Annotated in this window: 104 protein-coding genes and 1 riboswitch (1 of these 105 cut by a window edge); of the genes, 62 read left to right on the top strand and 42 right to left on the bottom strand. The window is 36.5% G+C overall.

The annotated features are described in order from the left end of the window. The 4 genes from AC07UM_RS03840 to AC07UM_RS03825 all read right to left on the bottom strand — a co-directional run. On the bottom strand, positions 1 to 261 hold the start of the coding sequence (locus tag AC07UM_RS03840) for an anthranilate synthase component II (RefSeq protein ID WP_494682405.1). 342 nt of this gene lie to the left of the window's left edge; 261 of the gene's 603 nt are visible here — the first part of the coding sequence; the start codon lies at positions 259 to 261; the stop codon falls past the left edge of the window. Positions 262 to 309: 48 nt separating this feature from the next. Further along, positions 310 to 1,734 (bottom strand): anthranilate synthase component I family protein, encoded by a 1,425-nt coding sequence (locus tag AC07UM_RS03835; protein WP_494682406.1) that lies wholly within the window; start codon positions 1,732 to 1,734, stop codon positions 310 to 312. A gap of 250 nt (positions 1,735 to 1,984) precedes the next feature. After that, complete coding sequence (locus tag AC07UM_RS03830; protein WP_494682407.1) at positions 1,985 to 2,626, bottom strand: hypothetical protein; 642 nt, start codon at positions 2,624 to 2,626, stop codon at positions 1,985 to 1,987. A 186-nt stretch (positions 2,627 to 2,812) separates the two neighbouring features. Beyond that, entirely contained in the window at positions 2,813 to 3,265 is a 453-nt protein-coding gene (locus AC07UM_RS03825; protein ID WP_494682408.1) for a cupin domain-containing protein, read from the bottom strand. 192 nt (positions 3,266 to 3,457) lie between these two features. Here AC07UM_RS03825 and AC07UM_RS03820 point away from each other — a divergent pair, with 192 nt between their 5' ends. From AC07UM_RS03820 to lysS, 4 genes are all read left to right on the top strand, one after another. After that, positions 3,458 to 3,676, top strand: coding sequence for a hypothetical protein (locus tag AC07UM_RS03820; RefSeq protein WP_494682409.1), 219 nt, complete (start codon positions 3,458 to 3,460; stop codon positions 3,674 to 3,676). Beyond that, complete coding sequence (locus AC07UM_RS03815; RefSeq protein WP_124536324.1) at positions 3,676 to 4,050, top strand: c-type cytochrome; 375 nt, start codon at positions 3,676 to 3,678, stop codon at positions 4,048 to 4,050. Before AC07UM_RS03820 ends, AC07UM_RS03815 begins: the two co-directional genes overlap by 1 nt. Before the next feature lie 3 nt (positions 4,051 to 4,053). Beyond that, positions 4,054 to 4,986, top strand: coding sequence for a 23S rRNA (adenine(1618)-N(6))-methyltransferase RlmF (rlmF, locus tag AC07UM_RS03810; RefSeq protein WP_494682410.1), 933 nt, complete (start codon positions 4,054 to 4,056; stop codon positions 4,984 to 4,986). A gap of 392 nt (positions 4,987 to 5,378) precedes the next feature. Then, entirely contained in the window at positions 5,379 to 7,073 is a 1,695-nt protein-coding gene (gene lysS, locus AC07UM_RS03805; protein WP_494682411.1) for a lysine--tRNA ligase, read from the top strand. A 36-nt stretch (positions 7,074 to 7,109) separates the two neighbouring features. On the opposite strand, the gene AC07UM_RS03800 is transcribed toward lysS, so the two are convergent. The 3 genes from AC07UM_RS03800 to AC07UM_RS03790 are packed head-to-tail and all read right to left on the bottom strand — an operon-like array spanning position 7,110 to position 9,977. Next, on the bottom strand, positions 7,110 to 7,625 hold the full coding sequence (locus AC07UM_RS03800) for a ClbS/DfsB family four-helix bundle protein (protein WP_494682412.1): 516 nt from the start codon (positions 7,623 to 7,625) through the stop codon (positions 7,110 to 7,112). A 7-nt stretch (positions 7,626 to 7,632) separates the two neighbouring features. Next, a complete protein-coding gene (locus AC07UM_RS03795; protein WP_494682413.1) occupies positions 7,633 to 8,637 on the bottom strand; it encodes a cytochrome d ubiquinol oxidase subunit II in 1,005 nt (334 codons plus the stop codon). Then, positions 8,634 to 9,977 (bottom strand): cytochrome ubiquinol oxidase subunit I, encoded by a 1,344-nt coding sequence (locus AC07UM_RS03790; RefSeq protein WP_494682414.1) that lies wholly within the window; start codon positions 9,975 to 9,977, stop codon positions 8,634 to 8,636. The genes AC07UM_RS03795 and AC07UM_RS03790 overlap by 4 nt, the downstream gene beginning before the upstream one ends. 212 nt (positions 9,978 to 10,189) lie before the next feature. Between AC07UM_RS03790 and AC07UM_RS03785 the strand changes: the two genes are divergently transcribed. The 7 genes from AC07UM_RS03785 (at position 10,190) to AC07UM_RS03755 (ending at position 20,021) form a co-directional block, all read left to right on the top strand. Then, positions 10,190 to 11,377 (top strand): hypothetical protein, encoded by a 1,188-nt coding sequence (locus AC07UM_RS03785; RefSeq protein WP_494682415.1) that lies wholly within the window; start codon positions 10,190 to 10,192, stop codon positions 11,375 to 11,377. Between the two features lie 155 nt (positions 11,378 to 11,532). After that, positions 11,533 to 13,467, top strand: a complete 1,935-nt coding sequence (gene gyrB, locus AC07UM_RS03780) for a DNA topoisomerase (ATP-hydrolyzing) subunit B (RefSeq protein WP_494682416.1) — start codon at positions 11,533 to 11,535, stop codon at positions 13,465 to 13,467. An 81-nt stretch (positions 13,468 to 13,548) separates the two neighbouring features. Further along, positions 13,549 to 13,971 carry a DUF5684 domain-containing protein gene (locus AC07UM_RS03775; RefSeq protein WP_152289622.1) on the top strand — a complete coding sequence of 141 codons (423 nt, stop codon included), beginning with the start codon at positions 13,549 to 13,551 and terminating at the stop codon, positions 13,969 to 13,971. A gap of 395 nt (positions 13,972 to 14,366) precedes the next feature. Further along, on the top strand, positions 14,367 to 16,259 hold the full coding sequence (locus AC07UM_RS03770) for a DUF3858 domain-containing protein (RefSeq protein ID WP_494682417.1): 1,893 nt from the start codon (positions 14,367 to 14,369) through the stop codon (positions 16,257 to 16,259). A 2-nt stretch (positions 16,260 to 16,261) separates the two neighbouring features. Beyond that, positions 16,262 to 18,196: a transglutaminase family protein gene (locus AC07UM_RS03765; RefSeq protein ID WP_494682418.1), complete on the top strand. Its 1,935-nt coding sequence runs from the start codon at positions 16,262 to 16,264 to the stop codon at positions 18,194 to 18,196. 105 nt (positions 18,197 to 18,301) lie between these two features. Beyond that, entirely contained in the window at positions 18,302 to 19,126 is an 825-nt protein-coding gene (locus AC07UM_RS03760; RefSeq protein WP_494682419.1) for an RsiV family protein, read from the top strand. Between the two features lie 4 nt (positions 19,127 to 19,130). Then, positions 19,131 to 20,021 carry a diacylglycerol/lipid kinase family protein gene (locus AC07UM_RS03755; protein ID WP_410494270.1) on the top strand — a complete coding sequence of 297 codons (891 nt, stop codon included), beginning with the start codon at positions 19,131 to 19,133 and terminating at the stop codon, positions 20,019 to 20,021. Positions 20,022 to 20,129: 108 nt separating this feature from the next. Here AC07UM_RS03755 and AC07UM_RS03750 read toward each other — a convergent pair whose 3' ends face one another. Together AC07UM_RS03750 and ggt are read right to left on the bottom strand one after the other, a co-directional pair. Beyond that, positions 20,130 to 21,410, bottom strand: a complete 1,281-nt coding sequence (locus AC07UM_RS03750; RefSeq protein ID WP_494682420.1) for a dicarboxylate/amino acid:cation symporter — start codon at positions 21,408 to 21,410, stop codon at positions 20,130 to 20,132. A 189-nt stretch (positions 21,411 to 21,599) separates the two neighbouring features. Further along, the gene (gene ggt / locus AC07UM_RS03745) at positions 21,600 to 23,288 is read right to left on the bottom strand and encodes a gamma-glutamyltransferase (RefSeq protein WP_494682421.1); all 1,689 of its coding nucleotides are present in this window, start codon (positions 23,286 to 23,288) and stop codon (positions 21,600 to 21,602) included. A 212-nt stretch (positions 23,289 to 23,500) separates the two neighbouring features. On the opposite strand from ggt, the gene AC07UM_RS03740 reads away from it, so the two are divergent. Beyond that, positions 23,501 to 24,466, top strand: coding sequence for an NAD-dependent epimerase/dehydratase family protein (locus AC07UM_RS03740; protein WP_494682422.1), 966 nt, complete (start codon positions 23,501 to 23,503; stop codon positions 24,464 to 24,466). An 84-nt stretch (positions 24,467 to 24,550) separates the two neighbouring features. Next, complete coding sequence (locus tag AC07UM_RS03735; protein WP_494682423.1) at positions 24,551 to 25,303, top strand: polysaccharide deacetylase family protein; 753 nt, start codon at positions 24,551 to 24,553, stop codon at positions 25,301 to 25,303. A gap of 208 nt (positions 25,304 to 25,511) precedes the next feature. Here the strand turns inward: AC07UM_RS03735 and AC07UM_RS03730 are convergent, their stop codons facing one another. After that, on the bottom strand, positions 25,512 to 26,717 hold the full coding sequence (locus AC07UM_RS03730; RefSeq protein ID WP_124536292.1) for a metallophosphoesterase: 1,206 nt from the start codon (positions 26,715 to 26,717) through the stop codon (positions 25,512 to 25,514). Between the two features lie 70 nt (positions 26,718 to 26,787). Then, positions 26,788 to 27,855, bottom strand: a complete 1,068-nt coding sequence (locus AC07UM_RS03725; protein ID WP_494682424.1) for a 3-oxoacyl-ACP synthase III family protein — start codon at positions 27,853 to 27,855, stop codon at positions 26,788 to 26,790. Between the two features lie 101 nt (positions 27,856 to 27,956). Here AC07UM_RS03725 and AC07UM_RS03720 point away from each other — a divergent pair, with 101 nt between their 5' ends. The 8 genes from AC07UM_RS03720 to AC07UM_RS03685 all read left to right on the top strand — a co-directional run bounded on the left by AC07UM_RS03720 (position 27,957) and on the right by AC07UM_RS03685 (position 34,244). Beyond that, a complete protein-coding gene (locus AC07UM_RS03720; protein WP_103233996.1) occupies positions 27,957 to 28,526 on the top strand; it encodes a hypothetical protein in 570 nt (189 codons plus the stop codon). A gap of 3 nt (positions 28,527 to 28,529) precedes the next feature. Next, positions 28,530 to 29,261, top strand: coding sequence for a bifunctional demethylmenaquinone methyltransferase/2-methoxy-6-polyprenyl-1,4-benzoquinol methylase UbiE (gene ubiE, locus AC07UM_RS03715; RefSeq protein ID WP_103233997.1), 732 nt, complete (start codon positions 28,530 to 28,532; stop codon positions 29,259 to 29,261). Between the two features lie 3 nt (positions 29,262 to 29,264). Next, the gene (porT, locus tag AC07UM_RS03710; RefSeq protein WP_103233998.1) at positions 29,265 to 30,047 is read left to right on the top strand and encodes a type IX secretion/gliding motility protein PorT/SprT; all 783 of its coding nucleotides are present in this window, start codon (positions 29,265 to 29,267) and stop codon (positions 30,045 to 30,047) included. A gap of 138 nt (positions 30,048 to 30,185) precedes the next feature. Beyond that, positions 30,186 to 30,488, top strand: a complete 303-nt coding sequence (locus AC07UM_RS03705) for a hypothetical protein (protein WP_494683057.1) — start codon at positions 30,186 to 30,188, stop codon at positions 30,486 to 30,488. Continuing rightward, positions 30,488 to 30,775 (top strand): cell division protein ZapA, encoded by a 288-nt coding sequence (locus AC07UM_RS03700; protein ID WP_103233999.1) that lies wholly within the window; start codon positions 30,488 to 30,490, stop codon positions 30,773 to 30,775. Before AC07UM_RS03705 ends, AC07UM_RS03700 begins: the two co-directional genes overlap by 1 nt. A 227-nt stretch (positions 30,776 to 31,002) precedes the next feature. Then, complete coding sequence (rny, locus tag AC07UM_RS03695; protein WP_494682425.1) at positions 31,003 to 32,571, top strand: ribonuclease Y; 1,569 nt, start codon at positions 31,003 to 31,005, stop codon at positions 32,569 to 32,571. Positions 32,572 to 32,644: 73 nt separating this feature from the next. Next, entirely contained in the window at positions 32,645 to 33,886 is a 1,242-nt protein-coding gene (locus AC07UM_RS03690) for an MFS transporter (protein ID WP_494682426.1), read from the top strand. Between the two features lie 169 nt (positions 33,887 to 34,055). Continuing rightward, positions 34,056 to 34,244 (top strand): hypothetical protein, encoded by a 189-nt coding sequence (locus AC07UM_RS03685; protein ID WP_124536284.1) that lies wholly within the window; start codon positions 34,056 to 34,058, stop codon positions 34,242 to 34,244. An 81-nt stretch (positions 34,245 to 34,325) separates the two neighbouring features. On the opposite strand, the gene AC07UM_RS03680 is transcribed toward AC07UM_RS03685, so the two are convergent. The 5 genes from AC07UM_RS03680 to AC07UM_RS03660 all read right to left on the bottom strand — a co-directional run bounded on the left by AC07UM_RS03680 (position 34,326) and on the right by AC07UM_RS03660 (position 39,638). Next, a complete protein-coding gene (locus tag AC07UM_RS03680) occupies positions 34,326 to 35,261 on the bottom strand; it encodes a YeiH family protein (RefSeq protein ID WP_494682427.1) in 936 nt (311 codons plus the stop codon). Between the two features lie 342 nt (positions 35,262 to 35,603). Beyond that, on the bottom strand, positions 35,604 to 36,479 hold the full coding sequence (locus AC07UM_RS03675) for a LysR family transcriptional regulator (RefSeq protein ID WP_494682428.1): 876 nt from the start codon (positions 36,477 to 36,479) through the stop codon (positions 35,604 to 35,606). Positions 36,480 to 36,634: 155 nt separating this feature from the next. Next, positions 36,635 to 37,942: a voltage-gated chloride channel family protein gene (locus AC07UM_RS03670; RefSeq protein ID WP_494682429.1), complete on the bottom strand. Its 1,308-nt coding sequence runs from the start codon at positions 37,940 to 37,942 to the stop codon at positions 36,635 to 36,637. Positions 37,943 to 37,973: 31 nt separating this feature from the next. After that, positions 37,974 to 38,041, bottom strand: a riboswitch (Fluoride riboswitch). A 196-nt stretch (positions 38,042 to 38,237) separates the two neighbouring features. Then, positions 38,238 to 39,077, bottom strand: a complete 840-nt coding sequence (locus AC07UM_RS03665; protein ID WP_494682430.1) for a GLPGLI family protein — start codon at positions 39,075 to 39,077, stop codon at positions 38,238 to 38,240. A 93-nt stretch (positions 39,078 to 39,170) separates the two neighbouring features. Beyond that, entirely contained in the window at positions 39,171 to 39,638 is a 468-nt protein-coding gene (locus AC07UM_RS03660) for an acyl-CoA thioesterase (RefSeq protein WP_124536278.1), read from the bottom strand. A gap of 121 nt (positions 39,639 to 39,759) precedes the next feature. On the opposite strand from AC07UM_RS03660, the gene AC07UM_RS03655 reads away from it, so the two are divergent. Next, entirely contained in the window at positions 39,760 to 40,116 is a 357-nt protein-coding gene (locus AC07UM_RS03655; protein WP_494682431.1) for an arsenate reductase family protein, read from the top strand. A gap of 160 nt (positions 40,117 to 40,276) precedes the next feature. After that, positions 40,277 to 40,465 carry a hypothetical protein gene (locus AC07UM_RS03650; protein WP_494682432.1) on the top strand — a complete coding sequence of 63 codons (189 nt, stop codon included), beginning with the start codon at positions 40,277 to 40,279 and terminating at the stop codon, positions 40,463 to 40,465. A gap of 57 nt (positions 40,466 to 40,522) precedes the next feature. On the opposite strand, the gene gcvT is transcribed toward AC07UM_RS03650, so the two are convergent. Genes gcvT through idi form a run of 3 tightly spaced genes read right to left on the bottom strand, consistent with a single transcriptional unit; the run spans position 40,523 to position 42,591 of the window. After that, positions 40,523 to 41,599, bottom strand: a complete 1,077-nt coding sequence (gene gcvT, locus AC07UM_RS03645) for a glycine cleavage system aminomethyltransferase GcvT (protein WP_494682433.1) — start codon at positions 41,597 to 41,599, stop codon at positions 40,523 to 40,525. Between the two features lie 9 nt (positions 41,600 to 41,608). Further along, positions 41,609 to 42,082 (bottom strand): hypothetical protein, encoded by a 474-nt coding sequence (locus tag AC07UM_RS03640; protein WP_494682434.1) that lies wholly within the window; start codon positions 42,080 to 42,082, stop codon positions 41,609 to 41,611. After that, complete coding sequence (idi, locus tag AC07UM_RS03635; protein WP_494682435.1) at positions 42,082 to 42,591, bottom strand: isopentenyl-diphosphate Delta-isomerase; 510 nt, start codon at positions 42,589 to 42,591, stop codon at positions 42,082 to 42,084. Before idi ends, AC07UM_RS03640 begins: the two co-directional genes overlap by 1 nt. A gap of 291 nt (positions 42,592 to 42,882) precedes the next feature. Here idi and AC07UM_RS03630 point away from each other — a divergent pair, with 291 nt between their 5' ends. Beyond that, positions 42,883 to 43,293, top strand: a complete 411-nt coding sequence (locus AC07UM_RS03630; RefSeq protein ID WP_103235036.1) for an LNS2 domain-containing protein — start codon at positions 42,883 to 42,885, stop codon at positions 43,291 to 43,293. A gap of 86 nt (positions 43,294 to 43,379) precedes the next feature. Beyond that, positions 43,380 to 44,339 carry a D-2-hydroxyacid dehydrogenase gene (locus AC07UM_RS03625; protein WP_494682436.1) on the top strand — a complete coding sequence of 320 codons (960 nt, stop codon included), beginning with the start codon at positions 43,380 to 43,382 and terminating at the stop codon, positions 44,337 to 44,339. Positions 44,340 to 44,405: 66 nt separating this feature from the next. Here AC07UM_RS03625 and mscL read toward each other — a convergent pair whose 3' ends face one another. Beyond that, positions 44,406 to 44,783, bottom strand: a complete 378-nt coding sequence (gene mscL / locus AC07UM_RS03620; protein ID WP_494682437.1) for a large conductance mechanosensitive channel protein MscL — start codon at positions 44,781 to 44,783, stop codon at positions 44,406 to 44,408. A 257-nt stretch (positions 44,784 to 45,040) separates the two neighbouring features. Here mscL and AC07UM_RS03615 point away from each other — a divergent pair, with 257 nt between their 5' ends. Then, positions 45,041 to 46,558 (top strand): NAD(P)H-hydrate dehydratase, encoded by a 1,518-nt coding sequence (locus AC07UM_RS03615; RefSeq protein ID WP_494682438.1) that lies wholly within the window; start codon positions 45,041 to 45,043, stop codon positions 46,556 to 46,558. 118 nt (positions 46,559 to 46,676) lie between these two features. Here AC07UM_RS03615 and lgt read toward each other — a convergent pair whose 3' ends face one another. After that, a complete protein-coding gene (lgt, locus tag AC07UM_RS03610) occupies positions 46,677 to 47,525 on the bottom strand; it encodes a prolipoprotein diacylglyceryl transferase (RefSeq protein WP_494683058.1) in 849 nt (282 codons plus the stop codon). A 444-nt stretch (positions 47,526 to 47,969) separates the two neighbouring features. Then, positions 47,970 to 48,221, bottom strand: a complete 252-nt coding sequence (gene yidD, locus AC07UM_RS03605; RefSeq protein WP_047423501.1) for a membrane protein insertion efficiency factor YidD — start codon at positions 48,219 to 48,221, stop codon at positions 47,970 to 47,972. A gap of 101 nt (positions 48,222 to 48,322) precedes the next feature. On the opposite strand from yidD, the gene AC07UM_RS03600 reads away from it, so the two are divergent. Next, positions 48,323 to 49,600, top strand: coding sequence for a replication-associated recombination protein A (locus tag AC07UM_RS03600; RefSeq protein WP_494682439.1), 1,278 nt, complete (start codon positions 48,323 to 48,325; stop codon positions 49,598 to 49,600). 49 nt (positions 49,601 to 49,649) lie between these two features. Here the strand turns inward: AC07UM_RS03600 and AC07UM_RS03595 are convergent, their stop codons facing one another. The 5 genes from AC07UM_RS03595 to AC07UM_RS03575 all read right to left on the bottom strand — a co-directional run bounded on the left by AC07UM_RS03595 (position 49,650) and on the right by AC07UM_RS03575 (position 55,162). Beyond that, positions 49,650 to 50,087: a hypothetical protein gene (locus tag AC07UM_RS03595; protein ID WP_494682440.1), complete on the bottom strand. Its 438-nt coding sequence runs from the start codon at positions 50,085 to 50,087 to the stop codon at positions 49,650 to 49,652. Positions 50,088 to 50,200: 113 nt separating this feature from the next. Further along, positions 50,201 to 52,435: a DUF2339 domain-containing protein gene (locus AC07UM_RS03590; RefSeq protein ID WP_494682441.1), complete on the bottom strand. Its 2,235-nt coding sequence runs from the start codon at positions 52,433 to 52,435 to the stop codon at positions 50,201 to 50,203. 109 nt (positions 52,436 to 52,544) lie between these two features. Beyond that, a complete protein-coding gene (locus tag AC07UM_RS03585) occupies positions 52,545 to 53,255 on the bottom strand; it encodes a hypothetical protein (RefSeq protein WP_494682442.1) in 711 nt (236 codons plus the stop codon). A gap of 362 nt (positions 53,256 to 53,617) precedes the next feature. Further along, positions 53,618 to 54,466 (bottom strand): prephenate dehydratase, encoded by an 849-nt coding sequence (gene pheA, locus AC07UM_RS03580; RefSeq protein WP_494682443.1) that lies wholly within the window; start codon positions 54,464 to 54,466, stop codon positions 53,618 to 53,620. 285 nt (positions 54,467 to 54,751) lie between these two features. Then, positions 54,752 to 55,162, bottom strand: coding sequence for an acyl-CoA thioesterase (locus AC07UM_RS03575; protein ID WP_494683059.1), 411 nt, complete (start codon positions 55,160 to 55,162; stop codon positions 54,752 to 54,754). Positions 55,163 to 55,297: 135 nt separating this feature from the next. Between AC07UM_RS03575 and dnaA the strand changes: the two genes are divergently transcribed. The 5 genes from dnaA to AC07UM_RS03550 all read left to right on the top strand — a co-directional run bounded on the left by dnaA (position 55,298) and on the right by AC07UM_RS03550 (position 60,796). Continuing rightward, positions 55,298 to 56,752 carry a chromosomal replication initiator protein DnaA gene (dnaA, locus tag AC07UM_RS03570; RefSeq protein ID WP_109738306.1) on the top strand — a complete coding sequence of 485 codons (1,455 nt, stop codon included), beginning with the start codon at positions 55,298 to 55,300 and terminating at the stop codon, positions 56,750 to 56,752. Between the two features lie 101 nt (positions 56,753 to 56,853). Next, a complete protein-coding gene (locus tag AC07UM_RS03565) occupies positions 56,854 to 57,303 on the top strand; it encodes a low molecular weight protein-tyrosine-phosphatase (protein WP_494682444.1) in 450 nt (149 codons plus the stop codon). 5 nt (positions 57,304 to 57,308) lie between these two features. Beyond that, complete coding sequence (locus tag AC07UM_RS03560; protein WP_494682445.1) at positions 57,309 to 57,809, top strand: Cif family virulence factor; 501 nt, start codon at positions 57,309 to 57,311, stop codon at positions 57,807 to 57,809. A 4-nt stretch (positions 57,810 to 57,813) separates the two neighbouring features. Then, entirely contained in the window at positions 57,814 to 58,512 is a 699-nt protein-coding gene (locus AC07UM_RS03555; RefSeq protein WP_494682446.1) for an SAM-dependent methyltransferase, read from the top strand. A gap of 484 nt (positions 58,513 to 58,996) precedes the next feature. Continuing rightward, positions 58,997 to 60,796 (top strand): lytic polysaccharide monooxygenase, encoded by a 1,800-nt coding sequence (locus AC07UM_RS03550; protein WP_494682447.1) that lies wholly within the window; start codon positions 58,997 to 58,999, stop codon positions 60,794 to 60,796. Positions 60,797 to 61,018: 222 nt separating this feature from the next. Here the strand turns inward: AC07UM_RS03550 and AC07UM_RS03545 are convergent, their stop codons facing one another. Continuing rightward, a complete protein-coding gene (locus tag AC07UM_RS03545) occupies positions 61,019 to 61,912 on the bottom strand; it encodes a DUF4349 domain-containing protein (RefSeq protein ID WP_494682448.1) in 894 nt (297 codons plus the stop codon). A 168-nt stretch (positions 61,913 to 62,080) separates the two neighbouring features. Here AC07UM_RS03545 and AC07UM_RS03540 point away from each other — a divergent pair, with 168 nt between their 5' ends. Further along, positions 62,081 to 63,148, top strand: coding sequence for a DUF2891 domain-containing protein (locus tag AC07UM_RS03540; protein WP_494682449.1), 1,068 nt, complete (start codon positions 62,081 to 62,083; stop codon positions 63,146 to 63,148). Here AC07UM_RS03540 and AC07UM_RS03535 read toward each other — a convergent pair. Beyond that, a complete protein-coding gene (locus AC07UM_RS03535) occupies positions 63,145 to 63,618 on the bottom strand; it encodes an Mpo1 family 2-hydroxy fatty acid dioxygenase (protein WP_494682450.1) in 474 nt (157 codons plus the stop codon). The two genes, AC07UM_RS03540 and AC07UM_RS03535, sit on opposite strands and share 4 nt — an antisense overlap. A 74-nt stretch (positions 63,619 to 63,692) precedes the next feature. On the opposite strand from AC07UM_RS03535, the gene AC07UM_RS03530 reads away from it, so the two are divergent. The 7 genes from AC07UM_RS03530 (at position 63,693) to AC07UM_RS03500 (ending at position 73,231) form a co-directional block, all read left to right on the top strand. After that, positions 63,693 to 64,538 (top strand): helix-turn-helix domain-containing protein, encoded by an 846-nt coding sequence (locus tag AC07UM_RS03530; protein WP_494682451.1) that lies wholly within the window; start codon positions 63,693 to 63,695, stop codon positions 64,536 to 64,538. A gap of 89 nt (positions 64,539 to 64,627) precedes the next feature. Further along, positions 64,628 to 65,938, top strand: a complete 1,311-nt coding sequence (locus AC07UM_RS03525; RefSeq protein WP_124536236.1) for a TolC family protein — start codon at positions 64,628 to 64,630, stop codon at positions 65,936 to 65,938. Between the two features lie 24 nt (positions 65,939 to 65,962). Continuing rightward, the gene (locus tag AC07UM_RS03520) at positions 65,963 to 67,081 is read left to right on the top strand and encodes an HlyD family secretion protein (RefSeq protein ID WP_494682452.1); all 1,119 of its coding nucleotides are present in this window, start codon (positions 65,963 to 65,965) and stop codon (positions 67,079 to 67,081) included. Positions 67,082 to 67,183: 102 nt separating this feature from the next. Continuing rightward, a complete protein-coding gene (locus tag AC07UM_RS03515) occupies positions 67,184 to 68,776 on the top strand; it encodes an MFS transporter (protein WP_494682453.1) in 1,593 nt (530 codons plus the stop codon). A gap of 360 nt (positions 68,777 to 69,136) precedes the next feature. Then, entirely contained in the window at positions 69,137 to 71,347 is a 2,211-nt protein-coding gene (locus AC07UM_RS03510; protein ID WP_494682454.1) for a TonB-dependent receptor, read from the top strand. Between the two features lie 104 nt (positions 71,348 to 71,451). Then, complete coding sequence (locus AC07UM_RS03505; RefSeq protein WP_494682455.1) at positions 71,452 to 72,264, top strand: siderophore-interacting protein; 813 nt, start codon at positions 71,452 to 71,454, stop codon at positions 72,262 to 72,264. Positions 72,265 to 72,526: 262 nt separating this feature from the next. Beyond that, positions 72,527 to 73,231, top strand: coding sequence for a class I SAM-dependent methyltransferase (locus tag AC07UM_RS03500; protein ID WP_494682456.1), 705 nt, complete (start codon positions 72,527 to 72,529; stop codon positions 73,229 to 73,231). A 209-nt stretch (positions 73,232 to 73,440) separates the two neighbouring features. On the opposite strand, the gene AC07UM_RS03495 is transcribed toward AC07UM_RS03500, so the two are convergent. The 3 genes from AC07UM_RS03495 to metG all read right to left on the bottom strand — a co-directional run bounded on the left by AC07UM_RS03495 (position 73,441) and on the right by metG (position 76,605). Then, positions 73,441 to 74,109, bottom strand: coding sequence for a hypothetical protein (locus tag AC07UM_RS03495; protein ID WP_494682457.1), 669 nt, complete (start codon positions 74,107 to 74,109; stop codon positions 73,441 to 73,443). Positions 74,110 to 74,187: 78 nt separating this feature from the next. Continuing rightward, positions 74,188 to 74,550 (bottom strand): hypothetical protein, encoded by a 363-nt coding sequence (locus AC07UM_RS03490; RefSeq protein ID WP_494682458.1) that lies wholly within the window; start codon positions 74,548 to 74,550, stop codon positions 74,188 to 74,190. Between the two features lie 15 nt (positions 74,551 to 74,565). Beyond that, positions 74,566 to 76,605 (bottom strand): methionine--tRNA ligase, encoded by a 2,040-nt coding sequence (metG, locus tag AC07UM_RS03485; RefSeq protein WP_494682459.1) that lies wholly within the window; start codon positions 76,603 to 76,605, stop codon positions 74,566 to 74,568. 336 nt (positions 76,606 to 76,941) lie between these two features. On the opposite strand from metG, the gene AC07UM_RS03480 reads away from it, so the two are divergent. The 4 genes from AC07UM_RS03480 to AC07UM_RS03465 all read left to right on the top strand — a co-directional run bounded on the left by AC07UM_RS03480 (position 76,942) and on the right by AC07UM_RS03465 (position 84,680). After that, positions 76,942 to 79,701: a SusC/RagA family TonB-linked outer membrane protein gene (locus AC07UM_RS03480; RefSeq protein WP_494685217.1), complete on the top strand. Its 2,760-nt coding sequence runs from the start codon at positions 76,942 to 76,944 to the stop codon at positions 79,699 to 79,701. 11 nt (positions 79,702 to 79,712) lie between these two features. Beyond that, a complete protein-coding gene (locus AC07UM_RS03475) occupies positions 79,713 to 81,314 on the top strand; it encodes a RagB/SusD family nutrient uptake outer membrane protein (protein ID WP_494682461.1) in 1,602 nt (533 codons plus the stop codon). Positions 81,315 to 81,332: 18 nt separating this feature from the next. Beyond that, positions 81,333 to 82,448 (top strand): SusE domain-containing protein, encoded by a 1,116-nt coding sequence (locus AC07UM_RS03470; RefSeq protein WP_494682462.1) that lies wholly within the window; start codon positions 81,333 to 81,335, stop codon positions 82,446 to 82,448. 75 nt (positions 82,449 to 82,523) lie between these two features. Beyond that, entirely contained in the window at positions 82,524 to 84,680 is a 2,157-nt protein-coding gene (locus AC07UM_RS03465) for a glycoside hydrolase family 97 protein (RefSeq protein WP_494682463.1), read from the top strand. Between the two features lie 70 nt (positions 84,681 to 84,750). Here the strand turns inward: AC07UM_RS03465 and AC07UM_RS03460 are convergent, their stop codons facing one another. Continuing rightward, positions 84,751 to 85,743 (bottom strand): sterol desaturase family protein, encoded by a 993-nt coding sequence (locus AC07UM_RS03460; protein ID WP_494682464.1) that lies wholly within the window; start codon positions 85,741 to 85,743, stop codon positions 84,751 to 84,753. Between the two features lie 206 nt (positions 85,744 to 85,949). On the opposite strand from AC07UM_RS03460, the gene AC07UM_RS03455 reads away from it, so the two are divergent. From AC07UM_RS03455 to AC07UM_RS03395, 13 genes are all read left to right on the top strand, one after another. Next, positions 85,950 to 87,809: a glycoside hydrolase family 13 protein gene (locus AC07UM_RS03455; protein ID WP_494682465.1), complete on the top strand. Its 1,860-nt coding sequence runs from the start codon at positions 85,950 to 85,952 to the stop codon at positions 87,807 to 87,809. 9 nt (positions 87,810 to 87,818) lie between these two features. Next, positions 87,819 to 88,337, top strand: coding sequence for a nuclear transport factor 2 family protein (locus tag AC07UM_RS03450; protein WP_494682466.1), 519 nt, complete (start codon positions 87,819 to 87,821; stop codon positions 88,335 to 88,337). Further along, positions 88,337 to 89,755: an MFS transporter gene (locus AC07UM_RS03445; protein WP_494682467.1), complete on the top strand. Its 1,419-nt coding sequence runs from the start codon at positions 88,337 to 88,339 to the stop codon at positions 89,753 to 89,755. The genes AC07UM_RS03450 and AC07UM_RS03445 overlap by 1 nt, the downstream gene beginning before the upstream one ends. A 293-nt stretch (positions 89,756 to 90,048) precedes the next feature. After that, positions 90,049 to 91,578, top strand: coding sequence for a GMC oxidoreductase (locus AC07UM_RS03440; protein WP_494682468.1), 1,530 nt, complete (start codon positions 90,049 to 90,051; stop codon positions 91,576 to 91,578). 4 nt (positions 91,579 to 91,582) lie between these two features. Then, entirely contained in the window at positions 91,583 to 92,749 is a 1,167-nt protein-coding gene (locus AC07UM_RS03435; protein WP_494682469.1) for an MFS transporter, read from the top strand. A 201-nt stretch (positions 92,750 to 92,950) separates the two neighbouring features. Next, a complete protein-coding gene (locus tag AC07UM_RS03430; protein WP_494682470.1) occupies positions 92,951 to 93,679 on the top strand; it encodes a pirin family protein in 729 nt (242 codons plus the stop codon). A 37-nt stretch (positions 93,680 to 93,716) separates the two neighbouring features. Continuing rightward, positions 93,717 to 94,268 carry an NADPH-dependent FMN reductase gene (locus AC07UM_RS03425; protein WP_124536204.1) on the top strand — a complete coding sequence of 184 codons (552 nt, stop codon included), beginning with the start codon at positions 93,717 to 93,719 and terminating at the stop codon, positions 94,266 to 94,268. Positions 94,269 to 94,551: 283 nt separating this feature from the next. Further along, a complete protein-coding gene (gene purM / locus AC07UM_RS03420; protein WP_494682471.1) occupies positions 94,552 to 95,544 on the top strand; it encodes a phosphoribosylformylglycinamidine cyclo-ligase in 993 nt (330 codons plus the stop codon). Between the two features lie 75 nt (positions 95,545 to 95,619). Then, positions 95,620 to 96,183, top strand: coding sequence for a phosphoribosylglycinamide formyltransferase (gene purN, locus AC07UM_RS03415; RefSeq protein WP_494682472.1), 564 nt, complete (start codon positions 95,620 to 95,622; stop codon positions 96,181 to 96,183). 139 nt (positions 96,184 to 96,322) lie between these two features. Next, positions 96,323 to 97,840, top strand: coding sequence for a bifunctional phosphoribosylaminoimidazolecarboxamide formyltransferase/IMP cyclohydrolase (gene purH / locus AC07UM_RS03410; RefSeq protein ID WP_494682473.1), 1,518 nt, complete (start codon positions 96,323 to 96,325; stop codon positions 97,838 to 97,840). A gap of 90 nt (positions 97,841 to 97,930) precedes the next feature. After that, positions 97,931 to 99,169 (top strand): phosphoribosylamine--glycine ligase, encoded by a 1,239-nt coding sequence (gene purD, locus AC07UM_RS03405; protein WP_494682474.1) that lies wholly within the window; start codon positions 97,931 to 97,933, stop codon positions 99,167 to 99,169. A gap of 160 nt (positions 99,170 to 99,329) precedes the next feature. After that, positions 99,330 to 100,859, top strand: coding sequence for a glutamine-hydrolyzing GMP synthase (gene guaA, locus AC07UM_RS03400; RefSeq protein WP_494682475.1), 1,530 nt, complete (start codon positions 99,330 to 99,332; stop codon positions 100,857 to 100,859). Between the two features lie 200 nt (positions 100,860 to 101,059). After that, complete coding sequence (locus AC07UM_RS03395; protein ID WP_494682476.1) at positions 101,060 to 102,025, top strand: hypothetical protein; 966 nt, start codon at positions 101,060 to 101,062, stop codon at positions 102,023 to 102,025. Between the two features lie 107 nt (positions 102,026 to 102,132). Here AC07UM_RS03395 and AC07UM_RS03390 read toward each other — a convergent pair whose 3' ends face one another. Further along, entirely contained in the window at positions 102,133 to 102,786 is a 654-nt protein-coding gene (locus AC07UM_RS03390; RefSeq protein ID WP_494682477.1) for a hypothetical protein, read from the bottom strand. A 54-nt stretch (positions 102,787 to 102,840) separates the two neighbouring features. On the opposite strand from AC07UM_RS03390, the gene AC07UM_RS03385 reads away from it, so the two are divergent. Then, on the top strand, positions 102,841 to 104,349 hold the full coding sequence (locus AC07UM_RS03385) for a carbon-nitrogen hydrolase family protein (RefSeq protein ID WP_494682478.1): 1,509 nt from the start codon (positions 102,841 to 102,843) through the stop codon (positions 104,347 to 104,349). 61 nt (positions 104,350 to 104,410) lie between these two features. Here AC07UM_RS03385 and AC07UM_RS03380 read toward each other — a convergent pair whose 3' ends face one another. The 3 genes from AC07UM_RS03380 to AC07UM_RS03370 form a co-directional block, all read right to left on the bottom strand. Then, on the bottom strand, positions 104,411 to 104,590 hold the full coding sequence (locus AC07UM_RS03380) for a hypothetical protein (protein ID WP_494682479.1): 180 nt from the start codon (positions 104,588 to 104,590) through the stop codon (positions 104,411 to 104,413). Positions 104,591 to 104,672: 82 nt separating this feature from the next. After that, positions 104,673 to 104,837 (bottom strand): hypothetical protein, encoded by a 165-nt coding sequence (locus tag AC07UM_RS03375; RefSeq protein ID WP_165835285.1) that lies wholly within the window; start codon positions 104,835 to 104,837, stop codon positions 104,673 to 104,675. Positions 104,838 to 104,959: 122 nt separating this feature from the next. Then, complete coding sequence (locus AC07UM_RS03370; RefSeq protein ID WP_494682480.1) at positions 104,960 to 105,754, bottom strand: tetratricopeptide repeat protein; 795 nt, start codon at positions 105,752 to 105,754, stop codon at positions 104,960 to 104,962. 104 nt (positions 105,755 to 105,858) lie between these two features. Here AC07UM_RS03370 and AC07UM_RS03365 point away from each other — a divergent pair, with 104 nt between their 5' ends. The 3 genes from AC07UM_RS03365 to AC07UM_RS03355 all read left to right on the top strand — a co-directional run bounded on the left by AC07UM_RS03365 (position 105,859) and on the right by AC07UM_RS03355 (position 109,598). Beyond that, entirely contained in the window at positions 105,859 to 107,508 is a 1,650-nt protein-coding gene (locus AC07UM_RS03365) for an ABC1 kinase family protein (protein WP_494682481.1), read from the top strand. Positions 107,509 to 107,571: 63 nt separating this feature from the next. Next, positions 107,572 to 108,081, top strand: a complete 510-nt coding sequence (locus AC07UM_RS03360) for a hypothetical protein (RefSeq protein WP_494682482.1) — start codon at positions 107,572 to 107,574, stop codon at positions 108,079 to 108,081. A gap of 164 nt (positions 108,082 to 108,245) precedes the next feature. After that, on the top strand, positions 108,246 to 109,598 hold the full coding sequence (locus AC07UM_RS03355) for a DEAD/DEAH box helicase (protein WP_494682483.1): 1,353 nt from the start codon (positions 108,246 to 108,248) through the stop codon (positions 109,596 to 109,598). 38 nt (positions 109,599 to 109,636) lie between these two features. Here the strand turns inward: AC07UM_RS03355 and AC07UM_RS03350 are convergent, their stop codons facing one another. The 5 genes from AC07UM_RS03350 to AC07UM_RS03330 all read right to left on the bottom strand — a co-directional run bounded on the left by AC07UM_RS03350 (position 109,637) and on the right by AC07UM_RS03330 (position 113,821). Next, on the bottom strand, positions 109,637 to 110,602 hold the full coding sequence (locus AC07UM_RS03350) for a tetratricopeptide repeat protein (RefSeq protein ID WP_494682484.1): 966 nt from the start codon (positions 110,600 to 110,602) through the stop codon (positions 109,637 to 109,639). A 10-nt stretch (positions 110,603 to 110,612) separates the two neighbouring features. Then, the gene (locus AC07UM_RS03345) at positions 110,613 to 111,269 is read right to left on the bottom strand and encodes a GDSL-type esterase/lipase family protein (protein ID WP_494682485.1); all 657 of its coding nucleotides are present in this window, start codon (positions 111,267 to 111,269) and stop codon (positions 110,613 to 110,615) included. A gap of 65 nt (positions 111,270 to 111,334) precedes the next feature. Continuing rightward, on the bottom strand, positions 111,335 to 111,796 hold the full coding sequence (locus AC07UM_RS03340) for a lipocalin-like domain-containing protein (protein WP_494682486.1): 462 nt from the start codon (positions 111,794 to 111,796) through the stop codon (positions 111,335 to 111,337). 298 nt (positions 111,797 to 112,094) lie between these two features. Beyond that, entirely contained in the window at positions 112,095 to 113,258 is a 1,164-nt protein-coding gene (locus AC07UM_RS03335; RefSeq protein ID WP_494682487.1) for an iron-containing alcohol dehydrogenase, read from the bottom strand. A 155-nt stretch (positions 113,259 to 113,413) separates the two neighbouring features. After that, on the bottom strand, positions 113,414 to 113,821 hold the full coding sequence (locus AC07UM_RS03330) for a winged helix-turn-helix transcriptional regulator (protein ID WP_494682488.1): 408 nt from the start codon (positions 113,819 to 113,821) through the stop codon (positions 113,414 to 113,416). Between the two features lie 99 nt (positions 113,822 to 113,920). On the opposite strand from AC07UM_RS03330, the gene lpdA reads away from it, so the two are divergent. Further along, positions 113,921 to 115,321: a dihydrolipoyl dehydrogenase gene (gene lpdA / locus AC07UM_RS03325; RefSeq protein WP_494682489.1), complete on the top strand. Its 1,401-nt coding sequence runs from the start codon at positions 113,921 to 113,923 to the stop codon at positions 115,319 to 115,321. Positions 115,322 to 115,343: the final 22 nt, after the last annotated feature.

The raw sequence follows: 115,343 nt of genomic DNA, 5'->3' as shown, positions 1-115,343 counted from the left end.
AAGGATGCTTTTCGTAGGAGCATATTCTTTAATCAGTTCCAATAAAATGCCTGCTTCTTCAGGAATTCCAGGTCCGGGAGAGAGGATTATTTTATCATACTTTTTAATCTCTTCCAGAGTAATTTTATCATTTCTTACCACATCCACTCTTTGATTCAGAATTCTTTCAATAATCTGGACAAGGTTATACGTGAAGCTGTCATAGTTATCAAAAACGAGAACTTTAAGCTTTGGCTGCTGGGTGTTTATATTGTTGTTCATTTCTTTTTTGTTAGGGTGTTGCCAGTTGCTAATTGGTTGGAATACTATTTATTTTTCAACTATTTTTTCTGCCTTTTCAACTGCTTTTTTTAGAGCGTTCAGCTTGTTATTGACTTCCTGCAGTTCACTTTCCGGAACCGATTTTGCTACAAGACCGGCACCAGCCTGATAAAAGAGTGTATTATTTTTGCTTAAAAATGTTCTGATCATAATAGCCTGGTTGCAGGTTCCATTCAATCCGATCATTCCTATACATCCACCGTAATATCCACGGGAATCCTTTTCATATTGATTGATCAGTTGCAGTGCTTTATGTTTTGGGGCTCCGCTGAGCGTTCCCTGTGGAAAAGTGGCAGAAACCATTTCAAGAGGATTGAGGTCTCCGGAAATATCTGCTGTCACTTCACTTACCATATGAATAACGTGAGAGAACAATTGGATTTCTTTAAGTTTAGTGACCGTTACATTTTTTCCAAGCTTCCCAAGGTCATTTCTTGCAAGGTCTACCAGCATGGTATGTTCTGCATTTTCTTTAGGATCAGCTTTTAAAACTTCAATAGCTTCAAGGTCAGCTTCAAAATTCCCTGTTCTTTTTGAAGTTCCGGCAATGGGATGAATGACTGCCTTGTTGTCTTTAATAATCAGCTGGCTTTCAGGGCTTGATCCGAATAATTTGTAGTTTCCGTAATCAAAATAGAAGAGGTAAGGGGAAGGATTGATATTTCTTAAAGCACGATATACATTAAATTCATCCCCCTTGAATTTCTGTTCAAATCTTCTGCTCAGAACCAATTGGAAGACATCTCCGCGCATACAATGCTTTTGGGCTGTTTTTACCAGTTCAAGATACTCTTCATCAGTAATATTAGAAGTTTCCTCATCTGTTTTTTCAAAAGGATACACCGGAGTATTCTGGTTTTTAATAAGATTTTCCAACAGATGAAGCTCAGATTTTACACCCTCAATAGAGTTTTCAATAATATACATTTCATCATTGAAATGATTGATAGCGATCACATATTGGTATAATCTGTATCTCAGAACAGGAATTTCAACTTCCTTACTTTGTGCTTTAAGATTGATGTTTTCGAAAAACTGTACTGCTTCAAAGCTTGTATATCCGAAAAGGCTTTGTGCTGTTTGTTCAATAGGATCATTAGTTTCTTCACATTTGAAAATCTTTCGGAATTCTTCAAATATATCTGTGATATTTCGCTCCATAATAAATTGCTTTACAGGAGGAGAAGCAGGAAGCTTGATTTCGTATTCGCTGAGGTTTTTCACTTCAATTCCTGCAATGGCATTCACAGCGATGAAGGAAAAGTTGTTATCAATACTTTTTGAATCTGAGCTTTCCAGAAGAATAGTATCCCGGAATTTGTCTCGGATCTTAAGGTAAATATTCATGGGAGTATGAAGGTCTCCCAGTGTTTTTTTCGAAACAGTTTTTATTGTAATGGTTTTCGTATACATCGTGTTGTTTTTTGTAAGGTTTAAGAATAAAAAAAGGCTTTAACGGTATCCGTCAAAGCCTATATATTGTTTATTTTATTATTTCTGCTGTGTGATTAGCAACATGACAATACCTCCAGACCCGACGAAGAGTTTGAAAGCCACCACCAAATATTGTTGCTCATTTTAAACATGGGACAAATGTAGAAATTTTTTTAATATAAAGAATAAAAAAAATCAGAAAATAAAAAAAACTTAATATAAGAGCTTGTTATTTAAGCTGTTTGAGCTCATGTTTCAATTCTTTGATTTTTTCTTTATAAGTTTCATTATCATATTCTTTTACATACTCTTCCAATGCAGCTATATATTCTTCAATGAATTCCTTATTCGTTTTGTCTGCCTCATACTTGGTTTTTGCAGAATTGACAGGAGCCAGCTTTTCATATTCTAATAAAATTTTCCCTTCTCTGGACTGATCATAAAGGATGACTATGTTCTTTTCATATCCGGGAATGTATTTTACAGGAATATCTTTATCACCAGGTATTCTGATTGAATTACTGATGGGATAGATCGTTGCAGAAGTCGTGGAGAAAAAAGTAGTGGTGTATTTTCCATCCTGTTTCTTCACAATAGCTTCATAATCGTGAATATACATCTCATTGAGAGTAGAATTGGTTTCCACATCAGAGGTGATAATAGCGGTGCTTTCAACACCATATTTATTCAGGAACCAGGCATTTAAGAACTGTCCTCCGAACCCGTTTAGTATCGCAAGAGGAATGATTGGAATCAAAAACCATGCTTTTTTTGTCAGATAGGAGAGAAGCCCAAAGAATACAAACAGCAGAATCACAGTATAAAAACCATGATGGCTGGTGAAAAACAGAATTTTTGAAATTAAAACCATACCCTAAAATTTTTAATTATCTTTTAGTATAAAATCTGATTAAACTTATCAAAAAAATATAAGAGTGGCAACGTTTATCTATTTATTACGGATCAACAGATATAAAGTAGATTTTCCGGAAAAGCGAATGCCGGGTTTCAAAACTTTTAATTCAAAAAAAAATGTAACCCGAACATTCTAAATTATTTACTGTACAGGCTCAGAAAGAGGAGTATCAGGGGTTCCGCTGTAGAATACAATAAGGGTTGCTCCTTTATCTCCGGTTTTTCCTCTGTGGGCTACATTGACCATTTCCGGAAGAACCTGACCCTTTCTTACCCATTGCGTTTTACCATCTTCTTTTCTTTCTATCTGAATTTCTCCTTTCTCTACATAAGCTGCATTGATTACAGAATGTTTATGCCAGTCCAATGCTTTGTTAGGCGGTACGGCAATTTTAAGAACAGAAATTTCAGGTTGTTTGCTTGGATAGGCAGGATAAGTCGTTCCGTCCCATGACTTTGTGGTTTTTAGCAAAGTGACTGATTCAATTGTATCAGAATACTCTGATTGTGGTTCGTTTGATGAGTTATCACACGAAAAAAGGAGGGAAGTGAGCACAACAAGAAAAGCTGTACTGAATACATTTTCTTTAGTCATAAATTTTTTATTAATAGATTGATTTTGGTTCGGATAATCCGTTTTACAAAAATAGCAACCCTATTTAAATATCCCTATAGTTTGAAATATTTTTTATTGAAATTCAGATCTTAAAAAATATTTATCAAAGAAAACATTTGTCATAAGTTTAAAGGTTTATTTTTTATATTTTTGCTTCCAAATTAGAAAAAAATGAAAAAAGTATTAGCAATCGCATTTATCGGAGGTTTATTATTAGCAAGCTGCTCAAAAAAAGCAGATCACTCTTTACAGGATAGCAACACAATGCTTGAAGAGCCAGAAACAACTACTGTTGTAGATTCTACTGCTAAGCCTGCTGCTCCAGCTGCTGCAACTCCGGCTGCCCCTGCTCCTGAAGCTGCTAAAACAGATTCTACAGCGAAGAAATAATGAAAAAAATACTTTTGGCAGGAACTCTGGGTCTTCTGATCCTTTCCTGTTCTAAAAAAGAAAATACAGCAGAAGTGGCAGCTTCTTCTGAAACGGCTGCTGTTTCAGAACCGGCAAAATCTAATCTTTCGGGTGATCAGATCATGGAAACATTAGACTGCTCAGGATGCCACTCTGTGAATGAGAGAATGATAGGACCTTCTTATAAGGAAATTGCAGGGAAGTACTCTGAAAAGGATACAGAACTGCTGGCTTCCAAAATTATAGAAGGCGGAAGTGGAGTATGGGGAAGCGTGCCTATGGCTGCCCATCCACAGGTATCTAAAGAAGATGCCAAAAAAATGGTGGAATATATTTTAAGTCAGAAGAAATAAAATATGTCCACTGAAAAATCCAGTCTGCACACAAGAAATCTGCATCGTAATCCCTATGATTTTGATCAGCTCATTTCTTGTGTGCCGGAACTGAAACACTATGTCTTTGTTAATGCTTATCAAACGGTAACCATTAATTTCAGTATTCCAAAAGCAGTTAAACTGCTCAATAAAGCGCTACTCTTACATTTTTATGATATTAAAGGCTGGGATATTCCGGACACCAATCTTTGTCCTCCCATTCCTGGACGCGCAGATTATGTGCACTATATTGCCGATCTTTTAGCTGAAAATTTTAATGGAGTACCAACAGGAAACGCTGTAAAAGGGCTGGATATAGGAACAGGAGCCAATCTTGTGTATCCTTTAATCAGTCACAGGTCGTTTGGCTGGACGATGCTGGGAACAGATATCAACCAGGATTCTTTGAACAATGCTCAACATATTCTGGACCAAAATGAAGATCTTTCCTCTGTCATTCAGTTGAAAAGTCAGCCTGATGCTGATCATATTTTTAAAAATATCATTAATCCTGAAGACCGGTTTACTTTTACCATGTGCAATCCTCCTTTTCATGATTCTGAAGAGTCTGCCATAAAAGGGAATATCAGAAAAACAAAAAATCTCAAGAAATCAAAACCCAGGCAGCCTTTGCTTAATTTTGGCGGTCAGCAGTCGGAATTATGGTGTGAAGGAGGCGAGCTGGCTTTCATTACCAAAATGATTAATGAAAGTGCAGTGTTTTCATCACAAGTTCTTTGGTTCACATGTCTGGTTTCCAAAAAGGAAAATCTCAATAAGCTGACTCAGCTTTTAAAAAAGGTAAAAGCTATAGAAATCAAAACTATTGATATGGCTCAGGGGCAAAAAATCAGCAGAATGCTGGCCTGGACATTTATTCCCCAACAGAACCGAAAGGGTTGGAAAACCAAATAATAAATTCTTTTATTTTGGAGCTTCATCCCGCTATTCACTCATACTCCTCACGCCTACACTCAATGCCAGTGCATGTTGCGGGGTAAACGTTCCTATCGGGGCTAGATTATGTTGCCATTAAGTTTCCAAATTTGTTTTATCTATCAATAGGAATAGGCTTCAGGCAAAGCTTAATGCAAGCATGATAGAGTATCGTCCTATATTTTCAAAAACATCCGCGCAAATCTGTGGTTAGATAAATGAACAATGCTTATTTCAAAATGATATCCATTTCCAACTTATAAAACCATCCACTGAACTCTATTTTTCGGAAATAATTTAGATTTATGAAAAAATCAATTGATGGTCACCTCAAAAATGCCTAAATTTGTACGCTTTTAGAAAAATAAGAAATGCAATTATCAGAACAAGAAATCATTAGAAGAGAAAAGCTGAATAAGCTTACTGAAATGGGGATTAATGCGTTCCCTGCGGATGAGTATACAATCACAGACACTACAGAATCTATAAAACAAGACTTTTCTGAAAGTAAACAGGTGAAGATCGCCGGTAGATTGATGTCCCGCAGAATTCAGGGAAAGGCTTCTTTTGCAGAATTGCAGGATTCTAAAGGAAAAATTCAGGTTTATTTCAACAGAGACGAGATCTGTCCGGGTGAAGATAAAGAATTATACAATGAAGTATACAAGCACCTTTTGGATATCGGTGATATTATCGGTATCGAAGGAGAGCTATTTACGACTCAGGTAGGAGAGAAGACTGTTTTAGTGAAAAACTTTATCCTTCTTACCAAGGCTTTACGCCCTCTTCCTCAGGCTAAAACGGATGATAATGGTGTTGTACATGATGGATTTACAGATCCTGAACTAAGATACAGACAGCGTTATGTAGATTTAACAGTAAATCCACAGGTGAAAGAAATTTTCGTGAAGAGAACAAAATTGTTCAATGCCATGAGAACGTTCTTCAACGATGCGGGGTACTTTGAAGTGGAAACACCTATTCTGCAGTCAATCCCTGGTGGAGCTGCTGCAAAACCGTTTATCACGCACCACAATGCGTTGGATATTCCATTATATTTAAGAATTGCTAACGAATTATATCTGAAAAGATTGATCGTAGGTGGTTTTGACGGAGTGTATGAGTTCTCTAAAAACTTCAGAAATGAAGGGATGGACAGAACGCACAACCCTGAGTTTACCGCTATGGAAATCTATGTAGCTTACAAAGATTACAACTGGATGATGGATTTCACTGAGAAATTATTGGAATTCTGCGCCACTCAGGTTAATGGAAATTCAGAATCTACTTTTGGTGAGCATACAATCAATTGGAAAGCTCCTTATCCAAGAGTTTCCATGACAGAAGCGATCCTGAAATTTACAGGATTCGATATCACAGGAAAAACGGAGAAGGAATTATACGATTTTGCCAAGTCTATCGGTATTGAAGTGAATGAGACGATGGGGAAAGGAAAACTGATTGATGAGATTTTTGGTGAGAAATGTGAAGGAAACTTCATTCAGCCGACGTTCATTACAGACTATCCGATCGAAATGTCTCCATTGACAAAGAAACACAGAAGCAAAGAAGGTTTAACAGAGCGTTTTGAATTAATGGTATGCGGTAAAGAAATTGCCAATGCGTATTCAGAGCTTAATGATCCTATTGATCAGAGAGAGCGTTTTGAAGCACAGATGGCTTTATCTGAAAGAGGAGACGATGAAGCAATGTTCATCGATCAGGACTTCTTAAGAGCTCTTGAATATGGTATGCCGCCAACTTCAGGGTTAGGAATCGGTATGGACAGATTAATTATGTTCTTAACGAACAATGCATCAATCCAGGAAGTATTATTCTTCCCTCAGATGAGACCTGAAAAAGCGGTTCCTCAAATTGAATTGGGAGAAGATGAACATGCTATTCTTGATATTTTGAAATCAGGTGAGCAGTTTCCTCTAAGTGAGGTGAAAGAAAAATCTAAACTTTCGGGAAAAAAATGGGATAAAGCTTCTAAGACTTTGACAAAAAATAATATTGTGAAAGTAGAGAAGATTGACGAAAATCTTTTGATAAAATTAGCTTAATATTTCTCAGAAAATATAAATATAAAAGGTACAGAGTTATTCTGTACCTTTTTCTTTTTTCCATTTCCGAAGCTGTGCCCTAAAATTTTTAAACGGTGCTGCGGTATTGATATGTACCCATTTCCAGACCGGCCATTGAGCGGGAGTCGTTGCCCATTTTCTTTGTCCGGGAGTGAATAATGTGTCATTATCAAGGCTTTCTATCCATATAATAATTTCATTAACCTTATTTTTCAGCAGTTCTCTTTGCTGCTGTAAACTATAAGAACCGTATTGGTCATAAAAAAACTGATATAATCCTCCCAAATTATTCCATTTATATTCCGGAGTAGGAGTTTTAACTTCAATTCCTTTTCTTTCATTGGCTTCCCATTGCAAAAGCAGATGGGTCCATCCCAATTGATAGGAAATATTTTGTGATGGAGTTTTGTCAACTCCAGTCCGCAGAAGATCTTTTTCATCTTCTTTTATATCATTAAATTCCTGATCGTAGAGATGATATCTTTTCTTCAGCTCTTCAATAAGCTCTGTTTTGTCTTTATAATTCTGCATATTTTACCTATTTTCTCAGCTTACTGAAAGAAGCCATCAGATAAAATAAAAACGGAAGGATAAATAATGAACCGAGCATTAGCGCCCATCCCAATGCAGCAATGGTTTTCGGAGGTGCCATATGCTCCAACAGTGAAAGATGCTGTCCATTTCCTAATAAAATAATATCAGGATTATGCTGATAGGTTGCCGCAACTAAAATCATGACCATCTGAAATCCAGCTAATGCACGTACCGGAAGTAATTTCTGACGGTTCATTGCTCTTAAAATAAGCAATAACGCAATGGTAGCAAAGGCAATAGACATAATTCCCAGAGGCTTGGAAAATATCCACATCAAAAGAGGAATATCTGAAATATAAGCGGTCACAAATACTAAAATTCCTGTAATCACAACAAAGATCATGGTCTGCTTGGATTTTTTGATCATTAATAAAAGATCAGCTTTATCACGGGTTTCTCTTAATGAAAAGATAGAAGCAAGGTAAGCACAAAGCGCTACCGTAAATAATCCTACGGAAACCCCAAACCAGTTCAGCCAGCTGAAAATATACAAATCCAGAAAACCAACAGCATCAGGGTTGATAGAATGTGAAACCGTTGCCGCAGCAATTAACCCTAAAAAGAAAGGGGTTAAAAGACTCGCATAGTAGAAAATCTGGGTATATAAAACCTGCCAGTTATCCTTTACAGCATCATAATGTCTGAAGGTAAACGCTGTTCCTCTTGCAATAATCCCTAAAAGCATCAGGACTAAAGGGATATGAAGATAGGTAGACATCGTAGTATAGATTTCGGGAAATCCTACGAAGAGAATTACAATCGCAATGATCAGCCACATATGATTGGCTTCCCACACAGGAGCTATGGATTCATACATGATTTCCTGGGTTTTATTTCTGGCTTTTTTATGGGTAAAAAGCTCTACAATTCCGGCTCCGAAATCAGCGCCTCCCAGAATAATATAAAGACAGATGGATAGCCAGAGAAAACCTATTACAACGTAGATCATGATAGTTTGTTTTTATCGTTAAACTGAGAGTCGGTAGGGTCGTAAAGTTTCGGTACCATTTGGATCTGTCTTTTTAAAAGAAAAACAAGAATCAATGATAATGATACGAAAATAGCGGTGAAGAAGTAGAATGAATACTGTATTCCCGGCATGGGAGTAACAGCATCTACTGTTCTCATGATCCCATAAATGATCCAGGGCTGTCTTCCCACTTCGGTAACTGTCCATCCGGCTTCCAGAGCGATATATCCGAAAGGAGTTGCTATTAAAAAGGTTTTTAGAAGCCAGTTTTTACTCAGCCATTCCTTTTTGAAAAAGAAAGCATATAAATAAATAACTCCGATACCGATCATCACCACTCCGAAGAAGATCATGATCTGAAAAGCATAATGAACAACTGCAATCGGAGGCCATTCGTCTCTCGGGAAATCTTTAAGACCCTTTACTTCAGCATTGAAATCATTACTCACCAGGAAGCTTAATACTTTAGGTATCTTAATAGCATATTTTATTTCTTCCTTTTCTTCATCAGGAATTCCACCAATGACAAAGGATGCACCTTTTTCCGTTTCAAAGTGAGCTTCCATGGCTGCTAACTTAATAGGTTGTCTTTCCGCTACCGATTTTGCTGCAATATCACCGCTTAAAGGTGCTCCAAATGCTCCGATCAAGGCAAAACCTACAGCAATTCTAAAAGCTTTGGTGTGAAATTCAATATTCCTTTTTCGCATGATCATAAAGGCATGTACACCGGCTACCGCAAATCCTGTTGCACAAAAAGCAGCAACAGTCATATGAAGAGCCTGCGGAAACCATGCATCATTGAGCATTGCTTTAATAGGATCTATATTAAGATACTGTCCATTGATATAGTCAAAACCAGTCGGAGAGTTCATCCATGAATTGGCGGCTACTACCAGAATTCCGGAAGCCAGTCCGCTCAGTCCTACAAGAAATCCACAGAACCAGTGAAACCACTTATTGAATTTATCCCATCCATATAAAAAGAAGCCAATAGCAATCGCTTCAATGAAAAAAGCAGTACCTTCAAGAGAAAACGGCATTCCGAAAATAGGACCGGCATGTTTCATAAAACCAGGCCATAAAAGCCCCAGCTCAAAAGAAAGCATTGTTCCTGAAACAGCTCCGGTAGCAAAAAGGATAGCCACCCCTTTGCTCCATGCTTTTGTCAATCCTTTATATACTTCATTATTGGTTTTTAGGTATTTCCAATGGGCAAAAGCCATCAGAAAAGGCATCACCATACCCACACAAGAGAATATGATATGAAAGCCCAGAGAAAGTGCCATCTGAGCGCGTGCTGCTATAAAATCATCCATAATATCAACTTTTCAGTAAATAAATTTACGCATAAATTATTGATGTTGAATATGATTTACAACAGTTGATATTTCAGCAATACATTTTAATTTTGAATCTTTTATTGGTTAGCTATTCCTTATTTTTTTCTAAGGAAAACTCTACATTTTTTTACTTTTATACCCCGAAAAAAAATATCATATTTGCAGGAATTTTGATTAAATTATTAACCATGAAATTTTTAAATAAGGGAATTTTTATTGTTTTTTCTCTATTTTACTGCTATTCTTTTGCTCAGTACAGGAACGGATTGAAGGGGATTTATATGCCCCAGGGAGAACAAGTCAATCTTCCGGCAGAATATAACTTTTTTATCGACGAGGGACGAAGAATTGCGGGAGAGGTATTTTACCAGAATCTTCAACGTTCCAGCGGTAGAGACAGTAGTTTTAATTCTTTGGAACTGATTTTTTTTGAAAACAGAAAATATGATTTCCTGAATACTGGATTTGTGCTGGTACCCCAGATGAACAGCAAGCTGATGGGAAAGAATATTTCTACAGTTGCAGTCCGAAATAATAATACCTGGAAAATGGCTTTTGGAACAGTAGACTTTGCCACCTACAATCCCCGAAATAATGTTACCAATTTCCTGTACATGGTTATTTGTCGGAACATGACGAATGAACAGGTTCTTGCTCATTTTTTAAATATGATGGATATTCCGGCAAACAGTAAGATTTCAAAATATGTTCAGTTGATCAGGGATATTAACAAGGCAAACAAAATTAATGTTGAAGAAAAGGTTGATGAATTTGCACCAGGACTGTTAACAAAATTATGTAAAGATATTAATGCCCAGACTTCTGGTGACGAATGTACACTGGCTCTTTATAAAGCTTATATTGAAGATAAGGATGAGAATGTAACAAGACAAAATATTGACCGTTTTTTCAGATCATTGGGTAATATGTCTCTGCAGAATATGACCAATGATTATGTTCTTCCAAGAGGAGACCTGAATATGATGGAAAAAGATATAAAACTGGTACTGCCTAATGAATTTTTTTATGTGAAAAAGAAGAATGATCAATCTGATGTTTCTTTTTTTATCGAAAAAATTGAACAGAACTTAACGTATGATTTTGATAAGAAAACCTATGTTCTCCTATTTAAAGTAACGCCCCATTTTGAAAGTATGTCTTCAGACTTTAAATTTTTAGGAGAATACGATGATATGCTTAAAGGAAAAAAACAGATAGCAGATATCGAGGTCAAAAAAAATGAAATAAATTATTTTGAATTTTTTCTTTATCCAGATAAGATGGAAGTACAGGTAAATATGACCAAGAAAGAAAACAGATTTAGCTATGGCTATAAATTGAAAAATATATTTAAAATTAAAAAGAATACCCCATAGAGCTATAGATATAAGTTAAAAACAAAAAAAAGCAGACAAAGTCTGCTTTTTTTTGTTTTTAACTCTACATTTTTTTGACACTTTTTAACTTTCATACGTCGAAAAAAATCACGATATTTGTAAGTCTTTGCATTAGGCAAATTTATTAATTTTATATGAGTCAAAAACAATATACAGCTAGCAGTATCCAAGCCTTAGAAGGAATGGAACACGTTCGACTAAGACCCTCAATGTACATTGGAGATGTAGGAGTAAGAGGTCTTCATCATTTGGTTTATGAAGTAGTAGATAACTCTATTGATGAGGCTTTAGCAGGATATTGCGATACCATTTTGGTAACGATCCACAAAGGAGAAAGTATTTCTGTAAAAGATAACGGTAGAGGAATTCCTGTAGATTTTCACGAAAAAGAGCAGAAATCGGCTCTTGAGGTTGTAATGACTAAAATTGGAGCAGGAGGAAAATTTGATAAAGATTCTTACAAGGTATCTGGAGGTCTTCATGGAGTGGGTGTTTCTTGTGTGAACGCACTTTCAACTTTATTAGTGGCTACAGTAAGCCGTGAAGGGAAATTATACCAACAAAGATATTCAGAAGGAAAAGCACTTACAGAGGTTGCCGAAATTGGAACGACCGAGGAAAGAGGAACGGAAGTTTTCTTTCAACCTGATGCAACCATTTTCCAGGAACTTGTTTATAATTATGATACGCTTGCAACAAGATTAAGAGAACTTGCTTTTCTTAATAAAGGAATTACAATAACTCTTGTTGATGAGAGAACACCTAACGAAGATGGATCATTCCCTGGAGAAGTTTTTCATTCTGAAGGGGGATTAAAAGAATTCGTAGAGTATATCGATGGAAACCGTGAGTCTATTATGGAGCATGTTATTTTCATGGAAGCAGAAAGAGATGATATTCCTGTAGAAGTGGCCATGCGTTACAATACATCATTTAACGAAAATCTTCACTCTTATGTAAATAATATCAATACCCATGAGGGAGGAACTCACCTTGCTGGTTTCAGACGTGCTTTAACAAGAACACTGAAGAAATATGCTGATGATTTAGGTATTCCTCAAAAAGAGAAAGTAGAAATTACCGGTGATGATTTCCGTGAAGGATTGACAGCTGTAATTTCTGTAAAAGTAATGGAACCTCAGTTTGAAGGACAGACCAAAACAAAATTAGGAAACTCTGAAGTTTCTGGTGCTGTAGATAAAATCGTAGGGGAAATGCTAACTAATTTCCTTGAAGAAAACCCTAATGAAGCGAAAATTATTGTTCAGAAAGTAGTTTTAGCTGCAAAAGCAAGACAGGCCGCTAAGAAAGCCCGTGAAATGGTTCAGAGAAAATCCCCTATGGGAGGTTCAGGACTTCCCGGGAAACTATCTGACTGTTCATCCAAAGACCCAGCTGAATCTGAACTTTTCCTTGTAGAGGGAGATTCCGCAGGTGGAACAGCTAAACAAGGAAGAGACAGACACTTCCAGGCTATTCTTCCTTTAAGAGGTAAAATTTTGAACGTAGAGAAATCTATGCTTCATAAAGTATATGATAACGAAGAAATCAGAAATATCTATACTGCTCTTGGAGTTTCTGTAGGTACTGAAGAGGATAGCAAAGCCCTGAATATGGCTAAGCTGAGATATCATAAAGTGGTGATCATGACCGATGCTGATATCGACGGATCTCACATTTCTACGCTTATTCTTACCTTCTTCTTCAGATTTATGAAGGAACTTATTGAGAACGGATATGTTTATATTGCTCAACCCCCTTTATATCTATTAAAGAAAGGAAACAGAAAGGTTTATGCTTATAATGAGAAAGAACGTGAGGAATTTACTTTAGAAATGTCTCCGGACGGAAAAGGGGTAGAAGTACAACGTTATAAAGGTCTTGGAGAAATGAACCCTGAGCAGCTTTGGGAAACAACTCTTAATCCTGAACACAGAATTCTTAAGCAGGTAACGATTGATAATGCAGTGGAAGCAGACAGTGTTTTCTCAATGTTAATGGGAGATGAAGTTCCACCAAGAAGAGAATTTATCGAGAAAAATGCAAAATATGCAAAAATTGATGCATAAACGTTTTTAAAAATATAATCAAAAAGCTTCTAATTATTTAGAAGCTTTTTTTATATTTGGGCAAACCAAAAAAACAATAATATGTTAACTCTTTTACAAACAGACCCTTACAATGGGGCAGATGCAGTGTCTGGCGCAGCCGCTGCAGGATTAGGACTCGGAACAATGTTCTTTGGCCTATTATGCTATATATTCTATGGATATTGCATGTACAAAATTTTTCAGAAAGCCGGAAGACAGGATGCCTGGGCCGCCTTTATTCCAATTTATAATACAATAGTATTGCTGGAAATTGTGAAAAAACCAATATGGTGGATCATTCTTTTCTTTATTCCACTAGTGAATATTTATGCATGCTGGGTAGTATATGACAGACTTGCCAAAGGTTTTGCCAAAGAAACTCCTCTGTACACTATTTTGATACTCTTGTTCGGATTTATTTTTATTCCTGTATTAGGGCTTGGAAGTGATCCTTATGATAGTAAATTGGTTCCAAATGATTAAAAAGAAAAAACTTAAAGACTCCAGAAATGGAGTCTTTTTTTATTAATAACCCCTTTAGGCTGTAGAATTAATTGTACTCGTCTTTATTATTAATTCTACAGGTTTTGAATTATAGGAATTGTATTTTATTCTAAATTTGAGACGCAGACAATATGAAACGTATTACTTCAAGATACAGAATAGACATCCTTCTCCAATATAGAATGAGTTTAAATATTCTGTTTTTAACTTTTCAGAATTTGATGATGAAAAGTTGATAATGTGTTCATATCCTTATAAGTACATTTAAGACAGTACTTTTTAAGTATTAGGTTAAGGGCTTCACCTGTTGAAGCCTTTTATATTTTTTTTAACAGTTATTAAGATTTTCTTATTTTTGCATAATTTTAATAACTATGATGAAAATACTAGTTCTTGGGGCTCTTTCTGCTGCCTCATTCTACTTTGCACAAAGCTATCCTGCTTCTGCAATTCCTGAGAATTTAAAGAAAAATGCTAATGTTGTTATACGAAAGGATTTTACGACGGTTCAGGTCAATAAACGGGATGAAATAAAATATCAGTTTAACACAGTCACTACAGTTTTAAATAAAGATGGTAATGACCAGGCGGTTGCTTATATTCCTTATGATAAATCAAAAAGCATTTCGAATATAAAAGTTACTATTTACGATGAAGCCGGAAAAAAAATTAAAAGCGTTTCAAAGTCTGATTTTAAAGATATTGCCAACAATTCCCAAGGGGTGTTTTATTCTGATAACAGAATACTGCTTTATTCCTATACACCGGCTCAATACCCTTATACTGTTGAATTTTCTTACGAAGCAGAAGATGAAGATACTGTTTTTATCCCACGCTTTGTACCTTTTACTTCCACTAAAACATCTTTGGAAGAAGCACAGTTTAAAATCATTAACACTTCAGGAATTGAACTTAGATCTAAGATTTATCCTTCAAAATACAATTATACCTCAGTTATAGAAAGTGGGAGTGGAAACGATAAAACATATTCATACAAAAACGTACCCGCAATTGATGATGCTTTTATGATCCCGCAGCCAGTTAAAATTCTGCCTTCAGTCAACTTTGCACTGGCAAAATTCAATCTGGCAGGAAAAGAGGGTACTTTAAATAACTGGACAGATTTCGGAACCTGGATTTATAATGATCTTCTGATCCCTGTTTCAGCATCTACTCCAGCCATCAAAGCGGAGGTTGCCTCTTTACAGCTGCAGGGATCTGTGGAAGATAAAGTAAAGAAGATTTATCAGTATATGCAGAATAAAACCCGATATATAGCGGTGTCATTAGGGATAGGAGGCTGGCAGCCTATGATGCCGGATGAGGTTCAGAAAAAGGGATATGGAGACTGCAAAGGACTTACGAATTATATGAAAATTCTTTTGAACGAAGCAGGAATTCCTTCTACTTATTGTATTATCAATTCCGGACGTTCACAGGTTTCTTTTGATCCGGAATTTCCTTCTATGAGCGGAAATCACATCATCCTGATGGTTCCGACTGAAAAAGGGAATATCTGGCTTGAAAATACCTCTCAACAAATAGCTTTTAACCATTTAAGTTACAGTACAACGGATAGAAATGTACTTGCTGTAACCGCAAAGGGAATTGAACTTATCAATACGCCGGTTTATAAAGCTGAGCAGAATAAAGAGAAACAGGTATTGAGAGTAAACCTTAATGAGGATAATAGTATTACAGGGGCAGGCAATTTTTCTTACACAGGAAACCAGTATGATCATAACCTGAGGTTTGTCAATCTTAATCCCAAAGAAAAAAATGACGCAGTGAAATTGAATTTTGACATTTTAAACTTTGAGAAAGTGGAAATGAAAAACTTCAACAATGATAAAGATAATGCGGTCATTACCTATGATTTAGACTTTAAAACCAATAACTTTTCTAAAAAAGCAGGAAACAGTCTTTTATTCAGATCTGTTCCTATTTTTTCGGATGTTATTTATAAAGCAGACGAAAATCGTGAACTGCCTTTTGAGGTCAATATGTCTTACGAAGATGAATATGAAATTGCTTTTGTCCTTCCTTTAGGCTATAAAGTTGATGAAACTCCTGATAATTCCAGTATTACTTCTGAATTTGGATCATATAAGCTAAGTTTCGTTAAAAGTGAAGAAGGAGTAAAAGTGATCAGAAAAATGCAGATTAACAAAGGATTGTATCCAAAAGAAAAATATAACGAGTACATAAGTTTCAGAAAGAAAATTCTGAACATGGATAATTCAAAAATTTTAATAACAAAAATATAACCATGAAAAAAATAATAGTATTACTTCTTTGCTCTGCCAATACAATATTGATCAATGCACAGAAGAAATATGAATTTCTGAATCCACCTAAATTTAATGATGCAGATCTGTCTAAAGCAAAATCTTTATTAGATGAAAATGCTCCTGCCGAGATTTTGTATAAATCGGCTTATTTTATGGTAGATGCAAACACCGGGAATCTGCACAAAAAATACTTTTACAGAGTTAAGATTTATGATAAAGATAAAGCAGAAGATTGGTTGAATCTTGAAATTCCTATTTACAATGTAGGAAGCAATAGAGAATCACTAGGTAAATTCAAGGCTTTTACTTACAATCTTGAAAATGGAACTGCAGTTCCTGTAAAAGTGGAAAAGAGTTCTCAGTATAAAAGTAAAGAGAATAAATATGTTACCCTGACGAAATTTGCTTTTCCCAATGTGAAGAATGGATCTGTCTTGGAATATCAGTACGAAATCGTATCGCCATTTCGTTTCATTATTCCGGAAGTATTAATAGAATCTGATACCCCTTCACTGAATACTGAATACGTTTTGGATGCTCCGATCAACATGTCTTATAATATAAATTATACCGGAGAAATGTTGCCTAAACACAAAGAGGTTGAAGAGAGAAACCTGTATGGCGCTCAGTATAAAACATTCCGATTTGCCTATGAAAATGTAAAAGGCTTTAAAACTGAAAAATTTGTACGGAATGATAGAAATTTTAGAACAAAAATAGGCGCAGAGCTTAATTCTACCAATTTTGGAGAACTGAAACTCTATTCATCATCATGGGATCAAATTGGGAAAAGACTTTATGAGAATGAAGACTTTGGAGAACAATTGAAGAAAACAAAATTAGCTAAAGAAAATATGCCGGCAGGAGTTTCAGAAATGAAAACCGATCTTGAAAAGGCAAATGCAATTTTTTCATACGTTCAGAAGACATTTACCTGGAATAAAGACAGAGGAGTTTATACAGAAGATGGTATCAAAAAACTTTTAGAAACGAAGGTCGGAAATGCGGCAGAAATTAACCTTTTCCTGGTAATGATGCTTCGTGAGGCAGGTCTTAAAGCAGATCCGCTGATTATTTCTACAGTAGAAAACGGCGTAATCAATCTGGTGTCACCCAATATTTCCAACATGAATTTTGTATTGGCAGCGATCAGTCTTAATGATCAGTTCCATATTTATGATGCAACCTCCAAACAATCCTCACTGGATGAAATCGCTCTTAAGAACTGGAACCAATTTGGTATTCTTGTGACAAAGGGTAAATCATTACAGATTCAGATGACCAATACAAAATCAAGCAACACTTTTCTTACAGCCAATGCTAAAATAAATGATGATGGAAGCATTTCCGGAACCTATTCTGATAAAGATACCGGTGCTTATGCAATGTATGCCAAAGATAACTATGATGATAATGCTGAGAAATATAAAAAACAGTATAAGGAAAATTTCTCAATGGATTTCACGGATATCAATTCCAAAGTATTGGAAAATGGTGAATTTGAAAGCAGCATGAAATTCTCTTCATCGAATCTAATTGATAGAGTAGGAAAGAAAATGATCATCAATCCAATGTTGTTCTTAAACAAGAGTTCCAATGAATTTGATCAGGTTGACGCCAGAAAATATCCTATTGATTTCGGATCGCCTATTACCAAAGTGAAAAAGGTTATTCTTGAAATTCCTGAAGGATATACGATCGAAGAGATGCCTAAATCTAAAAAAATTGTCACAGAGGATAAAGAAATAGAGTATACGTATTCTGTGGAACAAAAAGGAAATAAACTGGAAGTTACTACCACGACAAAAATTAGCAGTTCAGATTATCCTAAAGAATATTATCCTGCATTTAAACAAATCTGGGGAGTTGCTTCAAAATTTGAAAATCAGGTAATCAGCCTTGTTAAGAAGTAGTTTTTAAAGTAATTTAAACAAAACTTAATATAAAAAAATAAAGTTTTTCAAAAACCATTCATCTTTTGAATGGTTTTTGTATTTGTTACCCTAAAAATTACAATTATGAAAAACACGATTGCTGTTATAGCATTATCTTCTTTCTTAGCGCTAACTGCCTGCAAAAAAAATGAAACGGCAGGACCAGCAGAAAAAACAGAAAATAAAACATCCGAAGAATTGGTGGTAGACTCTGTGAAAGTAAATGATTCTACAATGATTACAGACTCTTTAAAAGTTTCTTTCACCTCGAAACTGTTGGTTTTCCCTGCTTTAAAAGATAAGAAACTACTAGACAGTATCTATTTTCAGAATGATAAAATCAAAGACTTTTCCAAAACCGGACTTCAGACCTACCTTGATAAGGCAAAGAATGATTATTTCAGTTCTATGAAAAACGATAATAAAGAATGGGTTTCAGACGTTACTTATGCGCAGGATTGGTACTCAAGTTCACACATGAATTTGATTTCCAATACAAACGGCTATATGCATATTCAGTATGTAGGTAGTGGATATGAAGGAGGAGCTCATGATAATTACGGTTTTTCAGAAAGAGTTTTTGATCTTAAAAACAGCAAAAAACTAGAATTAAAAGATATTACTTCAATGCCTAAAAATAAGATTGAAGCCATTCTGATGAAAAATATCGACAAAATTAACAGCGGAACAATGGACGGTGACGGAGGCGTGAAAAACTCAGAAATGCTTCTTGTTGAGAAAATTCCGGCTTCTGATAATTTTTATTTTGATAACAAGAATCTGTATTTTCATTACAGTCCTTACGAAATTGCCGCTTTTGCAGCAGGTGATATCACGATTCCTGTCTCTTGGGAAGACCTTAAAGGCACAATAAATGCAGAATTTAAAGAAAGAATGAAAATTAAGTAAATTAATGCTTCCAGTTCAGGAAGCATTTTTTAATTTTGCGGTAATGGAAAAAGTAGCTTTTATTATCAACCCTTTTTCGGCCAAAAAGAACTATCAGCCGTTTTTGAACGAACTCAAAACAAAGGTTAACAATCCCTTGTATTATGTATCAGAATCTATTCTGGGAACAGATGAGTTTATTCAGGCCCATTTCGAAGAGGTGGATATTTTTGTAGCAATCGGAGGGGATGGAACAATCTCTACCATAGCTAGAAACCTTATTAATACAGAAAAAATTCTGGCTATTTTTCCGGCAGGTTCAGGAAACGGATTTTCCAATGAAACCCGTTTCAGCAAAAATCTTGATGAACTTTTAGAAAAAATAAAAACAAAAAATTCCAGAAAGATTGATACGTTTACTGTAAATGACAAGCTTTCTATCAATGTTTCAGGGACAGGTTTCGATGGTAAAGTAGTCAAGGAATTTGAAAAAACGAGTCGTGGATTCAAAAACTATATCAAAGTTTCCCTGAAAACCTTCTTCAATTATAAGCCGATCAAGGTGAAGTTTTCTGATGAAGAATATCAGCAGTATAATGGCCGTTACCTGATGCTGAACATTGCCAATACCCGCCAGTTTGGTAATAACGCTTACATTGCCCCGAAAGCAAGTAAAAGTGATGGACTGGTTGATATGGTGTTGGTGAAAAAATTTCCGCTGACCTATTCTGCACTGTTTGCTTTCAGAATGTTTACTAAAAGACTGAAGGACGATGAATACGTTACTTATCTTCCGGTTTCTGAAATCTCATTTAAAGTCAATACCAAAAACTGGCATCTTGACGGTGAGTTCAATAAGATCAAATCACCCATCCATGTTAAAGTACAACCCGCCAGTTTGAATATTCTGGTTTAGAGCTTTTTGTTAGTTAGGAGCCAGACATTTGTATCGTGACTCTTATTGGTTCTTGTATCGAGAAATAGTTTTCTCTAACCCCTACAACCTAACATCTGCTACCTACACCTACATCTCCAGCTTTTTCTCAATTTCCTGCGGATGATCCAGGCAGTATTGAAGCTGCCCTTTATCAAGCTGTTTCTCCCAGTTGGCAACGACCACTGTAGCAACGGAGTTACCGATTACATTGGTCAGGGCTCTGCACTCACTCATGAACTTATCTATCCCAAGGATCAAGGTCATCCCTGCAATTGGAATTTCAGGAACTACTGCCAGTGTTGCTGCTAACGTAACAAATCCTGCACCTGTAACACCTGCGGCACCTTTTGAACTTAACATGGCTACCAAAAGTAACATCAGCTGTTTTTCAATAGGAAGATGAATGTTTAACGCTTGTGCAATGAAGAGAGAGGCCAGGGTCATATAAATATTTGTTCCGTCAAGATTGAAAGAATAGCCTGTAGGAACTACAAGACCTACGATTGCCCGCGAACAGCCTGCTTTTTCAAGTTTTTCCATGATTCCCGGTAAAGCAGACTCTGAAGAACTGGTACCCAGAACGAGAAGAAGTTCTTCTTTAAGGTAAAAAATAAGCTTGAAAATATTAAAACCGTTATACCATGCTACAGCTCCCAATACCAGGACTACAAAAAGAATAGACGTAATATAGAATGTAGCGACCAGAAATATAAGGTTCAGTACAGAATGAAGTCCATATTTTCCAATCGTAAATGCCATCGCTCCAAAAGCACCGATGGGTGCAAGTTTCATGAGCATATGAACAATTTTAAACACCGGAGTTGAAAGATCCTGTAAGAAATCGGTTACTTTTTGACTTTTTTCTTTGGTTAAAACTAATGCAACACCCATTAAAATTGCAACCAAAAGAACCTGAAGAATATTATCACCCACCAAAGGACTGAATAAAGTCTCCGGAATAATATTCATAATAAACCCTGTAAGCGTTGACTCATGGGCTTTTACCTGATATTGTGAAACATCACCTGAAAGGGTAGCAGGATCAATATTCAAACCATGGCCAGGCTGTAAGATATTCCCTACCAATAAACCAATGATAAGAGCAAGAGTGGAAAATGTGAAAAAATAGATCATTGCTTTTATGGCAATTCTTCCTACTTTTTTCAGATCGGTCATATGGGCGATTCCCAGCGTGAGGGTGATAAAGATCACCGGAGCGATAATCATTTTTACCAATTTGATGAATCCGTCCCCCAGAGGTTTCATCTTTTCTCCTAATTCAGGATAGAAATTTCCAAGAAGGATACCGGCAATTATCGCTATAATAACCTGGAAATAAAGCTGATTGTATATTTTTTTTGCTTTCAAAGAACAGTCGTTTTGTTTTTTTAAAGGCGAAAATTAAGAAAATTTATCTGAAAACATGACAAATGTCATTGGAAAGAATCTCTTGCAATGGCTTTATATGCAAAAAAACTCCGGCTTCATTCTATAAGGTTTTTACCCTTTGAATGAAGCCGGAGCTGTATTTAATTTTGAATGATCGTAAAATAATGATTATTCCACGGCTACAGAATCGTCTCCACGACCATCTGCTACTGCATGAATGCTTCCATTCTCGTCAAGGACAATCATTTCTGTTTTTCCAATATATTTTATCTTTTCAATGATGTAATTCTTGCTCTTCAGTTCAGAAATAGTACTTTCAGGGAAGTTATTTTCTACCGTAATAGCTTCCGGTAGCCACTGGTGATGGAATTTGGGTGCGTTGACTGAAAGATTGGCATTCAGTTTAAAATCCACAACATTGACAATAGATTGATACACCGAGGTTGGAATTGTAGTCCCCCCTGGAGTTCCCACTACCATATAAGGTTTTCCATTCTTAAGAAGAATAGTAGGAGTCATGGAAGAAAGCATTCTTTTATTGGGCTGAACAGAATTGGCTTCTCCTCCTACCGCTCCAAACATATTGGGTACACCCGGTTTGATAGAAAAATCATCCATTTCATTATTTAAAAAGAAACCAGCTCCTGAAACCAGTACTTTACTTCCGTAATACCCATTAAGAGTTGTTGTTACAGAAGCGGCATTTCCATCCTTATCCAGTACGGAGATATGAGTGGTCTGCATAGATTCTTTAGGCTGTGCTATGATCTTGCCGACTTCTGCACTTGGAGTTGCTTTGTCAAAGCTGAAGCTTTTCCATCTGTTTTTCAAATATTCATCAGAAATCAGATAGGCAGTTTTATCCTGGATAAAATCTGGATCTCCCATATATTCTGCTCTGTCTGCGAAAGCTCTTCGCTCTGCCTCGGCCATAATCTGAACGGCTTTTGTAGAGTTTTGCTGATATTTTTCAAGGTTTTCAAAACTTGCCATTCTCAGCATTTGGGCAAGAAGGACTCCACCGCTTGAAGGTAAAGGCATCGTTACAACATTGTTGCCTTTGTAATCGAATTCAAGCGCTTTTCTCTCTGCCACTTTATAGTTTTTAAGATCTTCCAGCGTTATAATTCCGTTTCCTCTTTTCATTTCAGCCACCAGAAGCTCTGCTGTTTTCCCTTCATAAAAACCTTTTGCTCCTAATTTTTGAATAAGCTTCAATGTTTCGGCTAGTTCTTTTTGAACCAGCAGATCTCCAGCTTTCCAAGGAGCATCTTTCACGAAAATTATGGAAGATTTATTATGTCTCTGAAATTTTTCTCTCTGATTATTCAGCATTTCGGCTTCCTTGTCTGTAATGGCAAATCCTTTTTCCGCCAGATCAATTGCAGGCTGAATAATTTTTTCCATAGGCAGTTTACAGTATTTCAGCGTAGCAAAAAATCCTGCTACACTTCCCGGAATACCTACAGCCAACCTTCCGTTTTGAGAAAGATCAGTATCTGCTTTCCCTTTTTTGTCAAGGTACATATCTCGGAAAGCCTTTTTTGGAGCGGTTTCTCTGTAATCCAATGTGAATTTTTCTCCATTATTTTTTACCCCTACCAAAAATCCACCACCACCGATATTTCCTGCCTGAGGATAAACAACAGCAAGGGCATATTGGGTCGCTGTAACGGCATCATAGGCATTTCCACCCATTTTTAAGATTTTAGCTCCTGCTTCACTCGCTAAGGGATGCGCAGATACTACAACGCCTTTATTTTTTACCTGTACTTCCTTGATAATATTGATATCTGTATACTGAGCCCAGCTTAGCTGGCTTATCAACAGGATCGAAGCAATTAAAATCTTCCTCATATGATTGTTTTTCTTGAAAGCAAAATTATTGAATTTTATATTAATCAAGGCTTATGATCGTGTATTTGATTTTTTCTATTGTTAAAGAGATTTTATCAGTTTGAACTGAATGTATTGGCAGCATTTATTCATGCTCTGTTTTAAATATCCCTTTTTTATTATGGTTGACATGTTTTTTTTTACTTTTGTACAATTCTAAAAAAATCTGAAAAATGGAATCCTATACGGAAAGAATACTGATTACAGGTGCCTTGGGACAAATCGGCACGGAACTTACGAACAGACTTGTTGAAATCCACGGAGCGGAGAACGTTGTCGCTTCAGGATTGGACAGATGGCAGGAAGGGATTACTTCTGCCGGACACTATGAAAGAATGGACGTTACTAACACACAGTTGGTAAGACAGGTGATTCATGATTACGAAATTACTACAGTGTATCACTTAGCTTCGCTTTTATCCGGGACTTCGGAAAAACAGCCTATTTTCGCTTGGAAATTGAATCTTGAACCACTTCTTCATTTTTGTGAAATGGCGAAAGAAGGGCTTCTTAAAAAGATCTTCTGGCCAAGTTCTATTGCTGTGTTTGGAAAAGGAATTCCAAAACATGACGTAGGGCAGGATGTAGTGTTGAATCCAACAACTGTTTACGGAATCTCGAAAATGGCAGGGGAGAAGTGGTGTGAATACTATTTCGATAAATATGGAGTGGATGTAAGAAGTATCAGATATCCTGGATTGATCTCATGGAAAACTCCTGCAGGGGGTGGAACTACTGACTACGCAGTTGAGATTTTTTACAAGGCAATAGAAGATGGAAAATATACAAGTTTCATTTCTGAGGATACAGGAATGCCGATGCTGTATATGGATGATGCTATCAATGCAACTCTTAAATTGATGGATGCTCCAAAAGAAAATGTAAAGGTTCGTTCTTCTTATAATTTGGGTGGAATGTCTTTTACTCCAAAAGAATTGTCAGAAGAAATCAAGAAAGAAATTCCTGATTTTGCAATCGATTATAAGCCAGATTTCAGACAGGCAATTGCAGATTCATGGCCAGCTTCTATTGATGATTCAGTCGCTAAAAAAGACTGGGGATTGACGTATGATTTCGGAATTTCTGAAATGACAAAGGACATGATCAAGAATTTGAAAATAAAATTGAGTAAGGATTAATAATATAAAGTAATACTTTAATTAAATATTCTTTTAACAATTGATTTTTAATATTTTATATAATTTATATAAACTTTAATTTAAATGGTATTATTGACTTTTAACATCACATGTATTGAAGCTAAAGTGAAAAACGGCTCCCAAATTACCGATGAAGAGAGACTGAAAATTACAGAAGATAATACCAAAGCAATTCTTAGAATTTTAGATATTCACGATATCAAATCAAGTTTTTTTGTTGAGGTTTCCTTTACTGAAAAACTTCAGAATTTAATAAAAGCAATTTCATCCAAAGGGCATGAAATTGCTTTTTATAATAAAGACTCCAATCCTGAAGAAATTGAAAAAGCCAAGAAGAATATTCAGGATCTTCTGGAAAAACAGATCAGGGGTATTCGTCAGAAAGATGTAAAAGTTCCTCAGGAAAATTTGAAGCTGATGGAATTTAATTACGTCTCCAATATCGATAATGCCAATATTCTTTTCCCTTTCAAAAGGCTCAAAAGAGATACCGAAATTACAGAAGAGGATGGGCTGAGTATTGTTCCGGAAAGTATCTCTCCTTACAGCCAGCTGCCCTATAATGATTTTGTATTTCAGATCCTGCCGATGAAGTATTATCAGAATATGGTTTTGGAAACATTGCAGAATGAAGAATTTGTTTTGATTTATCTAAATACCTGGCAGTTTACAGATTTTAAGAGATACCGTTTTGATATTCCTTTTTACCGAAGCATGTTTTCGGGTAAAAAAATGGAGGACAAATTAGATGCCCTCCTTACTTTTCTCAATGACAGGGAAATGGCTACTTCCCGTATGAAAGATTATATTTTTTAGGTGGTAGGTGGTAGGTTGCAGGTTGCAGGGATTAGGGAGGACTATTTCTCTTATAGCCTCTATTCAATTTCTTAACTTCTCTAACCGCTAGACTTCAGAATATTTTAATAAAGTCAAGATACAAGAACCAATAGCCAAGACTAAAAGTTTATATTGGGGTGGCTGCTTGACTATTAGTAATCAATCACCTGGGTCTTAAGCTCAATAATTAACTCAGTTCAAAAAGTGTGATTTCTGGAAGAACGCCCACTCTTCCCGGATATCCTAATACACCAAACCCTCTGTTTACATACAATAGTTTTCCTTCACTTTCATATAAATCTGCCCATTTTGGGTAACGGTATTGTACCGGTGACCATTTTACATTTTTAAGATCCAGTCCAAACTGCATCCCGTGCGTATGTCCGGAAAGGGTCAGATGAATGTTTGAAGGGTGTTTTTTTACTACATAATCAAAGTGGGTAGGGTCATGGCTCATTAAGATCTTAGTTGCAGATTCAGGAACGCCTTTTAAAGCATCGTCAATTTTACCAAATTGCGGAAAAGGTTTTAAGCCCCAGTTTTCAACGCCCAAAATGTAGAGCTTCTCGCCATTTTTTTCAATTACCCTGTGTTCATTTCTTAACATATCAAAACCAGCCTGCTTTTCATAGTCGATCAGGGTATCAAGGTTTTTCTTTTTAGCATCAGGGGATCCCCAGGTTACGTAATCTCCGTAATCGTGGTTTCCCAGCACAGCAAGTTTACCATCTTTAGCCTGAATTTTTGAAAATAAAGGGATAAAAGGTTTGAACTCATCCGCAACGTTATTCACCATATCTCCAGTGAATAATACCAAGTCAGGCTTTTGTTCATTGATCAGATCAATAGCGTGCTGTAATTTGCTTGGATCGGAGAAGCTTCCACTGTGAACATCAGAAATCTGAATGATTTTGTATCCTTTGAAGCTTTTCGGAAGGTTGGCGAAATTAACTCTTACTCTTCTTACCGTGTGGCGATATTTACCAAAAGTAATCCCGTCTATGAAAAGAGCGGAAAGAACGCCTCCCATTCCCAAACCTACAATGCTCAGGAACTTTCTCCTTTCCGGGAAAAAATTTTCCGATGGTTGGGCAAAACCTATCAGATAACCTCCGATTCGGATAATATCATCAATTAATAAAAACAGAACCACGAAAATTTTCGGAAGGATAAAAATTAAAAATAATGAAATCATGATCTGAGCCCTTACCATACTTCGGTCTGACCTTTGGTAATGAGTGACTTCATAGGCGAAAATCCCATACACGGCTAACGAAATTACCCAATATCCGATTTTGATCCAGGAATTGTCAGTGAGCGTTCTGATAGCCTGATAAATATACACTTCCAAAAACAGGAAGATTCCCGCGATGATTAAAAAATTCTTTTGCATGTTCTGGTCAAAAAAAGCACAAAGAAAAACTTCCCTGTGCTTTTTATATTTTTTTGTTTATTAAATAGTATTAAGGAAATCTGTAAACGATAGCATTGATGTTCATTCCGGCACCTACCGAAGTCATAACAACGTTACCTTTTTCTTTAAACGATTGACCTGCCATTTTTCCTTTAATTATTAAATCATACATGGTAGGAATTGTTGCTACAGATGTATTTCCAAGGTCCTGAATAGTCATTGGAGAGATGGAGTGATCGTATTCTTTCACATCATAAAGTCTGTGAAGTCTTTCAATCATCGCGTAATCCATTTTAGCGTTAGCCTGGTGAATTAAGATTTTGTCTATATCTTCAATAGAAAGACCTGCATCTGTAATGGTATCTTTGATAGCAACCGGTACATTTTTAAGAGCGTATTCGTAAATCTTTCTTCCTAGCATTCTTACATAAAGGCGCTTCTGATCTGCTTCTTTATTGATGGAAGGCTGATTTTCGAGGTAATTTAATTCCGGTCCGTTATCACAGATCGTGTTGTGGGCAATAATTCCTACATTCTCTTTATCGGTTGCTTTTACCACTACTGCTCCGGCACCATCAGCAAAGATCATTCTGTTTCTGTCATATGGATCTGTTACTCTGCTTAAAGTTTCAGCGCCGATGACAAGAATGGTTTTGGCAACCTTAGCTTTAATTAAATTATCAGATAAAATCATAGCTTCTACCCATCCAGGACATCCGAAAACCATATCATATGTTACGCATTTTCTGTTTTTGATCCCCAGTTTGTTCTTCACTCTTGCTGCCATTGTTGGCATGAAGTCAGCGTATCCGTTTTCAGTAACTTCTCCGAAATTACTTGCGTAGATAATGTAATCTAAATCTTCACCGTCTACTTTTGCATCTTCAAGGGCAATTTTTGCAGCTTCATAACCGATTTGTGAGTTGGAAAGATCATCCTCAATGAACCTCCTGTTTTCGATTTCTGTAATCTCTACAAATTTCGCAATGGTCTCTTCTACAGGCTTTTCAATCTTTACTCCGTCTTCAGTATAGAACTCGGAATTCATAAAGTAATCTCTACCAATAACTCTGTTCGGGATATAAGATCCAGAGCCAATAATGATCGTATTCGGCATTCGTTTATATGATTTTTTTAAAGATGCAAAGTTAATAATTAATATTAATAACAGAGAATTAAAAATATTATTAAATTTGCAAAAATTGTACTTTACAATCTATGAAAAACAACTCGTCCTTAAAAGGCTTACTTATTGCAGCTGTGGCGTTTATCGTTGCCTTTGGGATCTACTTCCTTTTTTTAGCCAAGAAGAATTATTATGTGGTAGATAATCCTACCCCGAATACGTATTACTTTAAGATCAATAACGGATCTGAAGGCGTGATTTCAGCGGGGCAGTATGTGCATGTGGATTTGAATAAAGGTAAAAACTCTATTCAGGTTTTTGATCAGAATAAGAAAATGCTGTATGATTCAGCATTTGAAGTGAATAAACTTCGTGGTCTGATCAATATTACCCATCAGGATTATTACGTAAACGAACAGTATTACGGATATAATCTTAAAAAAGATTCGTTATTGGCGAAGCTTGACAAAACAGTCATTGACGGAAAAGATTATTACGGAGGAGCAAAACGCTTCAACAAACTTTATACAGAAGGTTTTTACTACAATGTAGATGAAGACTATGATAAAGTGATCAAGAATATCCAGAAGGTGGAATCAAGATCTAAGATCTTCAGGAAGCAGGATTACCTAAATTATTACAAAGAATATTACAAGTTTTAAGTTTTGACAAAAGATATCACCAAAGTTACTCCCTACAATTCAGAGGCTACGAAAAAGAGCCAGGTAGAGGATATGTTCGACAACATTGCACCGAAGTACGACCTTCTGAACCATGTTTTATCCATGAAAATTGACGTTTTGTGGAGAAATAAACTGGTAAGATGGATGAAAAATGATAATCCGCAGGAAGTGCTGGATGTGGCTACAGGAACGGGAGATCTGGCAATTACCATTGAAAAAGGAACCGGTTCTAAGGTAGTTGGTTTAGATTTATCACAACAAATGCTGAATGTTGGCGTTATTAAAATAAAAAAACTTAAATTAGACGGCAAAATTTCCATGCAAAAAGGAGATGCTGAAAATCTGCCTTTCGAGGACAATAGATTTGATGCTGTTTCCGTTGCATTTGGAGTAAGGAATTTTGAAAACCTTCCCAAAGGTTTAGCAGAGTTAAGAAGAGTAGTTAAAGATAACAAAAGTGTTTATATACTGGAGTTTTCAAAGGTTGAGGGTTTCATGGGGCCATTTTATATGTTTTATTTTAAAAATATATTACCTGCCATTGGCAAGTTGGTTTCTAAGGATAGTAGGGCGTATACATACCTTCCGGATTCTGTAAATGCTTTTCCTTTCGGGGAAAAGATGAAGCAAATTCTTTTAGATACGGGATTTAAGAAAGTTGAATATAAAAAATTAAGTTTAGGTATAGCCACAATTTATAAAGCAACAAAGTAACCTATGAATAAATTTCTATTAAAAGCACTGGTTTTAACCTCAGTAAATGTTGCCGTCTTTGCAAACGCGCAATTCAGAACCCGAAACAGAATGGATAAGTTGGAAGATTTCGACGAGCAGAAATTCAGTTGGGGTTTTTATTTGAACGGGAACAGACTGGATTACCGCATTGTTTTGCATCCGAAATATGGGATGAATGATAATGAAAACCTTGTCACATCCAAGGAAAGTTATAGTTTCGGTGCCGGGCTTATTGCAAAATGGAGACTGAACGATTATCTTGATGTAAGGATAGAACCGGGGTTACAGTTTGCACAAAGACAGTTGACTTTTAATACTCAATCCAATGATATCTATGCAGGCGGATCTTTGACGAATCCTGCTTTTATGCCATTCCCTTTACAGGAAAAGGATAGAGTAAGAGAAATTAAATCTACTTTAATTGATATTCCGGTACTTTTGGAACTTCATGGGCAAAGATGGTACAATTCAAGGCCTTACGTTGCAGCAGGGGTAAACTATGTAGTGAACCTTCAGTCTAATGCAACTTCTACAGATGACAATATGCAGGGGATCTACAGATCTACAACGCATAATTTTGCTTGGTCTGCAGAAATGGGAATTCAGTTTTATTTCAACAAGTTTAAACTGACTCCTGCTATCAGAGGAACATTCTTCATGAACAATGAGAAAGTGGCCGATAACGCTACTACACCTCCTTACTGGGCATCTGCAATTTCTACATTACAGACAAGAGCAGTAATGTTTGTTCTGAAATTTGAATAAAAAATATTTCATTGAAAATACACAGGAGGGGCATTAGCACCTCCTTTTTTGTGGGTATATCAAAATATAGAGCGTTTTATTTTTGTTAGTGTTATTATTTTTTTATTTTTGCTTCTAGTTAGAATATACAAACCTGAAATGCTTCAAGATTTAGAAAACAATTTTTCAGAATTAGAGAGAAAGATTTTGGTTCTGCAAAAGAACTATAAAAATCTTACTGAAAATTTAAAAGAATTAAATAGTGAGCATGAAGAGTTGAAGAAGAAGTATGATGAAGAAAGGAGAAGAAATCAGGTATTAGCAGAAGAACAAAAAAATATAAAACTTTATTCAGCAATATCAGGAAATCCTGAACACAATAGATTAATGAAAAACCATATCAACCGATTGGTAAAAGAAATTGATTTCTGTATTGCTCAGCTTCAAAACAGTGGATTATAATGGAGATAAGGAGAATAACCGTCAACATTGCAGGAAGAGTATATCCGCTGAACGTACCGGCAGCAGAGGAAGAAACTTTGCGTAAAGTAGGGAAGCAGATCGAGAATATGATTAAAGATTTTGAACAAAACTTCGATGTAAGAGATAAACAGGATGCTTTGGCAATGTGTGCCCTGAAACTGGGAACCAATGCAGAAGTAGTTTCTCTTAACTACGAAAAAAATATTAATTCTACCAACGAAAGATTAGTGCAGATTAATCAATCGTTGAATGAAGTCGGGAAATAGATTTTTTTTCCTGAGAAATTACTGCCTACAATAATTCTAACACATTAAAGGTAAACTCAACGCTAAACAATTACCGAACAAATGTCCATCGAATGGCGTGCCGGATTCCGGATTACAGACAGTGGAAATCAGTTCAAATCGTGTTGATTAGGAGTTTACTCTCAATCCCTGGATTATTGTAGGCTTTTTTATTTGGATATGAAGACAATTAAAACTCAATATATATTATGACAACAGCCATTATAGCCGGCGTTATCTGCTTAGTTATTGGGGCAATAATAGGGATGTTTTTCTCTAAAAGCTCACTGAATACTAAGGCAAAATTTATCATAGATGATGCAACAAAAAATGCCGAAAACCTTATAGAAAAAGCTAACGTACAAGCCGAATCCATAAAGAAAGAAAAGAACCTTCAGGCAAAAGAAAAATTCCTGGAACTGAAATCCCAGCATGACGCAGATATTCAATCCCGTGAAAAGAAAATGCAGGAGGTTGAAAAAAGAACCAAAGACAAGGAACATAAGCTGAATGACGAGCTTAGCAAGACTGCAAAACTTGAAAAAGATTTAGATAGGCAGATTGGAGATTACGCTAAGAAGAATGAAATTCTGGAAAGAAAACAGCAGGAATTAGACATAGCTACCACTAAGAAAGTAGAAATACTTGAAAAAATATCTAATTATACCGCTGATGAAGCCAAAGCAGAATTGGTAGAAACCATGAGAGCTGAAGCTAAAACAAGAGCCCAGGCACACGTTCAGAGCATCATGGAAGAAGCTCAGATGAATGCTAAAAACGAAGCGAGAAAAATCGTTATCCAGACAATCCAAAGGATCGGAACTGAGCAGGCTATCGAAAATTCAGTATCTGTATTCAATATCGAGTCTGATGAAGTGAAAGGTAGAATTATCGGTAGAGAAGGTAGAAATATCCGTGCTTTAGAAGCTATAACAGGAGTGGAAATTATCGTTGATGATACTCCGGAAGCGATTCTTCTTTCATGCTTTGACCCGGTAAGAAGAGAAATTGCAAGACTATCCCTTCATAGATTGGTTACCGATGGTAGAATCCACCCGGCAAGAATCGAAGAAGTAGTTGAAAAAACAAAAAAACAGATCGAAGAGGAAATCATTGAAGTAGGGAAGAGAACGATCATTGATTTAGGAATCCACGGATTACACCCTGAGTTGATTAAAATCGTAGGGAGAATGAAATACCGTTCTTCTTATGGACAAAACTTACTACAGCACTCAAGAGAAGTTGCAAACATTGCTGCAACAATGGCTGCTGAATTAGGATTAAACGTCAAATTAGCAAAAAGAGCAGGTCTACTACACGATATCGGTAAAGTTCCTGAGCAGGAATCAGAATTACCACACGCTCTATTAGGAATGCAGTGGGCTGAGAAATACGGTGAAAATCCTGAAGTAGTAAACGCGATTGGAGCTCACCACGATGAGATTGAAATGAAGTCGTTATTATCTCCGATCATTCAGGTAGCCGATGCAATCTCTGGAGCAAGACCAGGAGCAAGAAGACAGGTACTGGAATCTTATATTCAGAGATTGAAAGACCTTGAATCTGCAGCATTAAGCTTCGAGGGGGTATCCAGTGCTTATGCAATCCAGGCAGGTAGAGAACTGAGAGTAATGGTAGAGAGCGGAAAAGTAAATGACGAAGTCGCTTCTCAACTTTCTTACGATATCTCTGAGAAAATTCAGAATGAATTGACTTATCCGGGACAAGTAAAAGTAACAGTAATCAGAGAAACGAGAGCTGTGAATATTGCCAGATAACAATCAAAAAAAGATATTTGATAAAAACCTTTCAAGAAATTGAAAGGTTTTTTATTTTTATCAAAACTTAAAAATGCAAGAACTGTCCTTGTCTTCAAAACTGAAGTACATTTTCTCTATTCCCGTTATTATTTCTGCCTTAGGCTATTTTGTAGATATCTATGACCTTCTTTTATTCGGAATCGTTAGAATACCGAGTTTAAAAGCATTGGGGCTTAATCCGGATGCAGATGGAACCTTTATTCTGAACTGCCAGATGGTAGGGCTTCTTATCGGAGGAATTTTCTGGGGAGTTTTCGGAGACAAAAAAGGAAGGCTCTCTGTACTCTTTGGGTCTATCTTGGTGTATTCCTTAGCCAATATTGCCTGTGGTTTTCTGCCATATTTCCCCAAAGAGCATCTGTTGTATCAATATGCAGGTTTAAGGTTTACTGCAGGAATAGGACTGGCTGGAGAGCTTGGAGCAGGAATTACGTTGGTTTCTGAAAGCCTGCCGAAGAATTTAAGAGCAATCGGAACCTCAGTGGTAGCCGGTTTTGGATTAATGGGAGCAGTGGTGGCCCAGCTTACGGTAGAATTGGCCGGTGGATGGAATATCTCCTATATCATTGGAGGAATAATGGGAATCCTGTTATTAATACTAAGAATAAGTGTATCTGAATCCGGAATTTATAAAAATATCGTTCATAAAAATGTTTCAAAAGGGAATTTCTTATCCTTTTTTACCAATAAAGACAGATTGGTAAGATATTTAAAATGTATTGCTGTAGGATTACCTACTTGGTATTGTATAGGGATTCTGGCCGTTTTAGCCAATCAATTTGCCCCTGAATTGGGAATCAAGGATATTAACCCAGGAAAAGCAATTATGTGGGCCTATATAGGGATTTCTGTTGGTGATCTATTGAGTGGTTTTATTTCTCACGCTTTAAAATCCCGTAAAATGGCCATTTTTTACATGCTGATCTTTACAATTATCGGGGTGGCAATTATGTTATTCGGGAATACCAATACAGAAACAAAATATTATTTGTTCTGCGTATGGCTTGGGTTTGGAACAGGATATTGGGCTATGTTTGTGACTCTTGCAGCAGAACAGTTCGGAACCAATATCAGAAATACAGCAACGACAACCGTTCCCAATATGGTAAGAGGGCTTGTCCCTGTTATGATTTTGGCTTTTGATTCTCTTAAAGGTCATTTCCCGGTTATAGAAAGTGCTGCCATAGTAGGAGTCGTAGTTTTTGGACTTGCATTTTATTCTTCGCTTACGATCTCAGAAACTCACGATAAAGACCTTGAGTTTACAGAATAATTTAAATTGTTTAAAAAACGACAATAGGGCATTCCTTATTTTGAATATAATAATTCGGTTAAAACCAACAAATTATTAAATTTTATATTGATTTTTGTTGCACGTAATTAATATTTGTTTAACTTTGGAACACAACTAAAACTAATTTATCTAATTAAAACTAAATCACATGAACGCAATCAAAAATGCTAAAAAGCTAGGAAAACAAGACTTGAAAAATATTACTGGAGGAATAAGCGGTAAGCCAGATTTATCTCTTTGCGGATGCAGCTGCTCAGGATCTGTAACAGGACCTGAATATTGCTCTCAATATATAGGTTGTCTACAGGTTTATACTTGTAACCAGTCTGCAGTATAAAAAAATTATTTCAATACGAAATAAACATTTCCACATTTAATATGCAGAACCCTCTTGATTTCAAGAGGGTTCTGCTCTTTGTTAATGGATAATATAAAGAAGACTGCCAACACTTATCGTGACCCAAAGGATCACAGCGGTGAGTAAAGGCTTTAATCCTATTGACTTCAGCGTCTGAAGAGAAAGAGTAGAACCAATGAAAAATAAGGTCAGATTCAATCCGGATTTTGCTACAACAGTTATGGAAGTACTGAAACGGTCAAGAAACGGGAAATAGGTATTCAAAAGAATAGCTGCAATAAAATACCCGATGAACCAGGGAATCTTTATTTTTGAGTCTTTACTTTTAAAAATAAACATGGTAATCAATGAAATTGGGATAATCCACAAGGCACGCGCCAGCTTTACGGTAGTTGCTATTTTCAAAGCTTCATCTCCATATTTACTGGCAGCCCCTACCACAGAACTTGTGTCGTGAATACCTACTGCACACCAAAGACCAAACTGTTCCTGGGAAAGATTCAGCAGATGCCCTATGGCAGGATAGACAAACAATGCAATAGAATTTAAGGTAAAAACGATAGCTAGTGCAAGTGAAATCTGTTTCGTGCTTGGTTTGATAATAGGAGATATTGCTGCAATGGCGCTTCCTCCACAAATAGCTGTTCCTGCAGAAAGGAGATAGGATAAAGGTCTTTCCAGTTTAAATATTTTTCCAAGAAAATAGCCCAAAACCATTACCGTAACAATACTTACAACGGTCAGCATCAATCCTGTTTTTCCGGCATGAAGTGCTTCATCCAGCTTCAGTCCGAATCCCAGCCCTACAATTGAAATCTGCAGCAGTAAATGAATATAATGATGAAGATGTTTTTCAAAAGGATTTCCTATAAAAACAGCCAGGGCAAAACCCAAACCTAAAGCAATGGGTGAAGATATAAGCGGGGTAAGGCACAGAGCAGCCAATGCAATAAAAAATACTTTCCGTGTCATTTCATTTTGAATGAAATTTTTCATAATGCGAACTTTTAAAATCTGCATCAAAATTCCGGAAAATACTATTACAAAGTAAATCGTATTTTGTTATATTGGATAACTAAAAGTTATAAAAGATAAAAGATAAAAGATAAAAGATAAAAGATAAAAGATGTTGTCGTTAACCAACATTTTTCTCCTTCTATATCCACACGGGGATCAACATCAATAGGGGCGGGCTTTAGTCCGGCCAAATAAATAAAATAAAATTCCATCGGCTTTAGCCAAAACCTGAAATTTAGAATGTCTTTAATCAATAAATTCAAATATCTGGTGAAATAGCAGGATTTTCCTTTGATTAACAGATTTTACATGGTAAGAAAACTATTCTGCAAATCTGAGGAAAAGCCTGATCAGTTCAGACTGCTCGCCCTTAGGAAGAATAAAGTGGAAATCTCTTTCAATGCTGAAGTTTTTAATATCAATAACAGTCAGGATGTTGTTTTTCAATTCGTTCAGAATTGTACTGATAGAAAGGAATGCCATACATTCGGAGTGGAGAAGGTAGTTTTTGATGCTTTCACTGCTTCCCAGCTGGATTACAGTATTTAATTCATTGATATTGATTTCTTTCTCCTTCAGCCGGTTTTGTATAAACTCAAGAGTCCCGGACCCCTGTTCCCTGAAAATCAGATCGAGCTGATAGAGATCTTTTAAATGTAAGGTTTTATGGGCAAGAGGGTGATCTGATTTTGCGGTCAGAACAATTTCATCAGGCTTAAAAGTCTTATATTCAAAATAAGAAGACTGAGATTCACCTTCAATAATACCCAGATCAATTTTTTCTTCTTTTAAAAGTGTAGAAATTGCCTCCGTATTTCCGGTAAGTAGCTCGATCTTAATATCTTTATAATAAGTATTGAATTTTGCTAAAATTTCAGGTAAAATATACTGTGCAACGGTTGTACTTGCCCCGATAATCAGCTTTCCTTTATGCTGCTGATTGATTTGGCTGATTTCAAATTCCATGTCGCGGTAGACATTTCTTATCTTTTCAGCATGTTCATACAGAATCTTTCCGCTTTGAGTCAGCTGGATAGAAGTTCCTTTACGATCAAATAACTTGGCACCTACCTGAATTTCAATTTCTTTAATATGTTTAGTAACAGCAGGTTGTGAAATATGAAGCTCTTCTGAAGCTTTAGTGAAACTTAATCGGGATGCTACCGTATGGAAAACTTTTAATCTGTAATCGAACATGGGGTAAAATTACGAATTATAGTTGGAAATGGAGAAGGTGGGTGAGAGAGTTTGAGAGTGGAAGGGGGTTAGTGTAGCGAGTTCCGGGTTTCGGGATCCGGAATTCAAGGGTTAAAGTTGTGAGAAACGAGTAACAAAAATAACCAACAATAAACCTATAAAAAATCTGAAACTGATTGATCCTGCTGACTTTCATACCTTCTGTTCTTAGCTTCCCCGATTTTCTGTCGGGTATAAATACTGTTGTGACCCGAAAGAAGATAAGACACAACACAGGCAATGGCCACATACACCCCACATTCTGCCCCGAACAATTCAATTCCCATGAGCATGCAAGCCAAAGGCGTATTGGTGGCACCGGCAAATACTGCTACAAATCCCATTCCTGCCAATAATCCGAATGGCAACGGAATAAAAAGAGATAAAGCACTGCCTAAAGCAGCTCCGATAAAGAACAAAGGAGTGACTTCTCCACCTTTGAATCCGGCGGAAAGCGTAATGATGGTAAATATCATTTTTAAAGCAAAATCATACAACGGAAGCTGTTTTTCAAAAGATTCTACAATCACAGGAATTCCTAATCCGATGTATCGGGTGGTGCCCATCGCAAAAACAGCCAACGCAATAATAATTCCGCCTGCTACAGGACGAAGTGGAGGATATTTAATTTTGGATTTGAAAACAGATCCAACCCAATGAATGATCTTACTGAATGCCGCAGCACAGATTCCGAAAGCAATTCCTGCCAGAATACTGTAGAGAACCGGTAAAAACTCAAGTTTTGGGATGAAATCAATATGATAATGAGTGTGTTTTACATTCCAGAGATTAGTAGCCCAGTCTGCCAGAATAGCAGAGGCCAAAGCAGGAAAGATAGCATTATACCGTATTCTTCCAATCAGAAAAACCTCAAGACCAAAAACCGCTCCGGCCAGAGGAGTTCCAAAAATAGAACCAAATCCGGCAGCAATAGCAGCAATGATTAATATTTTTCTTTCATTTCTATCCAGTTTAAAAGGTTTGGTAAGCTGATCTGCTATAGCACCGGCCATTTGGAGTGCTGTTCCTTCACGGCCGGCAGATCCTCCGAAGAAATGGGTTACGATGGTTCCTAGATAAACAAAAGGAGCCATTTTAAATGGAATAATTCCTTTGGGTTCATGAATCGTATCAATCAACAGATTGTTTCCGGCTTCAATATCTTTTCCGAAGTAATAATAAAGAAGTCCTATCAGAAATCCTCCAACAGGAAGTAATGCAATCAGCCCTATATGATTTTCCCTGAAATTCGTTGCCCATTCCAATGATTGAAGAAACCCAGCAGAAGCGGTTCCTACCAAAGCACCTATAATAATACTGATACACAGCCATTTTAAAATATAAGGCAGCGCTGGAAATTTTCTGAAGAAAAAATAAGTGTGAAAAATTGCTTTTTTACCAAGTGTCCATTGTTTTTTTGACATACTATTCCTGATCAGTTATTGGTTAATAATCTATTAATCAGGCGTCATCAGCTTTTGTAAAGCGGTTGGGTAAGGAAGAACACCATTTCCTTTTGATACTGCAAATATAAGAATTATGATAAAAGATAAAAGATAAAAGATATAAGATATAAGATATAAGATATAAGATATAAGATATAAGATATAACCATTAAATATCCGTATGTCAACATCAATAGAGGTGGGCTTTAGCCCGCCTAAATAAATTTTTAACTTTCCTCAGGCTTTAGCCTAAACTTAAAAATAAACAATGGTTTTAATATTTTGGATAATGCATTGCCTTATCAATCTCAAGCGGATTGTTGTATTTTCTTATGACTTCCTGCATGCTTTTGGTTTGGGTATTCAGTTCATCCACATTATGAATTTCTTTTCCATTGATATTAATTTTAAGATCATTGTTGGATTTGCTGAAATTGTTTCTTTCAAAAGCAAAAGGATCATTATAAAATTCCATGATCAATTTATTCTTCTGTTTTTCATTGATCGGAATAGCTTTATTTCCGAAATTGGATTCAAGAAAATCATCTGTAGGATAAATTTGTGTTAGTTCCTGACTTTTGATAAGATGATAAATGAAATTTTTCTTTGTGTCAGATAGTTCAAAGATTAAACCGGGTAATCCACGGAGTTTAAAGGGACCTTCATTAAAAGGAATATCTTTACAGAACCAGGCGGTCCAGTTTCTTCCTCCAAATCGGGTAGTAGCCTTTTGTAAAGTAAAGTTTTCTACTTTTTGGGTTTCATTGGAAATAATCCAGTTTATTTTATCTGTCGTTTTAAAAGAATAATATCCGTTTTTAATGTTGATAAAGTTTTCATTGTCAAAAGAGTTGATCTTTCTTTTCACTACCTGCCCGGACATATCCGTATGACTGGTATTCATTCCGAATTTTTTATTTAAAGAATCTGTGGTAATCAGATTTCTACCGTAGAATTTCACTTCTGTTGGGGTAATATCCAGTATCATATTCAGTTTTTCATAAGTGGTCTCTGTGGAATCCATCTTATATTGCAGTTCATAAATAAACCGATGCGTCTGAGCCTGGACCCAAGCTATCATAAGCAATACGATTAAGGTGAAAATACTTTTCATATAATAGGGTTGGTTATTTTTATTTGCTTACTAATTCTTCCAGACTTAACCTTTAGATTTTGAACTGAGAATTCCAAAACCCGCATTTCAGTTCTACAAAAACGGCTTCATTTCATCCTCAATCTGGGTTCTCAGTTCCATCAGGCGTTTAGCATATATTTCCTGCTGCTTTTCCTCTTCAGTTGTTGGGATCCATTTGGGCACAGGAAGTTTTTTACCATTTTCATCTACGGCAACAAAAACGATGATACAATGGGTTTTTTTCTCAAAAGTGGGCTGTTTCAGGTTTCTTGAAAAAACATTGATCGCAATATGCATGCTTGAAGTTCCGGTATAGATCACCTGGGCATCTACTTTTACGACTTCCCCGATTTTGATTGGGTCATAAAAACGGATTCCGCCTACATAGACTGTGACAGAATAATTACCACTCCAGGTCGTTGCACACGCATAACCCGCCTGATCAATCCATTTCATAACGCTTCCTCCATGTACATTTCCTCCGTAATTAACATCTGAAGGTTCTGAAATAAACTGAAACGTAATAGGCTTGTTCTGCATCTTTATAAAATTTTAATAAAGTTATTTAATAATTTCCAAAGTTTTAGATTAAATCCTACTTTTGAAAGACGAAACTTTCAATGAAAGAGAATTGTAACAAATAAAAGATTTAGAAATAGAAATGAAGAAAGTATTTTATCTCAACACATGTGATACCTGCAGAAAAATTTTAGCCCAATTTGACCTTACAGACTGGGAACTTCGCGAAATCAAAAAAGCGCCGATTACTAAAGAAGAATTGGCCGAGATGTATAAGAAAACAAAATCATACGAGGCATTATTCAGTAGAAAGTCTACGCAGATCAAATTGAGAGGTTTGGATGTGAAATCTTTAACAGAAAAAGAGTTTAAAGAATTACTGTTGGATCATTATACGTTTTTAAAGCGTCCTGTTTTCATCACAGATCAGGAGATTTTTGTAGGAAATGATAAGACAAATGTGGAAGCTCTTCAAACATTTTTTGGAGTAAACCCATAGATTAACGACTGAAAAATACAGTCAATAGTATATTCTGCTATGTTCAATTGCTGAGCATAGCTTTTTTAATTTAAATATTTGATTTTCAATATGATGTTTATTTTTTAAGGTGTTTTATCTGTCAAAAATACTTATATTTATAATCACCAAAATTTATAATATGAAAACAAACTTTTTAAAAACAAAGAATCTTAACAGATCTGAGCTGAAGAAAATCAATGGAGGGCTAAGACCTCCTGTGGCTAACTGCTTTACTTTATGTGGTCCTGCTGGGGGAGTGATTTCTAATACACCTGGTGTAGGGGATGCCTGCTCGCCGGACAGAAAGATCTGCTGTATCTGCAATTAAACACAAAAAAGAGGTTGTAATTCAATTACAACCTCTTTTCATTATTTTTAGAACAGACTATATAAAAGGAGCCTTCACTACTTTTGCAGGAATGTTCTTATTTCTTACCTGAATGAAGATCTCAGAACCTAATTTGAAATAAGGCTTGTCTACATACGCAAGACCTAAACCTACTTTCTTCATAGGAGACTGTGTTCCTGAAGTTACTTTTCCGATTACGTTTCCTTCTGCATCTACCACAGGATAATCATGTCTTGGAACTCCTTTGTCTGTCAATTCAAAACCAACTAATTTTCTGGTAACTCCTTCTTCTTTTTGTTTTGCGAAAACGTCTTTAGAAACGAAATCCTTATCAAACTTGGTGATCCATCCTAAACCAGCTTCAATAGGAGAAGTCGTATCATCGATGTCATTTCCGTAAAGACAGAACCCTTTTTCTAATCTTAAAGTATCTCTGGATGCCAATCCACAAGGAATAATTCCTTCTTCTTTACCTGCTTCCATTACGGCATCCCAAAGTTTTTCAGCACTTTCATTGTTAAAATAGATCTCAAAACCACCACTTCCTGTGTATCCTGTGTTCGAAATGATGATATCATTTTCTCCGGCAACAGTTCCTACTGTAAAATGGTAGTAAGGAATTTCTGAAAGATTTACTTCCGTAAGCTTTTGAAGGATTTCAGTAGCTTTAGGTCCCTGAACTGCCAATAGAGACATTTCATCAGAAGCATTGGTCATTTTAGCTCCGAAAGTATTATATTTTGAAATATGATTCCAGTCTTTGTCAATATTGGAAGCGTTTACCACCACGAAATATTTGTCATCTTCCATTTTGTAAACGATAAGGTCGTCTACAATTCCTCCGTTTTCGTTTGGAAGACAAGAATACTGAGCTTTTCCGTTTTCAAGCGCGTCAACGTTATTGGTCGTTACAAATTGTAAAAGGTCTTTTGAACCTGGCCCTTCGATGAAAAACTGTCCCATGTGGGAAACATCAAATAATCCTGCTTTTTCTCTTACTGCAAAATGCTCTTCTGTAACTCCTGAATATTGAACAGGCATTTCAAAACCTGCGAAAGGTACGATCTTAGCTCCCAAAGAAACATGTTTGTCGTACAAGGCTGTTTTCTTCATATTTAATTTTTATTTCTTTATTTTAAAACTGTTAAAAGTCTCATTGAATAAGGTCATATAGTTTCCGTTCCAGAATTTCTGGCCACAATTGATGGAAACTAAATATAAGTTTTTGTCTTTTTGAAAAGCTTTGGTTATCCAGAACAGCTTTTCTTTTTCATCAAAGTGCTCATATAGGTATTCTGTATATCCTTTTTGGCTCTTTTTATCTTTTACTTTATTCTCCTGATCTTCTGATTGATAAAGTGCCAGGATGAATTTTTTTACTTCTTCTTTTGGAAGTGGTAAATCATGATATTCCGAAATGGTAATAGCGCCTATCTGGCTGGTAGGAAAAATGTTGATGATCTCACTATCATTGGTAGATTTCCAGCCATCAGGAACATTAATGGAGTAGTTGGAATTTTCATATACTTTTCCCTTTTGTCCAAAAAATAAATTTGCTATCAAAAGAGCAGAAAAAAACAATATTTTTTTCATCATTAAAAATGGTGTTTATATTCTTCCAGGATGATTTTGAACCATTCTGTAAAGTTTTCAGGGTGTTCAGAAATTTCTTTATCCAGATCTTCTATGGAAATGAATCGTACCTCTTCCACTTCTTCTTTATTTAAATTGAAATCAGCTTCATGGTTTCCCACAAATACATGATCCAGCTCGTGTTCCCAAAGACCACCACCTACATCTGCTTTGTATATAAAATTGAATTTTTCTGAAAGCTCGGCCTCTATTCCCAGCTCTTCTTTCAGTCTGCGGACAGCCCCTTCCTTATAAGTTTCTCCTGCTCTTGGGTGTGAGCACACGGCATTAGTCCATTGGTTAGGAGAATGGTACTTTCCTGAAGCTCTTTTCTGAACAAGCATTTCTCCTTTATTATTGAAAAGAAATACAGAAAAAGCGCGATGTAACAGGCCGTTGATGTGAGCCTGCTGTTTTTCCATCAGCCCCATAACTTCATCTTCAGGATTTACTAAAACAACAAATTCTTCCATTCCTACAAATGTAAGAGTAATAAATGTATTTTGGAAATTTTTAGATAAACATCATACTTTTTGTAATAGGGATATCAAGAGGAAGGAATAAAGAAGGTTTATAGGTAAATTCAATTATTCACTAAAAAGAAAATATAAAACGAAAAATTTTAACTATTTGCTATGAAATGATTAATAAAATATTGATATTATTCTTTAAATAATAGTTTTTGTAGTAAAATTTTAACATAAAGTAAGATTAATATGCCTGATAGTTGTAAAAGCGCTAACTTTGTTACTTAATATTTAGTAATGGAATTAGAATACATTGAACACATTAGTCCTATTCTAAAGGATGGAACAAAAAATTACTTAATAGATATCGACGGAACCATTACTGATGACGTTCCCAACGAAGAACCGGAAAGAATGGTTACCTGCGAACCCTATCCTGATGCACTGGAAACTGTCAACAAATGGTATGACGAAGGACATCAGATCTGCTTTTTTACTTCAAGAACCGAAAATCTAAAACAAATCACCATAGACTGGCTGGATAAGCATGGTTTCAAATACCATAGTGTGCTTTGCGGAAAACCGAGAGGAGGAAATTATCACTGGATAGACAATCACTTGGTAAGAGCTACAAGATATAAAGGAAGATTTACGGATTTGGTAGAAAAACAAGTCACCATTGAAGTATTCAAAGAAGACGGCGAATAAAAATATAATTCAAAGATTTAAAGATTAAATGTGAACCTGCTCCTTTAATTTTTAAATCTTTCATTTTTTAATATACTTGATATTTTATGAAAGTTTTAGCAAACGACGGCCTGGATCAATCTGGAATTGATGCATTGACAGAAAAAGGCTTTGAGGTGATCACTACAAAAGTTCCACAGGAATTTTTGGTAGATTATATTAATGAGCATAAAATCCGCACCCTGCTGGTGAGAAGTGCTACACAGGTAAGAAAAGATATTATAGACAATTGCCCATCCATCGATATCATTGGTAGAGGGGGAGTAGGTATGGATAATATTGATGTAGACTACGCAAGAGAAAAGGGGATTCACGTGATCAATACGCCTTCCGCTTCTTCAGAATCGGTGGCTGAACTTGTTTTTGCCCATTTATTTTCCGGAGCGAGATTTCTTCAGGACTCCAACAGAAAAATGCCTTTGGTAGGAGATACGGAATTTGGAGGTCTTAAAAAAGCATATGCTGCCGGGATTGAATTGAGAGGAAAAACCATCGGTATCATCGGAATGGGAAGAATCGGACAGGAAGTGGCAAGAATTGCTTTAGGACTTGGGATGAGAGTGGTTGCTGCTGATAATAATATAGGAAAAGCCAGTATCAAAGTGAAGTTTTACAATAATCAGTTCATTAATGTTGATATAGAAACTGAACCCCTGCAAGAGGTTTTGAAACATTCAGACTTTATTACCCTGCATGTTCCGGCACAGAAAGACGGATATATGATTGGTCAGAATGAATTTGATATGATGAAAAACGGAGTGGCTATTGTCAACTGTTCAAGAGGAGGTGTTATTGATGAAACAGCTTTGATCCATGCATTGGATTCCGGTAAAGTAAGATTTGCAGGACTGGATGTTTTCATTAACGAGCCAACCCCTTCTAAGGAAATCCTTCATCACTCTAAAATCTCTCTTACCCCTCACACCGGAGCTTCTACTCTTGAGGCACAGGACAGAATCGGGCTTTCCCTTGCAGAGCAGATTTCAAGTATCTTACAGATTCAATAATTTGAAACGATATAACAAAAGCACCTCCATGGAGGTGCTTTTTATGTTTAAGCTGTTATGTACAGATTATATATTTTTGCTTTTCAATAAATCTCTGATCTCTGTCAGTAATTTTTGATCATCTGTAGGTCCTGCAGGAGCTGGGGCTTCTTTTTTGTTAACTTTATTAGCTAGCTTGATGATCCAGAAAAGAACTATAGCAATACATAGGAAACTGATTACTGCTGAAAGGAAATTTCCATAAGCAACACCATTCCACGTAAGTTTTGCAATGTTTTCTGCTCCCGCTGCTTTCAATGCCGGATTTAATATCAGTGGAGTGATTACATCTTCTACTAAAGACGAAACAATTTTTCCAAATGCAGCACCAATGATCACACCGACAGCAAGATCGAGAACATTTCCCTTAAAGGCAAACTCTTTAAATTCTTTAACAAATCCCATAATTTATATTTTTTTAATTAGTATATACACAAAAATATAATTAAAAAATGTAAAAAACACTACTTTTTATAGTTTTTTATTCCCAAAATATTGAATTTTCTATTGAATTTTCTATTGAATATTTATAATCTGTTTTAATGAATATTTTGGCTTTATAGAGATCTTTTATCTCATTCATGGTACCTCCTTATTTTTATTAACGACGTGATATCATAATGAAAAATCTTTTGTAATTTGCTTAAAAGTTTAATTTACTTATGAAAATTTTCACCGCAGAACAAATACGCAGCTGGGATCAATTTACCATTTCTCATGAGCCCATTTCGTCTATTCAATTGATGGAAAGAGCTTCGATGGCTGTTGCCCACTGGATTTCTGAACATTGTAAAAATCACAAAAAGCTGGCCATATTTTGTGGTAACGGAAACAATGGAGGGGATGGACTGGCGGTGGCAAGAATGCTTTATCTGAAAGGTTTTGATGTGGATCTATTTATAAGTGATTCCAAAAAGAAATTTTCAGAAGATGCTTCTGTCAATCTCAAAAGACTTCGGGATATATCAGGAATTTCGGTCAGAAAATTTGATCATAACGAGCCATATAATTTCGATGATAAAACCATCATTATAGATGCCCTTTTGGGAACTGGATTGTCTCGGCCGTTGGAAGGAGACCATAAAATACTTGTTGAAAAACTGAATCAAAAGAAGAATATTAAGATTTCCATTGATGTGCCTTCAGGGCTGCCTGCAGATGAAATGTTCGATAATAATGCTGTTATTCTGAAAGCTGATTATACCCTGACTTTTCAATGCTGGAAAAGAACTTTTCTTCATCCTGAAACGGGTAAATATACAGGAAAAGTAGACGTACTGGATATTGATTTGAGTAAAGCATATGCTGATACAGCTGATGCTGAATATTTTGTAATCGATGATCAATTGATAGAGCCGATATTCATCCCCAGACAAGAATTTTCTCATAAAGGAACCTATGGCAAAGCTGCAATTATAGGGGGAAGTTATGGGAAAATAGGAGCAGTGGTACTCGCTACAAAATCAGCTTTAAAAACGGGAGCAGGACTTACCTTTACATTAGCTCCGGAATGTGGATATGAAATACTGCAGACTTCATGTCCTGAAGCGATGTTCATAGAAGGAGGAGGGAAGTTTGTAACAAATTTTGAAATTGATAAAGATTTCACTTGCGGAATAGGACCTGGCTTGGGAACCGATTCAGATACCGGGAAAAGCTTTTTGAATTTTCTGAAAAACTATACCCAACCTTTGATTCTGGATGCTGATGCTTTAAATATCATTGCTGAAAATCCGAAAAACCTGAAATTAATCCCAAAAAAATCAATTATCACCCCTCATCCAAAAGAGTTTGAAAGGCTTTTTGGCAGTACAGAAAACTCTTTTAAAAGGCTTGAACTTGCCAAAGAAAAAGCAAAAGAATATAGTGTTTTTATTGTCCTGAAAGATCACCATACCCAAATTATTACTCCGGAAGGAAATGTATTTTACAATATAACCGGAAATGCAGGTCTTGCAAAAGGAGGCAGCGGAGATATTCTTACCGGAATCCTGACTTCGCTGTTAGCACAAGGATATTGCGAAGAACATACCTGTATTTTGGGAGTGTGGCTGCATGGAAAAGCTGCTGATCTTGCTTCAGAAAAATATTCAAAAGAATCGATGCTGCCTACTGATGTTATTGATGAATTCGGGAATGTTTTTGATGAACTGAACAGGAGGGTAGTGAGGAATTTATAATCAATAAAAAAGCAATGAGTAAAATGGCTTTCAAGATCTATAAAATAAAAGAGGCAGATTTGTAATTTTACAAATCTGCCTCTTTAGCTTTTTAGCGGTTTCGTTCTTTTGCTGAAATTTATTCAGGTTTTTCGTTTTCTGCCTGAGTGATCTTGAATTTTTTAGAAACAATCATAATTACAACTCCTGCAATCATAAAAGGAATAGAAAGAACCTGACCTGTGTTCAAACCACCTATCTGGATAAACTCATCTCCTTGCGGTTCTTTAAGGAACTCAACAAAGAATCTGATAGCCCAAAGAATGATAAAGAACAGACCGAATAACCAGCCCTGCTGATATTTTTTATCCGTTTTTCTGTATAAGATCCACAATAAAATGAACAACAGAACATATCCTACAGCTTCAAATAATTGGCTTGGATAACGTGGTACGGTAAGACCATATTCACTGCTTTGCTGTGGAAAAAGTAAAGCAAACGGAGAATTTGGATCTGCCGGTTTTCCAACAATTTCAGAATTGAAAAAATTCCCCATTCTCACAAATGCACCTCCCAATGACACTACAATTCCCAATCTGTCATATACCCAGAAAGGATTTTTCTTGATAATCTTATATGAGTAATAAAGAGTCGTAAGGATAAGTGCGATGGTAGCTCCGTGGCTTGCTAACCCTGAAAACCCGGTAAATTTCAACCCGTTTTTTGTACTGATCGGTAAAAATACACTCCAGAAATCTTCTTTAAATAATTCAGGCTGGTAAAATATGACATGCCCTAACCTTGCTCCCAGGATCGTTCCTATCAATGTAAATGTGAAAAGAGGCTCCAGATATTTCTGGTTTATATTATCAATCTTAAAGATTCTGGTCATTAAAATATATCCAAATCCAAAAGCAAATACAAACATCAAGCTATAAAAATGAAGCGTAAATGATCCGATATGAAGACCTTTTGAAGGGTCCCATATTTTAAACGGAGTTTCAAGCGTTACCTTATCAGAATCAGTGATTGGCTTCACTGTTTTCACGGCATATTTGAATGTCGTAATATTTTCAGGAGTAGCAGATGTATCAATCAGCTTAAAGTTTTTATCAAAAAACTGGTATTTTGAATCTTTGAATCTTGCCAACGTTGAAATACCATAATGAGTAGGCTCAAAATTGGATTCATTAAGAATGACAACAAGAGATGGGCTTTTATCTGTTTCTCTGTCTGGAAAAGTACTCAGATCTCCCAACTCAGTGGTTGAATAGATTTTTACAGGAACATTGTTTCCGTTGATATCTAAAGTTCCGTCAGATAAACCTCCAGGGTATTCCTGTGCAAAGAGAAGCTGCGTCATGAACGCAAATAGCACAAGATAAATTCTGAAAAAAATAGTATTCATTTTTCTATTGATTTAATAGTTTGATTATTGACATTTATGTTTGGGTGGAACGGGATCGTAACCGCTGCCTCCCCATGGATGACATCTTAAAATTCTTTTAAATCCCAGCCAGAAACCTTTAAAAATTCCATGAACACGAAGTGACTCGATCATATAATGTGAACAGGTGGGTTCGTAACGGCAGTTTTTGGGAAGTAAGGGCGAGATGAACCATTGGTAAAATTTGATCAAAATTACCAGCGGAAATGTAATGATTTTATTGAATGTAAGTTTCAAAACAATGCAAAAATAGGGTAAAAAAATGAAAATTAGTTTAAATTTGTTATAAGTTTCGGAGATCGGAAATCCGGAACATTGATCTAAAAAATAGAATTACTTTGAATCAAAATATTCCATTAGCTGAAAAATTAAGACCCAAAACCCTGAACGATGTATTGGGACAGGAGCATCTTACCGGAGATAGAGGAACGATCAGGAAAATGATTGAAAATAATGCCCTGAATTCGCTGATCCTTTGGGGGCCTCCCGGTACAGGAAAAACAACATTGGCCGAGATTATTTCGGAGCAGTCGGGAAGAAAATTCTATAAGCTTTCTGCAGTTTCTTCTGGAGTGAAAGATGTACGGGATGTTATTGAAGATGCTAAGAAACAAAATTTGTTTTCTGGAAAATCCCCCATCTTATTTATTGATGAGATTCACAGGTTCAACAAGTCTCAACAGGACTCATTGCTGCATGCGGTGGAAAAAGGCTGGATTGTTTTGATAGGAGCCACCACAGAAAATCCAAGTTTTGAGGTAGTTTCGGCATTGCTTTCAAGAAGCCAGGTGTATATTTTAAAAGCTTTAAGCTATGAAAAGCTGGAAGAATTGATTGATATTGCTTCCGAAAGATACAATAAAGAGGAAGGAACTGACTTTAAAATCCTTGAGAAAGAAGCTTTCATTCAATATTCAGGCGGTGATGCCAGAAAACTGATCAATTCTGTAGAGCTGGTTTTGAATCAGTATAGAAATTCAACAACCACAGAAATTATCAATTCCGATGTTCTTGAAGTCCTTCAGGAAACAATGGCTCTTTATGATAAAAACGGGGAACAGCATTATGATATTATTTCAGCCTTTATCAAATCGATGAGGGGAAGTGATCCTAACGGTGCTGTGTATTGGCTGGCGAGGATGATTGCCGGGGGAGAGGATATTAAATTTATTGCCCGGAGGATGCTTATTCTGGCATCTGAGGATATCGGACTTGCTAATCCGAATGCATTGGTGATTGCCAATAATTGTTTCCAGGCTGTGAATGTGATCGGGAATCCTGAAGCAAGAATTATTTTAAGTGAAACGGCTATATACCTGGCAGTTTCTCCAAAAAGCAATTCAGCTTATATGGCGATTAACGAAGCACTGGCTTTGGTGAAACAGACCGGAAATCTGCCTGTTCCTCTTCATCTGAGAAATGCTCCTACAAAGCTGATGAAAGATCTTGATTATGGGAAAGAATATAAGTATGCCCATTCTTATGAAGGGAATTTTGTAGACCAGGACTTTCTTCCTGAGGAAGTCAAAAATATAAAACTGTATGAACCAGGTAATAATTCCACGGAAAAGAAAATTTACGAAGAGCTCAAGAAAAAATGGAACAATAAATATTAGAAATAAAAAAAGGATGCTGCAAAACAGGATCCTTTTTTATAGTATTCAATTATTCGGTAGTGTAAATAAATAACGTTTTCTTACCGTTGTAATCTTTTGTTTCTGCTCTTTTCTTGATCTCAGGATAAATCACAGTGCTTGTATCCGTAAATTCATATCCTTCAATAAATACAGGAGTATCTGCCGGAACATTATATTGTACGTTGATGTCAGATAATGGCATTCTGTCAAATATATTTTCTCCGTTTTTGAATTTGTATTCAGTCACCCCTTTTGTAAAAACAGAACTGTATTTTTTTAAACTTTGGGGAAGGCTTGCCGGAGTATTGTATACTTTAGAAACCTGCAATACATTTTTTCTTGCATTGAACAGTTCTACTGTTCCAATGGCATTGTCAGCAACTGCAAACTTTACAGCGGGATTTTTTTGCTGTGCAAATAAAGTGGCAGAAGATAGTAGTAAAAAAGAATAGAGTAATTTTTTCATAATCAGAATATGTAACTGTTAAAAACGTGATAAATATAGTTATTTTTTATAAAATGTGAATAAAATCTTGAATTGTTTTAAACTTTATTTAGAGATAAAAACATTTATACTCATTATAAATCAGTGGTTTCTTCGCTTTTATCTTTTTTATCAACCATATTTCTGATAATATTTTTCAAACGCTGGAAAGTGAAAGAACTTAATAATAAGATTATTCCAAGAATGATGAAGGCGCTGATTCTTGAGATATTGTCCATTTGCCATACGTCGTAACCATAAAGCTTTACTACCATAAGACCTACTAAGGCAAAACCAATCTTATTGTATTCCTGAATGTTCTTCTTTAAACCAATATAAATAAAAATACTGGCAAGAATTGTCCATATGATAGGTAAATAAAGAATATTAAAATGTTCACTTACTTTATAGGAATGTTGAATATCATTGGAAATACTTAAAACATAGGAGTGGTGAAGCTCGCAGCTTATGGAAATGATTAAAGCGAATGAAAGGACCCAATAAGACACTTTACGTTTGTGAAATTCTGAAAAAGGGATAATCCTAACATATGCATATATAAAAAGAATCCACTGAAGAAGATGCAGCAGATAGAAACCAGGCTGCAATTTTTTTGATAAAACAGCGGTCACTACAGAAGATGTTGAAAAAGAGATATTCAGGGTCAGTAGAAAAAGAAACAGATAAATCAATGCATTTTGAAAACCGTTACTGATCTTTAAATTCTTTCTGAAAAGCAGCAGAACAAAGAGGTAGAAGATACTGTATAACAATCCTGCGTTGATAATGGCTGCCCAGGGCATATCGGAGATATGATAAACGATTTCCAGAAGGAGAGCGGTGTAAATAACCCCGTAGCTGACCACGGTAATAAGGTCTTCCGGAAAGTTGCCTGTATTTTCTTCTTTTTCTTTCTTGGTGTTCTTTAATATAAATAGATTGATGACTGTTGAAGCAATAGTAACCAGGCTGGTCAAAAATACCGGATTGAAAATGATACCAAGATTCTTTGTGTCAGAATATTCAGCCCAGGTAATCATCTGAGCAATAATAACTAACGGGAAAAGAACGTAAAAACAGATTTTGAAAATTCGTTGACCTGTTTTTTTCCAGATAAAAAGAAGTAACGCTGTTTCTACTGCCCACACGCTTGTGATGAGGTGGGTTTTGAACTGTATAGCAACAGCTGTAGTAATTAAACTTATTGTTATTCCTGCAAATACAGAATAAGCGGAACCATGATTTTTTCGTCCATATTCCCTGAAGAAAAGAATAGCGTTGATCAATGCAAAAGCTATCGGGAAGAGGGTTGCAGGCTCATATTTTAATTCATTAAATGTATAAATGAGGCCAATAATGCTTGAAAAATTAATCAGAGCAAGCATGAGAATACTCGAAACGGAAAGCGTATTTTTCCTAAAGTACTCATATAGGGCAAAAACATAGAATATGATATAGCTAATGATATAGAATAGAATACTCAAAAGTTCAGGATGATCAGCAGTCCAGTATAAAAGATAAAGGGTAGTGAATAGATAAGCTGTCCATCCAATACTTTTCCAATGTTGCAGCAATGTTGCCGCAAGCATTCCTATATTGAGTAAACTGATGTAAATGAAAAGGAAAAGATAATTGCTGTGTCCGGTACTGATCATCAAAGGAGCAGTGAAGCCGCCTATTAATGAAAAAATAATCAATACTTCACTCTTATAATAATAGGATAGAAGAATAGATACTGCAGTAATCAGTGCAGTGATGATAAAAGCTGTATTTTGGGTGAAGAGATGGTACTCACGGAAAGCAATAGTAGCGGTGAAATATAAAACTGCAATCCCCCCTCCTGTTATGATAGATGCGAATGTGGTATAATTTTTTCTTAGGAAATGACCAATAAGGACAATACCAACTCCAGTACACAATCCAATTCCTGCTCTTGCTGTTTCTCCGATCCAGTTTTTATCAATGGCATACTTTACAAAATAACCAATGCCCAGAACAAGGGTAAAAATACCAATAATGGTAAGGATGTTTTGTTTTAAAAAATCAAAAACAGGGGTCACCCAGTCTTTTTGAACTGGTATGGGGACTTCCTGATGTTCTTCACGATGCTTTACCCCCTCATGATAGATTTGCTGAGCTTGTACTTGCTGTGGAATAATAGTTTCTTCCGTTGAAGTTTTTTTATCAATCACTTCAGACGGAGCCTGAACCTTATTGATTTTATAAGTGAGGTCTGAGATTTCCTTTTCAAGTTTTCTGATTTTGGTATTCAGGTTATTGAAAATGATGAAAATAATAACGATTATGATGACAGCAACAAATTCATTCATTTCATAGTTTTTATCAAATATAAAGAAATGTTTGAGAAGCTATTGAAAAATTAACCCATCACTGAAATTGTGATGGGTTAACGGTATAGATAACTAACAATATGTTTTACTAGTTTGATATTTTGTAAATGGAGAAAGATGTAGTACTTGTTGATAATAGCGATAAGCTAATACCTGGATCAATAAATCCAAAGTTTACTCTATCACCTGCCTGAAAAGAATAGAGTGCATTAATATAACTGTCCGAGATAGTTAAACTAGCCACTAGAAGATTGACACCACTGAAAAGACGGGAGTCTATTAATGTAGTAACTCCGGCTCCAGCACCTCTTGTTCTGGTGATTCCAATACCAGTACCGCCACTTAACAAAGAAGCTTGTAATCCTGTTCCAAAACGGAATGAATAGGATACAGCGTATACTCCGTCTGATGGTATTGTATAAGATGAAGTGGTATCATTGAATAAAGCTGCACTACCTAAGGTTCTTTCGGCTGCTAGAAAGTTAACAGGTTTGAAATCTCCCAATACACCTACAGAAAGAAGGCTGATGCCTGTAGTTTTTTTTGCAGAATATATCGTAGTGTTACTTCCTGAAGCGGCTATTAATAGAGCTGGATCCACGGAATAAACCTGAGTGCTTCCCTGATTAACTGCTAAAACCTGATATCCAGGGAGTGCAGTGGCTTCCGGGATGTCTCGAACTTTTAATGTTCCGTTAACGTCTAGTGTTGCGGATGGTGTGCTTGTGTTGATACCAACCTGTGAAAATAAAGGGATGGCTGCGCATGCTAACATTAAGCTGTAAAGTTTAGTTTTCATGATCAAGATTTTTAATTAGTTGCTTAGCAAATATACAATAAAAATTATACTCTACATTGTGAATATTTTATTTTTATTGTTAATATGTTGTAATGTATTTAAACATATGTTTATATTTTAAATGATTTTATCTCATAATATAATTACGAGTTATTATAATTATTTTTTAATTAATTGTCTGTTTATAAGGGTTTTAATAAAAAATAATTCTCCCTTAATGGTGGGTTATTTTTTTGCTTAGAATAGGCTTAACCAGCAGAATATTTGCTATAAAAGAATTGCCTTTTTCTATGTATTAGCTAGTTTTATAATAAAAAAACACTGCCTTTTGGACAGTGTTTTAGTAGATGTATTGCTTTTTTTTAGCTTTCTAAGAGAAATTCTTTATAGTTTCCAAGAAAATCAACATTGGCATGGATAGATTCTAGCTCTTTAAGCGCATTGCCATGTAGAACTTCTTTCCACGGCCCTTCGACATTGATAAAAAAGAAATAATTGCCCAGTCCTGTTTTCAATGTTCTGGATTCAATTTTGCTGAGGTTCATCTTTCTCCATGCAAAAACTGATAAAACCTGATGTAATCCACCGGGGTGATCTTCAGGAAGAGTGATCAGCATCCCTGATTTTTCACCCAAAGTTTCCAGATTATCATTTTGATATTTGTTCTGCTGCTTAGAGATGATGATAAACCGGGTGTGGTTCTGTTCAAAATCCTGAATATTTCGGTTGATAATCTTCAATCCATATAAATTGGCTGCAAATTGGTTGGCTACTGCTGCAATAGTAATATCCTTGTTCTCTGAAACAAATTTTGCAGCGGCAGCTGTAGAAGAAAAGTCTTGTTTAGGGATCTCTTTATAATGAGTATCCAGAAAATGGAAGCTTTGTGCAAGAGCTTGTGGATGTGAATATATTCTTTCAATATTCTCAATAGAATTTTCCGGATGAATCATCAGGTGGTGTGCAATAGGCATTACGGCTTCTGCTTCAATCTTAATAGACGGGGTCTTATATAAATAGTCCAGCGTCATCGAAACGGTTCCCTCAATAGAGTTTTCCAAGGGCACAACCGCTTTTACTGCTTCCCCATTTTCAACAGCATTAAAACAATCCAGAATACTGGCTTGTGGTAATAGCTCATTATCAGGAAAAAGCTGTGCCGCGGCAAGCTGGGTAAAACTGGCGTGGGGTCCCAAAAATGCAATCTTCATAATATTAATATATATAGGAGTGATTAAAATAAAGGTACAAAGGTGCGAATTAATTCATAAATGAAACTCAATGTTCAATGTTTTAGATTTAAAATTTAAAGGTGTTGGCAGCTGTTTTTTTGGCTGGGAGTCACTTTTTGGATCTCTAATCTTGTTTTATTGGTTATTGAATCTTGGCTCTTCATTCAAAAATTCACTGTTGACATCAACAGTCCTCCATTAATATTCGACAGAGTATTTTCCCTAATCCCTACAACCTGCTACCTAACATCTATTACCCGCCATTTACCCCTTCCAATTCTTCTCAATCATTTCCATCAAAAAATCCGGGCACTTGATGACCTTATTCGTTTTTGCATCCAGAAAAAATAGAGTAGTGGAAGCTTCTGTTATTTTAATATGCTCTTCATTGTAAATTTCATATTCAAAATCAATCCTCACTCCCGGAATTTTTTTGACATACGTATGAATTTCTAATTTTTGATCATACAAAGCTGGTCGGATATATTTAATTTTATATTCTGAAACCGGAAGCCAAATTCCTTGGTTTTCAATTTCATCGTATGAAATTCCTATGCTTCTGAAGAGCTCCACTCTTCCCACTTCGAGATACTCTGCGTAGTTGCCATAGTATACATATTTCATCGGGTCTGTCTCTGCGTAACGTACTCGTATTGAGTGTGTTGTGTGTATCATTTTAGGTGCTAAATTATACATACAAATATATTTTTAAATAATCAATAGCTGCAATATTTTTTTTTGAAAAGAAAAAATTGGACCTTTGTCTTCCTTCTAAACACAGTACAAACAAAGAATAATCGGGGCATAAAAATGGATGACAATTTAATGATGATATGGCAGAAATGCCTTCAGTTTATGCGTGATAACCTGAACGCAGCTGAAGACAATTCTGACCTGAAAAAACTTGAAAAATCTTTCGATATGTTATTTGATAAGATTCAGCCGCTTTCACTAGTAGCTAACAATCTTACACTTATCGTACCGAGTGATTTTTACAAGGAATATATTGAGGACAATTACTTATCCTTGCTTTCTGCTGCCCTGAAGAAAAATATAGGAAAAGGAGTGAAATTATGGTATTCTGTGATGGAAAACAGACCAAAAGGTGAAGAAAAACCGGTTACCATGAACATCAAGGGACAAAGTGTTCCCACTCCAAAAACTCAGGAAACAATGCCACAAGGTTTCTCTGCAAATATTGTAAATCCTTTTGTGGTTCCTGGAATAAGAAAAGTAAATATAGATTCTAACCTGAAACCTGACTATTCTTTTGATAGTTATGTAGAAGGAGAAAGCAATAAATTCGCAGCCACTGTAGCCAGATCCATTGCAAAAAGACCTGGTGCAACAGCTTTCAACCCATTATTCTTATATGGAGGGTATGGAGTTGGAAAAACGCACTTAGGACAGGCTGTTGGTCTTGAAGTAAAAAATCAGTTTCCAGACAAAGTAGTTCTTTATCTGTCTTCTGAAAAATTTATCCAGCAGTTTATCTCTGCTGCCAAAGCACACAAACAAACTGAGTTTGCCAACTTCTACCAAATGGTAGATGTACTGATCATTGATGATATCCAGTTCTTATCAGGAAAATCAGCAACACAGGATAGCTTCTTCCATATTTTTGATCACCTGCATCAGAATGGAAAGCAGATTATCCTTACTTCTGATAAAGCGCCTGCAGATATTATGGATATTCAGGACAGGATTGTTTCCCGTTTCAAATGGGGACTTTCTGCAGAAATCAAATCTCCGGATCTATCTACAAGAAGACAAATCATTGAAGATAAACTCAGCAGAGACGGAATCGTTCTTCCAGGAGATATGCTGGACTTCCTTGCTGTGGAAACAAAAACCAATGTAAGAGAACTAATCGGGGTAATCAACTCTGTGATCGCTTACTCTACAGTATATAAGAGAGACCTGAGTCTTGAATTGTTGAAAGAGACTATCAACAGAATTGCTGCCAACCAGAAAAAAATTATCAATATTCCTTACATTCAGGAAGTGGTATGTGATTATTTTGGAATCAAAAAAGAACAATTACTTTCAAAAACAAGAAAAAGAGAGATTGCATTACCAAGACAGCTTGCCATGTACTTCTCTAAAGAATTAACCAATTCTACATTTAGTAAAATCGGTGAGGAAATGGGAGGTAAAGACCACTCGACAGTAATGTATGCTTGTGATACCATCAAAGACGTATCGAAAATTGATAAAGAAATCAAGAAATACGTAAAAGACCTTACAGAAAGAATCAAACAATAAACAGTGTTGAACTGAAATAAATTAAAATGAAGGATAGTTGTATTCTTCATTTTTTATTTAGTTTTGTCATGATAAAAGACTCTTTTTAAATAAAACAGGATATGAAAATATTAATGGTTTGTCTGGGGAATATATGCAGAAGCCCTTTGGCGGAAGGTATTATGAAAGCAAAACTACCAGATCATTATGTGGTAGATTCTGCGGGAACCATTTCAATGCATGAAGGTGAACACCCTGATAAAAGAGCCATTAAAACTGCTGCCAATCATAATATTGATATATCCGGCCAAAGATCAAGACCCATCACAAGGAAAGATTTTGCAATCTTTGATAAGATCTATTGTATGGATATTGATGTATTGGAAGATGTAATTTCAAAAACTAAAAATGAAGAAGAACGCCAGAAAGTATCATTATTCTTAGAAACATTGGGAGATCACAAAAATGCTGAGGTTCCGGACCCATATTGGGGTGACATGAAAGATTTTGAAAGTGTTTTCTTGCTTTTAGATAAAGGATGCGACGCTATCAGAAACCAAATTTCAAAATAATAATCATGAAAAAGCTGTTTTTACTGCTTTTATTAAGCATTAATTTTTCCTTTGCCCAAACCAAAGATGAAACAGAAATCCGTAAAGTAATGGATGACTTCATGGGATGTATTAAATCCAGAGATGAAACCAAATATCTTGCATTGTTCCAGGAACCAGTGCTCTGGACCGGTATTTATAAAGACAGAACACAGGCCAAACGTCTTGAGAAAAATCCTAAAGCGGATTACTATTTTGCCGATGATTATAAAGCTTTTATCAAAAGTTTTAAAGATGATAAATCTGAAGAAAAATTTGATAATATTAAGATTGTAGAAGATGGAGCAATAGCCTCTGCCAATTTCGATTACAGCTTTTGGTACGACGGTAAAATGGAAAACTGGGGAAAGGAGATCTGGACATTAATGAAGATCAACGGAACCTGGAAAATCACCTCCGTTACCTTTTCTATGGATTTGACAAAATATTTCCCACAACCTACATTAAACGAAAGAACTAAAAAATAATACAATGCTTTTTTTACTCCCTGCTTACTTATCAGAAAATACTTCTATCAACCACTTTTCACCTGTTTTGAAGGATTACATCATGCAAACGGATTATTTCTTCGTAGAAAATGAAAAAACAGCGAGAAAGGTTGTGAAATTTTTTGCTCCGGAAAAGAAACAGGCGGATCTGAAGCTTTTCTTGTTGGATAAATACACGGAAAATGCAGATATCAAAGAAGCTCAGGAGTTGATGCTGAAAGGGCAGGACTTTGGATTGTTATCTGAGGCAGGACTGCCTTGTATTGCAGACCCTGGCAACCTGATCGTTAAATGGTGTCATGAGAAGAACATCAGGGTGATTCCGATCTCAGGGCCTTCATCTATTATTCTTGCGTTGATCTCCAGTGGATTCAATGGGCAGGAATTTACCTTCAATGGTTATCTTCCGATTGAGAAAGGAGAGAAAAAGAAACAGATCATGAATCTCGAAAGTCTTGTTCAGAAAACAGGCTATTCGCAGATTTTCATGGAAACACCGTATAGAAACAACCCGCTTTTTGAAGATTTATGCAAGTTTTTATCACCGAATACAAAGCTGTGTATCGCTGCAAATATCAACGATCCTGAACATGAATTCATTAAGACAAAATCAATAAAAGACTGGCAGAAACAAAAGCCAGAACTTCATAAAATCCCTGCCGTTTTTGTGCTGGGGAAATAGATTTCACTCCTTATAGTTCATAAATTAATAGGAGTCTTTTTAGACTTACAAGCTGGGAATTGGTCATCGGATCAATCTCCCAGCTTTTTTTATTTATAAGAGTTTTTATTAATTCCTTAGAAATCATGGAACTAAAATTGTTTTCCAGTTTCATTTCTCTCTTCCTGCTTTTTAATCTTGATTCAAACTTAATTTATTTCAATAATATGTGATTAATTTGTTTTGTTTTTCATATTTTTATGTTTTAAAATATTGTAATTATATGTTAATAATATGTTATGAATTGCTATTTTGTGTTTTAACCTGAAATATTAACTAATACGTTTTGTTTAATTTGATTTTTATTAAATATTTTATAATGTAAGTGTTTTGGTAGATTTAAGCTCATATCCTTTGCATTCCTTTAGTTATTCGAAGTATAATGGTTTAAAAATTCATTTTTATACAAAACTGATCCAATAAAATCAACACCAAATATTTAAATATGATGACACGTAAAATTTTTTTTCCGGTATTGCTCATGCTTGCGATGCTGGTACCTTCTTTAATTCATCTGTCTGCACACGGATATGTACTAAGTCCTGCCTCAAGAGGATATCAGGGAAGTCTGGATAAAGCTTCGCTTGGCTATTCAGTGGCATTTGGAAAATATGGTTCTGTAATTAATGAGCCAGGTTCTCTGGAAGCACCCAAAGGATTTCCTGCATTGGGTCCGGCAGATGGAAAGATTGCTTCCGCTAATGGAAGCATAGGGGGAGACACTACACTGGATCTCCAGACTGCCGACAGGTGGAAGAAAACCAATATCACCACGGGTGTGAATGCCTTTATCTGGAAATACTCGGCGTATCACGCGACTGCAAAATGGCATTATTACATGACAAAGCAAGGCTGGGACCCCAATAAACCTCTTTCCCGCCAGGATCTTGAACTGATTGGTACAATCGCGCATAATGGTACTCCACCGCAGGATAATGTTTCTCATCAGATTACAGTTCCTGCCAACCGTACAGGGTACCATATTATTTTAGCGGTTTGGGATGTAGCAGACACCGTTAATGCATTCTATAATGTGATTGACGTTAACGTAACTTCCGGAACAGGAGTTTCGGCACCTGCTACTCCTACAGGATTAACACAGGTAGGAGTAACCAGTTCTTCTGCTAAAATAAGCTGGACACCACAACCAGATGCGGTATCTTATACTGTTTTCCGCAATGGACAAAGTGTACAACAGGTAAGTGGAGCTGCATTTGAAGATACAGGCTTAACTGCCAATACGATTTATACGTATGAAGTACAGGCGAAAGGTTCTTCAGGGCTCACATCAGGGAAAAGTACGCCACTCAATATAAAAACAAACACTGAAGGGACAATTGAAAAACCTACAGCACCATCCAACCTCCATTCAATGGGAGTTACTGAAAACTCCGTTTCACTTATGTGGATGGCTTCGACCCATACACAAGGCATCAAAAACTATCAGATATTTGAAAATGGGATCAAAGTAGGAGAAACCGTTCAAACAAGTTTTTCACGAGTAGGATTAACAGAAGACACGGAATATCGTTATACGATAAGATCTGTGGCGATGAACGATCAGATTTCTGACATGAGTAATGAATTAAAAGTCAGAACGAAGAAGATTACACCGGGGAATGGTCAAACGTATTGTGGAGCAGAACAGTATAATCCTGCCAATGCATATCCTACAGCCGGGGCGAAAGTTTTTTACTCTTGTAAAATCTGGAAAAATAAATGGTATGCTAATCCTGGAGAGCTTCCAGGAATAAATATGGTATGGGAGGAAGTAAGCACATGCACAGAAGGTCCCGGTTGTCAATCAAGCGGTCCGGTTACTTATTGTGGTGCACAAGAATATAATCCGGCAAAAACGTATTCAACAGCAGGAACAAAGGTTTTCTATGCCTGTAAAATATGGGAAAATAAATGGTATGCTAATCCAGGAGAAACTCCGGGAAGTAATCCTGTCTGGAAAGTAATCAATGACTGCACAGAAGGTCCAGGCTGTACGGCCGGTCTTACAAGTAGAGAAGGTGGTCTTTCAATAATTGTATCTGATCATCTGATCAGTTTTTCGCCGGAAGATTATTATGGAAAAATGAGTAGAGTGGAGGTAATTAATCCTGGTGGACTTCAGATGCTTTCTTCTGTTAACCCAACAAAGAGCAGTATTAATATCAGTCATCTGCAAGCCGGAATTTATTTTGTGAGAATTCATTATAAAGATGGAAGCAGCATAACGAAAACGATCCGAAAGTAATAAAGCAATTTAAAATAAGAATAAAATCACCTTGACGGCAAGGTGGTTTTATTCTATGAAAAGCTCATCCTTTTTTAGCTTTTCCAATAAAAATATTTAACAGCCCTTAACAGGGCTATTGCATTATTTTTGTTTTTAACATCATACTGGAAACAGTACAATTAAATTGTTGATAATGCAGTAGAAATCCGGGCATCGAAGATGCCCGGATTTTTTAATAAATTAATTTTTATCCTTTTTTCCAGATTTCCATTTTCTCCAAAAGAACACAATAAATGGAATGATTAAAAAGAACGGCCATAATGAAACGATTCCCAGCAGAAAACCCACAAAACTGTTCCAGCCTTCCGTCAGAGAATCAATAAAGCGGCTTCCAAAACCGATTTTTGAAGTAGCCGAACTTCTCACTTTCTCTTTATATAAGTTCAAATTTAAGGTACTGTAATTCACGCGGTCATCAATAAAACGAAGCCTGCCTTCAGCCACGTCAATCTCATCTTCAAGTTCCCGGATATTTTCCTGAATTTCCAGCATATCTTTCGTAGTAGCAGCACTTTTAAGCATGTCCCTGTATTTTTCAAGATATATTTTTTTGTTGGCCAGTTTAATGGCTACATCAGTATATTCCTCTGTCACATCATTGGATGAAATATTTTTAGACAAAACAGATCCTACTCCGTTTGAAAATGAGCTGATCAATGCATCGAAGTTTTTATGGGGTACACGGATAATCAGAGTAAGATTATCATCCATATCCGTATTTTGAAACTCTTCCTTTTGGATATAAGCATTGTTTTTCTTGATGATCTCATTGACTTGATTTTGTGTTTTTTTAATATCACCCACCTGAATCTTCATATCTCCGTTTTTGATAATTTTTTTGGAAATCGTATCTGTTTTCTTTGGGGTATAAACTTCTTTGTTGGTTCCATCTTCATCGGAGACTACCTTCTCAGAAATAGAAAGTGGTGGAGGCATAGGAGCAGCTGAAGAAGAAGGTGTTTTATCTTCGGTTAGAACTTCCGCTAGGTCGGCTTTCACTTCCTGATTTTCAACGCCTGATTTGCTGCAGTTGATCAGAATAAGACCTGATAATAGGAGAATAATGTTTTTCATGGGTATGTTAGTTTTTTAGGGATATGATCAAAAAGTGTGCTCAAAAATGATCATTTGTAAAAATGATTAAAATGTAAAACGAAAGAATGTTGAATGTTAATTCAATAAATAGCTTTAAAACCAGCCTAAAAAATTGCTGAGACTATAAATTATTTTTATTTTTAATTCATGAAAAAAAATTTTTTAGTATTTGCGTTTTTACCATTTCTGATGTATGCCCAGGAAGTTCCGAAACTTACCGACGAGATGGCCATGAAATTATCTGATAAACCTCTTCATTGCATCAATCAGGAATATCCGAATAAAACAGCCCATGTCAGCAATAATGCAGGTGAAGTTCCTTTGACTCCCAAAGATCTTCATCCCAGTTTTTATGGATGTTTCGACTGGCATAGCTCTGTTCATGGGCATTGGATGCTTGCAAGACTTTTGAAAACAAAACCCAATCTGTCTAGCGCTAAAGAGATTGAAAAAATCCTGGATGCATCATTTCAGAAAGAAAAACTACAGACAGAAGCAGATTATTTTACAAAATATCAGCTGGCAGAAAATTTTGAAAGAACCTACGGCTGGGCATGGATCTTAAAACTGGATGAAGAACTGACTAATTGGGATCATCCAAAAGCTAAAATATGGCATCAGAATTTAAAGCCACTCACTGATCAGATCCTTAAGTTGTGGAAGGTTTATCTTCCAAAACAGACCTATCCGAACAGAACAGGAGTTCACCCTAATACAGCTTTCGCAATGGCTTTTGCGATAGATTGGGCACGAGCCAATAAAGACAAAGAATTTGAAAATCAACTGATAGAAAAGACGAAATACTTTTTCCTGAAAGATCAGAAAACACCAGCGTATCTGGAACCTGATGGATCAGATTTCTTTTCGCCAAGTCTTGAAATTGCAGATCTGATGCGAAGAGTTCTTCCTCAAAAAGAATTTATAGTCTGGTTGAATAATTTTTATGAAAAAAGAAGTCTCGAAAATATTGAGAAAATACCTGTGGTAAGTGACCTTAGTGATTATCAGACCGTTCACTTAGTAGGACTTTCTTTCTCTAGAGCATGGTGTATGAAGGGGATCTCGAAGGCACTTCCTGCGAAACATCCATTAAAGAAAGACTTTCAGAAAAAAGCAGATGTATTTCTTGCCAACGGATTACCTTTATTATTTCAGGGAAATTATGGAGGAGATCATTGGCTGGCAAGCTTTGCGGTGTATGCTTTGGAAGATTAATATTTGATTCCTGCCTTCTTAAGAATAAAACCTAAAAGCCAAATAGGTCCTATCAGAAGAAACTGTAGATCTCTGAGAAAAGAAGGCTTTTTTCCTTCAATTTTATGACCTATAAATTGGAAAACCCAGGTAATAATGAAAACAGAAAGATAAACCATCCAAGACTGCCTTCCGAAACTGATATTGGTAAGATAAATGAAATGCTCCAATAGAAGCATTACAACAACCATTATGATGGCGATCAAAAGAGAAAGTCTGATATAGAATAAAGTGATCAAAACAATCACAAAAAGACTTATGATGCTTACACATCCAAAGTAGGAAGCACAGAAATGAGGGGAAGGAATCAGGGAAGCAAAGCCCAAAATTGTCCAGAAAATTAAAGGCACACAAATCCAGTGAATGAACTTGTTGGCCGCGTTTCTATGGCTTTTACTGTATTCTGCAAATAATAGATCAACCTTTCTCATACTGACAGGGAATTGGATAAACGCTAAAATAATAAAATTTTGTAATCACTGGTAAGATTGCTTACATTTGTCTTATGTCTGCCCTAGAAAAATTCGGAGTCGATATTTTTACGGAACGTAATATTTTCGAGAGAATTGCTGTCGATAAGCCTTTCCGTCCCGATAATCCTGCTTTTATTTTTATTAAATCAGGAACTATAAAACTTCGTCAGCATTTCAGTGACCTGGAAGTTTCTGCCAATATGTTTATGGTTACTGATCCGCAGACCATCTATGAAGTGGTTTCTGTGACAGACGATTTTCAGTCCCGGATGGTTTCTTATAAAAGAGAATTTATTTCGGCTTTATCATTGAAGTTTAACCGGTTGATTACCTATCGTTATTTCAGACAGCAGATGAATAAAGGGGTGCCTTTTCCTGAGGACGAAATGGAAGTCGTCTGGAAAAGTGTCAATTTCCTGAAATATATTCTGGATTCTGAGACCGAAATGCTCTATAAGAAAGAAATGGTGGAGCACCTTTTCTCCGTTTTCTGTTATCAGATGGCGGGAATTATCTCCAAGGAAGATAACAGTTCTATGAATCAGATGTCCAGACAGGAAGAAATTGTGTTTGTGTTTCTTACTGATATTGCAGAACATCATCTTACAGAAAGGGCGGTTGAGTTCTATGCCGAAAGACAATCAATTACAACCAGACATCTTTCTTCCGTTGTGAAGACGATCACAGGTAAGTCTGCCAGTCAGGTCATCGCTTTAATTGTCATCAATGAAGCTAAAGTACTCTTAAACTCTTCCAATAAACCCGTTTCAGAGATTTCTTCTATTCTTGGATTTAGTGATCAATACTCATTTTCTCACTTTTTCAAGAAACATATTGAAGTAAGCCCTACACAGTATAGGCATCAGTTCGAAAATTAAAATCTTACATTTGAACATCTTTTTCCCGAAATCAAACATTTGATTGATTTTATTGTTGTTATAACTTTGTGTCTGTAAAACAAGGTAAAATGACAAAGAAAATAAAAACAGCACTATCCGTTTTGATAGCAGCTTTTCCTGCGCTGTTTTTTTCACAACAGATCAAGCAGATGACCGCAGGTGAGGTGGCGGAACTCGCTGTTCAGAATCATCAGCAGCTTAAAGTTTCCGCACAGAATATTGGTATTGCAAAACAAAGCACCAATGTTGCTAAACTTCAGAAACTGCCCACTATCACAGCTTCAACAAGTCAGTTCTATTTAGGAGATGCAGTAGCAATCGATAAGGATTTTTCAAACTCTACAACAGTTCCGATGCCGCATTACGGAAGCTCTTATGCTGTACAGGCAACACAGCTGATCTTCAAAGGTGGATTGGTGAACAAGTCAATTGAAATGGCAGGGCTTCGTGAGCAGCTTTCTGAACTGGACTTGGAGAAAAATAAGCAGGAAGTAAAATTTTTAGTGATTTCCAACTATCTGGATGTCTATAAAATTATCAACCAGGAAGATGTGTTTCAGAACAATAAAAAGCTGGCACAGGAACGTCTTAAAAATATCCAGAAGTTCTATCAGCAGGGGATGGTAACCAGAAATGAAGTGATTCGTGGAGAGCTGGCCATCAAAAACCTGGATCAGGGAATTTTGACCCTTTCAAATAATAAAAAAATACTTAATTATAATTTAAATATCGCTCTAGGTTTATCCTCTGATACAGAAATTGTTCCTACTGAAACTTTAAACAATAAAGAAGCAGGAATAGGGATGGATTATTATACCAATCTTGCTCATGAAAGCAGCCCATTGCTAAAATCTGCCAAGAAAAACATAGATGTTGCAGATAAGAATATTGAGATTATAAAAACAGACAATGCGCCTACTGTAGCCGGATTTGGCGGATATACTCTGCAAAGACCTATCACGACAAGAAATCCTGTTTTGGACATGTATTCAGGAGGTTGGCAGACCGGAGTTTCTTTGAGCTATAATATAGATACCCTGTATAAAACGAAAGAAAAAGTAAAATTGGGGACCCTGCAAAAAAATCAGGCGAATGATGCGATGACTCTGGTACAGCAGAACGTAGATATGGGAGTGAATGCAGCCTATACAAAATATCAGGAAGCGATTCAGCAGGCGGATATCCTGAATGATTCCAAAAGACTGGCAGAAGAAAACTATAAGATTACGGAAGCCAAATATCTGAATCAACTGGCAGTACAGGCAGAAATGATTGATGCCCAAAACCAGAAACTGCAGTCAGAACTTGATTATGCGAATGCTGAAATCAATGTTTTGTATCAGTATTATAATCTTTTGAAATCTACAGGAACACTTTAATTTTTAAAACTGAAAATCAACACAATGGAAAACAAGGGACAAACCACTCAAAATACAACGACAGCTCCGGCAGCATCCACTGCAGAAAACAAGAAAAAGAAAAATAAAACCAATAAAATCAGAGCCATCATCTCCAATATTATCGTTTTTCTGGTGATCGGTTTCGGATTATTCTGGTTGATACGTGAATATTTTCACATCGGAAACAAAACTTATACAGAAGCAGCACAGGTAGAGGAATTTATTAATCCAATTAATACCAGAGTTTCTGCTTATATCAAAGAAATTAAATTTATTGAACACCAGCATGTAAAAAAAGGAGATACATTGGTTATTCTTGATGACCGCGAAATCCTTACCCAGTTAGGACAGGCTGACGCTGCTTATCAGAATGCTATGGCTCAGAAAACAGCCACCAGTTCATCTGTGAATACGGTTTCCAATAACATCAACGTTATGCAGTCTAATATTGCCGGAGCAAAAGCCAGATTGTGGAATGCCGAGCAGAATTTAAACCGATATAAAAACCTTTTAGCAGCTGAAGCAGTAACAAGACAACAGTACGATCAGATAAAAACAGAATATGATGCTCAAAAGGCAGCTTATGAAACTTTAGTGAATCAAAAGCAGTCAGCAAACCTTTCTACAACAGAAGTGAAAAGCAAATTGGGAATCAATGACGCAGAGATTAAAAGAACAAAATCTGCTTTGGATATGGCGAAAATCAATCTTTCGTATACGGTGATCACAGCGCCTTATGATGGAGTGATGGGAAGAAGAACCATCTCTGAAGGTCAGCTGATCCAGCCAGGACAGCAGGTTGCAACCATTGTTCTGAATGGTCAGAAATGGGTAACAGCCAACTTCCTGGAAAGCCAGATGCCCAATATTAAAGTAGGAGAAAAAATAGCAATGACAGCCGATGCATTAGGAGGACAAAAATTCGAAGGAGTAGTAACAGCTGTTTCTGCAGCTACTGGATCAAGATATTCAAGTGTACCGACTGACAATTCCACCGGAAATTTCATCAAAGTACAACAGAGAATTCCTGTAAGAATAGAATTCACTGCTTCCAACAAAAAAGAAGATCTGGATAAACTGAGCGCAGGAATGAATATGAATGTGAATATTAATAAAGACTAAAAGATGGAAGATATCAGATGCCGGTCATTATGCGTATGGAAAGCTAACGCTGAATGTTGAAAGTCTGCCATCTGATATCTGAAATCTATTCCCTAAAAAATCATGTACAACAAAGGATTATATAGCGATTGGGTACCAAAACCCGTACAGCTGCTGCTGATTGTATTACTGCTTGCTGTGGTAATGCCTATTGGTGGGGTGTATACAGGGAATATCAGTTCTCTGGCAAGTGGTACCGGTGCCATGACAGAATATTTTATGTGGGCCAACTATGCCACTACCATTGGGATGGGAGCCTGTATGCCTGTGGTCATCAGAATTAAAATGAGGTTCAAAGTAAGGGATAAGCTGGTTCTTCTTCTGGTACTTTTAGGACTGCTCAGCTATGTGAACGGGACCACTTTACAGCCGGCGGTCTTCATAGCTACCTCCTTATTGATTGGTTTTATGAAGATGATGGTCACCATAGAATTGTTTCTTCCCCTGATGGTCATGATTGGAAACCGCGGGATATTTTATGGAGCTTTCTATACATTCGTTCTGGTGATGAATCAGGTGGCGACCTATTATGCTGCAGAATTTGCCCTTCTTTACAACTGGCAGCAGTTTTACCTGTTTACAGCCGTTTTATGCTTTATACTGGCATTGATACACTGGATTTTTATGCATGATAAATATTTTGCATTAAAAGTTCCACTGCATTATATTGATTGGTTAAGTATTTTGCTTTTCATTTCCACTTTTATGTTTTCAGCGTATGTATATTCGTTTGGGAGACAGCAGGATTGGTTCAATTCAAAGAATATCATTTATGCAAGTATTACTGCTTTTGTGAGCTTTGCACTGCTTTCTATCCGTCAGTTGACATTAAAACGACCATACCTTTCATTCAAGATTTTCACAAAAAATAATGTACAACACGGTTTGTTTATGCTTTTTTGGCTTGGAATGTTCCTGGGAACCGCTTCTATTCAGAATACTTTTGCAGTGGGGGTCTTGGGCTATGATCAATTGACGAATACAAGACTGAGTTTACTGATGATTCCGGGAATTATTCTGGCTGGAGTCATCGCAATTTTCTGGTTCAAAAAAGAAAAACCTCTGAAAATGTATATTTTTTCCGGTTTTGCAGCAATGATCGGATATGCCATTATTATGTATTTTTCTATGGTACTGGAGTTCAATTATGACAACTGGTATCTGCCTATGTTTTTAAAAGGCTACGGGATGTGTTCATTGTTTATCTCTGTATGGTTTTATACCCTGGATAAGCTTGAAATGGATGAAATGCTTGCGGCGATCGGACTTGTATTGGTCTGGAGAACTTTCCTTGCCGTTGGAATTTTTTCAACACTGTACTCATGGTTTCAATATCGTTTCCAGATTACAGCAGTAGGTGACCTGGCTGTTTATATGGACGGAATGACGGTTACGCCTCAGAATGTAGCGGCTAATATGAAAGCCATTCAGCTTAATGCCATTATCATAGCGAGCAAAAAGATATTCGGATATATTATTTTAGTAGGATTTGGAGTGCTGATTTATGTTGCGACCCATCACTTCGGAGCAAAACGTTTTCAGTATTTCAAATTTGTAAGAGTTCTGGGCGGTAAATCCGTCATTGCAAGAAGAAGACTGCGTGAACGAAAACAATTATTAGAAGAGATAAAAGATGCTGCAGGTCCTGCAGTATAACGATACCTTGTTTTTCACTAGTAAAATCCTGGTCCTTCGTGGGCCGGGATTTTACGTTTTTAAGAAGATGTCAAGCTTTAAATTTTTTGAAACATTAAGATTGTATTAAGGTGTTTAGAGTATTAAGATAAGCTTCGCTTTAAGCTTAAAATCAGAATGATTTATCTTAACTATACTTGATATCTTAAATCCTTCTTAATGGTTTTAATATATATCCAATATTTTTGATAAGATTAAATAACTTCTCTGTAAAAAGATGTTTGTAGATGATAAAATAAGGGAAAATCTCATATTTTGTTATTTTTATTCTTTCTAAATAAGGATTATCTTTGTAAGATTATAAAACTTTGAGTAGAAAGAATGAAAAAGCAGTATGCATTCATAGGTCTGTTGGCTTCGGGATTACTATTTTCCCAGACAGCTAAAGATTCTATTGCCTCTAAAGGTATTGACGATGTGGTGATCGTAGCTTCCAGAAAGCCTACAAAAATCTCTGAAATTCCGGGAACAGTCTGGGTAGTACAGAAAGAAAAAATTCAGGAACAGGCTAAAAGCGGTGTTCCTATCAAAGAAATGTTGTCGATTCTGATTCCTTCTATGGATATTGGTCCACAGGGAAGAACCAATTACGGACAGAATATGAGAGGGCGTTCAGCGTTGGTGATGATCGACGGGGTTTCTTTAAATAGTATCCGTGCGATAAGCCGCCAGCTGGATGCTATTGATCCTTTTAATATTGAAAGAATCGAAGTCCTTTCCGGGGCAAGTTCAATTTATGGAGGAAATGCTACTGGTGGTATTATCAATATTATAACCAAAATACCTTCTAAAAAAGGGATCAGTGGAGAAACAGAATTGGGGGTGCGTACAGGATTTATGGGCAAAGATGATCATGATTTCCGTGCCGCTCAATCCATAGCTGCCAAAGGAGATAAATTCTTCGGAAGACTGGGAGTGGCCTACCAGCAGAACGGCGGAGTGTATGGAGCAGACCAGAAACAGCTTTTTACAGATATTACACAAACTGACCTTCAGTACAACCAGTCGATTGACATTTTGGCTACAGGAGGATATCAGTTTAACAATAAACATAAAATAACAGCTTCCCTTCAGTATTACAACTCTAAGTTTAATGGAGACAGAAGCTTATTCTTGGGTGAAAATCTAAGTGCGTTCACGACAAAAAATGCTTCATTGCTCCAAATGAGAGATGGTTTCTCATCTGATAAAAATGTAGGAACAGAACGCTATATGGCTACGGTAGCCTATACCGGAAACGGAATTTTGGGCGGCCAGGACTTGTATGTTCAGCTGGCTACCCGTGGTGAAAAATTAGGATTTTATCCATTCCCGGGTAATGTTGCATTGCAGACAGGAAAAATACCGTATATGTCCTCTTCTCAGCAAGATACTTATTATTCAGGGATTAAAGCTTTATTGTCAAAATCATGGAGAGGATTGAACGTTACTTATGGAGCAGATTTCGATTTTGAAAAATTTGAGGGAGCACAATCTGTTTATGATATTGCAAAGACAATGTCCAGCGGAGGTTTAGTTAATGAAACAAAATACAGCTTGGGAAGATATCCTACCAATCACTCACAAAGCTACGCAGGATATGTTCAGGCAAAATATAATATTCTTCCAAAGCTTCAATTGAATGCAGGGGTCCGTTATCAGCATATCAATGTGAAAATGGATGATTTTGTAGGTTCAGAGCAGCAGACACAGGTTGCAATGGGCTACGGAAGTTCAGCATCGGCAATTCCCGGAGGTGAAAGTTCTTATAATGTGACACTGGCGAATGCAGGACTATTATACAAATTCAATGAGCAGCATCAGGTTTGGGGAACCTTTTCCCAAGGAGCAAGCTTAGCAGATCCTGCTAAATTTTACGGAATTGGACAATATAAGCTTGTAGGAACAAACTGGGATGTAGTATCCAGTATCAATGTAAAAGAACAACCTTTGCAAGCCATCAAAACCAATCAGTTTGAGGTAGGGTACCGTGTCAACAGAGGTGGTTTGAGAGCTCAGATTGCTGGATTTCTAAGTAATTCTGATAAGACTGTTGCAGTGGACAAGAAGACCTTCCAGATCCTTGTAAATGATTTGAAATTAAGAAATATGGGAATCGAAGCTGAAGTCTCCTATGCTTTAAACAATGGGGTGTATTTCGGAGCAAGCGGACTTTTGATCAAATCTGAGGTAGATAATAAAGGAGAATGGCAGAAACAGGAGATTTATAATGCTTCACCGTCAAAATTGGTGACCTATATCGGGTATAATATCAAAAACTGGTCATTCAGATTCCAGTCATTACAGAACTTCAAGCAGAAAGACGAGCTTAATAATGTGGTGGAAGGCTACAATACTTCGGACCTTATGATGGGATATAGATTCAGCTGGGGAAAATTCAATCTGGGAATTCAGAACCTGTTTAATACGGATTATCAAACCATTTGGAGTAAGCGTTCCCAAGTTTTGTATTCTACTTACGGACTGCCGGAATTGTTTAATTATAAAGGAAGAGGAAGAACATTCAATCTTTCTTACACTTTTGAATTTTAAAAATAAGATGAAGGTAAAAGTGCCTTGATCTGAAAACATATTGTATTTCAAATCCGGTTTCTGAGATTGATCGGAAACCGGATTTTAACTTTAAAAAATCAGTTATGGCTAAAATTTCAACAGGGCAGATCATTGTCGAAGTAACCAGAAAAGAATATATTACAGATCACTTTATCAGAGTGTATTTATATTCACCTGAAGTTCAGGTATTCAAAAATACCGTGGTGGGGGACAATAATAAAATTGCAGTTCCTCCGTCTGGTTTGAACGAAATTCATTTTCCGACGCTGGATGAAAATCATCAGTGGGTGTATCCGCCTAAAGAGGTCGCTCCGGCCATCAGAACCTATACACACAGGGGAATTGATCTGGAAAAAAATGAATTAATCATTGATTTTGTAGACCATGGAGACGGAGGTCCTGCCTCTAAATGGGTGAGAGAGGCTGAAGCAGGTTCAAAACTGGGAGTGATGATGCGTCTGGAAGGTAAAGAATTGTATCCGGCAGCAGATTGGTATCTGTTAGTAGGAGATGCTACAGCCATTCCGGTGATCAGTGCTATTTTGGAAACGCTTCCTGAGACGGCAAAAGGAACCTGTATTATCGAAGTTCATGGAAAAGAAGACGAGCAGCTGCTTGAAACCAAAGCTCAAATTGATTTTAAATGGCTGCATAATGCCCATCCTCAGATCAGCAGTGAAATTGCCAATATTGTAAAAAGTATTGATATTCCTGAGATGACAAAATTTGGCTATGTCGCCTGCGAATTCTCAAATGTAAAAGAAATCCGAACCTATCTGAGAAAAGAGAAAAACTGGACCTCTCAGGAATTATATGCCTATTCTTATTGGAAAGCAGGAGTTGCGGAGAATGAATCTCAGGCAGACAGACATAGGGAGAAGGATTCGATGGAGTAGGAAATAGGTGATAGGTGGCAGGTTTTAGGGATTAGGGATTAGGGATTAGGAATTAGGGATTAGGGATTAGGGAGATATTCTGTAAAATATTGATGGAAGCCTATTGATGTCAATAGTGAATTTTGCTTCGGAAGTGAATGGTGAATTTTTTAATAGAGTTAGAACGTCTATCTTTAATTTTGAGCATCAACAGAAGAAACTTGCAACCAGTAACTTAACTAAAAACTTTGAACATTGAACTCCGAACCCGTATCTTTGCCCTATGAAAGATTTAATGGGCAGAGCGATCTGGGATTATTACCACAATGAAAATCCGGAAAATCTGCAGACTGAAACATCAATTTCTGAACTGGATGAACTTCCGGTAGATTATTTATTCAGAGATTTTGAAGAAATGAATGATATTGAGCAGAAAGCACTGCAGTTATCCAAAGGAAAAGTTCTGGATATTGGTGCAGGTGCAGGTTCTCATTCTTTATACCTTCAAAATGAAAGGAATCTTGATGTGACTGCATTGGATATTTCACCAAAATCCGTTGAGGTTTGTCAGCTGAGAGGAATTAAAAAAGCGGTTTGTAAAAATATGCTTGATTTTTCCGGAGAGACCTTCGATACTCTTTTATTGCTGATGAATGGTACCGGAGTTTTTGAAAGCCTTGCTAAAATTGATACCTATCTTCAGAAATTGCATACTTTATTAAATGATAAAGGACAGATTCTGATTGACAGTACAGATATCCTTTATATGTTTGACCGTGATGAGGATGGTGGAGTCTATATTCCTGCCGGAGGATATTATGGAGAACTGGAGTATGTAGTGCATTACAAAGGAGAATCTGAGGAACCGATCACCTGGTTGTACCTTGACTTCAACACGTTGAAGAATGCAGCTCGAAATAACGGCTTCAAAATAGAAAGAGTTTTGAAAGATGGAGATTCTTACTTAGCAAAACTGATTAAGAAATAATGTACAACAAGTGATTGCGAGCTGCAAGCAAAGCAATCTCATAAATTAGCATACATTGTCATTCTGTAAACCGGGATGACTTTTTTTTGCTTCTACCTAGCCCCGATAGTAACGGTTACCCCACAGCGTGGGTTAGAGAGAAAGTGGGTTTGAGGGTGGGAGTGCGTTGGCGCGAGGAGTAAAAGTGGATAGCGGGAAACAGCTCCTTATTATTGTCTGAATAGATGGATGGCTCTTGCCAACGGATAGTAAGAAAACCATTCCTGGAAATAAAAATACATCAGAACAGCGGTTCCGGCACATAAAACTACGGGAAGAATATAAGATTCTGCACGGTAAGCAAGTTTTTTTGGAGTTGCTAAAACGCTGATGACAAGTAAACCCAAAGCTCCTATTGCAATGATTCCCATTTCGGGGCTGTATCGGGAAGTGGTATTGAAATCAAAATGGGACATCAGAACATATTTTTGAAACATACAAAAAAGAAAACCAAATGCCAGCGCTAAGAAGCTCGCAAGGTATTTTTTTAGTTTGATTAAATTTAGAAACAGCAAAATAGACCCCGGAATCGGAGTGAAGAAAAGGGAGCTGACAAGAATTGTTATTCGTGAATAAAGTTTGATAGCCACCGGATCTTCTGTGATATGGTCTTTCCAGACTTCAACCTCTTCTGTATGTTTTGCATGCTCTTCTTCTTTTTTGCGCTGAATCAATTGCTGGACATCTGTTTTTTCCTGCTCACTGAAAACACGCCCTCTTTCTTCCAAAATTTCAAAAGCCATCTGAACAGCCTCCGGAACAAAGCGGCTGCTCTCCTTTAAATAAGCCTCCAATTCCTGGTTGGAGAGTTTTCTTAAAACATTTCTGTTGATTTTCATGACGCAGCAAATATACATACATAACGATACAGATATATTTTTATCAAATAAAAAAACCGTCATTAAGACGGTCTTTTATTATTTACAGTATTGTTTAATTAATGAATAAAAAACACTGCTTTCTGAAATTGATCTGAATGGCATTTTATTCTTATCAATTTGATGTTCCTGATCTCTATAATTGATTTGAACAATTTGGTCTGACATAGTTTTATCAGAGCATTTGAATTCTATAAAGTACTCATTAGATTCCACAAGAGGATCCTGTTTTTCTGTATAATCAACTTTGACCCAAGAATAAAAACCATTGTTAGTTTTTTTATCAAATGAATAACTCCATTTAGCCCCATTTTTATCAGTATTGAGCAGAAGGTATTCTCGTTTTTGAGCACTTAATATGGATGTACACAAAATAAATAATGAAAATACTATTTTTTTCATAATCAAAGATAATATTTATCCGATTTCAATACCGTTTTCAACATTGCTGTCGTCCGGTGTTACGAAAGATAATTTTCCGTCTGGTTTTGTTGTTAATAATAACATTCCCTGAGATTCAATTCCTCTGATTTTTCTTGGAGCAAGGTTCAGAAGGATCATTACCTGCTTCCCGATTAATTCTTCAGGAGTGAAACTTTCTGCAATACCAGAAACAACAGTTCTTACATCTACTCCTGTATCTACAGTAAGTTTTAATAATTTATCTGCTTTTTCTACTTTTTCAGCTTCTATAATAGTTGCTGTTCTAAGGTCTATTTTAGTAAAGTCATCAAATGTGATCTCTTCTTTCATAGGGTTTGCGTTAGGGTTTGTTTTTTTATTGTTTTGTTTTGTATCTTCCAGCTTTTGAATTTGAATATCAATTACGCTGTCCTCAATTTTAGAATAAATAAGAGGGGCCTTTTCAACTATTTTATGTCCTGCTTCAATTAAAACTTTTGAGCTTTCAACAGTAGTCCAATCTGATTGGCTAACGTTGAATATATCGTAGATTTTTTGAGCTGTAAAAGGAAGGAATGGCTCTGCTAAATTTCCTAATGCAACTGCAATTTGAGCTCCAATAAATAATGTATTCTTTGTTTTTTCTAGATCATTTTCAAAAGTTTTCCATGGCTCTTCGTTTTGAAGATAACCATTTCCAAATCTTGCTAAATTCATGAAAGCTGTTAAGGCATTTCTAAATTCATAATTGTCTAAATAATTTCTTATTTCAGTTGCGCTTTTACCAATCTGTTCAAGTTCAGGGGCATTAACATCTCCTTCAGGAACTTTACCTTCAAAGAATTTATTAATTAAAACAGCGACACGATTGATGAAGTTACCGAAAATATTTACCAACTCAGAATTATTCTTAGTCTGGAAATCCTTCCATGTAAAGTTGTTATCTTTTGTTTCCGGAGCCGATGAAAGAAGAGCATATCTTAAAACATCCTGTTGTCCAGGGAAGTCTTCTACATATTCATGAGCCCATACTGCCCAGTTTCTTGAAGTCGAAATCTTGTCGTTCTCAAGGTTCAGGAATTCAAAAGCAGGAACATTTTTAGGCATAATGTAATCTCCGTGAGCCTTCATCATTGCCGGGAAAATAATACAGTGGAATACAATATTATCTTTTCCGATAAAATGTACCAGGTCACTGTTTTCACTCTGCCAGTAGTCTTTCCAGTCTTTTCCGTTTTTCTCTGCCCATTCTTTCGTGAAAGAGATATAACCAATTGGAGCATCAAACCATACGTACAATACTTTCCCCTCTGCATTTGGAAGTGGAACCGGAACTCCCCAGTTCAGATCTCTGGTCATGGCACGAGGCTTAAGGCCGTCATTCAACCAGGATTTAACCTGTCCGTATACGTTAGGTTTCCAGTCATCTTTATGGCCTTCAATGATCCACTCATTTAAAAAATCTTCATATTCATTTAAAGGCAGATACCAGTTTTTTGTTTCTTTAAGGATAGGAACATTTCCGCTAAGCATTGATTTCGGATTGATCAGCTCAGAAGGAGATAGGGTAGAACCACATTTCTCACACTGGTCACCGTAAGCGTTTTCGTTACCACAATTAGGGCACGTTCCTACAATATAACGGTCAGCAAGGAATTCTCCTGCCTGCTCATCAAAATACTGTTCAGAAATTTCTTCTGTGAATTTTCCTTTTTCGTATAAAACCTTGAAGAAATCCTGACTGGTTTCATAATGGTTTTTAGACGTCGTTCTTGAATATTCATCAAATGAAATTCCCAGATCAGCAAAAGATTTTTTAATGATCCCGTGATATTTGTCAACGATATCCTGAGGAGTAACTCCTTCTTTTTTAGCTCTTATGGTAATAGGAATCCCGTGCTCATCTGAACCACAGATAAACGCTACATCTTTTCCTAATCTTCTCTGAAATCTTGCGTAAACATCCGCAGGAATATAAACACCTGCCAAATGTCCTATATGAACCGGCCCGTTTGCATAAGGCAAAGCTGCCGTAATCATCTTTCTGTTTGACATTTATAGTAAAGTTTTGACTGCAAAGATAAGGAATATCTGTTGAATACCGCTATTGGTGGTGTTATTATGATGCAGAATGCAATTTTTAAAGCTTGAATATGAATTTAAGTTAAACGGTTGTTTAACTAAATATGAATTTAACACAAATACTATGCAATGCATAAGACGGTGCAAATTATTGAAATTTAAAAAACTAACTAAAATAGGTTTCGTAATATACATAATTTTAACTAAAATTATATTAAATTTATGATAATTCTATTTTTTTTTTAAATTGCGAGTCTGGCTTTAGGCTAAATAATGACTGAAAAAACGAAACTATAAAAGAATATGATTGTGAAGAACTTTACAACAGTATTGAAAATTGCGCCCGCTTTTTTATTGGCAAGTACTATAATGCATGCGCAGAAAAAAGACTCTCTTCCTCAGGAGAAGAAAATAGAAGAGGTGGTTTTGATCGGATATGGAAAACAGAAAAAATCTGACCTTACCGGTTCCATTACTTCTGTCACAGCGAAAGATTTTAACGGAGGAGCTACATCCGCCGGACAGCTGATCCAGGGTAAAACACCAGGGGTACAGATTACCAATAACAGTGGAGCACCAGGTTCAGGTACTAAAATCAGGATCAGAGGTACCTCTTCTTTAAGTGGAGAAAACTCGCCCTTAATTGTAATTGATGGAGTTCCTCAGGATTTCGTAGGAATGAATGGTGTTTCTGACCCTTTATCCTTAATTAACCCTAATGATATTGAAACATTTGATATCCTGAAAGATGCTTCTGCTACTGCAATCTATGGTAACAGAGCTTCCAATGGTGTTATCCTTATTACAACCAAGAAGGGAACATCTGGGAAATTCAAAGTGAATTTCTCAACAGTTGCTTCGGTTTCTACTAAAATGGGTAAGGTAGATGTATTAAATGCTCAGCAATTCAGGGATTTTGTGAATACAAATCCATATGCACCTGCTAATTATAAAGCCAAGCTTGGAAATGCCAATACCGACTGGCAGGATCAAATTTATCAGGCCGCATGGGGTACCGATAATAACGTCGCCCTTTCAGGAGGTATTAAAGGTCTGCCATACCGTTTATCATTAGGTTATAATGAGCAGAACGGTATCGTAAAATCAAATTCTTTCCGCAGAACATCCGTAGGATTGAACTTAAATCCTAAATTCTTTGATAACCATCTATCAGTAAATGTAAACGCAAAAGGAACATTTACCGATAACAGATTTGTAGACGGAGGAGTAATTAAGTCCGCTACTTATTTTGATCCTACTCAACCGGTATATTCAGGAAACTCTAATTATGGCGGTTATTATGAATGGCTGGATTCCGGATCTGCAACAGGATATAATGTAAACGCCAACTCCAACCCGCTTGGACTGATCAATGGGATTAGAGATGTGTCTTCTGTATTGAGAGGATTGGGGAATATTCAGTTAGACTATAAATTTCACTTTCTTCCGGACCTGCATTTCAATGTAAATGCCGGATACGATTACACAAAAAGTGACGGACACAAATTTAAGAATGCTAATTTAAGACCAGGTTTTGAAGACAAAGGAAGCTCAAATTTCTATTCGATGGAAAAGAAAAACAAGCTTTTGGAAACCTATTTTAATTATGTGAAAAATATCAATGCTATCAATACTGGCGTGGATATTACGGCAGGGTATTCTTATCAGGACTTCAATATTTATCTTCCGGGAGCTATCACTTATAGAGGGACAGGAATTAACTCGCAAGATTTAGATTTCAAAACTCAAAATACATTGATCTCATTTTATGGAAGAGCTATTTTTACGATAGCTAATAAATATGTTATTTCAGGATCAGTTCGTAAAGATGGTTCTTCAAGATTCTTTAACGGGACCAGAGACAATGTATGGGGAGTTTTCCCTGGAGTTTCTTTGGCATGGAAGCTTAATGAAGAAAACTTCATCAAAAATATATCCTCAATCAGCACATTAAAGCTGAGAGCAGGATGGGGTAAAACAGGTCAGCAGGAATTGCCTGCGTTGAATGGTAATAAACCTAATAATTACCCAGCTTTTGCAGCCTACAATCCAAGTTATCAGGGAGCAGGGTATCAGTTCGGAAATGAATACTATTTTATGTTCAGACCTGCTAATTACAACCCAAATCTTACGTGGGAAACAACGACTACCAAAAATTTAGGATTGGATTTTGGATTTAATAAAAACAGAATTACAGGTTCAATAGATGTCTTCAGAAAAGACACAAAAGATCTTCTTGTATATGCCGATGAACCTGCCGGTGGCTTAAGTAACGCAAGCTGGCAGAACGTTGGAGATATGAAAAATGAAGGGATTGAAGGAAGTATTACCGTAATTCCGGTGAAAAATCAGAATACAACCTGGGAAGTAAGTTTTAATGCTACGCATTACAAACCGGTTATCACCAAGCTTAAAGACAGAGCTGATGAGTTTTTCAATATGGAAGTAGGAGGAATTGAAGGAGGTTCAGGAAACAGAATCCAGGCTCATGCTGTAGGCTATGCTCCTAATTCATTCTGGGTATATCAGCAGGTATATGATACGAACGGAAAACCAGTTGATGGTGCTTATGTAGATAGAAATGGAGATGGAATAATCAATACAAAAGATATGTATTATTACAAATCTACGACACCGGATGCAATTTTAGGTTTTTCTACCAAAGTATCTCATAAGAACTGGGATTTTGCATTGAGTGCAAGAGCAGTATTAGGAAATTATGTATATAATAATGCCGCTTCAAATAGTTCACTGCAGTCTGCATCTACAAACGAATACCTTCAGAATGTATTCTCTACTGCACCTCAGTACCAATTCGCAGTTCCTCAGTATAAATCAGATATTTATGTTGAGAATGCTTCATTCCTGAGATTAGATAATATCAATATCGGGTACAATTTCGGAGAAATTTTCACGAAAGGAAGTAATCTGAAAGTATATGCCATGGCACAGAATGTTTTTGTGATCACTAAATACTCTGGAGTAGATCCTGAAGTTTTTGGCGGAATAGACAACGGTTACTATCAAATGCCTAAGATTTACTCTTTGGGCTTTAACTTCCAATTTTAAATAAGAATTCAATGAAACTAAATAGAATTAAACTTAAAAATATAGTATTGCCTCTTTCGGCAGTATTTTTATTGACGGCAGCTTCTTGTGTAAAAGATCTTGAAAGAGAACCTATCACAGATGTTACTTCTGCCAGCATTTATAAAGATTTTGCGAACTATAAAAACGTTCTGGCAAAGCTTTACGGAGGACTTGCCATGGGAGGTCAGATCAGTGGAGACGGAGATCAGCCGGATAGTGATATTAATGGAATTAATGGTGGTTTTTCCCAGTATACAAGACTATTGTACAACCTGAACGTGGTGACCACTGATGAGGCAGTCATTGGGTGGAACGATGGAAACCTTCATACGCTTCACAAAATGACATGGGATGCTTCTAATGAATTCATCGCTGCCATGTACTATAGGGTATACACAGAAATTGCTTTTTGTAATGAATTTCTGAGAAATGTGACGGATGAAAAATTAGCAGCCAATAATATTACCGGAGATAATCTTACTCAGGCAAAATTAATGAGAGCAGAAGCCCGTTTCTTGAGAGCACAATCCTATTATCACGCGATAGATATGTTTGGAAATGTTCCTTTTGTAGATGAATCATACCTGCCGGGATCTATCAATCCACCACAAAGAATAGAAAGAAAAGCGTTATTTAATTATATTGAGTCTGAATTGCTTGCTGTAGCAGGAGAATTAAAAGACCCTAAAACCAATGAGTATGGAAGAGCAGATAAGGCCGCTGCATGGTCATTGTTAGCGAAATTATACTTAAATGCAGAAGTGTACACAGGAACACAGAGAAATACTGACTGTATCACCTATTGTAACAAAGTGATTGCAGCAGGTTATTCCTTGAAACCGAAGTACGACGATTTGTTCCTTGCGGATAACAATATCAATAACCCGGAGCAGATTTTAAGTGTAAATTTTGATGGAATCAATACTCAAACCAACGGTGGAACGACTTTCCTGGTGCATGCTGCAATAGGGGGAGAAATGAAAGCGGTTGACTTTGGAGTGAATGGTGGATGGAGTGGTTTAAGAACTACAAAATCATTTGTAGGGCTATTTCCTACTAATGGAAGTGACAAAAGAGGGAGATTTTTTACTACAGGACAGAACTTGGAAATTAACGACTTAGGTTCATTTACGGATGGTTATGCTTTTATCAAATTCAAAAATGTTAAAAGTAATGGCTCTGCTGGAGCTCATACCAACTGGGTTGAGGCTGATATTCCGTTATATCGTTTAGCAGATATCTATCTGATGTATTCGGAAGCGGTGCTTAGAGGTGGTGCTGGTGGAAATCAGGCTACCGCGATTGGTTATATCAACCAGCTGAGAGAGCGTGCGTATGGAAATACAAGCGGAGATGTATCTTCTATCAATCTCAACTTTATTTTAGATGAGAGAGGGAGAGAATTATCATGGGAAATGACCAGAAGAAGCGACCTTATCCGTTTCAACAAATATACTACAGGAGATTATGTTTGGGCATGGAAAGGAAATGTGAAAGATGGTAAAGCAGTAGAAAGCTATAGAAACCTTTTCCCGATTCCTGCTAAAGATATTGTAGCAAATCCTAACCTGATTCAGAATCCTGGCTATTAATTTAAAATCCTGTTGAAAATGAAAAATTTATTCAAAATATTAGCCTTAGTTTTTACGGGACTTTTAGTTATTTCCTGTGAAAAAGACGAGGATCAGGCTGTTATCAATGAAACATCTGCAGGGAAGGTTTCTGCTGATAAAAGTGCCATTGTTCTTAATGAGCTCAATGCCAATGATGCTGTCATCAGTTTTACATGGACAAAACCCGTATTTAGCGTTGCAGTAGTTCCCAATCAGAAAATAGAATTTGGAATGAAGGGTGATGGTTTCAAAAAAACGGCAGCCATTGACTTCTCTAATGATATGACTTCAGGCGCTGCTACCCATGCAGCAATGAATGCAGCCATGTTTTCTATTGGAGCTGTACCAGATGTAGTAAATGATATTGAGGTAAGATTGAAAACTTCCGTAGGGTCAGCCGCTTTTTACTCCAATGTAATTGCACTCAAAGTAACTCCTTACACTCCGAATCCGGATTTAGTGTATCCGAAGATCAATGTACCAGGAGCCTATGCAGGAGCGGCTGGTTATGCAAACTGGACTCCATCTAATTCACCGAATCTGTTTTCTCCTGAGAAAAATGATAAATACAGAGGATTTATTTTCATCAAAGATGCTTCAGGTGATAATGGTAAATATAAATTTGCGATCAATCAGGATTGGCCGGGAAATAAAGGGGATGATGGAACCAATACCGGAAAAATAAAAGTTGATGGTTCAGATATAGTACCGGCAGCAGCAGGAACTTATTACATGAAAGTTGACTGGGCAGCAAATACCTATTCTGCAGTACTAGCAAACTTCGGTGTTATTGGTGATGCAACCCCTACAGGGTGGAACTCAGATACAGATTTTGTATATAATCCTGCAACCAAAACTTTTGTGATTAATTCAATTGCATTATCTAATACCGGAGTATTTAAATTCCGAGCCAATGATGATTGGGCGATGAAATTCCAGCCGAACAAAGATGATGAAGCGCTTACTTCGGGAAAAGGTGTACAAACCTATTTCAATGCTGAGGGAACCGTAGAAAAAGATGGCGGATACAAAGTTTCTCAGGCAGGTAATTATAAAATTGAGCTGGATTTACACAATTCAGCATATTATAAGGTAACCGTTACAAAATTGTAAATCAAATTAAATTAAAGCAAAGTGCTGCTTTACCGCGGCACTTTATCTATTTTTTAAGTTAATTAAATAGTCATTATGAAGAAAATTACAGTTGGAGCGCTTTTGCTCTCAATGATGTTCGCAGGTGTGAAAGCACAATCTTTAAAATCTCCGGATGGGAAGTTTGAAATGAACTTTCAGCTGAAAGAAGGAGTACCTTACTATAACCTGAAATATAACGGAGCGGTAGTAGTTGAAGATTCTAAATTGGGATTGAGATTATTTAAAGACACAGCCATAAAATTCGCTTCTGAAATAGCCAAACCAGAAGATGCAAAATACGACCTGAATAACGGTTTTGTAAAGGCAGATGAAAAAAGAGACTCCAAAAATGAAACCTGGCAGCCGGTTTTAGGAGAAAAGAAAAATTATATCAATCATTACAACGAACTGGCAGTTACACTGAATCAGGCTTCTACAGACAGAAGTATTGTCGTGAAATTCAGATTGTTTAATGATGGTCTTGGATTCCGATATGAATTTCCTCAGCAAAAGAATCTGAACTATTTCGTAATCAGAGAAGAAGACTCTGAAATTGATTTCCCTACCGACATGAAGGCATGGTGGATGGTAGCAGACTACGATTCTCAGGAATACCAATATCAGGAAACAAAAGTTTCTGAAATCCCTTCAAAATGGGATAAAGCATACGATGCGAACGCTTCCCAGTCATTGGTGAAAAATGCAGTTCAGTCTCCGCTAATGCTTAAAAAAGAAGGAAAAGAACCCTTGTATATCAACGTTGCTGAGGCAGCAGTATTAGATTATCCGGCTTCCCATCTGGAAGTAGATGCACAGAACTATAAGTTCAAAACGCATTTGACAGCAGACAGGCAGGGAGCAAAAGGATATATTCAGACGCCTTCAGTAACTCCTTGGAGAACTATTATTGTAGCTCCGAAAGCAGAACAGGTAATGGATTCTAAAATGATCTTTAACCTTAATGAGCCTACAAAATATACCGATACATCTTACATTCACCCTACAAAATATATGGGAGTTTGGTGGGAAATGATTATTGGGAAATCACAGTGGGCTTATTCTACCGCTGAAAATGTTCATTTAGGGAAAACCGATTTTGCTAAGCTGACTCCTAATGGAAAACACGCTGCTAACAATACAAAAGTTAAAGAATATATTGACTTTGCTGCAGAAAACGGATTCCAGGGATTATTAATTGAAGGTTGGAACATCGGTTGGGAAGATTGGTTCGGACACTCAAAAGAATTTGTTTTTGATTTCATTACCCCTTACCCGGATTTTGACATCAAAATGCTGAATGAATATGCACATTCGAAAGGAATAAAGCTGATTATGCACCATGAAACCTCAGGTTCTGCTATGAACTATGAAAGATGGGCAGACAAAGCGTTCCAAACCATGAATAAATATGGTTATGATGCTGTGAAAACAGGATATGTAGGAGATATCATTCCAAGAGGAGAACACCATTATTCTCAATGGACGATTAATCACTATTATAGAATTGCTGAAAAAGCAAACGACTATAAAATCATGGTCAATTCTCACGAATCTGTACGTCCTACAGGAGAAAGCCGTACCTATCCAAACTATATTTCTGCTGAAGCAGCCCGTGGAACAGAATATGAAGCATTTGGAGGAAATAAGCCTGATCACCAGACCGTTCTTCCGTTCACTAGATGGATGGGTGGTTCTATGGATTACACACCGGGAATTTTCCAGACGAAACTAGACTATTATTTCCCTGGAGATAAGCGTTTTGTAAAAACTACGCTTGCAAAACAGCTGGCTCTTTATGTAACGATGTATATGCCGCTTCAGATGGCTGCAGACCTTCCTGAGAACTACAAAAAACATATGGATGCGTTTCAGTTTATTAAAGATGTAGCAGCAGATTGGGATGATACGAAAATCTTATCGGCAGAACCAGGAGATTATGTGATTACGGCAAGAAAAGCAAAAGGTACTGAAAATTGGTTTGTAGGAGGTATTACCGATGAAAACAAACGTGAATACACAGTAGACTTTTCATTCTTGGATAAAGGGGTAAAATATGAGGCAACGATCTATGAAGATGGAAAAGATGCTGATTATATTGATAATCCTCAAAGCTATAATATCTATAAGAAAGAAATTACAAGTAAGTCAAAAATTAATTTTAAAATGGTAAGAAGCGGCGGTTTCGCAGTTTCTATCAAGCCAGTAAAATAATTTGAAAATACACTAAGGTGCCCCGGTTCATTGAATTTTCGATGTTCCGGGGTATTTTTTTGCAGAAAAATTATTGATCCCCCGCTTGCTTGTCCAATTGTGAATATTGATATTCCGTAATTGGAGTCTGTTTCTTCAAGGATGGAGTTTCATTTTTTTTCTTTTCCTTATATTCCTTTTGATACTGTTTTACCGTTTTACCGGTACCATCATGTCTCCATCCCGGAGAGTAGAAAAGGTATTTCAATCGGGTTTTAAAAGAAATTCCGGGCTGCCTGATATCTTTGCCTATTCTTCGCCATTCATAGAATAGAGTAGTTGCCGGATCTTTAGACTCCATCTTAGGATAGATGCCATATTTCACAGGGACCTCAGGATCCTCCTTTTCGAATGTTCCAAAAATTTTATCCCAGATGATCAGTCCCATTCCCATATTACGGTCAAGATATTTGATGTTGCATGCATGGTGTACTCTGTGATGAGAAGGAGTAACAAGAATATACTCTAAAAATCCCATACTTTTAATAGATTGGGTATGAACAAAAGTTCCATAAATCTGTATTGCAGAATAGGCTACCAGAATATGCCATGGATGAAAGCCCATGAATGCTAATGGGGAGAAAAATAAATATCTGTACAACGGTTGAAATACAGGACTTCTAAACCCTGTACTAATGTTGAAATAATCAGAATTGTGATGGGTAATATGTACCGCCCAGAAAACACGCGAGTGGTGATCTACATAATGATGGACATAATAGGCAAAATCCTGAGCAAGAAATACTGCAATCCAATACCATATTCCTTCTTGCCAGTCGAAGATACGGTGGTGATAAAAAAACATCATGACAAACAAAGAAAAGCCTTTCATGATGATATCCAGCCCGTAATTGAGCAAAGCAAAAAGAACATTGGTTGCTACATCTTTGGTTTCATAAATTTTTTCTTTATTGAAGTGGCTGTAGGCCATTTCTGCAAAAATAATTACAGCAAATACAGGAATAGTCCAGGTGTAAACAACATCCGGTCCCTCAGTTTTGAACATATTACTGAAATCCAACATCTTTTTTCTGTAAAACTAAAGATAAAAAGGATGAAAAGTCAAATTTTCAGGTAAATTTTTTATGAAAAATTTAACAATTCATGATAAGAATCAAAAAACAGGTGTGGTATGTTAAAATTTTATATTTACTATGATAAAAAAGATGCACTCTAATTATATGTTAAACCTATAATATATGAAAATTTAATGCTAAATTGAACACTAATATGAAGACAATATATGCAGCATTTGCCCTTTCAATAGCTTCTGTCGCTTTTTCCCAAAAAACAGTGGAAAGAGTAGAACCTGCTTTTTGGTGGAAAGGGATGAGAAATCCTGAACTTCAGATTCTTGTTTACGGAAAAGGCATTGCCAATAATGAGATTACGCTTTCAGATGGAGTACAGATCAAAGACATCCGGAAAGTGGAAAATCCGAATTATGCTTTTATTACCATCAATACCAATGAAATAAACGTTCCGAAGTTTACCATCAGTATTAGAAAAGGGAAAAAGAATGTAGGCTCATATACCTATGAACTGAAACAGCGAAATCCAGGATCTGCCAACCGGGAATCTTTTACTTCAAAAGATATGATGTACCTTATCATGCCGGACCGCTTTGCGAATGGTGATGAGAAAAATGACTCAAGACCGGAACTTACGGAAAAAGCAGACCGAAGCCTTCCAAACGGAAGACATGGTGGAGATCTCCAGGGGGTCATCAACAATCTTGATTATATTCAGAACCTTGGAGCTACAGCCGTTTGGCTAACTCCGGTGAATGAAGATAACGAAAAAGTATACTCTTATCACGGCTATGCCCAGACCGATCTCTATAAAATTGATGCCCGCTACGGGACCAATGAAGACTATAAAACCTTATCTCAGGAGCTCAACAAAAGAAATATGAAGCTGGTGATGGATTATGTTACCAACCACTGGGGTGGCTCACACTGGATGATCAAAGACCTTCCTTCAAAAGATTGGATACACTGGTTTGATGAGGGAGAGAAAGGATTTAAGCGCTCCAATTATAAAACGACAACGCAATTTGATACCAATGCTTCTGATATTGATAAAAAATATGCGCTGGACGGATGGTTTGATACTACAATGCCTGATATCAACCAGAAAAATCCGTTGGTCCTGAAATATTTGACCCAAAATGCAATTTGGTGGATTGAATATGCAGAATTAGGAGGATTCCGTGTAGATACTTATCCTTACAATGATAAAGAAGCCATGGCAAAATGGGCTAAAGCTATTACTGATGAATATCCGAAATTTAATATTGTAGGAGAAACCTGGCTGTATACAGCGGCACACATTGCAGCATGGCAGAAAAATTCGAAAATAGGAGAAATAGAAGGGTACAATTCAAATTTACCATCGGTGATGGATTTTATGCTCTTTGAAAATATGCCTAAAGCTCTTCATGAAAAAGAAGGCTGGGATAAAGGGATGATAAGAATGTATGACTCTTTTACCAGCGATTTCCTTTACCCGGATGTCAATAACCTTTTGGTCTTCTTTGAAAATCATGACACCGAAAGATGGAATGAAATCTTTAATGCAAATCCTAATGCTTACAAAATAGGACTTACCCTGATCTCAACGGTACGGGGAATTCCACAGATCTATTACGGATCAGAAATAGGAATGAGAGGAGATAAAAAGACAGGAGGTGATGCAGATATCCGCAGGGATTTTCCTGGAGGCTGGAAGTCTGATCCACAAAATGCTTTTAACCCATCCACTCAGACTCCGGAGCAGAAAGAGTTTTTCCGGTTTACTCAGAAACTCCTGAACTGGAGAAAAGGTAAAGACGTGATTCATAATGGGAAAACTAAAAATTTCGTTCCTCAGGACGGTATTTTTGTTTATTTCAGATATAATGAAAAAGAAAGTGTAATGGTGGTTGTCAGCAATAATGAAAAAGATCACACGTTAGACTTGAAAAGATTTGCAGAATCACTTAATGGCTTTACAAAAGGAAAAGAGGTAATTTCAGGAAAAGAGATTTCATTACAAAACAATATAAATATTCCTGCAAAAACTCCATTAATCATTGAACTCGAAAAATAATTAATACACATGAAAAAATTAACAACTGCTTATACACTAATCCTTTTCTTATTGGGATTTTCTTTATTTACTGCACAATCAAAAACTCCATTTGACAAAGAAAAAACAGAGATCAGTACTATGCTTGATGCATTCAATGTAGCGGCTGCAAAAGCAGATTACACTGCTTATTTTAATTTCTTTGCGGATGAATCTACCTTTATTGGAACAGATGCTACTGAGATCTGGAACAAAAAAGAATTCATGATTTGGGCGAAACCTCATTTTGACAAAAAGAAAACCTGGAATTTTAAAGCTCTTAAAAGAAATATTTACTTCAGCAAAGATGGAAAACTGGCTTGGTTTGATGAATTATTGGATACTCAAATGAAAATATGCAGAGGTTCCGGGGTGGTAGAAAAGATCAACGGAAGCTGGAAGGTGAAGCAATATGTTCTTTCTGTGACGGTTCCGAATGAAGTGGTAGATAAAGTAGTGGTTGAAAAGACTCCTATTGAAGATGCATTAATCCAAAAACTGAAGTCATAATGGCAGAAATGGCAGGGAAATATGATGCGGGAGCATTGGGAAGAAGAAAAAAGCCCAATTTATCAATGCTCCAGATCATCAATATGAGTATGGGGTTTCTCGGAATTCAGATGGCGTTTGGATTACAAAATGGAAATGCCAGCCGTATTCTTGGTAATTTAGGGGCAGATGTCCATGAATTATCGTGGTTCTGGCTTGTAGCACCCATTACCGGATTGATTGTTCAACCCATTATCGGACATATGGGAGATAATACATGGAGCCCGCTGGGAAGAAGAAAGCCTTACTTTTTAATTGGAGCCGTTTTATGCGCTATTGGGCTGGTGCTCCTTCCCAATGCCGCTTCTGTTACTCAGATGTTTGCCGCCAATGCTCTTTTATTAGCCGTAATATTCCTTGCCATGATGGATGCTTCGGTGAATATCGCGATGGAGCCCTTCAGAGCTTTGGTTGGAGATATGCTCCCGAAACATCAGGGAACGATAGGATTTTCAGTACAAACGATTCTGATCGGAATCGGAGCTGTATTAGGTTCTTATCTGCCGGAATGGCTGACAAAAATGGGGATTTCCAATGAAGCGCCTGCAGGATTTGTGGCTGATAATGTTATCTTCTCCTTTTATATAGGGGCCGGGCTGCTTATCATATCCATTCTGTACACCATCATAACAACCAGAGAATATTCTCCCCAGGAATTTGCCGAGTTTGAAGACGAAAAAGAAGCAGAGAAACACGAATCTAAATTTTCGGATATCTTCAAAGACTTTGCTTCAATTCCTGTACAGATGAAAAATCTTGGAATTGTTCAGTTTTTTTCATGGTTTGCATTATTTACGATGTGGGTATTTACAACCAGTGCATTAGCAACCCATCATTTAGGACTTTCTCCGGAAGATACCCACTCAAAAGCATTTAATGATGCTGGAGATTTAACGGGGAAACTCTTTGGAATGTATAATCTCTGGGCTATTCCATTTGCATTTTTATTGACGCCAATAGCTAAGCTGATTGGAAAAAAACAAACCCATGCTTTAGCCTTATTATGCGGAGGATTGGGGCTTATTTCAATGTATTTTATTAAAGAAGTTGATCATTTATGGATTTCCATGATTGGATTAGGTTTTGCCTGGGCCAGTATTCTGGCAATGCCTTATGCGATGCTCATTGATGTTATTCCACAAAGAAAAATGGGAGTTTATATGGGAATATTCAATTTCTTTATTGTCATTCCGCAGATTATCAATGGTTTGTTCGGAGGGCCTATTGTAAGTGGTGTCTTTGGAAAACAAGCGATGGATTATGTTGTGGTAGGTGGAGTTTGCATGCTGATAGGAGCAGTAGTAACCATGATTTTTGTTAAATCTGAAGATGAAACTCCTAAGGAAATTGAAGAGGAGATCAAGCAGGTGCACTTTTAGTAAGAAACTAGAAGTTAGAAATTAGAAAAGTGATATGTTTTGAAATTTAATTTGAAATAGCATCATAAAATTCAATAGGGACGGGCTTTAGCCCGTCTTCTCTTTATCTATTCATTAATTGGCTTTAGCCAAAATCTAAATTTAGACAGATAAAACCGTATTATCCATAATATATAAATAAACGTGCCATTTCATCAATATTAACCTATTCATACAATCAATTGAAATTTAACAGTTTGTTAAGCTGCCTCTCCTTTTTTAATCTCTAACTTAGATACACCAAATTGTAAAGAATGTACGATATTATCATTATAGGAACAGGGGCAGGTGGTTCAACCATAGCTTATAAGCTTGCCGATAGCGGAAAAAAAATATTGATCTTAGAAAGAGGAGATTATGTACCGGTAGAAAAGGAAAACTGGGATTCTTCGGAAGTTTTCGAGAAAAACAGATATACCACTGCCGACCTTTGGCTGGATAAGCACGGGAAAACTTTCCGCCCGGGAATGCATTATAATGTAGGAGGAAATACCAAATTCTACGGAGCAGCTTTATTCCGTTTAAGAGAAGAAGATTTTAAAGAAATAATACATTATGACGGAATATCACCGGCATGGCCTATTCAATATCAAGATTTGAAAGACTATTATCTGGAAGCTGAAAAGCTTTTTCATGTACATGGCAAAAGAGGATCAGATCCTACGGAACCGTTTGATTCCGAGCCTTATCCTAATCCGCCGCTGCCTCATGAACCGAGAGTTCAGGAAATTTTTGATGAACTGACAGCATATGGTTTACACCCGTTTGAATTGCCGATAGGAGTAAACTTTAAAACGCATGCAACCGCTAACGCTCCTTATACATTGGACCGTTTTGATGGTTTTCCTGATGCTTCTGAACGTAAAGGAGATGCTCATCTTTGTGCACTGTCAAAAGCATTGGAATCTCCTAATGTTGAGCTGATGACCCATGCAAAAGTTATAAAACTGAATACTGACAGCTTAGGCAGAAGAATTGCAGAAGTGATCATAGAACATGATGGAGAAACAAAAACAGTAACTTCAGATATTGTCATTCTTTCAGCGGGGGCTATTAATTCAGCAGCGTTACTGTTAGAAAGTAAAAATGAGCAATTTCCTAACGGGCTGGCCAATGCCTCAGATCAGGTGGGCAGGAACTATATGTTTCACCAGAATACAGCATTGATTGCATTATATACAGAGCCTAATCCTACTAAATTTGGAAAAACATTCGGAATTAATGACTTTTACCATGCAGCCAGAGGATATGAATTTCCCCTTGGACATATACAATTGCTTGGAAAATCGGATGAAAATCAGATTAAAGCAGACAGTCCCATTCCGGCACCTGGTTTTACTTTTGAATTAATGGCAAAACATGCTGTCGATTTCTGGCTGACTTCAGAAGATCTTCCTGATCCTGAGAATCGGATAACGGTAGAGAATGGACAGATCAAAATAAGTTACACGGACAATAACCAAAAAGGGCATGAGCTTTTGAAATCGGAACTGATTAAAGCTTTAAAAGCATCCGGTAAGTTCGAAAGCTTCTTGTTTAAAGGTTATTATTTCAGCAAAGGAATGGATATTGCCTCGCCGGCCCATCAAAATGGAACAACAAGAATGGGGCTTGATCCTGGAACTTCCGTCGTGGATGTCAATTGTAAAGCTCATGATCTTGAGAATCTATATATTGTAGATGGTGGGTTTTTTGTTTCCAGTGGCGCGGTAAATCCGGCACTCACTATTATCGCAATGGCATTAAGGGTGGGTGAATATCTTAAGAATAATGTATTGAAATAAAAAAATGAAGAGCAGGAGCGTTATTATAGCGGTTGTCTTTATATTAGCTTTCCTGACAGGAGTTAATTTTGTGATTTTTCCGGCGCTGGGAACAGCTTTTACAGATCAGGGCTTATTTTCGCTCTCTTCCGCTCAGTTTGGGAATCTGTTTATACCTCAGGTCATATGCATTATTATTTCATGCTTGGGAGCTCCATTTCTGGTCAATAAATGGGGTCCTAAAACTATTCTGGCATTGGGTATTATTCTCATGCTTATCTCAACAGGTTCACTATGGATGCTGCATGAGTTTCTAACTGAAAAAATACCCTTGTTTTCCATATTAATGATCTTAGTTGCTTTTACAGGAACAGGGTTTGGACTTTCTATTACCACGCTGAACCCTTTGGCAGCAAGCTTGTTTGAAAAAGGAAATACTTCGGCTATTCTAATTCTCCAGTTTCTCGTAGGTTTCGGCACATCCACATCTCCTTTAATGATGAATCTTATTGGAGATGTTAAAAACTGGATGTATGTTCCCGGAAGTATATTCGTTGCCGTAGGTATTGGGCTGATTATTTTTTTATTTTTAAAAATTAAAAAAGGAAAATTTTTTGAGCTCCCTGACCACTTCAGAATTCCTGATAAACTGTGGGTATTTTTTGTTGCTGTCATTTTGTATGGATTTGTAGAAGGTACCTTTGGAAGTTTTGGAGGGATTATTCTTAAAAATAAAGGACTTGATAATAGTAAGGCTAGTCTTGGGCTTTCTTTATTTTGGGGAGGTATTGCTCTGAACCGGCTTTTGTTCGGAATATTTTCAAAAAGATTTGATTTGTCTTCGTTCTTTCTTGCCGCTCCGGTTGGTGTCGGAATCCTGATAATAGTATTGCTGATTTATCCCAATAATCATCTGCTGTTATTCATGATGTTTCTGATTGGCTTTTTTATGGGAAGCATATTTCCTGGCTCAATTGGCTGGGGAACAGTAGAATTTCCAACTTATTCAGTATTGGTGTCAGGGTTTCTGATGGCAGCAAACCAAATAGGGACTGGCATTGTGACCAATGTTTTAGGAAGTTTTTCTGATCATATTTCTGTTATTTTGGGAAACCTGATCTTTTGTATGATAATGATTTGTACCCTGTTCTTTTACCTTAAAAGAAATTCCAGAATTAAAGATGCTTTTTAATATACAGGTGTTTCTTTCTAAATAAATTGCTTTTAAACGATTCAAAACCTTAACAGGGGTGAATGAAGCGTTTCCTATTGGACAGGTATTTGCCTATTCTCAATTATTCATTTTCCAGCTTATTTCAATTTCCTTTCTTACCCTACATCAACTTTTTAAATATCCACATACCGTACATTTGTACCATAAATAATCACAGAAATGAAAACAGTATATCATAAAGCAGATTCAAGAGGTCATGCCAACCACGGATGGCTAAATTCTTACCATACATTCAGTTTTGCCAACTATCAAAACAGAGACAGAACAAACTTTGGTGTTTTAAGAGTATTGAACGATGATACCGTTTCTCAGGGAATGGGCTTCGGAACACACCCGCACAGGGATATGGAAATTATCTCAATTCCTTTGGAAGGAGATTTGGAACACAAAGATTCGATGGGAACTACAGCAGTAATCAAAAAAGGAGAAATCCAGGTGATGAGTGCAGGAACCGGTGTAATGCACAGCGAATACAATAAAAATAAGGATGAAGAGGTGAAATTCCTGCAGATCTGGGTTTTCCCAAAAGAGCAGAACGTTGAACCCCGATATGACCAGAAAAGCATTAAAGAAGGTGAAAAGATCAACGGATTTCAACAGATTTTATCCCCTGATAAAAATGATGACGGAGTTTGGATTCACCAGGATGCATGGTTCAACCTGGCCAACTTTACAAAAGGAAACGGCAAAAATTATATGCTCAACAAAAAAGGAAACGGAGTCTATGCATTTGTTTTAAAAGGAAGTGCAAAAATCGGAGACCGTGTTCTGAATGAAAGAGACGGATTGGGTATCTGGGATACACAAAGCTTTAATATCGAAGCAGTGGAAGACACTGAAGTATTATTAATGGAAGTCCCAATGGATCTGCCATCCTATCTTAAATAAAAAACTAAATTTGTAATCTTAAAAATAAACTTCATATATGAAAATTTTAGCAATAGCAGGAAGTAATTCAGAAGCTTCAATGAACAAACAGTTGGTAGCCTATGCATCAACATTATTTGAAAATGCAGAAGTAGAAGTGATTGATTTAAATCCTTTCGAAATGCCAATCTATAAGCACGAAAGAGAAGTAGCGGGAGGTGTTCCTCAGGAAGCTCATGATTTTGCAGCAAAAATAGATGGTGCCAATGTATTATTGGTTTCTTTAGGAGAGCACAACGGAACCTATTCTACAGCATTCAAAAATGTGTTCGACTGGGTATCGAGAATCAAAAACAGAACGGTTTGGAATGAAGTACCAATGCTATTGATGTCTACATCTCCGGGAGGCAGAGGTGGAGCGGGAGTTTTGGAAGCGGCATCAAAGCGTTTCCCTTCCCATGGAGGAAATGTGGTAGAAACTTTTTCACTGCCTTTCTTTAATGACAACTTTGACAAAGCAGCTCAGGAAATTTCTAATGAAGAGAAAAACAATGAGTTAAAAGAAAAAATCAAGAAGATTGCAGCCATTGAAACGATCCTTGAAAAATAGAATTTGAATATTCATTTAAAATTACTATTTTTGCAAAAAGAAAAGAGATGAAAATTCAGACCTCCTACAAACAATGTTTTTCTCATAAAGGGAAAGTTATGGGCTCTGAAATTCTGAGATAAAATAACGGCCGATAATCTGAAAAGATTGTCGGCTTTTTTGTTTTCTAAAATCGAGTATAAAAGTAATTGAAATATTAAAAGATTAAGAAGACACAAGACGTCAGATGCAAGACAATAAATCATCTGATATCTGAATCTGAAATCTAAAAATCTAAGCAGACATGAGCAACACTTACAAATCAGCAGGAGTAGACAAAGAAGAAGGATACAAAACGGTTGACAAGATCAAAAAAGCGGTCGGTGAAACCCACAATTCCAATGTTCTTAATCATTTGGGAAGTTTTGGAGCTTTCTATGAGATCGGTGGATACAAAAATCCGGTTCTTGTATCAGGAACAGATGGAGTAGGAACAAAGCTGAAGGTAGCTTTAGATACCAAAAAATATGATTCTATCGGTGTAGATTGTTTCGCAATGTGTGCCAATGATATCCTTTGTCACGGAGCAAAACCTTTATTCTTCCTGGATTATCTGGCTTGTGGAAAGCTTGATTCAGAAATTGCTGCTGAGATCGTTTTAGGAATGGTAGCCGCTTGTAAGGATAACAACTGTGCACTGATTGGTGGGGAGACTGCTGAAATGCCGGGAATGTACCAGCCTGGAGATTATGATGTTGCAGGATTCTGTGTAGGAATCGTAGAAAAAGATCAGATCATTGATGGTTCTAAGATTCAGGCAGGTAACAAAATCATTGCATTACCAAGCTCAGGATTCCATTCAAATGGATTCTCTTTAGTAAGAAAAGTATTCCCGAACTTCGAAGAAGAGTTTGAAGGAAAACCTTTATATGAAACCCTTTTAGTCCCTACAAGATTATACTATAAAGATATTCATAAAGTATTGGAAGAAGTGAAAGTAGAAGGAATTGCTCACATCACAGGAGGAGGTCTTTATGAAAACGTTCCAAGAATTATTCCTGAAGGACTTTGTGCTTCTATCGACGAATCAAAAATCAGAATTCCTAGTGTTATGCTTGAGCTTGAAAAGAGAGGTGAAGTGGCTCGTGAGGAAATGTATGGAACATTCAATATGGGAGTAGGGATGATCATCGTGGTCAATGCAGATCACGCTGAAAAAATATTACACCTTTTAGATGATGCCTACGAAATCGGAGAAATCACTGAAGGAGCAGAAAAAATTGATTTGAAATTTTAAATGACATCAGATTTCAGACCCTAGACATCAGACGGTAAGTCTGTCATCTTAAATCTGACATCTAACATCTGAATAATGAAGAACATCGTTGTACTTGTATCCGGTTCAGGAACCAATCTGCAGAGAATTATCGATACGATTGAAGCTGGAGAAATCCAGAATGCAAAAGTAACATTGGTAGTAGCAGACAGAGAATGTTTCGGACTGGAAAGAGCAAAGAATCACAATATAGAAAATATACTGATTCCAAGAGGAAAGAATTTCAGCAGTGAGTTGGCAAAAGTAATCCCTGAAAATACAGATCTTATTGTATTGGCAGGATTTTTATCCATCTTAAAATCTGAATTCTGTGAAAACTGGAATCGTAAAATAATCAATATTCATCCAGCTTTGCTTCCGAAATTCGGAGGAAAAGGAATGTGGGGAATGAACGTTCACAATGCCGTTATTGAAGCCAAAGAAGTAGAGAGTGGGGCAACGGTACATTTTGTGACACCGGGCATTGATGAAGGAGAAGCTATTCTTCAGAAATCTTTTGAAGTAACTGCTGACGATACTCCTGAAACATTGGCCCAGAAAGTTCACCAGATTGAATATGAAATATTCCCAATAGCGATCAATAAGGTCCTGGGAAATTAAAAATATAACAATGTATCAACGCAGAAGTGGATCATTGTTACATTAATAAAAAGAAATCTAAGTAAAATAAAAGTAAGTTCGGAGGTGAAAGACCCGGACACAGTTTGAAATAGCTGTAAAAAGTAAAAAATTGAAAGTAATGAGTAAAAAGAGAGTTTTAATCAGTGTTTCTGACAAAGGTGGATTAATAGAATTCGCGCAGTTTTTGGAAGCTCAGAACTATGAGTTGATCTCTACAGGAGGAACGTTCAAACATTTGAAAGACGCTGGTTTAAATCCAATTCAGATTGATGAGGTTACCAATTTTCCTGAAATGCTGGATGGTAGAGTGAAAACTTTACACCCAAAAGTTCACGGTGGATTGCTGGCTGTTCGTAACAACGAAGAGCACATGAAAACCGTTCAGGAACACGGAATTGGTCTGATTGACATGGTGATCGTAAACCTTTACCCTTTCTTTGAAAACGTGAACAAAGACATTTCTTTACACGAGAAAGTAGAGTTTATTGACATCGGTGGTCCGTCAATGCTTCGTTCTGCAGCCAAAAACTTCGACTCTGTTACCGTAATCACTGATGTAGAAGATTATGCCGCTGTAAAAATAGAAATGGAGCAAAACGGTGATACGTACATCGAAACACGTAAAAAACTTGCAGGGAAAGTATTCAACCTTACCTCTGCGTATGATGCTGCGATCTCCAGAATGCTTTTAGATGAAGAATATCCTACCTATCTGAATGCTTCTTACAAAAAAGTTGCTGACTTAAGATACGGAGAAAATCCTCATCAGACAGCAGCTTACTACGTTTCTACTTTCGAGAATGGAGCAATGAAAGATTTCGAACAGCTTGGAGGTAAAGAACTTTCTTTCAACAACCTTCGTGATATGGACCTTTGCTGGAAAGTAGTAACGGAATTCAAGGAAGAAATGGCGTGTTGTGCAGTAAAACACTCTACTCCTTGTGGAGTTGCTATTGGTACTTCAGCGCTGGAAACCTATCAAAAAACATTTGAATGTGATCCGGTTTCTATCTTTGGCGGAATTGTTGCAATGAACTATACAATTGATGCCGCAACAGCTGAGGAATTAAACAAAACATTCCTTGAGATTGTAATGGCTCCTGAGTTCGATGAAGAAGCTCTTGAAGTTTTAAGAAAAAAGAAAAACCTGAGAATCATCAAAATTGTAAATCCTGTTTCTGACAAACAGACCTGGGTGAAAGTAGATGGTGGTATCTTGGTTCAGGATAACGATCTTCACTTCTCTGATGATATCAAAGTAGTGACAGAAGTACAGCCTACAGAAGAGCAGAAGAAAGCATTACTTTTTTCTCAGAGAGTGGTAAAATATGTAAAGTCAAACGCTATTGTAGTTTCTAACGGAATTCAGGCATTTGGTATCGGTGGCGGACAGGTAAACAGAATCTGGGCGACTCAGCAGGCTATCGAAAGAGCAAAAGAAAAATTCTCTGGAGATTTGGTACTGGCTTCAGATGCATTTTTCCCTTTCCGTGATGTGGTAGATTTCTGCGCTCAGGAGGGCATCAAGGCTATTATTCAGCCAGGTGGAAGTGTAAAAGATCAGGATAGTGTAGAAGCTGCAAATGAGCACGGTATTCCAATGATGTTTACTGGTGTTAGACACTTTTTCCACTAATTAAAATAGAATTAAAAAATAATTAGGGATTGTTTTTTTAGCATTCAAAATTATATATTTGTAAAATAAGACTAGATAATAATATAAAGTATGAGAATATTAATCATAGGTGAAGGCGGTAGAGAATCTGCTTTAGCGGCAAAGCTTCAGAATGACTCAAGAATTTCTAAAATGTTTTTTGCCAACGGGAATGCTACTACCGATGTAATAGGGAAAAATGTTCATTTATCAGAAATCAAAGAACTTAGAGATTTCGCCATTAAAGAAAAGGTTGATCTTACGATCGTAGGCCCGGAAGCTCCTCTTGTAGCGGGCTTAAAGGACGAGTTTAAAAAACACGATCTTAAAGTTTTCGGACCTACCCAAAAAGTAGCAAGTCTGGAAGGAAGTAAAGCTTTCTCTAAGAAGTTTATGCAGACCTATGATATCAAAACAGCTAAAGCTGTGGTATTTGATTCATATAACGAAGCTAAAGAATATGTGCAGACACAGCAGTATCCTTTGGTAATCAAGGCAAGTGGTTTAGCAGGTGGAAAAGGTGTTGTGATCTGTGATACTTTGGAAGAAGCTGAAGCTACAATCCATGATTTCATGATCAGAAGAATTTATGGTGATGCTGGTATTCGTTTAGTTATTGAAGAATATTTACAAGGTTTTGAAGCTTCTATCATTGCTTTCTCTAACGGGGAGAAATTATTCCCATGTGTAGCAGCAAAAGATTATAAAAAAGCCGGAAACGGAGATACAGGGCCTAATACAGGAGGTATGGGTTCTATAGCACCAAGTCCGGAATTTACTCAGGAGCATTATGCAGATTTTGAGAAAAATATCTTAGAGCCTACTATTACAGGTCTTAAAGCTGAAGGTTTCGGATTTAAAGGAATCATCTTCTTCGGATTGATGGTAACGAAAAACGGCGCTTACCTTCTAGAATATAACATGAGATTCGGAGATCCTGAAACTCAGGTATTGATGGCGCTTATGGAAAACAATCTTCTTGATGTGATCCAGGACTGTATGGACGGAAAAGATATTGAACTTAAATTTAAAGACGAAAAAGCAGTTTGTCTTGTAATGTGTTCAGGAGGATATCCAAGAAATATTGAAATAGGTTTCGAAATTACAGGAGAAGAAAAGCTGAAACATAGTAAACTATTATACGCAGGAGCTATTAGCAAAGGAGATAAAGTAGTTTCCAATGGAGGTAGAGTTCTGAACATTGTAGCTACAGGAGCTACTTTCGAAGATGCCCGCAAAAAGGTTTATGAAGACGCAAGTCACGTACATTTCGATTATGGCTTCTACAGAGAAGACATCGGAAAGTTTTAATAAAAATCACGAAAAAAGATTTGGAGCTGTTCCAAGTCTTTTTTTGTAAAACAGTTAATATTATAAATAAGAGTTCAGATACTAGATTCCAGACTTCAGAACAAAATCTGAAATCTGATGTCTGAAATCTGAAATCTTTCAAACAAATCAATTATCAACAATGAACAACGGTATTATTATTTTAGATTTCGGATCTCAGTACAACCAGCTTATCGGAAGAAGAATCCGTGAGATGGGAGTATACTCGGAAATCTTACCTTACAATACACCATTACAAGATATTTTAGCAAAACAGCCAAAAGGAATTATCCTTTCCGGAGGACCAAGTTCTGTAAATGCAGACAATGCCCACCTGGTTGAAAAAGCATTATACGAGCAGGGAGTTCCTGTTCTGGGTATTTGCTACGGAATGCAGATGACGGCTCATCTTTTAGGAGGAAAAGTAAACAAAGGAGAAAAAGGAGAATACGGAAAAGCAAACCTTGAGATCATTAAAGAAAGTTCTTTATTGAAAGGAGTTACTCAGAATTCTGTAGTTTGGATGAGCCACTTCGATGAAGTAGGAGATTTGCCTGCAGGTTTTGAACTCAATGCAAAATCAGGCGTTATTGCTTCTATCTCTAACGAAGAGAGTAAAATCTACTGTGTCCAGTTCCACCCGGAAGTTTCTCATACAGAAGAAGGAGGGAAAATGCTTGAAAATTTCGTTTTCGGAATCTGTAATGCAGAGAAAAACTGGAAACTGACAAATTATATTGAAAAAACAGTTGAGGAAATCCGTGAGAAAGTAGGAAACAACAAAGTAATCCTTGGACTTTCCGGAGGGGTAGACTCTTCTGTAGCGGCAGTTTTGATCCACAAAGCGATTGGTGATCAGCTGACTTGTATCTTCGTAGATACGGGATTATTGAGAAAGAATGAAGGAGAAAAAGTAATGGGTCAGTATGGAGAGCACTTCCATATGAACATCAAAATGGTGGATGCTAAAGAAAGATTCCTTACCAAACTAGCTGGAGTAGACGATCCTGAAGCGAAGAGAAAAATCATTGGAAACGAATTTATCCATGTTTTTGATGAAGAATCTCACAAAATTGAAGGTGCTAAATTCCTTGCTCAAGGGACTATTTACCCTGACGTTATCGAAAGCCAGTCTGTCAACGGACCCTCTGCAGTAATCAAGTCTCACCACAACGTGGGAGGACTTCCTGAGGATATGGACTTCGAGTTATTAGAGCCATTAAGAGAGCTTTTCAAAGACGAAGTAAGAAGAGTAGGAGAAGAATTAGGAATTCCTCACCACATGGTATACAGACACCCTTTCCCAGGTCCTGGATTAGGAATCAGAGTATTGGGAGCTGTAGATGCTGAAAAAGTAAGAATCCTTCAGGAAGCTGATGATATTTTCATCGAAGAATTATACAAAAATGACCTTTACGAAAAAGTATCTCAGGCATTTGTAGTGCTGCTTCCGGTAAAATCTGTAGGAGTAATGGGAGACGAGAGAACTTACGAATACACCGCTGTAGTTCGTTCTGCCAACACCATCGACTTTATGACAGCCACATGGAGCAGACTTCCTTATGAGTTCTTAGATACTGTTTCCAGCAGAATCATCAACGAAGTAAGAGGAATCAATAGAGTAGCTTACGATATTTCAAGCAAACCACCTGCAACCATTGAGTGGGAATAATTTGCAAGACTCGTTTAAAATAAAAAAATCCTGTTTATATCTTTATAAACAGGATTTTTTGTCATAATATGTATAGACAATTTTTGAGGTTCTTAGATCCTTATTTTCAATATTTAAGTTAAAAATAGATAAAGATTGTTTATCTGTAGAATTATTATACATTTAGTGTCATAATTCTATTAAAACTTAATCTCCGGAAAATGAAAATAAAACATGTGCTAATAATGATCAGCCTGGGTTCAATACTGACCAGCTGTATGATTTCCCATAAAAATAAATCTTCTTCAGAAAATTATTCGTGGTTCCCGTTTTCGTGGTATTCTGCAAAAATTTCAGGGAAGAATTTTGATAAAGTGGCAATGCTTGTTCCTGTTAAAGTAAATGATTTAAATGCTGATTTTACCCTACAGTTTGATCTGGGAAGTGATGCAACACTGATCTACGGAAATGCAATAAATAGCTACTATACAGAAAGCGAAATAAAAAACTTTCTCATAGAAAGCTCTAAGTCTACAGATAATGGCGGGAAGACTGTATACAAGACAAAAGGATTGATCTATCAATTTGGGAAATTGTCTAAAGATAATTTGATGTATAAAGACAATTACGGAGAAAAAATCCCTAAAGACTCACTGTTTACCAAGAAGCCCAAACACATAGGAACTTTGGGCGCCGATGTATTTGAAAATAAAATATTAGTGATCGACTATCCAAATAAAAGAATGTGTGTCCTTGATTCATTAGATAGCCACTGGAGAAAAGTGGCAACATTTGTAGATGCTAAATCTAATAATGGCAGGTTACACATTCCACTCACTATTGCCAATAAAACCCACTGGTTCTTGTTTGATACAGGAGCAAGCTTATTTCCTATCAATACCAGCAAAGAATTGTGGACTTCATTGGTAGATCAAACCAGCAAAACAGACACTATTATTGCCAATTCATGGGGAGAAAAGGTTAAATTCTATGGACGCCCGATTAAAGAAAAAGTGTATCTGGGAAAAAGAAAACTGGAAAATGATTATGCCTGGTATAACGATAATAAGAGACTTCAGGAGTTTAATAAAGCTGAAAATGTAGATGGTTTAACAGGAAATGCTTTTTTTGTCAATAACATTGTTATACTGGACTTTAAGAATAAAAAATTCGGGGTAGTAAACTAATCCATTTGAATCCATTTTTTTATACAATCAAATGAAATAATTAAGCAGAAACAATTCACTATTGAATTTACTATATAAATCCCACCCAAACGGGTGGGATTTTGCTTTTAATTTGAAGAAAACAGGGGCTCAAAAGAATGATAATAGGTGTTTTCTTTCCAATTGAATTTCATACTTATTTCGTCATTATTTAGAAAGTCTCTCAACGAATAATCCTCATCCTGAAAATAAATTTCATCGATAGAATCATCTTCTTTATATTTAAATTGAATATTAGGAATGGTTTCGTTTTGGAATTCATCATCAAATACCGAAGGATTACCATAAAAATTTTTAAATTTATCATTTGTGAGGCCTGTTATTAAATCTATTGCGCATCCGGCTAATTTTCTATTTCTATCATCAAATACAAAAATACCTTTGCCAAACAGACTGCCATTACGATAAAATACAGACTCCCATTGAGCCTCTCCCTTATTGTTCTTTTCTTTATTATAATAAAATGTCCAAGGCTTACCAAACGACCCGATATCTGTATGATTGGTAATTACTTCCGGTACATTATCTTCCGGAGAGAGATAAACCTCACCTCCTAATTGTTCAATTTGTTGTGTTCTGTAGTTTTTTAAAAACCGTTCTATTTTTTTAAGCTCGTTAGTAGTAGAATCATAAGTCAAACAGTTGAATTCTGAAAGCTTATGCACCTGTTCTTTGAGTATTTCAATATTATTTTCATCAGTGTATTTTATGTAAGTACCCACTTCTATTATATTTTCTTAATTATTTTTCCTTAAATTTAAGTAAAATTATATCAAATGCAAATAGAAACGAGACCCCTGACTGTTCAGGATTATGATGAATTGGTTGTGACAATGAAAAGGGCGTATCCTCAGATGTCTGAATCTATCTGGTCTAAAAAAAGTATAGAAAAACTTACGAGAATATTTCCTAAAGGTCAGATTTGTATTACCGTAGATGGGAAGTTAGCTGCTGTAGCGCTGTCCATTATCGTGAATTATGACGAATTTGGGGACGATCATACCTATGTTGATATTACAGGAAATTATACATTCAACACCCATTTGTCAACAGGAAATGTATTATATGGAATAGAAGTTTTTGTTGATCCGGAATTTCGGGAGCTGCGTCTGGGAAGAAGATTGTATGATGCCAGAAAAGAATTGTGTGAGCTGCTCAATCTAAAATCAATTGTTCTGGGGGGAAGAATTCCGAACTATCATAAATATAGTGATGAACTTTCTCCAAGAGAATATATCCGAAGAGTGAGAGATAAGGAAATTTATGATCCTGTGTTGTCCTTCCAGCTTTCCAATAACTTTCTTCCCATAAAGATCCTGAAAAAATATCTTCCCGAAGATGAATCATCATTGGAAAATGCTGTTTTGCTGCAGTGGAACAATATCTATTACAGCAAAAAACCCAATACGATGCAAGATAGCATCATCCGCTTAGGACTGGTACAATGGCAGATGAGGCATTTTAAAAATATCGATGCTTTTTATGAGCAGGTAGAGTTCTTTGTTAATGTAATGGGAGACTATAAATCAGACTTTGTTCTTTTTCCGGAACTTTTCAATACTCCGCTTTTAGCACCCTTCAATAAGCTTTCAGAAAGAGACAGTATGATCGAGCTGGCTAAATTAAGCGAAGAAATAAAAAATAGAATTTCTGAACTGGCGATCAGTTATAATGTCAATATTATTTCGGGAAGTATGCCTGTTTTTGATCCTGATAATAATGATTTATATAATGTCAGCTACCTGCTGCACCGTGATGGGCGTATTGATGAATATAGAAAAATCCACATCACTCCGAACGAAAAAAAGTATTACGGAATGAAAGGAGGAAACGAGATCAAAGTTTTTGATACCGACTGCGGAAAAATAGGACTTGTGATCTGCTATGACGTAGAATTTCCGGAATTACCGAGAATTCTGGCCGATCAGGGGATGAAGATTCTTTTTGTTCCTTACCTTACAGATACCCAGAATGCTTATATCAGGGTGCGTCACTGTGCTGCCGCTAGAGCCATAGAAAATGAATGTTATGTGGCTATTGCGGGTTGTGTGGGTAACCTGCCGGGAGTAAACAATATGGACATTCAGTTCGGACAGGCTGCTGTATTTACCCCTTCGGATTTTGCCTTTCCTTCCAATGCGGTGAAAGGAGAAGCAACTCCGAATACAGAAATGACCCTGATTGTAGATGTGGATTTGAATCTGTTGAAAGACCTTCATCATAACGGCTCAGTTCAGGTGATGAAAGACCGCAGAAGAGACCTTTATGATACCTATCTTAAATAACAAAACAGAATGCATCTGCATTCTGTTTTTATTTTTACCTAAAATTTAATGGAGTATTTTATTAATACTCAAGAGGAATTGTACCAGGGCAAATTACATCAGGGCACATGAAATCTTGACATACTGGCCTTCCATCCGTAGGACAGCAATCATAAGTACAGTTTTTATTGGTACTGACCCCGTTTCCTGAAATTCCTTTTAATTGTTCTCTTGAAAGTTTGTTGTTACGTGAATTTTTCATTTGAATATTTTTTGATTAAGTATGGTGGTATACAATAAAAACCGAATTTTTTATCGCTTTTATTGTTACTTACCGAAGTAAATTACATGTACTGAGGACATACTACTGCAGGGCAGATCAGTCTTGGACATCTTGGTCTTCCATCTGTAGGGCAGCATTGGTTAGAGCAGTTTCCGATAATGATTCCGCTTCCTGCAATCCCTTTTAATTGTTCTCTTGAAAGTTTGTTGTTACGTAAATTTTTCATGTCTAATACTTTTGTTTTGTTTGTACGCCGTAAATATATATAATTATATTAAACTTTATCACTAATTGTTTATTTTTGTTATTATGGTTGTTTTTATTCTTTAAAATCCTGATTATATGTTGTTATTTTTTAATTTCTAAACATTTGGTTTTAGAAATAACATCATCAATATCATTATTTCCCAATTCTTTGCTCTTTAAAAGACTTTTGCAGGCTTTTTCTTTTTGCCCTGTGGATAATAAAACTTCTCCTTGATAGTAAAGAACAAGCGGATTGTCCGGATTGTATTCCAGAGCCTTTTCAAAATCCTGTAATGCAGCATCATATTTTTTTAATAAAGCATAGGCTGTTCCTCTGTATTCATAGCCTTTTTCTGATTTTTGTATAGCTAATGAAGTATTGAGGTCCTCAACAGCTTCAGCATATTTGTCCATACGCATTTTGACGTATCCCCGATTCAGATATCCTCTATAATTTTTTGGGAGCTTTTGTATAGAGATATCAGCATCAGTAAGAGCTTCACTATACATTCCCAGTTCAGCTTTAGAGGCACCTCGTTCACCATACAGTCTATAATCATCAGGCATTCTTTTCAATGCTATAGTATAGCTTTCTACCGCTTTGGCAAACTGATTGGTTAATGCATAATATTTTCCATAAAAAGTATAAACCTTCGTGTTTTGTGGGTCTAATTCAAGCACTTTATCAAAATCTTCTTTAGATTTTTGACCCTCATATAGAAAAAGATAGGACATTCCTCTATATAAATAAGAATCAAGAATATTCTCCTTGGCACTGATCGCTTTGTCAAAATAAGAGATAGCCTTTTGAAAATTTTGATTATCATATTCTCTATAACCTAAATCATAGTTGGATTGTCCGAAAAGGATATGAATATTCAAGAAACAGAGCAACATGAATAAAGCTTTTTTCATAGGGATGGTATAATAGTTTTCTGTTCTCTAATTTAATAAAAATAGGAACAATTTTTGGAGTAAATTGCACTTACTATTGAAACACTATGTTTGACAAGCAGCAAAGAAAACTGAAAAGATCCGCAAGACTGATTTCCGTATTGAGTAAATATGGATTTAAAGATATGCTGGCAAGGATGAATGGAGGGAATAAACAGGAAGAGGCTTCCGGTAATTCAGATGAAATTATTTCAAAAGGAACAGTGTATGAAAGGATAAGACTGGCTCTCGAAGAGTTGGGACCTACCTTTGTAAAGCTTGGTCAGACATTCAGCAGCAGAGAAGATCTTTTACCTCCGGAACTGATTCAGGAGCTGCAAAAACTTCAGGACAAAGTAGAAGTGGTAGACATGAATGTTGAAGAAGCACTAGAGAGTGAATTCAATATTTCCGTGAAAGATTATTTTCTGGAAATTCAGAAAGAACCTCTGGCTACAGCCTCCATTGCACAAGTCTATAAAGCCGTTTTGAAGGATGGAAGCCCTGTTATTTTAAAACTCAGAAAACCCGATGTTCAGTCTGTTATTGAAGACGATTTGCTGCTCATCAAAGATATTGAAAAACTGATTTCTACTTATTCGGAGATAGGAGAGAAGCTTAATATGAAACAGGCGATCTCCACTTTTGAAAGATCATTGCTGGAAGAAGTTTCTTTGACGAATGAGAGAAATAATATCCTTCAGTTTCGTCTGAATTTTAAGAATAATAAAGAAACCTACGTTCCTAAAGTCTACGAAGAATTTTCCAACAATAATATTCTTTGTATGGAATTTATTGATGGGATAAAGGTGACTGATAAATCTGTTCTTTTGGCGAATGGTATTGATCCTGTAAACGTTTCTGAAGCAGGATTGAGATTGTTTGTTTCCCAGATTTTAGACTACGGATTTTTTCATGCCGATCCTCATGCCGGAAATATTCTGGTAAAAAAAGACGGCAAAATAGTTTTCATTGATTTTGGGGCTGTAGGAAAAATTCAGCCTAATGATAAAGAAATTCTTGAAAATCTTATTATAAGTTTTGTCGCTAAAAACTCTCATAAAATAGTCCGTTACCTCAAGAAAATGGCGATAAGCTATGAAATTCCCGACGAGAGAAGGTTCGAAAATGATGTGGAAGATATTCTGAATTTTGTGCACAGCTCATCATTGCAGGAAATTAATGTTCAGGTGATGATCAACAAGATGAAGAATATTTTGAAAGACAACAGGCTTTATATGCCAGATTATTTCTATCTTTTATTCAAAGGAATTAGTCTGATAGAAGGAGTTGGAAGAAATATCAATCCTGACTTGGATATCGTTAAAAGTCTTCATCCCTATACAAAGAAGATATTCACCAGAAAAATAAGTCCTAAGAATCTTTTGAAAACAGGAATGGACAGGATGATGAATTTCACAGATAATGTGGATGAAATTCCGAAAGAGCTACGTTCTGTTCTCCAAAAGCTGGATGAAAATAAGTTTACCATTTCCAGTGAGATCAAGAATATTGATAAAACCAATCAGCTGATCAAATCCAGTGTGGTCAATCTGATTTTAGCCATGATTTTAGGCGCAAATATTATAGCGACAGCCATTGTTTTTTCCTCAGAATCCGGGCCGAGAATAGGTGAGCTATCTTTGGTGGCGGTATTAGGTTTTGTTTTTTCAGTGATTCTTGTTTTAATACTTTTGCTGAGAGTTACGAGGAAGTGATGAAAAAGCTAATGCTGAAAATGGATGTATTCCGATCCCGCATTTTACAATCAAAAAATAACAATGAAAACACTTATTATAACAGTCATTACCTTATTCAGCTCATATTGTTGGGCTCAGGAAGGAAAAGAGGAGAAAGTACAGGGCGATTTTGACGGAAACGGAACCAATGAATATGCCTATACGAAAGTCAGTGATTGTACTGATGAATGTGACGGAAAATGTGAAACCACTGTTTATTTCAGTGATAAAAAGATAAAACCGTTTACTGTTTCGCCGGCTTATGACGGAACTTTATACAACCTTGGAGATCTTAATGAGGATGGAAAAGATGAAATTGGAATCTATCCCGGATGGTGTACAAGCTGTTGGCGGGGATTTCTGGTGTATACATCAGGGAAATCGGGCTGGAAGCTTTTAATTCCTTCTATTTCCACCCATTGTAACCAGTGGGAAGAGGACAAATTTCCCATCAAAAAAGATCCGAAAAAGAAAGGATACGTTATCGTTACCTCAAGCAAATGGGAAGATGATGACATCAAAATCAAAAGTACCAGTGTTAAAGTGAATTAGAGAATAAAGTGGCTTGTTATTGTATTGATAGTTGCGTACAAAATACAATATTGATTCATTTTATAGGATCAGGAAATATTCTTTAGTTGGAATACCTATCACCTGCTATCTAATATCTGCTGCCTCTAATTTTCAACTTCTAATTAAATACCTATCTTTGCAAAATGGAAAAACTCACTTTTGCAGATTTTGACCTGCCGGTTAAAATTCTTGATGTTTTAGCGGATTTAGAATTATTTGAGCCTACACCCATTCAGGAGAAAAGCTTGAAGCCTATTCTTTCGGGGAGAGATGTGATGGGAATTGCACAGACGGGAACCGGGAAAACATTAGCTTATCTTTTACCCGTTCTTAAAGCTTGGAAATACAGCAAAACAGGGAATCCAACGGTTTTGGTACTTGTTCCTACAAGAGAATTGGTCGTACAGGTAACTGAAATTCTTGAGAAATTGACAGAAAATATTACTGCAAGAGTCATTGGAATATACGGAGGGAAAAATATCAATACTCAGAAACTGTTATTCAATAATGGTTGTGATATTTTGGTTGGAACTCCAGGAAGAGTGATGGACCTTTCCATAGATAATGCTATTTCTCTGAAAGAAGTTCAGAAACTGATCATTGACGAATTTGATGAGATGCTTAACTTAGGTTTCAGACCCCAGCTTACTCATATTTTTGAAATGATGAAGGCGAAGAGACAAAATATTCTTTTCTCTGCAACCATGACAGAAGCTGTAGATGAAATGTTGGATGTGTATTTTGCAAATCCTATAGAAATTTCATTGGCAAAATCTGGAACGCCGCTTGAAAAAATTGAACAGACTGCTTATAAAGTAGAAAACTTTAATACGAAGATCAATTTACTTGAACATTTGCTGAAGAACAATGCAGATATGTCTAAGGTGTTGATTTTTAATAATAATAAAAAACATGCTGACCTGCTCTTTACCAAAATTGATGAACTTTTCCCTGAGCAGTTTGATGTGATTCACTCGAACAAATCTCAGAATTACAGGCTGAAAGCGATGAAAAGTTTTGAAAATGAAGAGATCAGAGGTTTGATTACCACGGATGTAATGGCAAGAGGTCTTGATATTTCAAACATTACCCATGTAATCAACTTTGAAACGCCTGATATTCCGGAACAGTATATTCACAGAATCGGTAGAACAGGTAGAGCAGATAAAGAAGGAAAGGCAATTACTTTTGTAGCTAAAAAAGAAGAACCTTTGATTCTTGATATAGAGCTATTGATGGATAAAGAATTGAAGTTTAATGAATTCCCGGAAGACGTTAAAATCAATCCTAAAAAGATTGCTGCTGAAGAAGATCAGGTTGTTATGAAAAACCCTGTACAGGTAAAACTAAATGACGGAGGAGGAGCTTTCCACGAGAAGAAAAGTAAAAATACAAAAGAAAACTGGGGTGGTCCTTCCAAAAGAAAAACTCCTAAGAAATTCGGGGCCAACAGAGCTCAGCAGAAAGCAATATCGAAATCGAAAAGAAAGAAATAAGATAAAAAAACTCCCATTTTTTGGGAGTTTTTATTTTTCTAATCAAATTGGATCTTGTTGTTTTTTAAAATTTCCTTAAACTGATCTGTTTTGCCTTCCTCCTTCATACTTTTGTAGATATAGCCTATCATGGTTTCTGCATCAGATCGGTAAGGAGATTTCTGCTTAGTATAAATTGTGTAGGCTTTGCAGATATTATCGAGTCCCTTCTCATTATTTTTCAAATGAGTAAAATACACTTGTCCCATTCCATAATAAACCTCCGGATCACCTGGATATGCTTTGTCAAAATCATTATACGCATCAATAGCTTTCTGATATTCCTTCTTATAAACATACGTTATTGCGATATTCTGTAAAGGCATTTTACCTTTCGGATCAACAGCCAGTGACTGCTTATAAGCGTTAAGGGCCTTATCATATTCTCCAACTCTTCTATAACAGATTCCCAGATTATCCCATGCATAAATAAATTTTGGATCAATCTTTACAGCTTGTTCATAATTCAGAATTGCTTCCTTCCAGTTTTCCTGTTTGGATGCGCCAACGGCTTTCTGATAGAAATCAAGTGCAGTATTATTCTTTGAGAACTTGTCATAATCTGTTTCGGTGGTTTTGGTAGCTCTTTGTACACTTTCGCAGTTTCGCATCAGATAGCGCTCAAGTTCATTATAGCTGTCTTTGTACTGCTGTGAATCCTTGCTGGTATTAAAAGTTAGGTTAATCTGCTTTTTTCCATTCACTTCAGGGGCTTTTTCTGACTGTTTTTCTGCTCTTTTCAGAAGAGTTGATATCTGAAGTGCTCCTGCGTATTTATCAATACATTCATGAACATCTTTTAGGATATCTTCCTTCTTCCGGTTAGACAGACTAATAGAATCAGCACACTTACAGGCATTGTCTGAAAGTTCCTGAATAACTGTTTTTTCATTCGGTTTCTCCTGAGAAAATGAAAGAGAATACAATAAAACAAAGAATAAAATGGTTACTGGTTTTTTTATCATGGGTTGTAGTTTATTTCAGGTAAGGAGTAATTATCTTAGTCCAGATTTTATACCCCTCCGGTTTAAAATGAAGCATATCTTCCACAAAAATATCTTTTCTTACGTTTCCGTTAGCATCTTCCATTGCTTTAGTCACATCAATGAATGCGGCGTGAGGTTCTTTTTTCATAAAAGCAGCGATCTTTTTGTTGGCAGCTTTCATTTGTGGCCAGATCACTTCTCTGCTCGGCGAGTATTTGATCGAGATATAATCTACTTCAATAGCAGGAAATCGTTCACGTATTTTTTTATAAAAAGCTTTGTATCTGTCGACAACAACCTGTGCTTTTAACTGATGATTGTCTGCAAAATCATTTTCACCACAGTAAATAATGATCTGCTTAGGTTGATAAGGGGCTAAAAGATTATTCGCAAAATCATTAAGATCTGTAAGCCTTGATCCCCCGAATCCTCTATTGATAATCGTTTTGCCAGGGAAATAATCAGCGATGTCAGTCCATTTGGTGAATGATGAGCTCCCCAGAAATAAAATAGCATCCTTTTGTGGCGGGTTTTGCTGATCCTGTTTTTTGAATTCCTGAATGTCCTGCCAGAACATCGGCTTTTTTTCCTGAGAAAAGGCAATCGTAAAACACAGCAATAGAAATGCTGTAAGAATCTTCTTCATTATATTCAGTTTTAAATTTAGATATAAAAATAATAAAAAACTCCCGATTAACGGGAGTCTATGATTTATCTTTTGTAGGTAACGTAAGGAATGTCAGGAATTTTATCTCCATTCATATCAAAGATTCCTGATTGCTGAGCAAGTTTAAGATCTTTGCCTGTCAAGACCTCCACTTTGTAGTTGATTGATGCATCATCACCAAGTTTGATTCCTATAACCTTTGAATCAGCATCGTAGGTATATCTTCCTTCAGTTTTCGGAGCTGCAGTACAGTTGGCACCTTCTCCCGTATACGCTGTGTAGCTTACATAATAATCTGTTCTTAAGAAAAGAGTATTTTTGGTTGCACACCCTGTTAAAGTTTCAGTATAAAGCACTGTTTTATTATCTTTTCCGGAAATTACTTCCCTTTTAACTTCCTTCCAATCTCCCTTCATGATATCCATTTCGTATGCATCAAGATTGTCATCTTTACAAGAAGTAAGCGCTAGGGCAGAAAAGGCAAATAAAAGTAGCTGTTTTTTCATTTTCACAAATTTAAGAATATGCTAAAATATAAATAAATTTGAAATATCTATAATGAAATAACGACTTTTTAAACGAATGTTTGTAAATTGAATAATTCTGAACAGCGAATCACTATTTTTGAGCAGATTAAAGCAGTTAAAATATTAAAATTGATTTAAAGAAATAAAGCATTTTCAATACAACAACCAAAATAAAAAGAAGCGGACCATAGCCCGCTTACCATCTATTTTCATTCAATCCAGCTTCAGCCAAAGCTTAAAACGGGACATCATAACTTTAAAGTGAAACTTTGAATGTCTAGTAGCTCATCTCCACAATTTTATAAGCATCCTGCGGAGTCAGCTTTTTATACTCTCCAAGACCTACCCAATTTCTTTCTGTAAAGGCTTTTTCAACCTTTTCAGCCGTTCCGTTAAAGTCCTCTGTATATTCAGAAAGTTTGGTTTTAATGTGAAGACTGTGGAAGAATTCTTCCATTTTTTTGATTCCCAGTTCTGCTTTTTCTTCTACAGTTCCGTCCTTTATGCCCCAAACTCTCTCAGCATATTGTGCCAGTTTTCCTTTTTTATCTTCAAAATTGTAACGGTAGTGTGACGGAGCAATGATTGCCAGAGTTCTCGCATGATCGATACCAAAATAGGCAGTCAGTTCGTGACCCATTGCATGTACTGCCCAGTCTGTGATCACTCCTTTCTGGATCAATCCATTCAGAGCCATTGTACAGCACCACATAAAGTTTCCAGCAGCCTCATAATTGAAGTCATCGGCCAACACTTTAGGAGCTGTTTCCTGAAGACTGATCAGAATGCTTTCCGCAATTCTCTCCTGAAGGTCGGCAGAAGAAGGAGCTGTCATATATTGCTCTAATACGTGAGTGTACGCATCTGTAATTCCGTTAACGATTTGGTTTTTTGGAATGGACCTGATGACTTCCGGATCTAACACAGAAAATTGTGGGAAAAGTCCAGGACCCCCTGAAGACAGTTTTTCATTGGTTTCTCTCCTTGAGATTACATATCCTGAATTCATCTCAGAACCAGTTGCAGGAAGCGTCAAAATACTTCCAAAAGGCATTCCCTGCCCTTCAAATGTCCTTACCGGCATTTTCAGAATATCCCATGGCTCACCATCATAATGGGCTGCTGCAGAGATAAACTTGGTTCCGTCAATCACAGATCCTCCGCCTACAGCAAGAAGGTAAGTGATGCTTTTTTCTTTAATAAAGCTAAGGGCATTGATTAAGACTTCGTATTCTGGATTGGCAGGAACTCCGCCAAATTCATATACTTCATGATGTTTCAAAGCCTCTTTTACCTGGTCATATACTCCATTATTTTTGATGCTTCCACCACCGTAAATCATTAATATTCTTGCATCCTTAGGAATTTCTTTGGAAATTTTAGCGATTTCGCCTTTCCCGAAAAGTATTTTTGTAGGATTTTTAAACTCGAAATTAAGCATTGTTCTAAATTTATTTTAGTCAAATTTACGGAATGAAAAAGGAAAACTGAGTTAATGAAATTTTAAAATTGCTATTATTAAATTTTATGAAAACTATTGCCGTTAGCTGTTTAGAAGTATTGGTAATAGTTCTTTTTTATCCATTTATAAGCTCATTAAACTTCAGGAGAAAGAAAGGCTTTTGCCCTTTTTATAAAATCTTCCTTATCCCTTTTTATATCTTCCAGAAGCTTTTTCCGGTCATCAGGAATAGTCAGGTATTGATCTCCCCAAAGATTGATCTCCACAATTACAGGGATAAGGTCAACTCCTTTTTGAGTCAGGAAATACAGAATTTTCAATTTGCTGTCCGGATGGTCTTTCTTATCAATAATGCCATTGTCCAATAGATTTTGAAGCCTGGTAGCCAGGATGTTGGTGGCAATTTTTTCATCTGCTTTAAGAAAGTCTCCATAGGTACATTCTTTTTTCAGCATAAGATCTCTTATGATGAGCAGGGACCATTTGTCACCCCACATTTCCAGTGAACAGCTGATCGGACAGGTGGATCTTTTTTTACTCATTTTGTTAATGTTAAAATAATACTTGCAAAATAAAAGTGTTTGTGTTAATTTTACTTTTATTTTGCAAGTAAATTTAATCATAAAAAATTAATAAATCAAATGGATCATTATGACATTGCCGTAATAGGCTCAGGACCCGGAGGATATGTAGCAGCCATAAGAAGTGCACAGCTGGGATACAAAACAGTGATTATAGAGAAGTATGATACCTTGGGGGGAACATGTACCAATGTAGGCTGTATTCCAACCAAAGCTTTACTGGACAGCACCCATCATTATGCAGATGCACAGCATAAATTCAATGAGCATGGGATTAAGCTGGATACTATTGAACTGGATTTCTCACAAATGTACAGGAGAAAGGCAGATGTAGTCTCAAAGAATATCGGAGGTCTCGACTTTTTAATGAATAAAAATAAAATTACAAGGCTAACAGGAACAGCAGGATTTGTCAATAATTCTACTGTGAAAATTGTAAACGGATCTGAAGTAAAAGAGATTACTGCACAACATTATATCATTGCGACAGGTTCAAAACCTTCAAGTATTCCGGGAGTGGAAATTGATAAAAAAAGAATCATTACTTCCACGGAGGCATTGTCTTTACAAGAAAAACCGGAATCTATGGTAATTATTGGAGGAGGAGTAATCGGGGTAGAAATGGCTTCTATTTTCACCCGTATCGGAACAAAAGTGACCATTCTGGAATATGCAGACCATCTGATTGCTGCGATGGATCATGAACTGGGAAAAAATCTCCAGAAAATTCTTAAAAAAGAAGGAATTGATATTCGTCTTAATCAGGCTGTTTATAAAACAGAGAATACAGGTTCTGCAGCCAAAGTGTTTTTTAAAGATAAAAATCGGGAAGAAGGAGCGCTGGAAGCAGATTATATTTTGGTTGCAGTAGGAAGGAGTCCTTATGTAAAAGGTCTCGGTCTTGAAAATACAGATGTACAGCTTGATGAGAGAGGATTTATCAAAGTGAATGAAAATAATCAGACATCAGCCTCTAATATCTATGCTATCGGAGATGTTATTGGGGGAGCAATGCTGGCTCACAAAGCTGAAGAAGAGGGCGTTTTTGTAGCCGAAACCATTAACGGACAAAAACGCCACATCCATTACAACCGAATTCCTTCTGTAGTGTATACCTGGCCGGAAGTAGCTTCAGTAGGATATACTGAAGAATATTTGAAAAATAATAATATAGCCTATAATGTAGGGAAATTCCCATTTTCAGCCAGTGCAAGGGCCCGGGCTTCAATGGACATGGAAGGATTTGCCAAAGTTTTGGTAGATCCGAAATATGGTGAAGTGTTGGGGGTTCATATCATTGGAGCCAGAGCTGCTGACCTGATCGCCCAAGGTGTTATGGCCCAGGAATTTGAAGTGACTGCAGAAGATATGTTCCGTATTTCCTATGCCCATCCAACCTATTCTGAAACGTTGAAAGAAGCTTACCTGATTGCTTCTGGGCAGGGAGCGATTAATATATAAAAGAAGCAATATTAAAATTAAA

It is taken from the genome of Chryseobacterium sp. GW821-FHT04C04 (assembly GCF_059420365.1).
This window is presented reverse-complemented; position numbering and strand designations above follow the sequence as displayed.

What these genes read in the sequence shown, in the direction of transcription:
- AC07UM_RS03835 (WP_494682406.1), bottom strand. Translation starts at nt 1,734, where the DNA reads ATGTATACGAAAACCATTACAATAAAAACTGTTTCGAAAAAAACACTG.
- AC07UM_RS03830 (WP_494682407.1), bottom strand. Translation starts at nt 2,626, where the DNA reads ATGGTTTTAATTTCAAAAATTCTGTTTTTCACCAGCCATCATGGTTTT.
- AC07UM_RS03825 (WP_494682408.1), bottom strand. Translation starts at nt 3,265, where the DNA reads ATGACTAAAGAAAATGTATTCAGTACAGCTTTTCTTGTTGTGCTCACT.
- AC07UM_RS03820 (WP_494682409.1), top strand. Translation starts at nt 3,458, where the DNA reads ATGAAAAAAGTATTAGCAATCGCATTTATCGGAGGTTTATTATTAGCA.
- AC07UM_RS03815 (WP_124536324.1), top strand. Translation starts at nt 3,676, where the DNA reads ATGAAAAAAATACTTTTGGCAGGAACTCTGGGTCTTCTGATCCTTTCC.
- rlmF (WP_494682410.1), top strand. Translation starts at nt 4,054, where the DNA reads ATGTCCACTGAAAAATCCAGTCTGCACACAAGAAATCTGCATCGTAAT.
- lysS (WP_494682411.1), top strand. Translation starts at nt 5,379, where the DNA reads ATGCAATTATCAGAACAAGAAATCATTAGAAGAGAAAAGCTGAATAAG.
- AC07UM_RS03800 (WP_494682412.1), bottom strand. Translation starts at nt 7,625, where the DNA reads ATGCAGAATTATAAAGACAAAACAGAGCTTATTGAAGAGCTGAAGAAA.
- AC07UM_RS03795 (WP_494682413.1), bottom strand. Translation starts at nt 8,637, where the DNA reads ATGATCTACGTTGTAATAGGTTTTCTCTGGCTATCCATCTGTCTTTAT.
- AC07UM_RS03790 (WP_494682414.1), bottom strand. Translation starts at nt 9,977, where the DNA reads ATGGATGATTTTATAGCAGCACGCGCTCAGATGGCACTTTCTCTGGGC.
- AC07UM_RS03785 (WP_494682415.1), top strand. Translation starts at nt 10,190, where the DNA reads ATGAAATTTTTAAATAAGGGAATTTTTATTGTTTTTTCTCTATTTTAC.
- gyrB (WP_494682416.1), top strand. Translation starts at nt 11,533, where the DNA reads ATGAGTCAAAAACAATATACAGCTAGCAGTATCCAAGCCTTAGAAGGA.
- AC07UM_RS03775 (WP_152289622.1), top strand. Translation starts at nt 13,549, where the DNA reads ATGTTAACTCTTTTACAAACAGACCCTTACAATGGGGCAGATGCAGTG.
- AC07UM_RS03770 (WP_494682417.1), top strand. Translation starts at nt 14,367, where the DNA reads ATGATGAAAATACTAGTTCTTGGGGCTCTTTCTGCTGCCTCATTCTAC.
- AC07UM_RS03765 (WP_494682418.1), top strand. Translation starts at nt 16,262, where the DNA reads ATGAAAAAAATAATAGTATTACTTCTTTGCTCTGCCAATACAATATTG.
- AC07UM_RS03760 (WP_494682419.1), top strand. Translation starts at nt 18,302, where the DNA reads ATGAAAAACACGATTGCTGTTATAGCATTATCTTCTTTCTTAGCGCTA.
- AC07UM_RS03755 (WP_410494270.1), top strand. Translation starts at nt 19,131, where the DNA reads ATGCTTCCAGTTCAGGAAGCATTTTTTAATTTTGCGGTAATGGAAAAA.
- ggt (WP_494682421.1), bottom strand. Translation starts at nt 23,288, where the DNA reads ATGAGGAAGATTTTAATTGCTTCGATCCTGTTGATAAGCCAGCTAAGC.
- AC07UM_RS03740 (WP_494682422.1), top strand. Translation starts at nt 23,501, where the DNA reads ATGGAATCCTATACGGAAAGAATACTGATTACAGGTGCCTTGGGACAA.
- AC07UM_RS03735 (WP_494682423.1), top strand. Translation starts at nt 24,551, where the DNA reads ATGGTATTATTGACTTTTAACATCACATGTATTGAAGCTAAAGTGAAA.
- AC07UM_RS03730 (WP_124536292.1), bottom strand. Translation starts at nt 26,717, where the DNA reads ATGCAAAAGAATTTTTTAATCATCGCGGGAATCTTCCTGTTTTTGGAA.
- AC07UM_RS03725 (WP_494682424.1), bottom strand. Translation starts at nt 27,855, where the DNA reads ATGCCGAATACGATCATTATTGGCTCTGGATCTTATATCCCGAACAGA.
- AC07UM_RS03720 (WP_103233996.1), top strand. Translation starts at nt 27,957, where the DNA reads ATGAAAAACAACTCGTCCTTAAAAGGCTTACTTATTGCAGCTGTGGCG.
- porT (WP_103233998.1), top strand. Translation starts at nt 29,265, where the DNA reads ATGAATAAATTTCTATTAAAAGCACTGGTTTTAACCTCAGTAAATGTT.
- AC07UM_RS03705 (WP_494683057.1), top strand. Translation starts at nt 30,186, where the DNA reads ATGCTTCAAGATTTAGAAAACAATTTTTCAGAATTAGAGAGAAAGATT.
- AC07UM_RS03700 (WP_103233999.1), top strand. Translation starts at nt 30,488, where the DNA reads ATGGAGATAAGGAGAATAACCGTCAACATTGCAGGAAGAGTATATCCG.
- rny (WP_494682425.1), top strand. Translation starts at nt 31,003, where the DNA reads ATGACAACAGCCATTATAGCCGGCGTTATCTGCTTAGTTATTGGGGCA.
- AC07UM_RS03690 (WP_494682426.1), top strand. Translation starts at nt 32,645, where the DNA reads ATGCAAGAACTGTCCTTGTCTTCAAAACTGAAGTACATTTTCTCTATT.
- AC07UM_RS03685 (WP_124536284.1), top strand. Translation starts at nt 34,056, where the DNA reads ATGAACGCAATCAAAAATGCTAAAAAGCTAGGAAAACAAGACTTGAAA.
- AC07UM_RS03680 (WP_494682427.1), bottom strand. Translation starts at nt 35,261, where the DNA reads ATGAAAAATTTCATTCAAAATGAAATGACACGGAAAGTATTTTTTATT.
- AC07UM_RS03675 (WP_494682428.1), bottom strand. Translation starts at nt 36,479, where the DNA reads ATGTTCGATTACAGATTAAAAGTTTTCCATACGGTAGCATCCCGATTA.
- AC07UM_RS03670 (WP_494682429.1), bottom strand. Translation starts at nt 37,942, where the DNA reads ATGTCAAAAAAACAATGGACACTTGGTAAAAAAGCAATTTTTCACACT.
- AC07UM_RS03665 (WP_494682430.1), bottom strand. Translation starts at nt 39,077, where the DNA reads ATGAAAAGTATTTTCACCTTAATCGTATTGCTTATGATAGCTTGGGTC.
- AC07UM_RS03660 (WP_124536278.1), bottom strand. Translation starts at nt 39,638, where the DNA reads ATGCAGAACAAGCCTATTACGTTTCAGTTTATTTCAGAACCTTCAGAT.
- AC07UM_RS03655 (WP_494682431.1), top strand. Translation starts at nt 39,760, where the DNA reads ATGAAGAAAGTATTTTATCTCAACACATGTGATACCTGCAGAAAAATT.
- AC07UM_RS03650 (WP_494682432.1), top strand. Translation starts at nt 40,277, where the DNA reads ATGAAAACAAACTTTTTAAAAACAAAGAATCTTAACAGATCTGAGCTG.
- gcvT (WP_494682433.1), bottom strand. Translation starts at nt 41,599, where the DNA reads ATGAAGAAAACAGCCTTGTACGACAAACATGTTTCTTTGGGAGCTAAG.
- AC07UM_RS03640 (WP_494682434.1), bottom strand. Translation starts at nt 42,082, where the DNA reads ATGATGAAAAAAATATTGTTTTTTTCTGCTCTTTTGATAGCAAATTTA.
- idi (WP_494682435.1), bottom strand. Translation starts at nt 42,591, where the DNA reads ATGGAAGAATTTGTTGTTTTAGTAAATCCTGAAGATGAAGTTATGGGG.
- AC07UM_RS03630 (WP_103235036.1), top strand. Translation starts at nt 42,883, where the DNA reads ATGGAATTAGAATACATTGAACACATTAGTCCTATTCTAAAGGATGGA.
- AC07UM_RS03625 (WP_494682436.1), top strand. Translation starts at nt 43,380, where the DNA reads ATGAAAGTTTTAGCAAACGACGGCCTGGATCAATCTGGAATTGATGCA.
- mscL (WP_494682437.1), bottom strand. Translation starts at nt 44,783, where the DNA reads ATGGGATTTGTTAAAGAATTTAAAGAGTTTGCCTTTAAGGGAAATGTT.
- AC07UM_RS03615 (WP_494682438.1), top strand. Translation starts at nt 45,041, where the DNA reads ATGAAAATTTTCACCGCAGAACAAATACGCAGCTGGGATCAATTTACC.
- AC07UM_RS03595 (WP_494682440.1), bottom strand. Translation starts at nt 50,087, where the DNA reads ATGAAAAAATTACTCTATTCTTTTTTACTACTATCTTCTGCCACTTTA.
- AC07UM_RS03590 (WP_494682441.1), bottom strand. Translation starts at nt 52,435, where the DNA reads ATGAATGAATTTGTTGCTGTCATCATAATCGTTATTATTTTCATCATT.
- AC07UM_RS03585 (WP_494682442.1), bottom strand. Translation starts at nt 53,255, where the DNA reads ATGAAAACTAAACTTTACAGCTTAATGTTAGCATGCGCAGCCATCCCT.
- pheA (WP_494682443.1), bottom strand. Translation starts at nt 54,466, where the DNA reads ATGAAGATTGCATTTTTGGGACCCCACGCCAGTTTTACCCAGCTTGCC.
- AC07UM_RS03575 (WP_494683059.1), bottom strand. Translation starts at nt 55,162, where the DNA reads ATGATACACACAACACACTCAATACGAGTACGTTACGCAGAGACAGAC.
- dnaA (WP_109738306.1), top strand. Translation starts at nt 55,298, where the DNA reads ATGGATGACAATTTAATGATGATATGGCAGAAATGCCTTCAGTTTATG.
- AC07UM_RS03565 (WP_494682444.1), top strand. Translation starts at nt 56,854, where the DNA reads ATGAAAATATTAATGGTTTGTCTGGGGAATATATGCAGAAGCCCTTTG.
- AC07UM_RS03560 (WP_494682445.1), top strand. Translation starts at nt 57,309, where the DNA reads ATGAAAAAGCTGTTTTTACTGCTTTTATTAAGCATTAATTTTTCCTTT.
- AC07UM_RS03555 (WP_494682446.1), top strand. Translation starts at nt 57,814, where the DNA reads ATGCTTTTTTTACTCCCTGCTTACTTATCAGAAAATACTTCTATCAAC.
- AC07UM_RS03550 (WP_494682447.1), top strand. Translation starts at nt 58,997, where the DNA reads ATGATGACACGTAAAATTTTTTTTCCGGTATTGCTCATGCTTGCGATG.
- AC07UM_RS03545 (WP_494682448.1), bottom strand. Translation starts at nt 61,912, where the DNA reads ATGAAAAACATTATTCTCCTATTATCAGGTCTTATTCTGATCAACTGC.
- AC07UM_RS03540 (WP_494682449.1), top strand. Translation starts at nt 62,081, where the DNA reads ATGAAAAAAAATTTTTTAGTATTTGCGTTTTTACCATTTCTGATGTAT.
- AC07UM_RS03535 (WP_494682450.1), bottom strand. Translation starts at nt 63,618, where the DNA reads ATGAGAAAGGTTGATCTATTATTTGCAGAATACAGTAAAAGCCATAGA.
- AC07UM_RS03530 (WP_494682451.1), top strand. Translation starts at nt 63,693, where the DNA reads ATGTCTGCCCTAGAAAAATTCGGAGTCGATATTTTTACGGAACGTAAT.
- AC07UM_RS03525 (WP_124536236.1), top strand. Translation starts at nt 64,628, where the DNA reads ATGACAAAGAAAATAAAAACAGCACTATCCGTTTTGATAGCAGCTTTT.
- AC07UM_RS03520 (WP_494682452.1), top strand. Translation starts at nt 65,963, where the DNA reads ATGGAAAACAAGGGACAAACCACTCAAAATACAACGACAGCTCCGGCA.
- AC07UM_RS03515 (WP_494682453.1), top strand. Translation starts at nt 67,184, where the DNA reads ATGTACAACAAAGGATTATATAGCGATTGGGTACCAAAACCCGTACAG.
- AC07UM_RS03510 (WP_494682454.1), top strand. Translation starts at nt 69,137, where the DNA reads ATGAAAAAGCAGTATGCATTCATAGGTCTGTTGGCTTCGGGATTACTA.
- AC07UM_RS03505 (WP_494682455.1), top strand. Translation starts at nt 71,452, where the DNA reads ATGGCTAAAATTTCAACAGGGCAGATCATTGTCGAAGTAACCAGAAAA.
- AC07UM_RS03500 (WP_494682456.1), top strand. Translation starts at nt 72,527, where the DNA reads ATGAAAGATTTAATGGGCAGAGCGATCTGGGATTATTACCACAATGAA.
- AC07UM_RS03495 (WP_494682457.1), bottom strand. Translation starts at nt 74,109, where the DNA reads ATGAAAATCAACAGAAATGTTTTAAGAAAACTCTCCAACCAGGAATTG.
- AC07UM_RS03490 (WP_494682458.1), bottom strand. Translation starts at nt 74,550, where the DNA reads ATGAAAAAAATAGTATTTTCATTATTTATTTTGTGTACATCCATATTA.
- metG (WP_494682459.1), bottom strand. Translation starts at nt 76,605, where the DNA reads ATGTCAAACAGAAAGATGATTACGGCAGCTTTGCCTTATGCAAACGGG.
- AC07UM_RS03475 (WP_494682461.1), top strand. Translation starts at nt 79,713, where the DNA reads ATGAAACTAAATAGAATTAAACTTAAAAATATAGTATTGCCTCTTTCG.
- AC07UM_RS03470 (WP_494682462.1), top strand. Translation starts at nt 81,333, where the DNA reads ATGAAAAATTTATTCAAAATATTAGCCTTAGTTTTTACGGGACTTTTA.
- AC07UM_RS03465 (WP_494682463.1), top strand. Translation starts at nt 82,524, where the DNA reads ATGAAGAAAATTACAGTTGGAGCGCTTTTGCTCTCAATGATGTTCGCA.
- AC07UM_RS03460 (WP_494682464.1), bottom strand. Translation starts at nt 85,743, where the DNA reads ATGTTGGATTTCAGTAATATGTTCAAAACTGAGGGACCGGATGTTGTT.
- AC07UM_RS03455 (WP_494682465.1), top strand. Translation starts at nt 85,950, where the DNA reads ATGAAGACAATATATGCAGCATTTGCCCTTTCAATAGCTTCTGTCGCT.
- AC07UM_RS03450 (WP_494682466.1), top strand. Translation starts at nt 87,819, where the DNA reads ATGAAAAAATTAACAACTGCTTATACACTAATCCTTTTCTTATTGGGA.
- AC07UM_RS03445 (WP_494682467.1), top strand. Translation starts at nt 88,337, where the DNA reads ATGGCAGAAATGGCAGGGAAATATGATGCGGGAGCATTGGGAAGAAGA.
- AC07UM_RS03440 (WP_494682468.1), top strand. Translation starts at nt 90,049, where the DNA reads ATGTACGATATTATCATTATAGGAACAGGGGCAGGTGGTTCAACCATA.
- AC07UM_RS03435 (WP_494682469.1), top strand. Translation starts at nt 91,583, where the DNA reads ATGAAGAGCAGGAGCGTTATTATAGCGGTTGTCTTTATATTAGCTTTC.
- AC07UM_RS03430 (WP_494682470.1), top strand. Translation starts at nt 92,951, where the DNA reads ATGAAAACAGTATATCATAAAGCAGATTCAAGAGGTCATGCCAACCAC.
- AC07UM_RS03425 (WP_124536204.1), top strand. Translation starts at nt 93,717, where the DNA reads ATGAAAATTTTAGCAATAGCAGGAAGTAATTCAGAAGCTTCAATGAAC.
- purM (WP_494682471.1), top strand. Translation starts at nt 94,552, where the DNA reads ATGAGCAACACTTACAAATCAGCAGGAGTAGACAAAGAAGAAGGATAC.
- purN (WP_494682472.1), top strand. Translation starts at nt 95,620, where the DNA reads ATGAAGAACATCGTTGTACTTGTATCCGGTTCAGGAACCAATCTGCAG.
- purH (WP_494682473.1), top strand. Translation starts at nt 96,323, where the DNA reads ATGAGTAAAAAGAGAGTTTTAATCAGTGTTTCTGACAAAGGTGGATTA.
- purD (WP_494682474.1), top strand. Translation starts at nt 97,931, where the DNA reads ATGAGAATATTAATCATAGGTGAAGGCGGTAGAGAATCTGCTTTAGCG.
- guaA (WP_494682475.1), top strand. Translation starts at nt 99,330, where the DNA reads ATGAACAACGGTATTATTATTTTAGATTTCGGATCTCAGTACAACCAG.
- AC07UM_RS03395 (WP_494682476.1), top strand. Translation starts at nt 101,060, where the DNA reads ATGAAAATAAAACATGTGCTAATAATGATCAGCCTGGGTTCAATACTG.
- AC07UM_RS03385 (WP_494682478.1), top strand. Translation starts at nt 102,841, where the DNA reads ATGCAAATAGAAACGAGACCCCTGACTGTTCAGGATTATGATGAATTG.
- AC07UM_RS03380 (WP_494682479.1), bottom strand. Translation starts at nt 104,590, where the DNA reads ATGAAAAATTCACGTAACAACAAACTTTCAAGAGAACAATTAAAAGGA.
- AC07UM_RS03375 (WP_165835285.1), bottom strand. Translation starts at nt 104,837, where the DNA reads ATGAAAAATTTACGTAACAACAAACTTTCAAGAGAACAATTAAAAGGG.
- AC07UM_RS03370 (WP_494682480.1), bottom strand. Translation starts at nt 105,754, where the DNA reads ATGTTGCTCTGTTTCTTGAATATTCATATCCTTTTCGGACAATCCAAC.
- AC07UM_RS03365 (WP_494682481.1), top strand. Translation starts at nt 105,859, where the DNA reads ATGTTTGACAAGCAGCAAAGAAAACTGAAAAGATCCGCAAGACTGATT.
- AC07UM_RS03360 (WP_494682482.1), top strand. Translation starts at nt 107,572, where the DNA reads ATGAAAACACTTATTATAACAGTCATTACCTTATTCAGCTCATATTGT.
- AC07UM_RS03355 (WP_494682483.1), top strand. Translation starts at nt 108,246, where the DNA reads ATGGAAAAACTCACTTTTGCAGATTTTGACCTGCCGGTTAAAATTCTT.
- AC07UM_RS03350 (WP_494682484.1), bottom strand. Translation starts at nt 110,602, where the DNA reads ATGATAAAAAAACCAGTAACCATTTTATTCTTTGTTTTATTGTATTCT.
- AC07UM_RS03345 (WP_494682485.1), bottom strand. Translation starts at nt 111,269, where the DNA reads ATGAAGAAGATTCTTACAGCATTTCTATTGCTGTGTTTTACGATTGCC.
- AC07UM_RS03340 (WP_494682486.1), bottom strand. Translation starts at nt 111,796, where the DNA reads ATGAAAAAACAGCTACTTTTATTTGCCTTTTCTGCCCTAGCGCTTACT.
- AC07UM_RS03335 (WP_494682487.1), bottom strand. Translation starts at nt 113,258, where the DNA reads ATGCTTAATTTCGAGTTTAAAAATCCTACAAAAATACTTTTCGGGAAA.
- AC07UM_RS03330 (WP_494682488.1), bottom strand. Translation starts at nt 113,821, where the DNA reads ATGAGTAAAAAAAGATCCACCTGTCCGATCAGCTGTTCACTGGAAATG.
- lpdA (WP_494682489.1), top strand. Translation starts at nt 113,921, where the DNA reads ATGGATCATTATGACATTGCCGTAATAGGCTCAGGACCCGGAGGATAT.